Source organism: Nonlabens xiamenensis (genome assembly GCF_003865345.1).
Lineage (GTDB): Bacteria > Bacteroidota > Bacteroidia > Flavobacteriales > Flavobacteriaceae > Nonlabens > Nonlabens xiamenensis.
The window spans coordinates 346,030-461,372 of sequence record NZ_RMVE01000001.1; the positions used below are offsets into that span (position 1 = coordinate 346,030).

113 protein-coding genes and 1 tRNA gene (2 of these 114 only partly in view) are annotated in these 115,343 nt (G+C 41.4%); 46 read left to right on the forward strand and 68 right to left on the reverse strand.

Going from position 1 to position 115,343, the window contains the following annotated elements:
- Window positions 1–331: the final stretch of a 50S ribosomal protein L21 gene (rplU, locus tag EGM47_RS01605; protein WP_124979017.1), read on the forward strand. 350 nt of this gene lie to the left of the window's left edge; only the last 331 of its 681 coding nucleotides appear in the window; the start codon falls outside the window, past its left edge; its stop codon occupies window positions 329–331.
- 44 nt (window positions 332–375) lie between these two features.
- Window positions 376–639 (forward strand): 50S ribosomal protein L27, encoded by a 264-nt coding sequence (gene rpmA / locus EGM47_RS01610; protein ID WP_124979018.1) that lies wholly within the window; start codon window positions 376–378, stop codon window positions 637–639.
- Window positions 640–906: 267 nt separating this feature from the next.
- On the opposite strand, the gene EGM47_RS01615 is transcribed toward rpmA, so the two are convergent.
- The 3 genes from EGM47_RS01615 to ahcY all read right to left on the reverse strand — a co-directional run bounded on the left by EGM47_RS01615 (window position 907) and on the right by ahcY (window position 3,065).
- Window positions 907–1,263, reverse strand: a complete 357-nt coding sequence (locus EGM47_RS01615) for a hypothetical protein (protein ID WP_124979019.1) — start codon at window positions 1,261–1,263, stop codon at window positions 907–909.
- A gap of 124 nt (window positions 1,264–1,387) precedes the next feature.
- Entirely contained in the window at window positions 1,388–1,606 is a 219-nt protein-coding gene (locus tag EGM47_RS01620) for a hypothetical protein (protein ID WP_124979020.1), read from the reverse strand.
- A 142-nt stretch (window positions 1,607–1,748) separates the two neighbouring features.
- Window positions 1,749–3,065, reverse strand: coding sequence for an adenosylhomocysteinase (ahcY, locus tag EGM47_RS01625; protein WP_124979021.1), 1,317 nt, complete (start codon window positions 3,063–3,065; stop codon window positions 1,749–1,751).
- A gap of 116 nt (window positions 3,066–3,181) precedes the next feature.
- Here ahcY and EGM47_RS01630 point away from each other — a divergent pair, with 116 nt between their 5' ends.
- Genes EGM47_RS01630 through EGM47_RS01670 form a run of 9 tightly spaced genes read left to right on the forward strand, consistent with a single transcriptional unit; the run spans window position 3,182 to window position 9,883 of the window.
- Window positions 3,182–3,811 (forward strand): 4'-phosphopantetheinyl transferase family protein, encoded by a 630-nt coding sequence (locus tag EGM47_RS01630; protein ID WP_124979022.1) that lies wholly within the window; start codon window positions 3,182–3,184, stop codon window positions 3,809–3,811.
- Complete coding sequence (locus tag EGM47_RS01635) at window positions 3,804–4,535, forward strand: geranylgeranylglyceryl/heptaprenylglyceryl phosphate synthase (RefSeq protein ID WP_124979023.1); 732 nt, start codon at window positions 3,804–3,806, stop codon at window positions 4,533–4,535. The genes EGM47_RS01630 and EGM47_RS01635 overlap by 8 nt, the downstream gene beginning before the upstream one ends.
- 21 nt (window positions 4,536–4,556) lie before the next feature.
- Complete coding sequence (locus EGM47_RS01640) at window positions 4,557–4,817, forward strand: hypothetical protein (protein WP_124979024.1); 261 nt, start codon at window positions 4,557–4,559, stop codon at window positions 4,815–4,817.
- Complete coding sequence (pnuC, locus tag EGM47_RS01645) at window positions 4,818–5,447, forward strand: nicotinamide riboside transporter PnuC (protein WP_124979025.1); 630 nt, start codon at window positions 4,818–4,820, stop codon at window positions 5,445–5,447.
- Window positions 5,408–5,959 carry an AAA family ATPase gene (locus EGM47_RS01650; protein WP_124979026.1) on the forward strand — a complete coding sequence of 184 codons (552 nt, stop codon included), beginning with the start codon at window positions 5,408–5,410 and terminating at the stop codon, window positions 5,957–5,959. The genes pnuC and EGM47_RS01650 overlap by 40 nt, the downstream gene beginning before the upstream one ends.
- Window positions 5,960–5,964: 5 nt before the next feature.
- Window positions 5,965–7,521, forward strand: coding sequence for a DUF4301 family protein (locus EGM47_RS01655; RefSeq protein ID WP_124979027.1), 1,557 nt, complete (start codon window positions 5,965–5,967; stop codon window positions 7,519–7,521).
- On the forward strand, window positions 7,518–7,940 hold the full coding sequence (locus EGM47_RS01660; protein ID WP_124979028.1) for a peptide chain release factor-like protein: 423 nt from the start codon (window positions 7,518–7,520) through the stop codon (window positions 7,938–7,940). Before EGM47_RS01655 ends, EGM47_RS01660 begins: the two co-directional genes overlap by 4 nt.
- A 46-nt stretch (window positions 7,941–7,986) precedes the next feature.
- Window positions 7,987–9,078 carry an isoaspartyl peptidase/L-asparaginase family protein gene (locus tag EGM47_RS01665; protein WP_124979029.1) on the forward strand — a complete coding sequence of 364 codons (1,092 nt, stop codon included), beginning with the start codon at window positions 7,987–7,989 and terminating at the stop codon, window positions 9,076–9,078.
- Window positions 9,079–9,118: 40 nt separating this feature from the next.
- Window positions 9,119–9,883: an exodeoxyribonuclease III gene (locus tag EGM47_RS01670; protein ID WP_124979030.1), complete on the forward strand. Its 765-nt coding sequence runs from the start codon at window positions 9,119–9,121 to the stop codon at window positions 9,881–9,883.
- Between the two features lie 562 nt (window positions 9,884–10,445).
- Here the strand turns inward: EGM47_RS01670 and rsmI are convergent.
- The 4 genes from rsmI to EGM47_RS01690 form a co-directional block, all read right to left on the reverse strand.
- On the reverse strand, window positions 10,446–11,117 hold the full coding sequence (gene rsmI, locus EGM47_RS01675) for a 16S rRNA (cytidine(1402)-2'-O)-methyltransferase (RefSeq protein ID WP_124979031.1): 672 nt from the start codon (window positions 11,115–11,117) through the stop codon (window positions 10,446–10,448).
- Window positions 11,118–11,219: 102 nt separating this feature from the next.
- Window positions 11,220–11,630, reverse strand: a complete 411-nt coding sequence (mscL, locus tag EGM47_RS01680; protein WP_124979032.1) for a large conductance mechanosensitive channel protein MscL — start codon at window positions 11,628–11,630, stop codon at window positions 11,220–11,222.
- A gap of 134 nt (window positions 11,631–11,764) precedes the next feature.
- On the reverse strand, window positions 11,765–12,874 hold the full coding sequence (gene alr, locus EGM47_RS01685; protein WP_124979033.1) for an alanine racemase: 1,110 nt from the start codon (window positions 12,872–12,874) through the stop codon (window positions 11,765–11,767).
- A gap of 11 nt (window positions 12,875–12,885) precedes the next feature.
- Window positions 12,886–13,524, reverse strand: a complete 639-nt coding sequence (locus EGM47_RS01690; RefSeq protein WP_124979034.1) for a thymidine kinase — start codon at window positions 13,522–13,524, stop codon at window positions 12,886–12,888.
- A gap of 89 nt (window positions 13,525–13,613) precedes the next feature.
- Between EGM47_RS01690 and EGM47_RS01695 the strand changes: the two genes are divergently transcribed.
- From EGM47_RS01695 to EGM47_RS01705, 3 genes are all read left to right on the forward strand, one after another.
- Window positions 13,614–14,456, forward strand: coding sequence for a hypothetical protein (locus EGM47_RS01695; protein WP_124979035.1), 843 nt, complete (start codon window positions 13,614–13,616; stop codon window positions 14,454–14,456).
- A 296-nt stretch (window positions 14,457–14,752) separates the two neighbouring features.
- The gene (locus EGM47_RS01700; RefSeq protein WP_124979036.1) at window positions 14,753–15,907 is read left to right on the forward strand and encodes an ABC transporter ATP-binding protein; all 1,155 of its coding nucleotides are present in this window, start codon (window positions 14,753–14,755) and stop codon (window positions 15,905–15,907) included.
- Window positions 15,908–15,916: 9 nt separating this feature from the next.
- Entirely contained in the window at window positions 15,917–17,674 is a 1,758-nt protein-coding gene (locus EGM47_RS01705) for a hypothetical protein (RefSeq protein ID WP_124979037.1), read from the forward strand.
- Between the two features lie 70 nt (window positions 17,675–17,744).
- Here the strand turns inward: EGM47_RS01705 and EGM47_RS01710 are convergent, their stop codons facing one another.
- The 15 genes from EGM47_RS01710 to EGM47_RS01780 all read right to left on the reverse strand — a co-directional run bounded on the left by EGM47_RS01710 (window position 17,745) and on the right by EGM47_RS01780 (window position 31,535).
- Complete coding sequence (locus EGM47_RS01710) at window positions 17,745–18,326, reverse strand: hypothetical protein (protein WP_124979038.1); 582 nt, start codon at window positions 18,324–18,326, stop codon at window positions 17,745–17,747.
- The gene (locus EGM47_RS01715; RefSeq protein WP_124979039.1) at window positions 18,313–18,810 is read right to left on the reverse strand and encodes an RNA polymerase sigma factor; all 498 of its coding nucleotides are present in this window, start codon (window positions 18,808–18,810) and stop codon (window positions 18,313–18,315) included. The genes EGM47_RS01710 and EGM47_RS01715 overlap by 14 nt, the downstream gene beginning before the upstream one ends.
- A complete protein-coding gene (locus EGM47_RS01720) occupies window positions 18,807–19,643 on the reverse strand; it encodes an alpha/beta fold hydrolase (protein WP_124979040.1) in 837 nt (278 codons plus the stop codon). Before EGM47_RS01720 ends, EGM47_RS01715 begins: the two co-directional genes overlap by 4 nt.
- Before the next feature lie 206 nt (window positions 19,644–19,849).
- A complete protein-coding gene (gene atpG, locus EGM47_RS01725) occupies window positions 19,850–20,725 on the reverse strand; it encodes an ATP synthase F1 subunit gamma (protein WP_124979041.1) in 876 nt (291 codons plus the stop codon).
- Between the two features lie 184 nt (window positions 20,726–20,909).
- On the reverse strand, window positions 20,910–22,484 hold the full coding sequence (atpA, locus tag EGM47_RS01730; protein ID WP_124979042.1) for a F0F1 ATP synthase subunit alpha: 1,575 nt from the start codon (window positions 22,482–22,484) through the stop codon (window positions 20,910–20,912).
- A gap of 122 nt (window positions 22,485–22,606) precedes the next feature.
- On the reverse strand, window positions 22,607–23,140 hold the full coding sequence (gene atpH / locus EGM47_RS01735; protein ID WP_124979043.1) for an ATP synthase F1 subunit delta: 534 nt from the start codon (window positions 23,138–23,140) through the stop codon (window positions 22,607–22,609).
- A gap of 5 nt (window positions 23,141–23,145) precedes the next feature.
- A complete protein-coding gene (locus EGM47_RS01740) occupies window positions 23,146–23,640 on the reverse strand; it encodes a F0F1 ATP synthase subunit B (RefSeq protein WP_124979044.1) in 495 nt (164 codons plus the stop codon).
- Window positions 23,641–23,726: 86 nt separating this feature from the next.
- Window positions 23,727–23,924, reverse strand: coding sequence for an ATP synthase F0 subunit C (gene atpE / locus EGM47_RS01745; RefSeq protein ID WP_124979045.1), 198 nt, complete (start codon window positions 23,922–23,924; stop codon window positions 23,727–23,729).
- A 17-nt stretch (window positions 23,925–23,941) separates the two neighbouring features.
- Window positions 23,942–25,147 (reverse strand): F0F1 ATP synthase subunit A, encoded by a 1,206-nt coding sequence (atpB, locus tag EGM47_RS01750; RefSeq protein WP_124979046.1) that lies wholly within the window; start codon window positions 25,145–25,147, stop codon window positions 23,942–23,944.
- Between the two features lie 124 nt (window positions 25,148–25,271).
- Window positions 25,272–25,637 carry a hypothetical protein gene (locus EGM47_RS01755; protein ID WP_124979047.1) on the reverse strand — a complete coding sequence of 122 codons (366 nt, stop codon included), beginning with the start codon at window positions 25,635–25,637 and terminating at the stop codon, window positions 25,272–25,274.
- 29 nt (window positions 25,638–25,666) lie between these two features.
- Complete coding sequence (locus EGM47_RS01760) at window positions 25,667–26,071, reverse strand: bactofilin family protein (protein WP_124979048.1); 405 nt, start codon at window positions 26,069–26,071, stop codon at window positions 25,667–25,669.
- Window positions 26,072–26,085: 14 nt separating this feature from the next.
- On the reverse strand, window positions 26,086–28,728 hold the full coding sequence (gene porW / locus EGM47_RS01765; protein ID WP_124979049.1) for a type IX secretion system periplasmic lipoprotein PorW/SprE: 2,643 nt from the start codon (window positions 28,726–28,728) through the stop codon (window positions 26,086–26,088).
- 131 nt (window positions 28,729–28,859) lie between these two features.
- Window positions 28,860–29,093 (reverse strand): hypothetical protein, encoded by a 234-nt coding sequence (locus EGM47_RS01770; RefSeq protein WP_124979050.1) that lies wholly within the window; start codon window positions 29,091–29,093, stop codon window positions 28,860–28,862.
- 162 nt (window positions 29,094–29,255) lie between these two features.
- On the reverse strand, window positions 29,256–29,993 hold the full coding sequence (locus EGM47_RS01775) for an ABC transporter ATP-binding protein (RefSeq protein WP_124979051.1): 738 nt from the start codon (window positions 29,991–29,993) through the stop codon (window positions 29,256–29,258).
- Between the two features lie 57 nt (window positions 29,994–30,050).
- Window positions 30,051–31,535, reverse strand: a complete 1,485-nt coding sequence (locus EGM47_RS01780; RefSeq protein WP_124979052.1) for a DUF5687 family protein — start codon at window positions 31,533–31,535, stop codon at window positions 30,051–30,053.
- Window positions 31,536–31,565: 30 nt separating this feature from the next.
- On the opposite strand from EGM47_RS01780, the gene EGM47_RS01785 reads away from it, so the two are divergent.
- Window positions 31,566–32,669, forward strand: a complete 1,104-nt coding sequence (locus tag EGM47_RS01785) for a ferredoxin--NADP reductase (RefSeq protein ID WP_240642073.1) — start codon at window positions 31,566–31,568, stop codon at window positions 32,667–32,669.
- A 194-nt stretch (window positions 32,670–32,863) separates the two neighbouring features.
- On the opposite strand, the gene EGM47_RS01790 is transcribed toward EGM47_RS01785, so the two are convergent.
- Window positions 32,864–33,079, reverse strand: a complete 216-nt coding sequence (locus EGM47_RS01790; protein ID WP_124979053.1) for a hypothetical protein — start codon at window positions 33,077–33,079, stop codon at window positions 32,864–32,866.
- A 71-nt stretch (window positions 33,080–33,150) separates the two neighbouring features.
- Here EGM47_RS01790 and EGM47_RS01795 point away from each other — a divergent pair, with 71 nt between their 5' ends.
- The 6 genes from EGM47_RS01795 to EGM47_RS01820 are packed head-to-tail and all read left to right on the forward strand — an operon-like array spanning window position 33,151 to window position 38,328.
- Complete coding sequence (locus EGM47_RS01795; protein ID WP_124979054.1) at window positions 33,151–33,852, forward strand: CoA transferase subunit A; 702 nt, start codon at window positions 33,151–33,153, stop codon at window positions 33,850–33,852.
- Window positions 33,853–33,854: 2 nt separating this feature from the next.
- Window positions 33,855–34,508 carry a CoA transferase subunit B gene (locus tag EGM47_RS01800; RefSeq protein WP_124979055.1) on the forward strand — a complete coding sequence of 218 codons (654 nt, stop codon included), beginning with the start codon at window positions 33,855–33,857 and terminating at the stop codon, window positions 34,506–34,508.
- Window positions 34,509–34,511: 3 nt separating this feature from the next.
- Window positions 34,512–35,159, forward strand: a complete 648-nt coding sequence (locus EGM47_RS01805) for a peptidoglycan DD-metalloendopeptidase family protein (protein ID WP_124979056.1) — start codon at window positions 34,512–34,514, stop codon at window positions 35,157–35,159.
- 39 nt (window positions 35,160–35,198) lie between these two features.
- Complete coding sequence (locus EGM47_RS01810; RefSeq protein ID WP_124979057.1) at window positions 35,199–36,188, forward strand: UDP-glucuronic acid decarboxylase family protein; 990 nt, start codon at window positions 35,199–35,201, stop codon at window positions 36,186–36,188.
- Window positions 36,151–37,542, forward strand: a complete 1,392-nt coding sequence (locus EGM47_RS01815) for an undecaprenyl-phosphate glucose phosphotransferase (protein ID WP_240642081.1) — start codon at window positions 36,151–36,153, stop codon at window positions 37,540–37,542. Before EGM47_RS01810 ends, EGM47_RS01815 begins: the two co-directional genes overlap by 38 nt.
- Window positions 37,543–38,328, forward strand: coding sequence for a glycosyltransferase family 2 protein (locus EGM47_RS01820; protein ID WP_124979058.1), 786 nt, complete (start codon window positions 37,543–37,545; stop codon window positions 38,326–38,328).
- Here the strand turns inward: EGM47_RS01820 and EGM47_RS01825 are convergent.
- Window positions 38,325–39,626, reverse strand: coding sequence for a phenylacetate--CoA ligase family protein (locus EGM47_RS01825; protein ID WP_124979059.1), 1,302 nt, complete (start codon window positions 39,624–39,626; stop codon window positions 38,325–38,327). The genes EGM47_RS01820 and EGM47_RS01825 overlap by 4 nt on opposite strands.
- A gap of 61 nt (window positions 39,627–39,687) precedes the next feature.
- On the opposite strand from EGM47_RS01825, the gene purD reads away from it, so the two are divergent.
- Window positions 39,688–40,956: a phosphoribosylamine--glycine ligase gene (gene purD, locus EGM47_RS01830; protein WP_124979060.1), complete on the forward strand. Its 1,269-nt coding sequence runs from the start codon at window positions 39,688–39,690 to the stop codon at window positions 40,954–40,956.
- On the opposite strand, the gene EGM47_RS01835 is transcribed toward purD, so the two are convergent.
- Window positions 40,953–41,177, reverse strand: coding sequence for a DUF6341 family protein (locus EGM47_RS01835; protein WP_124979061.1), 225 nt, complete (start codon window positions 41,175–41,177; stop codon window positions 40,953–40,955). The genes purD and EGM47_RS01835 overlap by 4 nt on opposite strands.
- Before the next feature lie 45 nt (window positions 41,178–41,222).
- Between EGM47_RS01835 and EGM47_RS01840 the strand changes: the two genes are divergently transcribed.
- From EGM47_RS01840 to EGM47_RS01850, 3 genes are read left to right on the forward strand one after another with little or no spacing between them, the layout of a single operon-like run.
- Complete coding sequence (locus tag EGM47_RS01840; RefSeq protein WP_124979062.1) at window positions 41,223–42,119, forward strand: DUF6427 family protein; 897 nt, start codon at window positions 41,223–41,225, stop codon at window positions 42,117–42,119.
- 41 nt (window positions 42,120–42,160) lie between these two features.
- Complete coding sequence (locus EGM47_RS01845; RefSeq protein ID WP_124979063.1) at window positions 42,161–42,769, forward strand: DUF4254 domain-containing protein; 609 nt, start codon at window positions 42,161–42,163, stop codon at window positions 42,767–42,769.
- A 1-nt stretch (window position 42,770) separates the two neighbouring features.
- On the forward strand, window positions 42,771–43,799 hold the full coding sequence (locus EGM47_RS01850; protein ID WP_124979064.1) for a glycosyltransferase family 9 protein: 1,029 nt from the start codon (window positions 42,771–42,773) through the stop codon (window positions 43,797–43,799).
- Here EGM47_RS01850 and EGM47_RS01855 read toward each other — a convergent pair.
- Both EGM47_RS01855 and EGM47_RS01860 read right to left on the reverse strand, forming a co-directional pair.
- Window positions 43,785–44,315, reverse strand: coding sequence for a GRAM domain-containing protein (locus tag EGM47_RS01855; protein WP_124979065.1), 531 nt, complete (start codon window positions 44,313–44,315; stop codon window positions 43,785–43,787). The two genes, EGM47_RS01850 and EGM47_RS01855, sit on opposite strands and share 15 nt — an antisense overlap.
- Window positions 44,316–44,413: 98 nt before the next feature.
- The gene (locus tag EGM47_RS01860) at window positions 44,414–49,927 is read right to left on the reverse strand and encodes an alpha-2-macroglobulin family protein (RefSeq protein ID WP_164510802.1); all 5,514 of its coding nucleotides are present in this window, start codon (window positions 49,925–49,927) and stop codon (window positions 44,414–44,416) included.
- Window positions 49,928–50,189: 262 nt separating this feature from the next.
- Between EGM47_RS01860 and EGM47_RS01865 the strand changes: the two genes are divergently transcribed.
- Window positions 50,190–50,873: a hypothetical protein gene (locus tag EGM47_RS01865; protein ID WP_124979066.1), complete on the forward strand. Its 684-nt coding sequence runs from the start codon at window positions 50,190–50,192 to the stop codon at window positions 50,871–50,873.
- A 31-nt stretch (window positions 50,874–50,904) separates the two neighbouring features.
- Here the strand turns inward: EGM47_RS01865 and EGM47_RS01870 are convergent, their stop codons facing one another.
- The 3 genes from EGM47_RS01870 to EGM47_RS01880 all read right to left on the reverse strand — a co-directional run bounded on the left by EGM47_RS01870 (window position 50,905) and on the right by EGM47_RS01880 (window position 54,110).
- Window positions 50,905–51,531, reverse strand: a complete 627-nt coding sequence (locus tag EGM47_RS01870; RefSeq protein ID WP_124979067.1) for a tetratricopeptide repeat protein — start codon at window positions 51,529–51,531, stop codon at window positions 50,905–50,907.
- 316 nt (window positions 51,532–51,847) lie between these two features.
- Complete coding sequence (trpS, locus tag EGM47_RS01875) at window positions 51,848–52,816, reverse strand: tryptophan--tRNA ligase (RefSeq protein ID WP_124979068.1); 969 nt, start codon at window positions 52,814–52,816, stop codon at window positions 51,848–51,850.
- A gap of 70 nt (window positions 52,817–52,886) precedes the next feature.
- Window positions 52,887–54,110, reverse strand: coding sequence for a WcaI family glycosyltransferase (locus tag EGM47_RS01880; RefSeq protein ID WP_164510803.1), 1,224 nt, complete (start codon window positions 54,108–54,110; stop codon window positions 52,887–52,889).
- A gap of 120 nt (window positions 54,111–54,230) precedes the next feature.
- Between EGM47_RS01880 and EGM47_RS01885 the strand changes: the two genes are divergently transcribed.
- The gene (locus EGM47_RS01885; protein ID WP_164510804.1) at window positions 54,231–55,160 is read left to right on the forward strand and encodes an SGNH/GDSL hydrolase family protein; all 930 of its coding nucleotides are present in this window, start codon (window positions 54,231–54,233) and stop codon (window positions 55,158–55,160) included.
- A gap of 14 nt (window positions 55,161–55,174) precedes the next feature.
- Here the strand turns inward: EGM47_RS01885 and EGM47_RS01890 are convergent, their stop codons facing one another.
- The gene (locus EGM47_RS01890; protein ID WP_124979070.1) at window positions 55,175–55,717 is read right to left on the reverse strand and encodes a putative colanic acid biosynthesis acetyltransferase; all 543 of its coding nucleotides are present in this window, start codon (window positions 55,715–55,717) and stop codon (window positions 55,175–55,177) included.
- Between the two features lie 67 nt (window positions 55,718–55,784).
- Here EGM47_RS01890 and EGM47_RS01895 point away from each other — a divergent pair, with 67 nt between their 5' ends.
- From EGM47_RS01895 to EGM47_RS01905, 3 genes are read left to right on the forward strand one after another with little or no spacing between them, the layout of a single operon-like run.
- Window positions 55,785–56,507 carry a glycosyltransferase family 2 protein gene (locus tag EGM47_RS01895; protein ID WP_124979071.1) on the forward strand — a complete coding sequence of 241 codons (723 nt, stop codon included), beginning with the start codon at window positions 55,785–55,787 and terminating at the stop codon, window positions 56,505–56,507.
- Window positions 56,504–56,884, forward strand: a complete 381-nt coding sequence (locus EGM47_RS01900) for a hypothetical protein (protein WP_124979072.1) — start codon at window positions 56,504–56,506, stop codon at window positions 56,882–56,884. Before EGM47_RS01895 ends, EGM47_RS01900 begins: the two co-directional genes overlap by 4 nt.
- Window positions 56,881–58,173: a glycosyltransferase family 39 protein gene (locus tag EGM47_RS01905; protein ID WP_124979073.1), complete on the forward strand. Its 1,293-nt coding sequence runs from the start codon at window positions 56,881–56,883 to the stop codon at window positions 58,171–58,173. The genes EGM47_RS01900 and EGM47_RS01905 overlap by 4 nt, the downstream gene beginning before the upstream one ends.
- 18 nt (window positions 58,174–58,191) lie before the next feature.
- Here EGM47_RS01905 and EGM47_RS01910 read toward each other — a convergent pair whose 3' ends face one another.
- From EGM47_RS01910 to EGM47_RS01965, 12 genes are all read right to left on the reverse strand, one after another.
- Window positions 58,192–59,286: a glycosyltransferase family 4 protein gene (locus EGM47_RS01910; protein WP_124979074.1), complete on the reverse strand. Its 1,095-nt coding sequence runs from the start codon at window positions 59,284–59,286 to the stop codon at window positions 58,192–58,194.
- Window positions 59,287–59,296: 10 nt separating this feature from the next.
- Window positions 59,297–60,559, reverse strand: coding sequence for an O-antigen ligase family protein (locus EGM47_RS01915; protein ID WP_124979075.1), 1,263 nt, complete (start codon window positions 60,557–60,559; stop codon window positions 59,297–59,299).
- Entirely contained in the window at window positions 60,559–61,608 is a 1,050-nt protein-coding gene (locus tag EGM47_RS01920) for an O-antigen polysaccharide polymerase Wzy (RefSeq protein WP_240642089.1), read from the reverse strand. The genes EGM47_RS01915 and EGM47_RS01920 overlap by 1 nt, the downstream gene beginning before the upstream one ends.
- Window positions 61,609–62,039: 431 nt before the next feature.
- Complete coding sequence (locus EGM47_RS01925; RefSeq protein WP_124979077.1) at window positions 62,040–63,464, reverse strand: hypothetical protein; 1,425 nt, start codon at window positions 63,462–63,464, stop codon at window positions 62,040–62,042.
- A complete protein-coding gene (locus EGM47_RS01930; protein ID WP_262707045.1) occupies window positions 63,461–64,777 on the reverse strand; it encodes a flippase in 1,317 nt (438 codons plus the stop codon). Before EGM47_RS01930 ends, EGM47_RS01925 begins: the two co-directional genes overlap by 4 nt.
- Before the next feature lie 3 nt (window positions 64,778–64,780).
- Window positions 64,781–65,824 carry a GDP-L-fucose synthase family protein gene (locus EGM47_RS01935; protein WP_124979659.1) on the reverse strand — a complete coding sequence of 348 codons (1,044 nt, stop codon included), beginning with the start codon at window positions 65,822–65,824 and terminating at the stop codon, window positions 64,781–64,783.
- Complete coding sequence (gmd, locus tag EGM47_RS01940) at window positions 65,824–66,951, reverse strand: GDP-mannose 4,6-dehydratase (protein WP_124979079.1); 1,128 nt, start codon at window positions 66,949–66,951, stop codon at window positions 65,824–65,826. Before gmd ends, EGM47_RS01935 begins: the two co-directional genes overlap by 1 nt.
- A gap of 83 nt (window positions 66,952–67,034) precedes the next feature.
- A complete protein-coding gene (rfbD, locus tag EGM47_RS01945; RefSeq protein ID WP_124979080.1) occupies window positions 67,035–67,886 on the reverse strand; it encodes a dTDP-4-dehydrorhamnose reductase in 852 nt (283 codons plus the stop codon).
- Between the two features lie 50 nt (window positions 67,887–67,936).
- On the reverse strand, window positions 67,937–68,971 hold the full coding sequence (locus tag EGM47_RS01950; RefSeq protein ID WP_124979081.1) for a hypothetical protein: 1,035 nt from the start codon (window positions 68,969–68,971) through the stop codon (window positions 67,937–67,939).
- Window positions 68,972–69,044: 73 nt separating this feature from the next.
- A complete protein-coding gene (locus EGM47_RS01955; protein WP_124979082.1) occupies window positions 69,045–70,760 on the reverse strand; it encodes a DUF6909 family protein in 1,716 nt (571 codons plus the stop codon).
- A 45-nt stretch (window positions 70,761–70,805) separates the two neighbouring features.
- A complete protein-coding gene (locus EGM47_RS01960) occupies window positions 70,806–72,320 on the reverse strand; it encodes a GH3 auxin-responsive promoter family protein (RefSeq protein ID WP_124979083.1) in 1,515 nt (504 codons plus the stop codon).
- The gene (locus EGM47_RS01965; RefSeq protein WP_124979084.1) at window positions 72,317–73,183 is read right to left on the reverse strand and encodes a M23 family metallopeptidase; all 867 of its coding nucleotides are present in this window, start codon (window positions 73,181–73,183) and stop codon (window positions 72,317–72,319) included. Before EGM47_RS01965 ends, EGM47_RS01960 begins: the two co-directional genes overlap by 4 nt.
- Before the next feature lie 187 nt (window positions 73,184–73,370).
- Between EGM47_RS01965 and EGM47_RS01970 the strand changes: the two genes are divergently transcribed.
- Complete coding sequence (locus EGM47_RS01970) at window positions 73,371–73,577, forward strand: Sec-independent protein translocase subunit TatA/TatB (RefSeq protein ID WP_124979085.1); 207 nt, start codon at window positions 73,371–73,373, stop codon at window positions 73,575–73,577.
- Between the two features lie 111 nt (window positions 73,578–73,688).
- On the opposite strand, the gene EGM47_RS01975 is transcribed toward EGM47_RS01970, so the two are convergent.
- From EGM47_RS01975 to EGM47_RS01995, 5 genes are all read right to left on the reverse strand, one after another.
- Window positions 73,689–78,599: a DNA repair ATPase gene (locus EGM47_RS01975; RefSeq protein WP_124979086.1), complete on the reverse strand. Its 4,911-nt coding sequence runs from the start codon at window positions 78,597–78,599 to the stop codon at window positions 73,689–73,691.
- A gap of 205 nt (window positions 78,600–78,804) precedes the next feature.
- On the reverse strand, window positions 78,805–80,874 hold the full coding sequence (locus EGM47_RS01980) for a flotillin family protein (protein WP_124979087.1): 2,070 nt from the start codon (window positions 80,872–80,874) through the stop codon (window positions 78,805–78,807).
- A 72-nt stretch (window positions 80,875–80,946) separates the two neighbouring features.
- Window positions 80,947–81,657, reverse strand: coding sequence for a hypothetical protein (locus EGM47_RS01985; protein WP_124979088.1), 711 nt, complete (start codon window positions 81,655–81,657; stop codon window positions 80,947–80,949).
- 143 nt (window positions 81,658–81,800) lie between these two features.
- On the reverse strand, window positions 81,801–82,514 hold the full coding sequence (locus EGM47_RS01990; protein WP_124979089.1) for a PspA/IM30 family protein: 714 nt from the start codon (window positions 82,512–82,514) through the stop codon (window positions 81,801–81,803).
- 11 nt (window positions 82,515–82,525) lie between these two features.
- On the reverse strand, window positions 82,526–82,921 hold the full coding sequence (locus EGM47_RS01995) for a type III secretion system chaperone family protein (protein ID WP_124979090.1): 396 nt from the start codon (window positions 82,919–82,921) through the stop codon (window positions 82,526–82,528).
- 381 nt (window positions 82,922–83,302) lie between these two features.
- Between EGM47_RS01995 and EGM47_RS02000 the strand changes: the two genes are divergently transcribed.
- Window positions 83,303–84,058 carry a helix-turn-helix domain-containing protein gene (locus EGM47_RS02000; RefSeq protein WP_124979091.1) on the forward strand — a complete coding sequence of 252 codons (756 nt, stop codon included), beginning with the start codon at window positions 83,303–83,305 and terminating at the stop codon, window positions 84,056–84,058.
- A gap of 283 nt (window positions 84,059–84,341) precedes the next feature.
- On the opposite strand, the gene EGM47_RS02005 is transcribed toward EGM47_RS02000, so the two are convergent.
- The 3 genes from EGM47_RS02005 to EGM47_RS02015 are packed head-to-tail and all read right to left on the reverse strand — an operon-like array spanning window position 84,342 to window position 87,046.
- A complete protein-coding gene (locus EGM47_RS02005) occupies window positions 84,342–84,728 on the reverse strand; it encodes a DUF6527 family protein (RefSeq protein WP_124979092.1) in 387 nt (128 codons plus the stop codon).
- Window positions 84,721–86,073 (reverse strand): HesA/MoeB/ThiF family protein, encoded by a 1,353-nt coding sequence (locus EGM47_RS02010; RefSeq protein WP_124979093.1) that lies wholly within the window; start codon window positions 86,071–86,073, stop codon window positions 84,721–84,723. The genes EGM47_RS02005 and EGM47_RS02010 overlap by 8 nt, the downstream gene beginning before the upstream one ends.
- A gap of 7 nt (window positions 86,074–86,080) precedes the next feature.
- On the reverse strand, window positions 86,081–87,046 hold the full coding sequence (locus EGM47_RS02015; protein ID WP_124979094.1) for an E2/UBC family protein: 966 nt from the start codon (window positions 87,044–87,046) through the stop codon (window positions 86,081–86,083).
- Window positions 87,047–87,358: 312 nt separating this feature from the next.
- On the opposite strand from EGM47_RS02015, the gene EGM47_RS02020 reads away from it, so the two are divergent.
- The gene (locus tag EGM47_RS02020) at window positions 87,359–87,787 is read left to right on the forward strand and encodes a helix-turn-helix transcriptional regulator (protein ID WP_124979095.1); all 429 of its coding nucleotides are present in this window, start codon (window positions 87,359–87,361) and stop codon (window positions 87,785–87,787) included.
- 6 nt (window positions 87,788–87,793) lie between these two features.
- The gene (locus EGM47_RS02025; RefSeq protein WP_124979096.1) at window positions 87,794–88,327 is read left to right on the forward strand and encodes an ImmA/IrrE family metallo-endopeptidase; all 534 of its coding nucleotides are present in this window, start codon (window positions 87,794–87,796) and stop codon (window positions 88,325–88,327) included.
- Window positions 88,328–88,608: 281 nt separating this feature from the next.
- Here EGM47_RS02025 and dcd read toward each other — a convergent pair whose 3' ends face one another.
- From dcd to mce, 6 genes are all read right to left on the reverse strand, one after another.
- Entirely contained in the window at window positions 88,609–89,223 is a 615-nt protein-coding gene (gene dcd / locus EGM47_RS02030) for a dCTP deaminase (RefSeq protein ID WP_164510805.1), read from the reverse strand.
- Entirely contained in the window at window positions 89,216–90,289 is a 1,074-nt protein-coding gene (locus EGM47_RS02035) for a M48 family metalloprotease (protein ID WP_124979098.1), read from the reverse strand. The genes dcd and EGM47_RS02035 overlap by 8 nt, the downstream gene beginning before the upstream one ends.
- A gap of 4 nt (window positions 90,290–90,293) precedes the next feature.
- On the reverse strand, window positions 90,294–90,587 hold the full coding sequence (locus EGM47_RS02040) for a hypothetical protein (protein WP_124979099.1): 294 nt from the start codon (window positions 90,585–90,587) through the stop codon (window positions 90,294–90,296).
- 146 nt (window positions 90,588–90,733) lie between these two features.
- The gene (locus EGM47_RS02045; RefSeq protein WP_124979100.1) at window positions 90,734–90,949 is read right to left on the reverse strand and encodes a DUF3871 family protein; all 216 of its coding nucleotides are present in this window, start codon (window positions 90,947–90,949) and stop codon (window positions 90,734–90,736) included.
- Between the two features lie 101 nt (window positions 90,950–91,050).
- A tRNA-Ile gene (locus EGM47_RS02050) sits at window positions 91,051–91,124 on the reverse strand.
- A gap of 72 nt (window positions 91,125–91,196) precedes the next feature.
- The gene (mce, locus tag EGM47_RS02055) at window positions 91,197–91,604 is read right to left on the reverse strand and encodes a methylmalonyl-CoA epimerase (protein ID WP_124979101.1); all 408 of its coding nucleotides are present in this window, start codon (window positions 91,602–91,604) and stop codon (window positions 91,197–91,199) included.
- 113 nt (window positions 91,605–91,717) lie between these two features.
- On the opposite strand from mce, the gene rbfA reads away from it, so the two are divergent.
- Window positions 91,718–92,113: a 30S ribosome-binding factor RbfA gene (gene rbfA / locus EGM47_RS02060; RefSeq protein ID WP_124979102.1), complete on the forward strand. Its 396-nt coding sequence runs from the start codon at window positions 91,718–91,720 to the stop codon at window positions 92,111–92,113.
- Complete coding sequence (locus tag EGM47_RS02065) at window positions 92,113–93,330, forward strand: ABC transporter permease (RefSeq protein WP_124979103.1); 1,218 nt, start codon at window positions 92,113–92,115, stop codon at window positions 93,328–93,330. The genes rbfA and EGM47_RS02065 overlap by 1 nt, the downstream gene beginning before the upstream one ends.
- On the opposite strand, the gene dusB is transcribed toward EGM47_RS02065, so the two are convergent.
- Together dusB and trhO are read right to left on the reverse strand one after the other, a co-directional pair.
- A complete protein-coding gene (dusB, locus tag EGM47_RS02070) occupies window positions 93,315–94,307 on the reverse strand; it encodes a tRNA dihydrouridine synthase DusB (protein WP_124979104.1) in 993 nt (330 codons plus the stop codon). The two genes, EGM47_RS02065 and dusB, sit on opposite strands and share 16 nt — an antisense overlap.
- A gap of 98 nt (window positions 94,308–94,405) precedes the next feature.
- Complete coding sequence (gene trhO / locus EGM47_RS02075; protein WP_124979105.1) at window positions 94,406–95,443, reverse strand: oxygen-dependent tRNA uridine(34) hydroxylase TrhO; 1,038 nt, start codon at window positions 95,441–95,443, stop codon at window positions 94,406–94,408.
- Window positions 95,444–95,605: 162 nt separating this feature from the next.
- Between trhO and EGM47_RS02080 the strand changes: the two genes are divergently transcribed.
- The 5 genes from EGM47_RS02080 (at window position 95,606) to EGM47_RS02100 (ending at window position 99,748) form a co-directional block, all read left to right on the forward strand.
- Complete coding sequence (locus EGM47_RS02080; RefSeq protein ID WP_124979106.1) at window positions 95,606–95,989, forward strand: T9SS type A sorting domain-containing protein; 384 nt, start codon at window positions 95,606–95,608, stop codon at window positions 95,987–95,989.
- A gap of 95 nt (window positions 95,990–96,084) precedes the next feature.
- On the forward strand, window positions 96,085–97,098 hold the full coding sequence (recA, locus tag EGM47_RS02085; protein ID WP_124979107.1) for a recombinase RecA: 1,014 nt from the start codon (window positions 96,085–96,087) through the stop codon (window positions 97,096–97,098).
- Window positions 97,099–97,217: 119 nt separating this feature from the next.
- Window positions 97,218–97,628 (forward strand): hypothetical protein, encoded by a 411-nt coding sequence (locus EGM47_RS02090; RefSeq protein WP_124979108.1) that lies wholly within the window; start codon window positions 97,218–97,220, stop codon window positions 97,626–97,628.
- Window positions 97,629–97,640: 12 nt separating this feature from the next.
- Window positions 97,641–98,186, forward strand: a complete 546-nt coding sequence (locus EGM47_RS02095) for an RNA polymerase sigma factor (RefSeq protein ID WP_124979109.1) — start codon at window positions 97,641–97,643, stop codon at window positions 98,184–98,186.
- Between the two features lie 2 nt (window positions 98,187–98,188).
- Window positions 98,189–99,748 carry a porin family protein gene (locus EGM47_RS02100; protein WP_124979110.1) on the forward strand — a complete coding sequence of 520 codons (1,560 nt, stop codon included), beginning with the start codon at window positions 98,189–98,191 and terminating at the stop codon, window positions 99,746–99,748.
- A 123-nt stretch (window positions 99,749–99,871) separates the two neighbouring features.
- Here the strand turns inward: EGM47_RS02100 and EGM47_RS02105 are convergent, their stop codons facing one another.
- On the reverse strand, window positions 99,872–100,591 hold the full coding sequence (locus EGM47_RS02105) for a lysophospholipid acyltransferase family protein (RefSeq protein ID WP_240642098.1): 720 nt from the start codon (window positions 100,589–100,591) through the stop codon (window positions 99,872–99,874).
- Window positions 100,592–100,745: 154 nt separating this feature from the next.
- Between EGM47_RS02105 and dprA the strand changes: the two genes are divergently transcribed.
- Window positions 100,746–101,843, forward strand: coding sequence for a DNA-processing protein DprA (dprA, locus tag EGM47_RS02110; protein ID WP_124979111.1), 1,098 nt, complete (start codon window positions 100,746–100,748; stop codon window positions 101,841–101,843).
- 283 nt (window positions 101,844–102,126) lie between these two features.
- Here dprA and yiaA read toward each other — a convergent pair whose 3' ends face one another.
- A complete protein-coding gene (gene yiaA / locus EGM47_RS02115; RefSeq protein WP_124979112.1) occupies window positions 102,127–102,585 on the reverse strand; it encodes an inner membrane protein YiaA in 459 nt (152 codons plus the stop codon).
- Between the two features lie 132 nt (window positions 102,586–102,717).
- Here yiaA and EGM47_RS02120 point away from each other — a divergent pair, with 132 nt between their 5' ends.
- From EGM47_RS02120 to EGM47_RS02130, 3 genes are all read left to right on the forward strand, one after another.
- The gene (locus EGM47_RS02120) at window positions 102,718–104,175 is read left to right on the forward strand and encodes a hypothetical protein (RefSeq protein ID WP_124979113.1); all 1,458 of its coding nucleotides are present in this window, start codon (window positions 102,718–102,720) and stop codon (window positions 104,173–104,175) included.
- Between the two features lie 88 nt (window positions 104,176–104,263).
- Window positions 104,264–104,878 (forward strand): thioredoxin family protein, encoded by a 615-nt coding sequence (locus tag EGM47_RS02125; protein WP_124979114.1) that lies wholly within the window; start codon window positions 104,264–104,266, stop codon window positions 104,876–104,878.
- 250 nt (window positions 104,879–105,128) lie between these two features.
- Window positions 105,129–105,536: a hypothetical protein gene (locus tag EGM47_RS02130; RefSeq protein WP_124979115.1), complete on the forward strand. Its 408-nt coding sequence runs from the start codon at window positions 105,129–105,131 to the stop codon at window positions 105,534–105,536.
- 6 nt (window positions 105,537–105,542) lie between these two features.
- Here the strand turns inward: EGM47_RS02130 and EGM47_RS02135 are convergent, their stop codons facing one another.
- The 3 genes from EGM47_RS02135 to EGM47_RS02145 form a co-directional block, all read right to left on the reverse strand.
- Window positions 105,543–106,556 (reverse strand): DUF4837 family protein, encoded by a 1,014-nt coding sequence (locus EGM47_RS02135; RefSeq protein ID WP_124979116.1) that lies wholly within the window; start codon window positions 106,554–106,556, stop codon window positions 105,543–105,545.
- Between the two features lie 5 nt (window positions 106,557–106,561).
- Window positions 106,562–108,121 (reverse strand): LysM peptidoglycan-binding domain-containing protein, encoded by a 1,560-nt coding sequence (locus tag EGM47_RS02140; RefSeq protein ID WP_240642113.1) that lies wholly within the window; start codon window positions 108,119–108,121, stop codon window positions 106,562–106,564.
- 134 nt (window positions 108,122–108,255) lie between these two features.
- Window positions 108,256–109,437: a phosphoglycerate kinase gene (locus EGM47_RS02145; RefSeq protein ID WP_124979117.1), complete on the reverse strand. Its 1,182-nt coding sequence runs from the start codon at window positions 109,435–109,437 to the stop codon at window positions 108,256–108,258.
- A 207-nt stretch (window positions 109,438–109,644) separates the two neighbouring features.
- Between EGM47_RS02145 and EGM47_RS02150 the strand changes: the two genes are divergently transcribed.
- Window positions 109,645–110,772: a DNA polymerase III subunit gene (locus tag EGM47_RS02150; RefSeq protein ID WP_124979118.1), complete on the forward strand. Its 1,128-nt coding sequence runs from the start codon at window positions 109,645–109,647 to the stop codon at window positions 110,770–110,772.
- Between the two features lie 268 nt (window positions 110,773–111,040).
- Here the strand turns inward: EGM47_RS02150 and EGM47_RS02155 are convergent, their stop codons facing one another.
- The 4 genes in view from EGM47_RS02155 to EGM47_RS02170 are tightly spaced (at most 37 nt apart) and all read right to left on the reverse strand, a layout consistent with a single transcriptional unit that may run on beyond the window.
- Complete coding sequence (locus tag EGM47_RS02155) at window positions 111,041–111,886, reverse strand: class I SAM-dependent methyltransferase (RefSeq protein ID WP_124979119.1); 846 nt, start codon at window positions 111,884–111,886, stop codon at window positions 111,041–111,043.
- Between the two features lie 14 nt (window positions 111,887–111,900).
- Complete coding sequence (gene mnmG, locus EGM47_RS02160) at window positions 111,901–113,772, reverse strand: tRNA uridine-5-carboxymethylaminomethyl(34) synthesis enzyme MnmG (protein WP_124979120.1); 1,872 nt, start codon at window positions 113,770–113,772, stop codon at window positions 111,901–111,903.
- Window positions 113,773–113,775: 3 nt separating this feature from the next.
- Window positions 113,776–114,150 carry an rRNA maturation RNase YbeY gene (ybeY, locus tag EGM47_RS02165; RefSeq protein WP_317126851.1) on the reverse strand — a complete coding sequence of 125 codons (375 nt, stop codon included), beginning with the start codon at window positions 114,148–114,150 and terminating at the stop codon, window positions 113,776–113,778.
- 37 nt (window positions 114,151–114,187) lie between these two features.
- Window positions 114,188–115,343, reverse strand: the 3' end of a protein-coding gene (locus EGM47_RS02170) for a DUF4175 family protein (RefSeq protein ID WP_124979122.1). 2,357 nt of this gene lie beyond the right edge of the window; the window shows 1,156 of its 3,513 coding nt (coding positions 2,358–3,513); the start codon falls outside the window, past its right edge; the stop codon is at window positions 114,188–114,190.

Genomic DNA, 115,343 nt, shown 5'->3' on the forward strand with positions numbered 1-115,343 from the left:
TAAAAAGGAAGAGAAGGCTAAAAAAGAAACCAAACCCGCCAAATCTGAAGCAGCGCCGGCCAAGAAATCCAAATCTTCTGGAAAGGCAGATGACTTGAAAAAGATAGAGGGTGTCGGTCCAAAAATCGCTTCTACCTTAAATGAAGCAGGTATTGTGACTTTTGCTGATCTAGCTCAATCTGATCCAGCAAAAATCTCTGAAATCATTGCTGACGTAAGAGGTAATCATGTTCCAGATACCTGGCCAAAACAAGCTCAACTTGCTGCTGATGGTAAGTGGGATGAGTTAAAAGAACTTCAGGACCGTTTAGACGGCGGAGTAGAAAAATAAGTATAACCATTCCCAAGATAGCTTGGGACGCAAAATAAATTATCATGGCTCATAAAAAAGGAGTAGGTAGTTCTAAAAACGGAAGAGAATCAGAATCGAAACGCTTAGGTGTCAAGATCTTTGGTGGCCAGGCTGCGGTAGCTGGAAATATCATTATCCGCCAGCGTGGTATGGAGCATCACCCAGGTGAAAATGTGTATGCAGGTAAAGATTATACCCTGCACGCCAAGGTAGATGGAACCGTTCAATTTACTAAGAAAAGAAACAACAGATCATACGTGTCCATTATTCCCGCTGCTGAAGCATAGGAATTAGTTGTTTAATCAATTTAAAACCCAAATCTCTTAAGAGGTTTGGGTTTTTTTCTTTAGGAAAATACTGGTTTATAGGTCCTTCATCTACAATCCAAGCAACTGAATTGATCCGGCGATGATCATCAGGGAAATGGAAGTTCTTAAATAGGGTGCCTTAGGATGCCACCAAGCTTATACAAGACGTAGATTTGAAATCTGAGCGGATCAATACAATAATGCATGCTCATATATTCGGATAGCATTTGAATGCTATTAAATAACTTATTGCGCCAATCCTGCCCTACCTAATTCTACGATGAGGGAATCACAAAACGCTCCTTCTTCCAATTCGCCGATGTTAGCGATCTCTATATTATAGACCTCCATCATACCGGTTTGATCCACCAACGTGGTATCTCTTAACTTGTTTAGGCTATTCACCAAGCGAGAAATAGGCCAATCCGTCATTTGTATAGAATCTCCTGTGATTTTTAAACCTGCCTGCCCATAAACGCCAGTGGGATGTCCTCCCTCAATAAAGCCACTCAAATGAGCTGTTTGTACCTCTCGGCGGGAGTAATCAGTTCCACAAGAAACTAACAGAAAAAAAAGTATTAAAAACGGCCCGTAGTGCTTCATATCATGGATTATTTGATATAACGAAGATAAAACTTCTTTATTCTTTTTAATCACTACCCAAGAAGGCAAAAAAAAACTGGCTCCATTTGATGAGGCCAGTTTTAATATATGGGAGAAGAGTTAATTACACCCTAATTCCTTTTAATCGCTTTTCTACTTTTTGCTTCTTAGCTGTAAGCAATTTCATCAGATCCATTAATTCTTCATCCTTGGATTCTTTGTAGTGCTCATTAATACCGAGAATCAATTCTTTTGCCCTTCTGGACGCATGAACCCGATCACTGGTTGACATATTACTCATCGACTCATTGAGCCAATCGTTTGCATCTTTTACTATATCCATAAATTAAAAATTTCAAATCGCTTTTTTAGCATTCAAGATTTTAACTGAAAACCATGTCAAAGCGCAACATTCAATTAACAATTGAAAAGTTAGTCTATTTTTTGATATAACCTAACAATTCGGTATTTATTTTAATAAATCCTTAGTACCTGTAATATTCAGGTTTAAAAGGACCTTGTACCTCAACCCCAATATACTCGGCTTGATCTTGTTTTAACTCGGTCAATTCAGCGCCAATACGCTCCAAGTGCAACGCAGCAACCTTCTCGTCCAAATGCTTAGGAAGCATATATACCTCGTTTTTATAACGATCTGAATGATTCCACAATTCGATCTGTGCCAAAGTTTGGTTGGTAAAGGAATTACTCATCACAAAACTAGGGTGGCCAGTCGCACAACCTAAATTGACCAATCGCCCTTCAGCCAACAAAATGATGTCCTTTCCGTCGATGGTATACTTATCCACCTGTGGCTTGATTTCTACTTTGGTGTTGCCATAATTTTCATTCAAAAAGGCCACATCGATCTCATTATCAAAATGTCCGATATTACAAACAATTACTTTATCACGCATGGCCTTAAAGTGCTCTCCACGGATAATATCTTTGTTTCCTGTGGTGGTAATTACGACGTCAGCTTTTCCAACCACAGATTCTAATCGTTTTACTTCAAAACCGTCCATGGCTGCTTGTAGCGCACAGATAGGGTCTATCTCAGTCACAGTAACAATAGAGCCAGCACCTCTAAAAGAAGCTGCAGTACCTTTACCTACATCACCATATCCACAAACCACCACACGCTTTCCAGCTAGCATGGTATCGGTAGCACGACGTACGGCATCTACCGCGCTTTCTCTACAACCGTATTTATTGTCAAACTTTGATTTGGTTACTGAATCATTCACATTGATGGCTGGCATGACCAAAGTTCCGTTTTTCATTCGCTCATACAAACGGTGAACTCCGGTAGTCGTTTCTTCAGAAAGCCCTTTAATACCTTTGGCCAATTCTGGATATTGATCAAACACCATATTGGTTAAATCACCACCATCATCTAATATCATGTTCAAGGGTTGTCTGTCCTCACCAAAAAACAGAGTTTGCTCGATACACCAGTTAAACTCCTCTTCATTCATCCCCTTCCAGGCATATACAGGAATACCGGCAGCAGCGATGGCTGCAGCAGCGTGATCTTGGGTAGAAAAAATATTACAGGAGGACCAGGTTACATCAGCACCCAGTGCAACTAAAGTCTCGATTAAAACTGCCGTCTGGATGGTCATGTGCAAACAACCTGCGATACGCGCACCTTTTAAGGGCTGTTCATCTTTATATTCTTCCCTCAGCGCCATCAATCCTGGCATTTCTGCCTCGGCTAGTTCAATTTCCAATCGGCCATAATCGGCCAAAGAGATGTCTTTTACTTTGTATGGAACGTAGGGAATAGTTTCTGTACTCATATAGCTTGTGCATTGTAGGCAAATACTTTGTCAAGTGCGTTAACTTTCAACAATTTAAATGCCTTATTTATTTGTTAAATTGCGGGCGCAAACTTACGAAATTCTTATCGATTTATATGCCGCTTTACCAATCCATTAACAACAGGGAAAATACACAGGTGCTGGTCTGGAAAGTTACCGAGACAGAGGCGGCCCTGCGACATGGTATTGAGCTGTCCAACAATTCGCTAAATCGCCTGTCTATGATGAGTTCAGAGCTACATCGACGCGGATTTTTAAGCATCAGGCATTTATTGATTGCGGCAGGTTATACAGATTTGGACCTGCATTATACCGATGATGGTAAACCTCATCTGAACACTGATCGTTACATTTCCATCACCCATAGCTTCCATTTCACCGCTATCGCTATCAGCGATGCGCCCATCGGCATCGATATTGAAAAACAAAGGGAAAAAATAACGCGCATCGCACCAAAGTTTATCGGATATGAAACCGAATTTGTCGAAAGTCTGGAAAATCCAATTCCTGAATTGACGGTGGTTTGGGGCGCCAAGGAATCTATGTACAAACTATATGGCCAAAAAGGCCTGGGATTCAAAGACCATTGCCATGTAGAATCTTTTGACATGCGAGAAGAGACCACAATTTCCAGTATTCATTACCATCAACAACATTTCTCATATGAGGTTTTTTTTCAGGCAGTAGAAGATTTTGTTTTGGTCTATATATTACCTGATGTCTGAAATTCTTCAAAACATCAACGCGTCGCAGAGAAGCCTGGGTATTTTATTGGATCCAGAAAAGCTCGAGTTGAATGATTTGCCCGCTTTCGCGAAAGCGATATTACCGAATATCAAAAATATTCAGTCACAGCTTCAAATTGACCAACTCATCTTTTTGGTAGGCGGAAGCACTTTACCGGAAATGAACCTGGGAGCCTGGGTGAGCGAATTAAAAAATCAAGTTCACCTGCCTATCCTTTTGTTTCCAGGACACCACCATCAAATCACGGAAGCCGCTGATGGCTTGATGTTTTTACAACTGATCTCTGGGCGCAATCCAGAATACTTGATAGCCCAGCAAATTGAAGCCGCCAAAAAATTATACAATTCCAGTCTGGAAATTATTCCAACAGCCTATTTGTTGGTTGATGGCGGCAAGGAAACAGCCGTAGAAAGGGTTTCCAAAACTAAGCCTATGGCTCAGACCGCAATAGAAAGTATTTGCGACACGGCTTTTGCTGGCCAACTCATGGGCAATCGATTGGTCTATCTAGAAGCTGGGAGTGGGGCCATTCAAGCAGTGTCTACAGAGATTATCAGAAAGGTATCCGCATCATTGCGTGTCCCCTTAATTGTAGGCGGGGGATTAAGAAAGCTCGACCAGATGGAAAAAGCCTATCAAGCTGGTGCCAGTATGCTAGTTGTAGGGACAGCGATTGAGCAGAATGTGCATTGGAAAGGTTAAGTTTGCCTGTAAAATAAGATTATGGAAGTTTCTGTCGAGCTTACAATGTCACCTCTTGATGACAACTATGAATCTCATATCATAGACTTTATCAAAACCCTGCGTGCCTCAGGATTTACAGTGTTGGAAAATCCGCTGTCCACTCAGGTTTTCGGGCCCTATCAACCCCTCATGGCATTTCTCACTGAAGCGATCGGTGAAAGCATGAAAAAGCAAAATGCAGTTTTGATCTATATGAAAATGGTCAAAAGCAATCGAAGTGATTACGAGCCCTTTTTCTAGATGGAACTGTTAGAAGCCATTTTTGGTCAGTACCAGGAGTACAGTAACCTAGATATCGGCCTGGAGATCACAGCAATTATTGCCAGTTTAATCAGCGTGTATTTTTCTTTTCGCAATAGCGTAGTGGTATTTCCATTTGGCATCATCAGTACACTTATCTACGTATACCTGCTTTACCATTGGAATTTGTTAGGAGATATGAGCATCAATGGCTACTATTTTATCATGAGTGTGTACGGTTGGTATATTTGGCGTTTTGGCGGGAGAAATGATCAAGAGAAAAAGGTGACCCGCACTACCGCTGAAGAATGGTTCATCTCTACAGGTATTCTACTTGCCGGTGGTCTTGGTGTGTATGTACTATATACGCTTACTGATCGGCTGGAAAGTTGGATTTCTTTTGTAGATATGTTGACCACCGGAATATTTTTTGCCGGAATGTGGTTAATGGCCCGGAGGAAATGGGAACACTGGCTGGTATTGGCACTTGGAAATCTGATTTCGATTCCCTTATATTGGTACAAAGGTTACGGATTTAGCGCAATTCTTTATGTGGTTTTAGCAATTGTTGCGATATTCGGGTTCTTGGAATGGAAAAAATACCTCCACAAATCCCGTTTGACGGTTTAAGGATCGTTCTGTTTGGACCTGAGAGTACTGGTAAGAGTACGCTTTCGCGAAAGCTGGCCGATCACTATCAGTCCACCTGGGTACCAGAATTTGCTCGCTCTTATCTGCAGAAAAAGTTTGATCAGGATGGGCACATCTGCACGTATGAAGACTTGCTACCTATTGCTTACGGACAACGTATAGCCGAAAACCAAGCTGCCGCCCGAGCAGGACTTCATTTATTTTGTGACACGGACGCTTTGGAAACTTTTGTTTATGCCATGGCTTACTTTAATAAAGCTCCTAAAGAACTTAAAAAGGCTGTCCAAAACAGCAGCTATGACTTATATTTACTGATGGACATTGATATTCCATGGGTAAAAGATGACCTGAGAGACAAGCCTGGTGAACGCCAACAAATGCTCCAGGCTTTTGAGCAAGCGCTACAACAATTTGGAAAAAACTACTGTAAAATCAGCGGTAGTGGGGACCAGCGATTGGAACAGGCTGTGGAAGCGATCAACAAATTATAATCTTCATGACACTAACCGATATACAAGAAAAACAATTGCGCGAAAAGGGGATCTCCCAACAAACCTTGGAAAAGCAATTGTATAGATTCCAACATGGTTTTCCAGGGGTGACGCTGAATCGTGCGGCGGTACTTAATGATGGGATCGTACCCATTGAGCAGCTGAATGCTGACCAATTGATTTCAGATTACGATCAACAGCGGAAGGATCTGGACATCATCAAATTTGTGCCAGCAAGTGGTGCTGCGACAAGAATGTTTAAGTTTCTGCACCAATTTCTCAATAATTTTAATCCGCAGGAAGAAAGTATCAATAGCTATATCAACAACAATAAGGCAACTGATCTTTTTACTTTTTTGGTGGGCCGCAGGGACCTTCCGTTTTATCCAGAAGTCATTGCTTCAGTCAAGAAAAAACATCCGGATTGGTCGTCCAAAAGCAAGACTGAAAAGGAATCCATATTTGTGCGAGAGGTATTGATGCCCTCCGGCTTTAATTTTGCGGCGATGCCCAAAGGTCTTGTACCTTTCCATCGCTATAAAAATCAGAGTGCTACAGCTTTTGAAGAACATTTGTTTGAAGCCTCCATTTATGCCAGTAGTGATGGACTTGCGCGCTTACATTTTACCATTGCTCCTGCATTTAAAGATCATTTTACTACCGAATTTGAGCGCATCCAGCACATGGTAGAAAATAAGACCCATACACGTTTTGATATTGATTTTTCTTATCAATCGCCAGACACTGATACCGTCGCTGTGGATATGGAAGACCAGCCTGTAGTACTGGATGACGGTAAGTTATTTTTCAGGCCCGCAGGTCACGGTGCCTTATTGAACAACCTCAATGCGTTAGATGCGGACGTGATTTTTATCAAAAATATCGATAATGTGACCATCTCCAGTCTCAAAGAAGAAACCTCTTACTTCAAAAAGCTATTGGCAGGCTACCTGCTGCATTTGAGAAATCAGGTTTATAGGTATTTGAGAGCATTGGAAGAAGGCGCAATCACAGATGAAAAAAGAGAGGAAATAGAAACATTCCTAACCGATAAATTGGCCGCGGTTTTACCCAAGGACTATCATAAGTACAAAACCAAATATCAGGATGAACATCTCTTTGATCAGTTGGATCGTCCCTTGCGTGTATGTGGGATGGTAAAAAATGAAGGAGAGCCTGGCGGCGGACCATTTTGGGTGCGTAATCAGCGCGGTGATCTTTCTATTGAGATTGTGGAGAGCGCACAAATGGATAAGAACGATCCCAGGCAACGCAAAATCGCTTCTGAAGCCACCCATTTTAATCCAGTGGATTTGATTTGCAGTGTACGAGATCACAAAGGAAAAAAATATGATCTTGCCCAGTACTGTGATGAGGATACCGGTTTTATTACCTATAAATCTTTAAAGGGTAAGGAAATAAAGGCACAAGAACTACCTGGACTTTGGAACGGAGGTATGGCTTATTGGAACAGCGTTTTTGTAGAAGTACCTCTGATTACATTTAACCCTGTTAAAACAGTCAACGATTTACTGAAATCCGCACACCAGTTGGAAGAATGAATGTTGAGCAACTAGAACGCGAAGTAACTTATACGGCCACCACCAGCAGCGGTCCAGGGGGGCAGCATGTCAATAAAGTAGCCACCCGGGTGGTACTCGATTTTGATCTTATTTCTAGTCAGGCTTTTTCTAGCGAAGCGCCAAATGGGCAAACAATCTCTGAGCGAGAACGCATCATCCAGGCCTTAAAACACAAATTGACCAAAGACGGTTTTCTGCAATTGAGCAGTCAGCAAACCCGCAGTCAGGCCAAAAACAAAGAATTGGTTTTTAAAAAACTCCTGGAGGTATTATCCGATGCTGCCAAAATCAAAAAGAAACGAAAAAAGAGACATACTCCAGCTTGGGTCAAACGCAAACGCCTCAATGATAAGAAAAAGCACAGCCAGAAAAAACAGGACAGAAATTATCGTTATTGATTGGTACGCCTAATCCTTATTTTTAACGAGCCATAAGCATATTTCCATGAAAAAATATTTCACTCTCGCTTGTATAGGCGTTTTACTTGCCTGTAAATCCGACCCTTCTGCTGAAACAACGCATCAGCTGGAAGCATCAATAGCTGCTGAAGCTCCTCAACACACCAGTAGCTATGCCATCGTCATTCACGGTGGCGCGGGAACCATCAAAAAAGAAAATATGACCCCAGCGTTGGAGGCACAATACGAGCAAAAACTCACAGAATCCATTCAGGCAGGTCATAAGATATTGGCGCAGGGTGGCAGCGCAATGGACGCTGTCGAAGCCAGTATACGTATCATGGAAGATTCTCCCTTGTTCAATTCAGGAAAAGGAGCGGTCTTTACCCACGATGGGATCAATTCCCTTGATGCCAGCTTTATGGACGGTAAGAGTTTGAATGCAGGAGCCGTAGCAGGAGTGACCACCACCAAAAATCCAATATCTCTGGCGCGAAAGGTGATGACGGATTCAGAACATGTATTGTTGAGTGGCCCTGGAGCGGATGCCTTTGCGAGTTCGCTAAACGACCCACAAATCGAAATTGTAGACAACCAGTATTTCTATACGGAAAATCGTTTTCAATCTCTTCAGCGGGTGTTGAACCGGGAAAAAAACCAAGAAGAAAAAAACGACAAAAAAATGGCCCAACTCATTCTTGAAGATGCTTGGATCAAAGACACCAAATACGGAACAGTAGGTTGTGTAGCCTTGGATAAAAACGGGAATATTGCTGCTGGAACGAGCACTGGTGGTATGACCAATAAAAAATACGGTCGCATCGGTGATTCTCCTATTATCGGAAGCGGTACTTATGCCAACAATAAAACTTGTGGAGTTTCCAGCACTGGACATGGAGAATACTTCATACGCGGTCAGGTCGCTTATGACATCAGTGCGATGATGGAGTATAGCCATATGAGCCTCAAGGAAGCGACAGATGCCGTCATTCAACAAAAACTCACCCAATTGGGTGGTACTGGTGGTGTAGTCGCATTGGACCATTTAGGTAATATCAGCATGGAGTTCAATACGCCAGGTATGTATCGGGCCAGCATGAACGATCAAGGAGAGCTACAAGTCGCTATGTACAAATAAAAACAAGGTTGAAGATCAATAACTCTGGAAAATATTTAAAATGAAGATCATATCCTATAATGTCAATGGCATACGTGCTGCCATGAAAAAAGACCTCATCAGTTGGCTTAAAGCTGCCCGTCCAGATGTACTATGCCTTCAAGAAATTAAAGCTATGGAGGATCAGGTGGATACAGAAGCACTTACTGAGGCCGGTTACCCGTACCAATATTATTATCCTGCTCAGAAAAAGGGCTATTCTGGTACAGCAATACTATGTAAAACAGAGCCAGACCATGTAGAATATGGAACTGGCATTGAAATGATGGACCAAGAGGGACGTAATCTGCGTGTGGACTATGGTGATCTGTCCATTATGTCCATGTATCTACCCAGCGGTACTAACGACGCCAGATTAGGTTTTAAGTTTGAGTACATGGAATTGTTCCTCGAGTATACTATAGAATTGCGCAAGCAAAGACCAAATCTCCTAATTTGTGGTGATTATAACATCTGTCACAAGGCCATTGACATACATGATCCGGTGCGATTAAAAAATGTATCCGGATTTCTTCCCGAGGAACGTGAATGGTTGGACCGATTTGTCGACAGTGGTTTTGTGGATACATTTAGAATGTTCAATGATCAGCCAGAGCAGTACTCCTGGTGGAGTTATCGTGGTGGGTCCAGGGCCAGAAATAAGGGCTGGAGATTAGATTATCACATGGTGAACGATAGCTTGAAGGATCGGGTAAAGAGATCTGTAATTTTAAGCGAGGCCGTACACAGTGACCATTGTCCAGTGATGGTGGAAATTGATGAATGAGTTCGCTGAGCAACCTACATACCGGATCAAGAATAGTGGTTGCAGTGCTACTATTCCCGCTATTGTCTGCAGCTCAAGATATATCCAACCCAAATCAGAAGGGGTTTGTGTTTTCGCCAGGTATAACCTACCAGTCAAATTTTTACTTGGATGTCAATTTACTGTACGGGATAACATTCAACAACAGTCCCACTAAAATTCCAATTATTTATTATCAAGGATTTCGTCTGGGCGCCGAATCCTCTACAATCGGTGTTGATAATTATACCATAGCGCCAAAAATAGGTTATGAATATTGTCCGATGTTTTTTAGTTTACGATTATCAGGTGCAGTTTATTTCCAAAACGATAATATTCAGCCCAGGATAATTCCAGAACTGGGTTTAAGTTTATCGACCTTTATAAATATCACTTATGGGTATGGCTTCAATTTATCTCATTCAAATATCCAAGACCTGAGCCATCATCGACTGACAATATCTGTGAATTTTAATCGGCATCTACACCAGTGAGATCACATGCAACAATGTTACCTTGAATCAAGTCAGCAATCTGGCAGTTCTCAAGTGCTTTTCCCCTCCAGTACAATCACAAATTCGCCCTTGGGTTTTTTCTGCTCAAAATGCTGGATGGCTTCAGCCAGTTTTCCTCTAAAATGTTCTTCGTAAAGTTTGGTGATTTCCCGTGAAACCGAAATCTGCCGATCTCCCCCAAAATGGGCCATAAAATCAGCCAGGGTTTTGGGTAGTTTATGGGGTGACTCATAAAAAACCATGGTACGGGACTCCTCCTTTAAAAACTCCAATCGTTTTTGCCTTCCTTTTTTAACGGGTAGAAAGCCTTCAAACACGAACTTATCGCTGGGCAATCCAGAGACTGTCAGGGCAGGAACAAAGGCAGTAGCACCAGGCAAAGCTTCTACCTGAAGTCCTGCTTCGAGTAACTTTCGCGCAAGCAAAAAGCCTGGGTCGCTGATTCCTGGGGATCCTGCATCTGTGATCAAGGCCATGATCTCTCCTCCTGCAATGCGCTGTACTATGGAGTCCGAAATTTTATGCTCGTTGTGCATATGGTAGGACAACATAGGGCTTTTTATATCATAGTGCTGTAACAACTTACCGCTAGTACGTGTATCTTCTGCCAAAATCAGATCCACTTCCTTGAGGATTTGAACACCGCGATAGGTCATATCTGATAAATTACCGATAGGTGTAGGGACGAGGTAGAGTTTCATAGCGATCTGAATGAACTACAAAGATAAAGTCTTCCTAATTCCTAAAAACAAGAAACCGCCCCAGTTTGCAATGAGGCGGTTTTTATAACAAATGAATGGAATTTAGTTCTTGGCTTTGATTGCATCGCGTATTTCCATCAACAATTGCTCTTCCTTGGTAGGACCTGGAGGTGGAGCAGGTTCTTCTTTTTTTCTCACTTTATTATAAGCTTTGACAATCATAAAAAGCACAAAGCCTACAGTAATCAAGGAAATGATGGTGTTGACCCAAGCCCCATACATGATTGCGTTTTCTGGAGTCTCGATAGTGCCATCAGCAGCCACCACGGCTTCTGACAATACGATTTTCATGTCGGCAAAGTCTACTCCGCCCGCAAAATGACCCACGATCGGCATCATGATCATTTTGACAAAACCGTTGACCACTGCACCCACGGCTCCCGCCAAGATGACTGCAACAGCCAAATCAATGACGTTACCCGTCATGATAAAATCTCTAAATTCTTTAAGCATCTGATTTTGGTTTAAAAAGGTTAATAACATCCCAATTTAAAAAGACTTCTTGATTAAATGAATAAAAGTCATGTAGGTAATAGGTGACTTTAAGAAAAGAATCGACGAACAGCTATAAACACCTATGATCTACCCTATGGCAGATACACGCGAGGGACACGCTTTTGAATTCCAGTAAGTAATTCGTAGGAAATCGTCCCGGCATTCTCAGCCATTTGTCGCGCGGTATGCTGTTTCGTATCAAAAATAACCACTTCCTCCCCTACCTGTGCCTGGATCCCGGTAATGTCAATCATAAACATATCCATACAAATGATACCTAGTGTAGGTGCTGGTTTTCCCTGAACAAATACCTGGAGACGACCATGACCATAAATGCGATTGACGCCGTCTCCATGACCCAAAGCTACCACAGCATAGGTCATAGGACCTTCTGCTTTAAATTGTCGGTTATAACTCACAGTTGCTCCGGCTCCAATGGATCTGATTTGCGAAATATTGGACTTTAAGCTGGCCAAGGGCTTCAAATGCTGATCGTGGACAGGATCGTTGCCAAAACCATACAATCCAATACCTGACCGCACCATATTAAAATGCGCATTTTTATAATTGAGGATTCCGCTGGTATTGGACTCATGCTTAATGATGGGATACCCGAGCGCGTTTTCCAACGCCTTTGCAAGAGATTCGAAAAGGCTGATTTGGTTTTCTGTAAAGCTGCGTTCTTCAAGGTCTTCGCTGGCGGCCAGGTGCGATTGTACCCCTTTGACTTTGACTTCTGGATGGGACTTGAGAAATTTAAGGACTTGATCCAATTCTTCTGGGTCCATTCCGATCCGATTTAATCCTGTATTAAATTCTAGATGAATGGGATAGTTTTGTTGGTCTTCCGCTTTCGCGAAAGCGGAAAAAGCTTCCAACATCGGTACACTATAAATCACAGGTTCGATACAGCGCTTGATACACTCTTCCAATTCATGCTGCTGCGGATGAAGCACGAGTATGGGTTTAATGATCTCATGGTCTCGTAGTTCTACCGCCTCGTGCACATAAGCCGTAGCAAAATAATCTGTACCCAATTCTTGCAGCTTTTGGGCGATGCGAACACTTCCATGACCATAGGCATTGGCCTTGACCACAGACATGAACAAGCTATCTTTCGGAATCTTGCTCTTGAGATAGAAGTAATTATGTGCGAGCGCCGAAAGATCAACCTCCAGACGTGTTCCTTTAGTCATCGTCATGCATCATTTTTTTAGGAAGCATCCTGATCACGGATCTGCTCTGGATCCTTGACTTCCATTTCTCTGACCTTGTTAGACAACATGGCTTTGTAATAAGCTGCGCGGCTCAATGGCTCGTATTCTTCCTGCTCACCCAGCATCACAACTTTATCATCCTGTGTTTTTCTATAGGAATATTGGGCTAGATTACCAGTACGTGTGCAAACGGCGTGTACTTTGGTAACATACTCTGCCGTTGCCATCAAAGCAGGCATGGGACCAAAGGGGTTGCCCTTAAAATCCATATCTAATCCCGCAACAATCACCCTGATTCCACGATTGGCCAGAGCATTGCACACCGCAACAATCCCATCATCAAAAAACTGGGCTTCATCGATCCCCACCACGTCACAGTCGGTGGCCAGTAGCGGAATATTGGCTGCAGCAGGCACAGGGGTGCTTTGAATTTCGTTGGCATCATGTGAAACCACCATTTCTTCATCATAGCGCACGTCGATAGCCGGTTTAAAGATTTCTACTTTTTGCCGGGCAAACTGCGCGCGTTTGAGTCGTCTGATCAATTCCTCGGTCTTTCCAGAGAACATGGATCCACAAATCACCTCGATCCAGCCGAATTGCTCCTTGTGATTCACCGTATTTTCTAGAAACATTTTGTAATTTACAGGCGTTATTGTCCAGCGGTAGCCACCGCAGGTCCAAATCCAAAAATACAAATAAACGAGCGGCATATTATAGCATTATGAAAAAGAAAATAGCAGCAGACCTTACTAGCCTCGCCCATCGCATACTACAATTCAAAAAACAGGACGATGTCACTGAATTGCAAGCCATGGCTAAGGAACTGTACGAAAAGCTTACCGTGTTGGCCTTTGCCGAAAAACATTTTTCAGGTGTTCAACCCAATGCCGGTGATGTTGAAATCAAGCGACGATTAGAAGCGGTTTATGAAGACGCCCAAGAAGATGTAGAAAGCCTTTCGCAAGATGTGGAAGAAGTGATGGATACTGCCCAATCTGAAGTTGAACAGGCCTTTACCAGTAATAACCTGAGCGATTTATTCATGCCTGCCGCCGAAGAGGACACGCGAGAAGAAATGGAATTACCAGGTATATCTACCATTCAAAAGATGGTCAAGGAAATGCCAGACGAGGTTCCGGCTACCAGCGCCGATCTGGATATTCCAGAAGTTTCCACCTCAAGTGAATCTGCTAGTAAAGCCCAATCAACCCCAAACAAGCAAGATCGCGCTGACCTGGAACAGCTTACAGCCGATTACCAAACCATGCCCGTATTTGAGCGTAAAGTCAACGACGCTGGAAGCGACGATAAACCTCTCTCTCTAAACGACCGGCTGAACAAAGGACTGAAAATTGGTATGAATGATAGAATAGGATTTATCAAGCACCTTTTTAATGGAAGTGACCAGGATTATAATCGGGTGATCTCTCAGCTCAATACGATTGACAATTTTGACGCTGCCAAGCGCTTTATTGTCACCATGATCAAACCGGATTATAACGGCTGGGAAGGGAAAGAAGCCTTTGAAAGCCGTTTTATGGAATTGGTGGAGCGCAATTATTAATCCCGACCCATGAAATATGTATAGCTGGATCGCCACCGGAGTGCTGAGTGCCATGATGTTGGCCAATGCTGAATTGTTATTTCATTTCCTGTTGGCGCTTGGCGCACATTTGTCGCTAATGGACATTGATATTCCCGTTCCATTGTTCACCATTATTTTATTATTGTCATCTTGCATAAGATGGAAGAATCTCAAGCCAGAACCGCTTGCATCAACACAGAAAGTGTAGTTGCAAAGCAAATAATACTTAACGCGGAATAAACGTATAAGATTCCCAAATCACCAAAACCAACCCTATGTCTCTATACTTTCAACGACTTCATGAAGTCGGCTCTTTTTTTGACAATCGCGATACTGTTTTAGGCTATAGAAAGCTCATGGATTGCGTCATGGACACGCAGGATATGTCACTTTACAGGGAGATGATCTTTCTGACCGATTGGAAGGAACAGCATCCCAATGATGAGCAGGGATTGATTGATCGTTCCAAAGATATGCTGGCCAAACTCCAACAAGTAGAGGTTACAGAAGCAGAAGTGCATCAACCCGTAATCGCTGCCGAGGATATCATCAAAAACTACCGTTCCAGCGGCTTCCAACTAGGACCCATGAGCCTGGACATCAAAAAACGCAGTGTTTATGGATTGGTCGGAGAAAACGGTAATGGGAAAACCACTTTGTTGCGCATGCTGGCCAAGGAGTTGGAAATTTCTCAAGGAAACATCAATTTTCATTTTGATGCACAGGTCACCTCAGATTTTGACCTGAGATCCAAATTAGTTTACATCCCACAGCGCACCGCCACCTGGTACGGCAGTTTAAAGGACAACTTGAAATTTGTGCTGTCCAATTATAACCTGCCTCCAAAAGAAAACGAGACCAGGGTACTGATGATGATCGCGCGTCTGGGATTGTGGAATTACAAACACTTGAAATGGAGCGAACTCTCTTCTGGCTATAAAATGAGGTTTGAATTGGCCAGAACATTGTTGAGACGTCCAGAGGTCATGTTGCTTGATGAACCTTTAGCTAACCTTGATGTCTTGGCACAACAGGTTGTACTGGAAGACCTTACATCCATCTGCAACTCTGTTTCAAACCCCATCGCCTTGATCTTGAGCTCGCAACAACTCTATGAAGTGGAAAAAGTCTCTGATAAAGTAATTTACCTGAAAAATGGAAAATACACAGACAACAATGCCACCTTTGAAACCGTGGCCAAAGGTCAATTGATCGTAGAGATAGATAGCACAGCGTCCAGGGAAGCTTTACAAGAGGCTTTTAAAGCTCTTCCTGTTGAGAAGTTGGTTTTTAACGGTGGTGTGTTTCTTTGTTATTTCGCCCCAGGCACACCATTCCACGAGATCATGCAAGCCTTGGGATCCCACCAGATCGATGTGACCTACCTGCGCAATATTTCCAGTTCAACCAGAAGATTCTTTGTATCCTAAAACCAACCCATGAAAAATTCCATCACCAAATTCAACCAAAAATTGTTGGAAAAACATCCCACGATCTGGAACACAAAAATCGTATGGATGTTGCTGATCTCTTTGGGATTACATCTGTTATTTTACCTGATAGGACTGGTTTCGTTGATGAATCCCGCTTCCTTACACGGTTATAAAGCGATTGACATTTATTTTAAAAACGGGATGGTTTTTGTCGCCTCCATTCTCAGTGTATTACTGATCGTGATTTGGTTAATATCCATGTTCAGGAATAATGCATTTAAGAACTTTTATCCACTTACACAGGTACAATTATTTAAACAATTTACCTGTTATTTTGTGATTCTAATGGCAGCCACTAGCTTTTACTACAGCTATACCCTAGGGCTGCAAACCTATATCATATCGGCTTATGGTGATGAAAGTTTTGATGCAGATATCGCGCTGGCCAATGAAACAGCGCCGTTCTTTTCATTTGACCTTAGCAAATACGAATTGGATCAACTGGCTTACCCACCACCTTTTGACACTTTGTATTGTGAGACCAGAGAATCATCAATAGACTTTTCGCAATCCTACTTTGAATTCAAAGAACAGGAATATCAATACTATAGCATCAAACGCTTTACAGTGGAAGATGGTCGCAGCGTATCACAATATACAATTGCGCAATCTGTTTTTAATGAGCGTAAGGACGACCTGAGAATTTTTTACCTCAAAGACTCCGTGATTGATGTCTCAGATTTGATTAAAACTGCACACCCCAGCTATTTTAACTATCACGAGGAGTTTTTTGAAAAGGAGAAAGAAGATTACAGTTTTCTTGATTTTGACATGGACTTTGAATATGATCAAAACAACCCTTACCAAAAGGAATGGCTTACCCAGCAACGTGTCCAAAAAATACAAAAGCATCAGGCTTTTCTTCAACATGCAGATCAAGACGCTTATGAAAAACAATTCGCCAAGTTTCTGGACATGGCAGAACGTTTCCAAATCAAGACCAACCTGGATCCCACTAACTGGGCGATATTAATGCATGCTGGTAACGACACCGATGAGGTGAAACACCTGATCATCAATGATGATGAAATTGGAGATCAGGATGAAATCACCTATGAAGCTGAAACTGCATATTCAGCGTATGAAAAAACGCTGAACACCGACTTTTATCTGGATGCGAAGTCGCTCCGGAGTGCGTTTAAAAATATCGATGAAATAAAAACGACCAACATTTTTGAAGGCAGCATACATTTTTATTGCTGGATCATGTTCCTGATTTCTTGTGTGATTTTCATCTTTAGAACCACCAGTTTGAAATCGTTGTTGTTTAGCATTGTGAGTATAGGCCTACTGGCTATTTTTATTTCCTTGATCGCTGCTTTGTATGGACTCATGATCTCTTACCAATCAGGGATTGAATACTTTGTATCCTATTTTGTTTTGTTATTGGGTACAGGAATCCTTGCCATTGCCTTGCTGGCCACCCAGCGCGTCAAAAAGATTGTCGGCAGTATATTTCTAAACGTCTCGCTGGTCGGCTTTGTCCCCTATCTAGTATTGATTTTGGGAATTATTTCCATGCACCAAGACGATGCTTGCCGAGAACGAAACCGATTACAACCTTATGACGAGATCATTGATTGTCCAAACATCTTTGAATTTCTAGGCGTATATTGGAGTTATTTGCTACTTGCTCTGGGCTTCTTGTTTGTTTTTTATTATTGTCGGAAAATCATGCAATGGAGAGCCATGCCAGAGGGCTGACCCTTGCATTTCATTGATGCAGATGAGTATGAGGCTTCCCTTCGGTCGCGAAAGTATATCAACTACGTCATTATTGCTCTTGGATCACTTTTAATACATCCTGAGCTATGCTGTTAATCATTTGTAACTCACGGCGTATTTGATAGGCAATCCAACCCACCAAAAATACGGCGATAGGGATACTAGAAATCCAGGTGTACTGAAACCAAAAATCTGACAAATAACGATGCAGCGTGGGGATCAACATCACAAACCCCATCCAGTAGAGGCTGAGCAAAATAGGCGTATACCATTGATGGATACGCAACCGGTGTCGGTGATAACTTATCATTTGCTGATGGTGGGCCTCCAGGCTTAGTCCCCATTGGACCTGGGAAAATCTGCGGACTGATCGCCATTCCATTAAAATACGTATGGCCAGACATAAAATCATCAGCATCAATCCCAAAATAAAGCTTGGGTGATCTGCATTGAATGTCCACACCAAATAGGCAACCAAGACGGTCAACGCCACGGCCAATACGATCTGGGTGACACGTTTCTTTTGCATGATATATTGGACGCGGGTCTTCAAAGCACTGGTCGGATCCTGTTCTGGATGAGAAGCCTCTTGCTGCTGCCAGCTTTGAGATAATTGTTCAAATGTTTTCATGAGATACACATTTTGTGAGTTGATTTTTAATGCGGTTCAACCTGGTGCGCAAGGCACCGTGTTGGATACCGATAATTTGAGCAATCTCTGTTTGTGGAACCTGCTCAAGTTCAAGTAATATGATGGTTTTATTCACCGGATTCAATTGATCGATACAAGCATACAATTGCCGGAATTGTTCTTCTTTATTATCTGAATCGGCAGTTGATAGCTGATCCAATGCTGTGATCTTGGCTTTTTTAAACGCCTTGGCTTTTCTCAATTCCTGCAAACTAGTATTAACGGCAATACGGTAGAGCCAGGTACTGCGTTTTGCCTTGCCGTCAAAACTACCCCAATGCAACCAGACTTTGATAAAAACTTCCTGTTTCAGGTCATTAGCTAGCGCTGAATTTCCCTTGAGATATCCCAGGCACAATCGATATACCTTCGCCTCGTGCTGACGGTAAAGTTCTTCGAATTGGCCTTTTTTATGGCTTTTCATGGCTTTAAAATAGCAGCTAGTTGGTCATGAAACCAATCTGGAGCGTCAAACATGATAAAATGTTTGGAATCCTCCCTAATAATCAAGTCGTAATCCGCAAGACTGGCGTATTGGTTGGTATAGGTTTGCTGGACCAGAGACGTTCCATAGGGCTGCCCAGCGGCAAGAATGGTCACTGGTAAGTTGATGCGGTCGAGATGGCTGCGCAGGTCCAATTTAAGATAGTCGGTATATCCATGAACATAAGTTTTCCTATCTGATGCGAGAATAGACTTTTTGATCAACTCTTGATGTTGTGTATCTGTAGCCAAGCCTTGAGCCATTCCAGCGGCCATTTGGCCAAAAGCAGCCTCCTCCATATTCATCATTTGCGTGTTGTAGGGGCTATCATACTGTAGTTGCTCAGGGTCAAAATTAGGAAATATCAAGGCACCGGTAGCTGGAAGTCCATCTACAATGACGATTTCACGAATATTCAACTCTGGTTGGGCTGCTAACCAGGTAGCGATGGTTCCTCCCAGACTGTGGCCTATGATTATCCATTCCTTGCTACCCTGCTCATAGAGATAATCCTTCAGCGCTTCTAAGACCTGAGGCAGCCAATGACCTTTGAGCGGTGCCAACTCGCCAAAACCGGCATAGTTTACCGTATGCATTTCATGGCTATCGCCAAAGTTTTTTACAGTTTCCTCCCAGACCACGTGTGTACTGGCAAACCCAGGTAAAAGAAGTACGGGATCACCCTGGCCAGTAACTTGGGTAGCTATAGGCTTTTGAGCAGTAAGGGTTAGAACGATGCACAAGCAGGAAATAAGAGTCAATAAAGTTTTCATGATGTAATGATTTTTGAAAGTGTTGTACCCTTTTGATACAAAAACACCCAATTGTTACATCATTAGGATCAAAAAATTTAATCGATCATGAAAAAGGAAAACCTTATAAGAAATTCTCATATGTATGCTGCATGGATATCCTCTGTACACAAAAAGCCCCTTCCGATAACGAAAGGGGCTTTTAAATTTTATGAGAAACCTGAAACTTAATTATTCAATGCCTCGGCACCACCTACGATCTCCAGGATTTCATTGGTAATAGCTGCCTGACGGGCTTTGTTGTAGGTCAGTTTAAGCTGGTCCCTAAGTTCTGTAGCGTTATCAGTTGCCTTGTGCATTGCGGTCATACGCGCACCGTGCTCACTGGCCCATGAGTCACGTACACCTTTGTACAATTGCATTTTCAAGGATTTTGGGATCAATTCTTCAATGATCTCTTCCTTGGAGGGTTCAAAGATGTAATCCAGTTCACGCTGCTTCTCTATGGCGGCCTCATCCTTTTCTACAGGCTTCAACGGAAGAAAATCTTCAGTTCGCACGATTTGGGTTGCAGCGTTTTTAAAGCTGTTATAGACCAATATGATCTTGTCAAACTCACCGGTAGCAAAAAGCTCCATAAGTTCTTCTGCAATCACGGCTACATTATCATACGAAATGTCATCAAAAAGATCACTTTTGTTGGACTGTACGCTCCCATCCTTGCTGACAAAATCATTGGCTTTTTTACCAATGGTCATATAGGATACAGCCACACCTTTTAAGTCTTCCTGATTCAGTCGGATCAACTCCTTGATGATGTTTGAATTAAAGGCACCAGCCAGACCACGATTGGAAGTGATGGCCACAACAAGGGCACGTTCCACCTCACGTTGTTCTGCATACTGGCTTCCAGCATCACCTTCCATGGTGGCACTCAGATTTTGCAGGATCTCGGTAAGCTTGTCAGAATAAGGACGCATGGCTGTAATGGCATCTTGCGCCTTTTTAAGCTTTGCCGCACTAACCATCTTCATCGCAGAAGTAATCTGCATGGTAGAAGACACTGATGATATTCTGTTTCTTATTTCTTTTAAATTGGCCATAATTCAAGTTCAGAGTTATGAGTTTAGCTGATCAGAAAACTCAACAATCTCACACGCGAATTGAAAATTCTTGATGTGGATCGGACTATTGTGAACAGCCATAGTCAGCTATGTTTTAAAGTTATGACTATGGGTAGGGCTCTCACTCTGAACGCTGAACCCATAACTCATAACTCATTTTTAATTAATAGCGTGCAGCCAAATCTTTTGCTACCGCAGTCAGGGTATCAGTGACCTCATCGGTCAATTTTCCGGCCTTTAGGGTATCCAAAACTCCTCTGTGCTTAGCATTGAGCAATTCCAAATAGTCTTTTTCAAATTCTTTTACCTTTTCTACAGGAACATTTCTCAATAGGTTTTTGGATCCGGCATAAATAATAGCCACTTGATCTTCTACCGTATATGGATTGTTTTGTGCCTGCTTAAGGATTTCAACGTTACGCTTTCCTTTCTCGATGATGTTCAAGGTTGCAGCATCCAGGTCAGATCCAAACTTGGCAAAAGCTTCTAGCTCACGGTACTGCGCTTGATCCAGTTTCAAGGTTCCAGAGACTTTTTTCATGGACTTGATCTGTGCACTACCTCCTACACGGGAAACCGAGATACCTACGTTAATCGCCGGACGTACACCCGAGTTGAACAAGTCAGACTCCAGGAAAATTTGTCCGTCGGTGATCGAGATCACGTTGGTAGGAATATAGGCAGATACGTCACCCGCCTGGGTTTCAATTATTGGAAGGGCGGTAAGTGATCCACCTCCTTTTACCAAAGGCTTCAAGCTCTCTGGCAAGTCATTCATATTCTTAGCGATCTCATCATCGGCAATTACCTTGGCCGCACGCTCCAACAATCTGGAGTGAAGGAAGAAAACGTCTCCTGGATAAGCTTCACGCCCTGGTGGACGACGCAACAAAAGGGATACCTCACGGTAAGCTACTGCCTGTTTGGACAAGTCATCATAAACGATCAATGCGGGACGACCAGTATCACGGAAATACTCTCCGATTGCAGCACCAGCAAATGGAGCATAAACCTGCATTGGAGCAGGATCAGAAGCGTTTGCCGCTACAATAGTGGTATAATCTAGTGCACCAGCTTCTTCAAGAACTTTGGCAATATTAGCGACGGTAGAAGCTTTCTGACCAATCGCTACATAGATACAATATACTGGTTCACCAGCGTCATAAAACTCTTTCTGGTTGATGATGGTATCGATACATACAGTAGACTTACCTGTCTGACGGTCACCAATCACTAATTCACGCTGACCGCGACCTACTGGAATCATGGCATCGATAGATTTGATACCAGTTTGCATAGGTTCAGTAACCGGCTGACGGAAGATCACTCCAGGAGCTTTACGTTCTAATGGCATCTCATACAAATCACCCTCAATCGCACCTTTACCGTCGATAGGCTCTCCCAACGTGTTCACCACACGCCCTACAATTCCTTCACCTACTTTTAGGGAAGCAATGCGTTGGGTACGCTTTACCGTATCACCTTCCTTGATGTCTTTGGATGGACCTAAAAGTACCACACCTACGTTGTCTTCTTCAAGGTTCAATACGATACCTTCCAGACCACTGTCAAAGGAAACAAGTTCCCCATACTGTGCATTGGAAAGTCCGTAAACACGGGCGATACCGTCACCTACCGTTAGTACGGTTCCTACTTCGTCAAGCGATGCAGTAGCATCAAAACCTGATAGTTGTTGCTTAAGTATTGCAGATACTTCTGCTGGATTTACTTCTGCCATGTTCTTATGTTTATTCTTTGTTGTCTCAGGTTCTGAAACCTGCCGACTTGTCTTTTAATTATTGTTGTTTCGCTTTCGCGAAAGCGTTGACTTCCTACAGATTTTATTTCAATCTGTAAAGCTTAATTGGCAAACGTGCGTTTGAGTTCGCCGAATTTGTTTTGTACACTGGCGTTGATCTCACGATCTCCTACCCTCAAGACAAAACCACCGATGATGGAAGGGTCTATTATCTTTTCAAGGCTAACTTCCTTACCAGCCAACTCCTTGGCTTTGGCAAGCACCTTTTGCTCCAGTTCAGGGGAAATTTCCACTGCTGTTGTAACGGTGGCGATCTCGCGCTGGTTCATTTCCTCAAAAAGGATGATATAACTGGCTGCCACGTCAGAAAGGATATCGGTACGCTTGTTATCCACCAACAAATCATAAAGGCTCATGCTGATGCCATTGGTAGCTTTAAAGATCTGACGCAGACCGGCACGCTTATTTTCTGCATTCACCAGCGGACTGGTCAGAAAGTTGCGCAAGTCCTTATTATTTGAAATGGTAGCAAGAATGCTTTTCATATCCTCATTCACTGCGGCAGCTTCATTCTTATCCACAGCAAGGGAAAGAATGGCTTTGGCGTAACGGGATGCAGCTCTTGATAATCTCATAGTTTCTAGATATTGGCTTCCGTGAGCATTTTATCGATTAGTGCCAGTTGGGCATCTTTTTCAGAAAGCTCCTTCCGGGTCACCTTTTCGGCAATTTCAACAGAAAGTTCTGCCACCTGTGATTTAATATCGGCAAGTGCAGCTTTCTTTTCGGCTTCAATAGCTTCTTGGGCATTGGCGATGATCTTGTCTGCCTTTTCTTGTGCCTGCTCGGCTGCATCGCTGATCATTTTTTCCTTGATCTCGCGGGCTTCCTTCAACATCTCATCTCTTTGAGCACGGGCTTCTTGTGCAGCAGCCTCATTAGAGGCTTCCAGCTGGGCCATTTCAATTTTGGCATTTTCGGCAGCCTTGAGCGCATCGGCGATCCCTTCTTCACGCTCATTTAAGGCATTGAGAATAGGTTTCCAAGCAAATTTACCCAACAAAAAGATCAAAATGATCAAAATGACCGCTTGCATTACAAACAAGCCAGGTGAAAAATCTTCCAGTAAATTCATTTCTTTAGTTTAAAAGCTAATTTTTAATTGTTAAAAACACCTCCTGCAACCAACCGTTGCAGGATGGTGTCTTTGTTTGTTTAGGATTATTGACCTAGGATCAATGCACCAAAAGCAAGTCCTTCAAGAAGTGCACCGATGATGATCATCGCAGTTTGGATTTTTCCAGCTGCTTCTGGTTGACGAGCGATAGCTTCCATCGCTTTTCCACCAATTTGACCAAGACCGATACCACCTCCGATAACGATAAGACCAGCTCCAATTAAATTAAGAGTTCCCTCCATGATTATTAAATTAAAAATTAAACAAAACGTTCTCTTACCTCATCCACACCTTCTTCTTCAGTACCATGGTGTTCAGCATGGTCATGTTCTGCCACGGCCATTCCAATGAACAGGGCAGAAAGCATAGTGAAGATAAATGCCTGTAGAAAGGCAACCAATAATTCTATAACTGATATAAATAATGTCAAAAATACCGACAGTCCTGTAGAGCCTACCGCTCCAAACTGTGCTTTAAGGGTAATCATCAAAGCGATCAAACTCATTACCACAAAGTGACCTGCTGTGATATTAGCAAACAAACGGATCAGCAGAGAGAATGGCTTGGTAAACATACCCAACACCTCGATTGGAATCAGGGCGATTTTCATCAAAACGGGCACATCAGGCATCCAGAAGATATGCTTCCAGTAATCCTTGTTTCCACTGAATTGAACGATAAAAAAAGTAAACAAAGCCAAACATGTGGTAACAGCGATCTGACCGGTAATATTAAAACCTAGTGGGGTTAAGCCCAAAAGATTGGCAATCCAAATCAGAAAAAATACCGTTAACAGGTAGGGCATATATTTCTTGTGCTTCTCCTCACCGATATTGGGGCGGGCAATTTCATCCCTTACATAGATCACCAATGGCTCCAACACGCGTCCAAAACCAGTTGGGATTTGTTTCTTTTTGTACTGTTTTGCCAGACCAGCAAATAAGAATACCAATAGTAAACCAATCAACAACAAACCAAAAACAGATTTAGTAATTGAGAAGTCCAATACCTTATGCGCATTAATTGGATGATGCTCCTCATCAAAGTTGATGCTTTGGGCACCAGCCTCCATCTCATAAATCTTGCTGTGATATTTTACCAGGGTAGCCTCTCCTTTTTGCACTTGAACTTCGGCAGCATCATCGTGATGAAACTCAGATGACATAAATACCTTTAACCCATCAGTGGTCCATACAATGACCGGGAGTGGAAAACCAACATGTACTCGTTCGTTGGCATTGTTAGTATAAGAAAACAAGTGAAAATCGTGCACATCTTTTAAATGGTGCTCGATATAGGACTTTATCTCTGAAGGTGTATTCACTTTTTCCTCCTCTGCATCAGTCACGTGTACTTCATGGTCAGACAGGTGGTCTTCCAAATGGTCATCTTGTTGCGCTTGAAGTGTCGAAGAAACTAGTAGAATCAAGCCAAAAAAAGCCGTTGTCAAATACGCTTTAAACATGTAAATCACCTTAAAAAGTTAGGTCTTCTAATTCGGGTGCAAATGTATGACAAAAAAACGTGTAAAAAGCAGGCTTTTAAAAGTTAATTTTTTGGCTGTTTTCGAAACAAATTTATATACTCAATTAATTCTTATTGAGCCATTTAATTACGATGGCTGCCTCGGCAAACAAAAAGAGGAAATAAGGAACTAAAAAGCCCAGCAGTTCAGCTTTGCCGAGGCCAGGGTCTTTATCTATTAATTCAGGAAAAATCAGAACTACCGCCCCAAACTTGACCAATACCAAGGCAAGAAAGGCGTAGCCCAACTTAGATGGCACGTAGAAATGCACAAATTTAAGGGCTGCTACGGTCAAAAAAGCCGCCACCCCTAAAAAGGAATAGGTCTTTAAATGCGCAATGGCCGGAGTGGGATTGATCTGTCTATGGACAAAAAATGCCACCATAGCAATCACCGCTACAGTTATCAAAGTCTTTAGGTAGAATTTCACGAGTGGAGGTTGAAGTAGATAAAGAGTAATTAAGCTTTTGGCTCCTGTTCCTTTTTCTTTTCCGTTTTTGCAGGCTTGGAACCCATCACACAACTTGCGTTAAAGGCAGCGCCTGGCTCAACGGATAATTTTTGGGTGGTCACTTCCCCATCGATTACAGCAGTAGATTTGAGACTGAGAATACCACCTACCTCTAGGGTGCCAGAAAATGAGCCTTCGATATCAGCATTGGCACAAGTGAGTGTTCCATCTACTTTACCATCTTTACCAATCACCACTTTTCCTGGAGTAACCAAGTTGCCATGAATGGTTCCGTCAATCCTGAACCCTCCTTCGCTTTTAATGTCACCTTCAATAACGGTTCCTTGACCGATTCGATTTTGGGTATTACCAGCCTCCATGGTAGATTTATTATTTTTTTTGTCGTTAAACATGATTTATAGGGGAATTATAACATCTCTTGCTCATATTTATCCAGGTTTTTATGGACCTGAATAATTTTATAGTTTTCTGTCGCCATCGGAATAAATGGACGGGTCAAATTATACTCGTTTTCTGGTTTGGCCAACAGATCGCCCAATCCCTTGGCACCCATTTTAGAGCTCAATCTGTGTACCACAACCAAAGTTTCTGTCGTACTATAAACATCTTTGGACACCCTTAATCCAAGGTCTTCCGATTGAATGGCTTTTTCCAATAGGCTTACCGTATCATCCAGGGCGTCTTGTTCGGTATTTTGAAACCTGTACACCAGTTTAAAGTCGGTCAAACCGTTTTCTGGCACAAAAACCTCTGGTATCTTTAAGGCCTCAGCATCATTGACCAGCCCTTGTGCACTCTTTCCTACCTCAGTATTCGGGAAATTCAAGGCTACATAATCAATGCCTTTTTTGTATTCTGCAAAACCGTACAACCTTCCGGCCGCAAAAGCTTTGAGCAATTCGAGTTTGGGCACGATAGGATCGCCACTGAATACATTGGCATAATTCTCCACATTCTTGATCACATAGTCGTAATTCTCCTTTTCATATTCTTTATAGAGCATATTGTACACACCAATAGGGGTCTGGCTCACATCCAATTTACTGTCCGGACTGCGCAAGAGTTGGGCATATCGGGTATCCGGATATTCATTGATGATCTGGTTTTTAATCGCTTCAGCCTTACTGGTTGTCTCAGGACCTCCATCCCGATAGATCAGATACAGGTTATACAGGGCGGGTAATTTAAGTTTTTCCACCGGGTCATGGGTGAGCAACGTATCAAACCTTTGGATGGCCAGGTCATTACGTTTGAACTTCTCTTTATAAATGACCCCTAATTGATAATAGGCAAAATCCCTGGAATCGGCGATGCTATCCAGTACGATGCGTCCCTGGGGTAGATCTTTGATATAATACTCGGTAGTAAACTCTGGGCGAACTTCTTCAATCAGCTCCTCCGTATCCACCAGTTCATCTTCGGATTGTAGGTCTTCTTTTTTGTCTTTGCGCCTCCAGTTGTCCTTCAGCTCACGCTTTCCCCATTTGGCCCGAAAATCCAATTTTCCTCTTGCCACGGTTTGCTGATTATAAAAATAGAAGCTGCTGGTCGCACCCAGGTTAGATGATGCATTTCTGGGATTTGGTGGCATATTACCGCCACTGGGCGGCCCAAAACCTGGGCCTGCAGATCCTCTTCTGGTCGTACTGTTGTTCTGGATTTTAGAAAAAGCGGTTTGAGCTTGAGCGTCTTTCGCTGCCTGTATTTCAGCTTCACGGGCAATTCGTTCTTCTTCTGCTTTTAACGCATCAATATGCGCCTGATAATAAGTCTGTTGCTGCTCAGGTGTCATTGCCAGCACACGGAAGATGCTATCTGCACCGCGCCTCCAGCCCTCATAAAGAATCACATCATCTAGATTTCTCCGTTTTTTACTGACCAAACGGTATTCATCCGTACGCTCCTGATATTTAGTGATTGCACTGTCATAATATTTTCCAGCATCCACAAACCTGGATTGATCAAACGAAATTTTCCCCAAGGCTGAATAATTGTTGCCCTTCAAATACTCATCGGCTGCTTGTTTTGCCCTTAACGATTTATTGTAATACTGCTTGGCGAGCTCTATGCTATCTTCCCTTTCAAAGTAAATGGCCTTACGGGAGTAAATGGCATCCAGCCACGGTCTGTTTTCTCTATTTTCCTCTAGGTCATTGAGCAGGGCCAATAGCTCGGTCTTGCTATCCGTGGATTCATCAAAGAGTTTTATTTTTTCAATAAAGGCATTGAGATAATACCGTCTGGGAATCTTGCGGTGCATCTCAATGATCTGGTCGTAATGGGCAAAAGCACTGTCCCGTTGACCAGCCTTGGCAAAAAGCTGGGCCGTGATAAATTTATATCTGGCTTGGGTTTCTCTGTTTTTGGTTTGGTTTTCGGCCCGATTCATATAGACAATCGCGCTATCTACTTGTTCTAGGTTAAGGAATGCTTGTGCCAAAGTTGCGTTGGCTATGGCCAAATCTTCTTTATCAAATTCTTCTTTGGGCGTTTCCTTAAAGAGTTTACGCAGATTCTTGATGGCGGTCTCGTTGTTGTCCAGACGCATATTGGTCTTTTCCCTCCATACTTTGGCCTGATTGATCTGATCACTTTCTGGCATAAATCGAAGCACGTAATTAAATGCTTCGAGTGCAGGTACAAAGCGCTGGTCATAATATCTTGCCTTACCCAATAGCATATAAGCCTCATCGATCTGCGGATTATACTCCGTTTCATTGATAAGCATGGAGTGTTTTTGTACAGCTTTGACTGCTTTTTCTTCGGCACGCTCAAAATTGGGATCGGCTGCTTTTTCAGTACCTAACTTAATAGTTTCCTCTACTGTCATGCGCTCTACTGGCAGTACATCCCAGTAATTGTCGCGGTAGGATTGCTCGAGCCCGTCCAGCCCAGCCTGGAGTGCCAAGTTGCCGTTATATAGAATATTATACTCTGTTCCCACGGCATGTAGATTCCTGCTTAAAAAAGAATTTTTCTTTCGGCTACAGCCAGCGAGCATAGCCATCAGAAGAAGTAAAATTCCTGTATAGTGGAAAAATTGTTTCAAATACAATGCTTTAGACTAGAGTACATAACTTCACATACCCCATAGATATTGTGAAAGTTGGTAAAAATAAGGATTTTTTACAGGAGCGCTTTCGCCTTGAGCAAAACAAATCTGCATCCCGCTCTACCACTTTATTCAAACATATACGGTTTCTTCAGAAAGATGGACCTGAGCCCATATTTTCTTCCATCGGGTGATTCCTCGGCATAAGGTTTTGGGGCGAGGATCATCGCTGAAGCAATAGGTATAATGGTAGTCCATAATGTAGGATCGACTACCCATGAAACAGCAATGAACCTCACGATCAAAAAAATAGCAGTGAAACACAAACCGTAGATCAAAAAAGCCTTGATTTTAGGACTCATAATTGGATTTTGGCCCAAAGGTAATCAGAACCAACACAGCGTTCGTGGAAAAGCCATAGATTTTTGACCTTTATGTTAGAATCCATTGATACAATTGATCATTGCCTGGTTTACTTTCAACAACTCTAAACCATAACCTCTTCTAAGACAATGACGGTCTAATTACTCTTCTTCTGCAGCGGCTACTTGGGCATAATTTTCAGATATGCCTTTAAAATAGGTTTCCAACTCGTTAAAAGTACCAGCTGTTTTTTCCTTGTCCAGTACTACTTTGCCCTTTTCCAACAGTACAACCCGCTGGGTGACCTCGGTTACATGCTGCAGGTCGTGACTAGAGACCAGAACGGTAGTATTGGCATCCTCGGCCAATTTTTTAATGATGGTCTTTAACCTGATTTGGGTGGATGGATCCAGGTTGGCAAATGGCTCGTCCAATATGATCACCTCAGGATTACCGATTAGCGCGGCTACGATACCTACTTTCTTTTGGTTACCCTTGGAGAGGTCACGCAGGTATTTTTTTTGTCCTATCGCCTCACCGTTAAAAAAGTTGGCATATTCATCCATCATGGCATCGATATCGGCCTTGTTTTGTCCACGCAACTCACCGATAAAATAGAAATATTCCTCTGGTGTTAAATACCCGATCAGGAAGCTCTCATCCACAAAAGCACTGGTAAATGGTTTCCATTCTTCACTTTTATTCACCTGTATCTCATTATTTAAAATGTGGCCGGATGAAGGTTGGATCAGGTCCAATAACAAAGAAAACAAGGTAGTTTTACCAGCACCGTTGTTTCCTACCAGTCCGACAGCCTGTCCTTTAGGAATTTCGAGGTGCTCGATATCAAGCACTGGAACTCCATTATATTTTTTTGAGAGTTGGTTAATAGTGATCATAATTGAATGTTTTTGAAATATGGAATGGTTTGAAAACCTGAATAATGCGTGTTGAAATCAGTCCTTTTGTGCATAAGCGGCGATAGTGTCGTATTTCTCGTTTTTATAAATGGACTCAATCAAAGTAAATATCCGATTCCTAAACAACAAGCCCAAAAGCCCAGTAACGGCAATAGCAATAAAGCCAGCTGCGCTATTGATGGTTAAAGCAAAGGCATAGTAAATCAATACGGGCAGTATCATCTTGGGGATGATTAACAGCAAGGTTTTGGCATTGAAGGCTTTACTATCGCCAAACGCCTTCTTATTACTGGTCAGGTCGATGGGTGTTTTGACATAAGCACCTCCCAACAACACTACCGAAGAATTAAAGCCAATGTTGTAGACTGCACCGGCCAAAACGGCATACAGCCAATCCCATCCAAAATACACGTACCAAAGACTCAATACCGTACTGATAGCAGTCACGATCACCATCAGCCACCATTTGCTCAGTAAGAAATCGCGATAGGGAATATTCTGGCTCATCATCAATTTGTAATAACTGCTATCCCATGATGGTACTAGACCACCAAAACTGAACAGAAACCCACCCGTACAAAATAAGGCGGCAAATATTTTCCCGAAATTGCTGTCTCCGTAAACTCCAGCAACAAAAAACAGACCATAGAAAATGAAGAGGAATCCCATGATAAAGGTTGTTCGTGCACGTTTATTTCTCTTGATAAGTTTGATATCGTTTTTGAGATAGGTAGATATATTACCGAAACGATTTAGAAAATCCAGATTTTCTGTTTTGGCTTCCTCGGCTTTGGTGCTCAGTCCAGCGTCTAGGTACAATTGGCTGAGGAAGTATCTGTAGGCGATCACTCCCAATACCACTGCCGTGATTACTGGAATCACAAAGCTCCAGGCCTGCTCATAAAAGAAGTCAAAGATGGGTTGGGTATAAATCGTGATATCAAATAAACCGTAATATTGAGCTACCGCCGCCATCACCACCAAAGCCGCCACAGGATAAAACACCTTATTCAGGTTATTTAAAAAGATATTGAGGAAATTGAGAGAGAGTGTGATCCCTAACATGGCCATATGCCAACTGATCACCCCCATGGGATCATAACCTTGAAATAGCAATACTACACTAAAGGGAATAAAGAAAAATCCAGGTAAGAGGTTAAAGAAAGAAATTACGGTCTTTAACAGGGCATATTGCACGATTTTACCTTTGGTAAAGGGAAGATATAGCAGTGGTTTGATATTGGCCACTGGCATTTTTTGGATCATGAATCTAAAAAACAAGTCCATGAAAAACCAGTAGATCATGAATCGATTCACGATGTCCAGCGGATTTGCCGCCTGGATTTTTCCGTCTTCGATTAAATTTTCCAGGAGAAAAAAACTACCTGCCCCTAACCCAGCTGCTTCTACGAGCAAAAGAAAGGCAAAAAAACCAATAAATATTTTGAAGGCGATGTTTTGTTTAAAGGCCGCAGCCCTAAAAAAACTCTTCCATTCCAGATTGAAAAAATGTTTGATCATGTTGGGTAGTTTGTCCTATGAGTAATATGTATGGAGAAAATGTTACAAGAATATTTCCTTTCTTATTTTTACCGCCCTAAAAATAGTGCAATGATCTTTCATCACCTGAGCATCAAACAAGTCACAAAAGTCACTTCCCTGGCCGTAGAAATCGTCTTCGATATCCCCAATGATTTGACCGCAGATTTTTCTTATAAGGCAGGTCAATATCTGACGCTTAAAGCTACAGTAAATGGACAAGAAGTGCGCAGGGCCTATTCTATTTCCAGCGCACCCCATGAAGCAGAGCTAAAAGTTGTAGTTAAGGCAGTGGAACACGGTCTTTTTTCCAATCACGCCATGACACTCAGAGCTGGTGATCAGATAGAGGTGGCTACACCAGACGGGCTTTTTATACACGAAAACAGCTCCAGCCCAGCCAATTATTTGATGGTGGCTGCCGGTAGTGGAATTACTCCTATTACTTCGATGGTCAAGCATATTTTGTACACCGAGCCTGAAAGCAATGTGGCATTGATATATGGGAACCAATCAGTAGCACAGACCATATATTATGAACAATTTAATGATCTAAAAGACCAATACAATGAGCGTTTCCACCTGCAATACTGTTTTTCCAGGGAAGATCGAGATGAGGCTCTTTTTGGAAGGGTTAGTAAAGGCAACCTTAATTATTTTCTAAAGCAAAAACTGGAGGGTATCGCTTTCGCGAAAGCGTACCTATGTGGCCCTGAGGAAATGATCACAATGACGACTAACAACCTGACCGAAAAGGAAGTGCTGGCCAAAGAGGACATCAAATTTGAACTCTTTACCACTACAGACAACAAATTGGAAATCAAAGAAGATGGACATTTGAGTGAGCTGACCGTGATTTTGGATGATGAAACGCATTCTCTGACCCTCAAAAGGGATGAAAACCTACTGGATGTGATGCTTAAAAATGACATTGATGCACCATACAGTTGTCAGGGCGGAATTTGTAGTTCCTGTATTTGTCAAATTGAGGAAGGAAGTGCAGATATGGCCAAAAACTCAATTTTGACCGATAGCGAAATTGAAGAAGGACTCACCTTGGCTTGCCAGGCCTATCCGACCAGTGCCAAAATCAAAATCAATTTTGACGAGGTTTAATCGGCACGACATTTAGATTCAAGCATTATTTTTCAAGAGTATCGCCATGGTGTTGCTCTTCTGGGCGATAATTGTCAATTTGTTTTGAATTTGATGGATGCTTTGTCCCTTTTGACGTACGCGTTTAATAATCAAATACACCATATTTCTTCCCAGTAACAAGTCTAACCAACTCCTGTCTTGGTTGCGATACGTTATATAACTCTTACCTCAACTAACGAGATTGTTGGCACGGCTTCTAAGACTTCTTTCAGTAACAAATCTTGATGGTTCTCAGCCTGTAAGGTAAGTTGCTCCATTTTTGCTTGGTGCAGTTCGATATAATCTTCTGGTCGACCAAAAACCTGGTGATGTTCTGGAAAGGAGGCGATCATTTCCAGTGAGCGTATCAATTGTTGGTTGGTTTTCATACGGCAAAATTATGGTGCTCGCACGATCTAGCTCTATTATTTGCCGTATTTTTAAGGCAAACAAGTTTTATATGATCAATAGAACCGTGAAAGACGTAGCCCAAGCTACAGAAGGAGTTCAGGATGGCATGACCTTGATGGTTGGTGGATTCGGGCTTTCGGGAATACCTGAAAATAGCATTGCCCAATTGGTGAAGTTGGGGGTGACCGATCTCACCTGCATTTCCAACAATGCTGGGGTCGATGATTTTGGATTGGGATTGTTATTGCAGAAGAAACAAATCAAGAAAATGATTTCGTCCTATGTGGGAGAAAACGATGAATTTGAAAGACAGATGCTCAGTGGCGAGCTGGAGGTAGAACTGATTCCTCAAGGGACACTTGCCGAGCGCTGCAGGGCCGCGCAAGCCGGAATTCCTGCCTTTTATACTCCAGCAGGATACGGTACCGAGGTTGCCGAGGGAAAGGAAGAAAGAAGCTTTGACGGGAAACCACATATTTTAGAAAAAGCCTTTAAAGCAGACTTTGCTTTTGTCAAGGCCTGGAAAGGTGACGAAGCGGGCAACCTGATTTTCAAAGGGACCGCTCGTAATTTTAATCCAGTAATGTGCGGTGCAGCCACCATTACTGTTGCCGAAGTAGAAGAACTGGTTCCCGCTGGAGAGCTTGATCCCAATCAAATCCACATTCCTGGAATTTTTGTAAAACGTATCTTCCAGGGGGAACGCTATGAAAAACGAATAGAACAACGAACCACCAGAAAACGCGCCTAGACATGTTGACTAAAGAACAAATCGCACAAAGAATATCAAAAGAAGTCAAAGATGGTTACTATGTCAATTTGGGTATTGGTATCCCGACACTGGTAGCCAATTATGTACCGGAAGGTATAGACGTGGAATTCCAATCAGAAAATGGCGTTCTGGGCATGGGGCCTTTTCCTTTTGAAGGAGAAGAGGATCCAGATATTATCAATGCCGGAAAGCAGACCATTACTACCTTACCTGGTGCCAGTTTTTTTGACAGCGCTACCAGTTTCGGTATGATCAGGGGGCAACATGTAGATCTCACCATTTTGGGCGCCATGGAAGTTGCTGAAAATGGAGATATCGCCAATTGGAAAATACCTGGAAAAATGGTCAAAGGGATGGGTGGCGCAATGGACCTGGTAGCCAGTGCAGAAAACATCATCGTTGCCATGATGCATACCAATCGCGCCGGAGCCTCCAAGCTACTCAAACAATGCACCCTACCTCTGACTGGTGTGAACTGTATTACCAAAGTTGTAACCAATATGGCGGTTCTAGAGATTACTGACCGCGGATTCAAATTATTAGAGCGCGCACCTGGTGTGAGCGTAGAAGATATCAAAGCTGCTACAGAAGGCACCTTGATCGTGGAAGGGGAAATCCCTGAAATGAATTTTTAGTAGATGGCGATTACACCATTAATTGATCCCCAATACCAGAGCGAAGATTATTTCCCCATTGACCTTTCTGTAAACAATCCGTATTGGGATGAATGTGATGTAGGCAATATTGATGTTTTTGATGCTTATCTTCAACGTAAACGACAGGAAACCGGAAGTTTTGTAGCCTATGGTGGCTATCTGGAGCAACGAGCCCTCTACCGCCAGTCAGCTAGATTCCAAGAGGGTTTGGTGAGAGATACACATCTGGGACTTGACCTGTGGGCACCGGCGGGAACAACAGTACATGCTTTAATGGATGGTGAAATTCACAGCTTTGCGGACAATAATGACCCAGGCAATTACGGTCCTACCTTGATCCTGAAACACAATTGGCGAGGCCAACCTCTTTATAGTTTGTATGGTCATTTAAGCAAAAAAGACCTTTCAAGCTGGGAAGTAGGTGCTAGCTTTCGCGAAAGCGATATTATCGCACATCTGGGAACAGCGGAAGAAAATGGTGGTTATTCTCCTCACCTTCATTTTCAGGTAATGACAGATATGCTGGAATATCATGGTGATTTTCCTGGTGTAGCGGCTGCTTCCGAATTAAGATTCTACAAAGGTCTGGTCCTGGATCCCCTCCACTTTTTGTTTCCAGATCATGGCTAGTGGTCATTTTGGTTATCTTTGGCCACAGATCATTTCCTGATGAAAAAACGTGTGTTAATTACCGGAGCAGCCGGTTTTCTGGGATCACATCTATGTGACCGATTTATCAACGAAGGCTACCGCGTGGTCGCCATGGACAACTTAATTACTGGTGACCTCAAAAACATCGAGCACTTGTTCCAGTTGGAGGATTTTGAATTCTATCACCATGATGTTTCCAATTATGTGCATGTAGCCGGAGATCTCGATTACATCTTGCATTTTGCCAGTCCAGCCAGCCCAATTGATTATCTCAAGATTCCGATCCAAACGCTGAAAGTAGGTTCCCTGGGAACCCACAACCTGCTAGGACTTGCAATGAATAAAAAAGCCAGACTCCTCATCGCCTCTACCAGTGAGGTTTACGGTGATCCACAGGTGCACCCTCAAAGCGAGGATTATTACGGCAATGTGAATACGATCGGCCCACGCGGTGTATATGACGAGGCCAAACGATTTCAGGAATCCATGACCATGGCCTACCATAGATTTCACGGCTTGGAAACACGTATCGTCAGGATATTCAATACTTATGGACCTCGTATGAGACTGAATGACGGTAGGGTGATTCCAGCATTTATGGGCCAGGCCCTGAGAGGAGAAGACATCACCATATTTGGGGACGGTTCCCAAACCAGGTCCTTTTGTTATGTTGACGACCAGGTCGAAGGGATTTACAGATTGCTGCTCAGCGACTATCCAGAGCCAGTGAATATCGGAAACCCCAATGAAATATCGATTGCCGACTTTGCTCAGGAAATTATCTCACTTACCGGAACAGACCAAAAGCTTATCTTTAAAGATCTGCCGCAAGATGATCCTATGAAGCGAAAACCGGACATCAGCCTCGCCAAAAAGCTGTTGGACTGGGAACCCAAGGTAAGCCGTGAAGAAGGTATGCGACGTACCTTTGAATACTTTAAATCCCTTTCAAAAGAAGAGCTGAACAAACGTGACCACAAGGACTTTACCAAACATATCAGAAGATAGTATTGCCTATCGCAACGGGAGGTATTCTGGATTTATCAGACCTATTTCCTATGTGGTGGATCTGTTGTTGATCCTACTGGCCGCTTCCTATTTTTTTGATGGCAATTTTGATCTCCTCACCTACGGGATTTTCATAGGGATCTGTTGGGTGATCGTGTCCATGCAGCTAGAATTTTACCGGGTTGGACGCACGACAAAATTGACCAGTTTGCTGGGGAAATTATTAAAGCAAGGTGTGTTTTTTGCTTTTGTGGTGTTTGCCTTTTTTGGATATTATTATGAAATTAATGCAGAATCTAGTTTTATCCTGCATTACCTGGGAGCTACCATACTCTCTATATCTACCTTCAAAATAGCCTTGTTTTTTATCATGAAAAACTACCGAAGTGTGTTTGGTGGGAATTTCAGAAATGTGGCGATCCTGGGTAAAAACGCAGAGACCCAAAGGCTATTTTCTTTTTTTGAAAAACATCCAGACTACGGTTACCGACCCCGATTGCTGGCTGATATAGCGGCCGGCAACCACAATATTAAATCCTTCCAGGAATATGTATTAGACAATAAAATTGATGAAATCTATTGTTCCATTCAAGAACTGACCAATGAACAATTACTTGAGCTAACCGATTTTGCCGACAACAACCTGCGCACCCTAAAATTTATTCCTGACACCGAAGACGTTCTTTCCAAACAGTTACATTACGACTTTTACGGACTCACTCCTGTTATTTCCCTTAGGGAAATTCCACTGGACGATATGGTGAACAAATTTGCCAAGCGCAGTTTTGATATCGTATTCTCGTTGCTGGTGATCATTGGCGTACTTTCTTGGCTTACCCCCATTATTGCACTGATTATTAAAATGGAGTCCAAAGGACCCGTATTTTTTAAACAATCACGAAATGGTCTTGATTATCAAGAGTTTACTTGCTATAAGTTTCGCTCGATGGTCCCCAATAAAAATGCCCACCTCCATCAAGTCACTCGAGGTGATTTGCGCATTACGAAAATCGGCAAGTTCCTGCGCAAGACCAGTATCGACGAGTTACCGCAGTTTTTTAATGTTCTGAAGGGAGAAATGAGTGTTGTAGGTCCCAGACCGCATATGGTTAGCCATACACATATGTATGCAGAGCGTATCGATAAGTTTATGGTGCGACACTTTGTTAAACCAGGCATCACTGGGTTAGCGCAGGTAAGCGGCTACCGCGGTGAGGTAGAAACTGAAGAAGATATTAAAGGAAGAGTGCGCAACGACATTTATTATATCGAGAATTGGAGTATTGCCATGGATCTGGGTATTATTTTTAAAACAGTAGCTAATGTATTCCTGGGAGAAGACAAAGCCTATTAAATGAATCTGGTATCGGTCATCCTACCCAGCTATAACAGCAGGGGCACCATTCAGGCAGCTCTGGACAGCATCGTGGCCCAGACCCATCGGCCCATTCAAGTCATTACAATAGATGATTGCAGTCAGGATGACAGCTACGCTTTCGCGAAAGCGTACTCCAACAAATTTCAGGAAAAAGAACTGGAATTCATCCCATTGAAAAATGATACTAACATGGGTGCGGGATCGACGCGCAACAAAGGTATCGAAAGGGCAACAGGTAAGTACATTGCCTTTTTGGATGCAGACGATCTCTGGAAACCCCATAAACTGACTCTTCAACTCAAAGCCATGGAAAAACATCAAGCAGACTTCTGTTATGGTGCCTACGAAATTTTTAGTCAGGATCCAGACCGGCCCAAAGAAGTACATCTGGTCAGAGAGAAATTGACTTTCCCTCAGTTGTTAAGAGCCAATTATATTGGTCACCTGACAGGTATCTATAAAGCGTCCAGTATCGGCAAAGTAGAAATGCCATTGTTGAGAAAAAGGCAGGACTGGGCCATGTGGCTGGATGTGATGAAAAAGGCTGGTTTTGCGATCGGAGTCCAAGAGCCAATTGCTTCCTATCGTCAGGGAAATGGCTTATCGTCCAATAAGTGGGCTTTGATCCCATATAATTATGCCGTGTATCGACATCACCTGGGATACCACTGGTTCAAAAGTACGTTGTTTATGCTGGTGTTTTTTTACGAGCAATTTTTTGTCAAAGGAAGATTCAAACAAAAGATTGACGACCAAAATTAGGACGGCCCAACCTCTGAGGTGAATTGTTTAAGCTTGCCTCTGGTACTGCGATCCATGGAGGACAGACGTCGAAAACTCGCTTTAAGACCAGGTTCTAGATATTGATCCATCGCAGTTTTGATTTTGGATTTCATGGCGCTGGGCAATTCGCTGGTTCCCACATAACTAAACTCAAAATGGTCATGCTGCTTTTGCACCACCACAAACTCCAGGATATCTGCGGCGTCATTGATGATGGTTTTGGTCACATAGTAAAAAGTAAGACCTGGCACCACTTTCCCGCTGGGAAGCCTAGCAATATCACTGGTACGACCCTGCAAATCCTTGAGTACAGACTGATCTTCTTGGGTGGTGATAGCCGCCATATCTCCAATTTCGTATCTGATAATAGGGTGGGCTTTATTAAACAAGTCGGTAACCAATACTCGTCCTGTACTACCTTCTTCCACCGGATTCCCCAGGTTGTCCACTATCTCCAGAAAAAGTTGGCTTTCATTAATGCACATGTTCCCTCGTGGGTCTTCCATAGCGATCAAACCCACTTCACTGGCACCGTATTCGTTGATCACCGGCACACCCAGATGTTCTTGCATTAATTGGCGATCCTCGGCAAATAGCATTTCACTGGTGACAATACATAAATTCAGGCTGGGACAGATGTCTTTGAGCACCAGATTTCGGCTCCGACAGTGTTTAGCCAATAATAATATACTGCTGGTGTATCCATTGATGTAGTCAAAGCTATCTTTCCGGAAACGATCTAAAAAGCCATCCAACACCTCTTCGTTGAGATTAAAAATGGGAAATCTTTTTCTATAGCTGACAAAATCTTTAAAAAGCTCTAAATACCGTCCTTTACCACTCAGGGGAATCCCATAAAATCTGGCTTGTAATGAGCTGTTCAGATCAATACCATGTTGGGAATAAGCGTGATGAAACGCGGCCCAGGTCAGTGCATGTGCATGCTTATCCTTACCAAAAATGAAAGGGTGCCCGCTTGAACCACTGGTTTTTCCTTTAAATATATTCCTAACCGTGTATCCGTCGCTCAATCGCTGGTGAAGTGGTTGTTGCAAGTCGCGCTTGGTCAAAATGGGCAATTCATGCCAGTCGACTTTTTTATCTTTTACCAAGCCATTGTAAAACCGATTATAGGTGAGATGGTGCTGCAGGATATCCCAGCGCAACTCTTGTTGATCAGCTGACGAGGATTGCAGCAACTGATCATATTGCTCTTTGGCGCTTTGAATGGGAAAACCCTTTAGTTTTAATATGTTGTCAAAAAGTTTTAGCGGCATATGACATTTGGGGTCTGGTTCCAGCAAGGTAAAACTTATTTTTGCAATTCAAACACCACTTATGAATGTCCTTATCTTGGGAAGTGGCGGCCGTGAGCACGCTTTTGCCCTATCCATTTCAAAAAGCCCATTGTTAAAAAAATTGTTTGTGGCTCCTGGCAATGCCGGGACCTCAAGCGTAGCAACAAATGTGGATTTGTCCATCACTGACTTTGAGGCGCTGGCTGCCTGGGTATTGGAGCATGAGATCAATATGGTAGTAGTAGGTCCTGAGGCCCCACTGGTTCTGGGCATTTACGACTTTTTCCAGCGAGAAGAATTGCAACACATCAACCTGATAGGCCCTTCGCAGCAAGGCGCAGTGTTAGAAGGCTCCAAAGAATTTGCCAAAGAGTTTATGAACCGCCACGGAATTCCTACCGCGGCTTATAAGAGTTTTACCAAAGACGAACTCAAAGAAGGTATGGCCTTTATAGAAGAGCTCAACCCCCCTTATGTACTCAAAGCAGACGGTCTTGCTGGAGGAAAAGGGGTATTAATCATTAATGAAACCGAAGAAGCCAAGGAATCTTTGGAAGAAATGCTGGTTGGAGGAAAATTTGGCGCGGCTTCCAACAAAGTTGTGATTGAAGAATTTCTGGATGGTATTGAAATGAGTGTATTTGTGATGACCGATGGAAGGTCTTACAAGGTTTTACCTACTGCCAAGGATTACAAACGTATTGGTGAAGGAGACACTGGTTTGAATACAGGAGGTATGGGAGCTATTTCCCCTGTTCCTTTTGCAGACGAGGTTTTGATGCAAAAAGTCGAGCAACGCATCATCCAGCCCACCATTGCTGGTCTTGAATCTGAGGATATCGTGTATCGCGGTTTTGTGTTTATCGGACTCATGATCGTGGACAAAGAACCGTATGTGATCGAGTACAACGTACGCATGGGAGATCCAGAAACTGAGGTGGTGCTTCCACGTATTTCCAGCGACTTATTGTCCCATCTCAATGCTTTCGCGAAAGCGGAATTAGACAAAGAAGAAGTGAAAATTGATCCGAGAAGTGCAACGACAGTCATGTGTGTCGCCGGCGGCTATCCAGAAGCTTATGATAAAGGCATGGAAATAACTGATCTTGACAAGGTGGAAGATAGTATCGTGTTCCACGCAGGCACTACTTTAAACGGAGGAAAGGTAGTGACCAACGGAGGACGGGTAATCGCTGTTACCAGTTTTGGAAAAGATTTCAAGGAAGCACTAAAAAAATCCTACCAAAATATCGATCAAATCGATTTTGATAGGATGTATTATCGCAGGGATATAGGCTTTGATCTTTAGCCTAGGAAAGAATGCCCAGTTTGGGTTTTGTCCTCCTCGGCATCATACGCCTTTAACTGTTTCATCCAATATAGAACGGCGATACACAATACGAGAATGGCGATCCAGGTAACTGTATTGGCCAGCCACCAGCTTTCCAGCTCAAGCTCGCGCAACCATTCAAATGGTACCATGAGTATTTCCTCAAATAAATATGCGATTCCTTCTATAAGACTCTCCATCGTTGTAAATTGCTAGTTAAAGCTGCAAAATTAGTAAATTTCTTTATGCTATCCCGCTTTTTTAAGACCAGAAAACCTGTCCATTATTTAATCTGCTTTATTCTTGCAGGGTTATTGGGGTTTTGGGTCACGCTTCAATCTGTGCCATTGGATGGAGAAACCGTAGCATGTTTATTTGCAGTACTATTGGGTGTAGCTTTGGTACAATATATCGCCTTAAAAAACAATCTTACTGGGAATCATTCCTATGTCCTTTGGTTGTACGCACTACTTAGTGTACTGGGTTTACTGATGATGGAACATTCCAAACACTTGTTGGCCTTTATCTTTTTCTTATTGGCTTTACGGCGAACTTTGAGTTTGAGAAGTGGCCGGCAACCACTGAGAAAGATCTTTGACAGCTCGCTATGGATAACATTGGCTGGTTTACTTTTTCCTTGGTCGAGTTTATTTTTTGTGGTTATTTATATCGCCATTATGATGTATGCCTCCAATAATTATCGTTACTGGATAGCCCCACTTCTGGCCATCGCTTGTGTGTTGTGCTTGTCTTTTTCACTGGACTACCTCATCGATACAGGATTCACTATAGCTGCCATCAATGGGTTTCAACCGGATTACTTTTTCAGCGATTGGGAGAATGGCCAACAGCAGCTGATTCAATTGAGCTTAATCGTTCTGGGGTGTATGAGTGCCTTGGGACTCTTCTTCCAAGTCACCAAAACCTCTCTAGACAACAGGTCTAAATTTTCATTGTTGGGAATTATCGCGCTCACAGCCGTCGTGATTGCTGTTCTCACAGGCGTGTATTGGTTCTTACTTCCTACGGCCAGTATATTTTTGGGAAGAGTAATACGAAAATCCGAATTTAAGCTGATCAAGGAAGGATTGCTTGTGTTGCCTCTAATTGTGCTACTGCTACTCCTCTTGCCTTGGTCATAGACCGTGGCGAAATGGCTATATTTGCATTTTAAAAGCACGTTATGTTTTCAGAAAAGGCCAATGCCATTTTTCAATCCGTTATCGACAAATACCACGTGGTTAATACTGTGGACCAGAATTTTGAAAATCCGTATGACCGTAATGCACAACTGATCGAACACTTACTGTACCGCAAATGCTGGATCGATACTGTACAATGGCACTATGAAGACATTATTCGTGACCCCAATATAGATCCGGTGGCTGCTTTAAAACTGAAACGCCAGATAGATGCCAGTAATCAAGACCGCACCGACATGGTTGAATATATTGACAGCTATTTCCTTGAAAAATACAAGGAGGTAAATGTTAAGAATGATGCAACCATCAACACAGAAAGTCCTGCCTGGGCCGTGGACAGACTTTCCATCCTGGCCCTTAAAATATACCACATGAATGAAGAGGCTACGCGTACTGATGCCTCGCAAGAGCATATCAACGCTTGCCAGAAAAAGCTAGATGTCTTGCTCGAGCAACGTATTGACCTATCGACGGCTTTGGACCAGCTATTAGCTGATATCGCACAGGGACGCAAGTACATGAAAGTGTACAAACAAATGAAAATGTATAACGACGACGAGCTCAACCCAGTGCTCAGGGCACGCAAATAAAATGGCAATTCCAAAACGGCTGCTGGTGATGAGACTCAGTGCCATGGGAGATGTAGCACTTTGTGTTCCCGTGCTGCTCGCGCTGCAACGCAAGTATCCAGAGACGGAATTAATAGCGCTTTCGCGAAAGCGATTTCAACCTATATTATCACAGGTACCTGGACTGACTTTCCTTACCGCTGAAGTAGAAGGGCAACATAAAGGAATTCTTGGACTCTATAAGCTGGCCAAAAAAATTAATTTACTCGAACCCGATGCGGCAGTCGATCTACACAATGTGTTGCGTACTAAATTACTGCGTAATCTGATCAAAGCTCCCGTCAGTATCATTGACAAGGGAAGATCAGAAAAACGTCGTCTGGTCAATGATCCTAATTTTTTTCAGGCACTGCCACACACCAGTGAGCGTTACCTAGACGCCATCAACCAAATGGGTTATCATGTTCAATTAGAAGGCAACGAATTTCTACCTAAGCCTAGGATGACAGATTCATTAAAAATCCTCTCCACAGGTGATGGCAGAAGATGGGTAGGATTGGCGCCGTTTGCCGCGCATGAGACCAAAGCATTGACCCAAACTCGTATACGCGAGCTATTGACAGCCCTGGTTGAGCTTGAGAATGTTTGCTTATTGCTTTTTGGCGGTGGGAAAAAAGAAACAGCTCAACTAAAAGAGCTGGCCAAAGGCCTGGATAATGTGGTGAATATTGCAGGCACTACCAGTTTTGAAAACGAATTGGCCTTGTTGTCCAGACTGGATGTAATGATAGCCATGGACAGCGGTAATGGGCACCTGGCAGCACTTTATGGTGTCCCAGTATTGACGATTTGGGGAAATACCCATCCGTATGCAGGGTTTGCTCCATATGCCCAACCTGCAACCCATCAATTGATTCCAAACCTTGATAATTATCCATTGGTTCCTACCTCAATTTTTGGCAACAAGGTGATAGCAGGTTATGAAAATGCAGCCGACAGTATTTCCAATGACAGCATCATCAGCAAAGTTAAAGAACTACTCCAGGGTTGATTGCTGTTGTTGAGCGTCTAATTGGGTTAAAAAATCTGACCTATTCTGGATGTTAAAGGTGAAAACGGCCTCCTTAGTATGCACTTCCACTATATTCTGCACCCATCCAAAAAAACTGTTCTTGGTTGTAGTATGAGTGATATCAGCCAGAGCAATAATTTGCGGTCCAGACTGAATATTGAGTTGGTGAGATTGGAAGATGAGATGCTTGTCTGTCAATGCAACTTTACCACCCACAGCTTCGGCGCTTCTTTTTAAATTGGCACCGTATTCTCCCAATACCTCTTCTCCTGGCGGAATCTCAATACTGATCTTTTTAAAGCTGTATCTGGCAAAAATTACCATCATAGCAGCAAACAAAGGGCCGGCAATACCGATATGGGCGATCGCCATGATGATTATCATGGACCAAGAGAATCCATCGCTCAGTGTAACAAAAACACACATGATGATAAACATCGAAATGCCAAATATTCCTGCTGTCAACCAAAATTCCCTCGTAAAAAACTTTTGCATGTTTTACTAATTATATCAGCTAAATTAGCAGATATACAACCAAAGGCAAAAGTTCAAAACCAATAATCATAGTATAAAATAATTCTACTTCCAGCTTCCTAGCGCACTACTTCAACCCATTGCCCTTCTTTTCTTACGAGATAATCATTATCATACATAGCTTCACACTGGATTCCTGGCAGGTAATAGCTTCCTTGATAGCTGGCATTCATAACCGTTTTGAATGTTTTGCTTTCTAAAGCTTCAATATCAAAATAATAATCCACCCTATCATCTCTGATATCGGTATAATTTACATGAGCGGGCTCCTCCTGTTCCCCGTATTCCGTAAATCTAGTATTCACAATTTCCCAGCCTGATGGTAAGATTTGTGTAAGGGCCATGTGCTCAACGTTTGCTCCGGATTCGTTGGTAACTGTAGTTGTTACGATAACTTCAGTGCCTTGAGAGAGTTTAGTGACGTCAATCTCGTTGCCATCTCGATCTGTATAAGACACTATGGCCTTCAACTTGCTCGAGGTCGCTTTTTCCTTGCCCACAGGCAGTTTACCTGTTACTGAATTGGTGATAAATAGCATGTTTTTTCCTGTATTTTCAACTGTTACAGAATTGGGTTCATGGTTGATGTCCAGATCCCTGTTTGCCAAGCTCTTTATAGTATTTATTGTTTGAGTCTTACCATTGAAAGTATAGTGAGCATCAACACCTTCACCTCCTACAAAATCAGCATATTTACCGATCGCAACTAAGCTATAGGCCAAAGCTTGGGTATTGTAATAGCGGTCTGATTCTAGGTTCTTGGCTAAATCTTCCATTAACTCACGTGCTTTAACTGACTGCTCCATGATCGTATAAGTCTCTAGAGCCATTGCTCTATTGCGCTGTGGCGAACCATAGGTACGATAGTCGTTGCTTTGTGGCGCAAAATTGATATTGCTCTTGGAAAGAAGCTCTTGCGCTGCTTTTTTCTGACCTACCAACGCATATGCAGCGGCAAGTCTCATCTTACTATCATTGGAAAGTTCTTTATTCTCACGCAATCGGTTCATTGAAGAAAGGTCTGGAGACCCGGCAACTGCCAGCGTGTACAAACGGTAGGCTTGATATAAATCATTGCGGTCATTGTATCTCCATTCCTTGGCAGCACGCTTTTGATAAAGGATCCAATTGGATTTAAAGGCTATAGGTACCACGTATCCGGCTTGCTCTGCCTCGATCAAGAAATGTCCTGCATAGCTAGTACCCCAATCATTGACACTACCGCCACTGGGCCAGTAGGAAAATCCGCCATTCGGCTTTTGATAATGACCTAATTTTTTAATGGCAGCTTTGACGTTACGACTTACATCCTTTTCCTGTTTAGTGGTGAGATCCACCACCTTAGTTAAATGTAATTGAGGGAAGGCAGCACTGGTAGTCTGTTCCACACAGCCATGCGGATAGCGTACCAGATAATTCAAGCGCTTGCCTAGGTTCATTGGAGGTAAGCTAGACAATGTAATGGTTGATGCATTACTTCCTCGAGTGCCAAAAGGCTGAATAGGAATCGTAGCAGTCTGCCCAGGTTTTATGACAGCTTTTTCTGATATGGTGGTAAATGGATTCGGATTAACCACATCGATTTCAGTTTGAAAGCTGGCTTGCTCACCGTTTCCTCTCGCGTTCAGTTTCAATATAGCTACCCCAGTAGCATTCTTTACTTTTAGGTCAAAGTAAGCGATCTGGTCTCCGGTTTCAGTAAAACTGAGTTGTTGTTTGTTCCCATTTTGGAATTCAAAATAGGGGGAATTGGCCAGCTCTACGCTTACGTTTCTTACCTTTTTATCCATGGCAAATACGGTTACTGGAAGTTTCACGGTTTCGCCCGGAGAAAGCTTTCGCGGAAGCGAGGCTAGCATCATCAATGGTTTTCTAACTGGTGTCGTTTCCTCTGCATTTCCATAGGCTTCCTTGTTGTTATTTCCTGCCACAACCATGGTACGCACTGACCCTACATACTGAGGAATTGAAATCTGATGTGTTTTATTTTCACCAGCAGCTAGTTCAAATGGACCGATGTGTACGACCATTGGTTCAAATCTGTTGGCTTTCTTGGCTTTAGAAGCTGCCGCGCTGCCATCACCACCAATGGCAAAAGCCGCATCAATACGGCCTCCATAAGCACCAATCACATCATCATACATATCCCAGGTTTTAACGCCCAATGCTTCTCTAGCAAAAAAGTCGTCCCATGCGTTAGGCGTCTTAAAATTGGTGAGATCCAATAAGCCTTCATCTACCACTGCGAGGGTATAGGTCATGGGCCTATCGTTTTTCTCGCTGACAGTTATTTTTACAGTACTGTTAGGAGCCAATTCATCGGGCATCTTGATTTGAGGCTCTAGGTGTGTAGATTTATTTTCTACCAACAATGGAATAACACCGTACATGCGCAAAGGCAAGTCATTAGCTGTTTGTGCATGTGGTTGTAGGTAGGTGATATGTATAAATACATTAGGAACGTAAGTATTGTCCAACGGGATGCTTACCGTAGTTTTCTCCTTAGAAGTTTCAGCCCACTGGGCAGCTAAGATCTCAGATCCATTTTCTACGGTAATTAATGCGCGTCCTCCAGCACTGGAGGGGAATGTTACCTTGGCCTGCTCACCTACTTTATACTTCTCTTTGTCGGCCGTAAAAACTAACATAGAAGCCATTTCTGGATCAACTTTTCGGCTTTTTCCAGCCCATCCAGGCCAGTCTATGAATACAATTTTTCCTGTAGCATGACCGGATTCGGGGTCGTACACCCGCACAAGGTATCTCCCCCATTCTGGGTATTTGATATTGAATTTAAATTGCGCTTTACCATTGGACCCGGTATCCAATGTTGTATTGTAAACCTCTTCTCTGTACTCACTGGCCTCATACCTGGATAGACTTTGCGCCTGGCTTTGCCACCACCACCTCCAATTGACCTTATATACGCTCACTTCAAGATTATCCACAGACTTGGCCTTTCCTTCTTGATCCAAGGTCACCACATCAAAGGTATGATCGGTATCGGTCAGCAACATTCCCCTCTGCTTGTCTCCTGGTGGGGCATCGATACCCACGTATGTATTATAGGGAGAATAGTTTTTTGTAGTAACATTAGTACTAAAATCTCCACCATTCTCGTATACCTTGGTCAGAAAGCTCGCTTTGAGCATTCCGGGGGACTCACTATCCATATCAGCATAAAATTCGACAAGTGCCTCACCCACATCGTCAAGTTTACCCTCAAAGATTTCTTCCTCTTGCAGATCAAAATGTCTGGAAGGATCATCAAATACATAACTATCGTATTTGGCAAATTTGGTAGTGGTTGGATAGAGCTTGACCGAGGTAGTCGCTCTTAGGTTTTTGGCCGTAGCGCCATGCAACCACTTGGATTTAATCTCGGCATACCAGTCCTCTCCTGATTTGATCAAATCATTCTTAACCTCTAAATTGATCTTGAGTCGATTCGGTTTGATGGTTTCAATTTTTAAGGTCTTATTAAAGACTGCACCGCCTACTTCCACTCGAGCGTTCCAGTTGCCAGTAGGGGATGTATCGTCTGTTTTGAGATCAAACTGGTAAAAGTTATTTAATCCCGCTTTTTGAACTTCAGAAACTACCAGCTTACCATTGGGATTAAATAGTTCAAGTTTGACCGGGTGCTTAGCGGGTAAATTATTGTCGGCATTATTGAGAACAAAGGTGAGATAAATATGATCTCCGGGACGCCAGACGCCACGCTCGCCATAGATGTACCCCTTGATTCCCTTTTGCAATGTTCTCCCTGAGGTGTGAAATTTGCTGGTGGATAAGGTATTCCCATCATCCATTCTCATATAGGAAACCTGATTTTTGTAGATAACCTTTACAAAAAAAGCAGGGCTCTCCAGTTGAATAGTCAACAGTCCCTGAGTGTCTGTGCGAGAAGAGGCTATCTCCTGTTGTTGAAAGTTATAAAAAAGCACTTGAGCGCCGCCCAACGGCTTTGCAGTGATCAAATTGCTTACGGCAACAAGATATTCGCTCCCACTTCCTTTTTTAACTGTAACTCCTAAATCACTGGCCAAGATATTGAAGCTCATTGATTTGTTGCGATAAAAGGAGTGAGAGCAAGGATCGTCACTATCTCTCCAGTCATAATCATAATAGTCATCTTGATAGTAATCCTGCACATTGTCCCAACTACTGGACTCCACAGATTGGTCAAAATTGACTTCCTCAATTATGGGCTGGTTTTCAGCGGTATATTCACATTTATAGGCGCTGTAAGCCAATTGATATTTCAGTTCTACACGATAAATGGCACCTGGGTCGGCCGCGATAACTTCGGCCAAGTCGACAGAATAGGTATTCCAGCGGCTGATGTCAGTTCCAAGTCCTTTCAGGTCGACCACCTTCCGGCCAACTGGTCGTGCAACATTACGCAAGTTTCCAGTGGCGTCGAGATTATTGTTCTGTAGAAACTGCAATACATTGTTCTCATAAATTTTATAGACCCAAACATCTACCGCATTGAGATTTACCGCCATAAAATTGATCTTAGAGTTCTGGGAAGAAGGAAGTATTGTTCCAGACCGAATCAACAGAACTGATGGAGCGATTTGTTCGAAGGCGATGGATTTGCTATAAGCATTTTTAAGTTTGTAGCCATCTATGTTCTGAATTCCCTCAAAGATTTCAACTTTTTTAGACCCGTTAACCTTGATGGATGGATAAACACGTAACTCTGTCCCGGAGCGTTCGAATCTTAGTTGGTCAACACCTTGAATTTGAACAAGACCATCCAGGTTCTGATTCTTTTTTAAAGGATCTGAGAAGTTGACCAGAATATATTGACTTTCTCCATTGACCAATTCGACATCGGTTACAGAAAAGCTGTTCTTACCTGGAATCATGATGTTGTTCGCCCCTTTCTCTTCAACACCTATGATATCGCCGTCCCAGGCCAACTCGATCTGAGCGTCGTCCGTAGGTCTTTTGATACTATCAATCCTAAAGGAAAAGTACTTTCCGAGCGGTGTGCTGTCATCAAATTTGATATTTAATGGCTTCCCCTCCATATTGGCGCTCAGGATCTTTTGGGCATTTTCAGTTTCTAGTATGTCGCTGGTTCGTATGGACCCCTCGACATACTGATAATCCCTACTGTAAGCCCCCACAGGTTCCGTACTAACGATGAAATCCTGCGCCAAGGTTTTAAAATAAAATGAGAATTCTTCCAGATCGTCGCTGACTTCCTTGATCTTTCCCAGTTCAAAGGTTACCTCGTATTCTGTATCCTGTTGGAGAGGTTTTTCTGGCTGAAAGCTTACCGATTGAGGTCCTGTAGCCACTAATGTACCCTTAACTCCAGGGTCAAATGAAATAAGTGAAGCATCAAGTTCCTTGCCGTCTGTCCATCCCTGTACTGGCTCAGTAAAACTTATTACAATCGGCTCCCTAGTCGATAAAATATCATCAGAAACCTGATTGACATGGGCCCTAAACTTGAACATTTCGTTCTGTTGGTCCTGTCTCTTCTCGGCATCTGTGGCATCGTTACAAGAAATGAAAAGTAAGGTCGATAACAGAAATAAAAAAAATCTTTTCATGATTGGTTCTGGTTGGAAAAGGTTGATAAGGTATTGAAGGATAAATGTATAGAATCTAAAGAGCCTCTAGTAAAAAAAACCGATTATTTATTAAAAAATATGTGAAAATGATGATTTAAGTTGTTATTGATCGGATTTAACAGCAGTCATTCTGTCGGTGATGCTACCTTAACGCTTAACAAGTTCTTGTTGAGATTTTTGATCAGTAACTTATTTCTGCTTTGCTTAATTCAGTAACTTCACCGCTATAAATCTCTTGTCAATGTATCAAAATACATCGGATAAAGCTTTGCTTGATCTACTGGAAAAACATCAAAGGCTCACTTTTGAATCACAGTTGAGCTTACTGAATTCGTTGAAGAATAGATCCATTTCATGTGACACCTCAGCACTTAAAGAAAGTATTTCAAATAAAAAGGATAAAATCAAGGAGTTATTTTATCTGAAGAATTTAGGTTTTCAGTACGAGTATTTAACAGATGATGCGGTAAAGGTATCTCGGACGGGATGGTCAATATTTACAGATGCTTGTGCCATTTTCTTTGGTCTGGTGCTTTGTTTTATCTCTATATATGGCATTTTCGCCTTGATCAATACCTTTCAAGCTGATGCAGATATCAGTGTTTTCCAGATTTTGGTTAATGGAGGTTTGATCGCACTAGGTGTATTGGGAATACAGTTCTTGAGTGGAGCCAATCGTTTAATCGACTATATCGGTTTTGAAATCCTAAGCATCAATAACGAAGTCACGCTTAGAAAACGTTTGGACTTAAAGCGCATCGAAAAACAAGCGGATGTGAGTGACATACAGTTCGATAATGATGGCTCGGTAATGGGAATCAGTATAGGCGGGACTGAGGTGATAACAGTTCCCAGTGGGACACTGATTCATGAATTGACACTACGAGAATTGGTAAAAAAACTGCAGCACCCTAGTGGTAATTGATGCTGCAGTGGAATCCTATACTTAGGATCGTTTATTTTTTGTATTGCTCACATTCCTTTTGTACTTCCTGGGCAGATTCCAGTCCCCAACTGGGATCAAATCCACTAGACTCTTCTTTTTGCAACAAGGTGATGGCCCTTTCTACCTCACCGCAGTAGGGTGTAAAATCTTTCCCGAAAAAACGCGCGCTTCCCATTAACCATCTGGCCCGATTCAGTACAACTCTTGGATTTTCTGGATCTATAGCCAAGGCCTTTTCATAGATGGCTGTTGTGGCAGCCGAAAGTTTCATTCCGTAAGTTTTGCTGTCGTAAGTAATCCAACAAGTATTGAGCATTCCTTGTAATACCATGATTTCTGGGTTGTCAGGAGATATGACGCTGGCTTCATCAATAAATTGCTGAGCTTTTTCCATGGATTGCAGGGTTTGTTCTTTAGAAAATTGTCCCCAAGAGCTTTCAACCTGACAAAATGCAGCATAGTAAGGGGGCAACCAATTGTCTTTTTCCACGCGGCATATACGCTCAAATTGTTGTGATGCCGCGAGTTTATCGGTAGCGATGAGCTCGAGACCTTTTTGCATAGCCTTTTCATAGGCAGATTGTCCCGAAAGACTCAAGGTTAAAAGAAGTAAGATGATGGTAGTGAAGGTTTTCATGGTAATAGGCTTATTGATTTGTGATACAATAATACTGGCGGTATCGCTTTCGCGAAAGCAGTAATTCCTCAACTGTCAAAACCGGTTACTGAATTGTCTTTCCAACCCATCATTGAGTCAAATAGGAAGAATTTTTATACGGATTAACTCTATATTCACCTTCAATTATCCATTGCTTGTTTTCTGCAATAGGGATAGCAACGGCATCCTGCTTGAGGGGCGAGAGCAGATATAGTGGATAGCCCGGTCGCTGGCAAGCGCCAGGGAATTGCCCAGAACAAACGAGGTCTTAGCTATTGAAATGCTAGTAAGTGTATTAATACCCCACTTTGGACCTGACGCGTTTTAGAACATCATTGGCAATATGGCGGGCCTTGAAAGCTCCTTCCTCCAGCGCCATGTCGAGCTCGTGACGATTGTCCATCAAATGATTGTAACGCTCCCTGGCCGATTTAAACCTGGTGGTCAGCGCTTCAAACAAAGCTTGTTTAGCATGGCCATACCCATAATTTCCAGCCGCATAGTTATTGCGCATTTCCTGCACCTTATTTTCTGGAGCTACCAGTCGGTATAAGGCAAATACGTTACAGGTATCTGGATCTTTGGGATCTTCCATGGGTGTGCTGTCTGTCGCAATAGACATGCATTGTTTTCTCAATTTTTTATCGCTCAGGAATATATCGATAATATTACCTCGGGACTTGCTCATCTTTTCACCGTCTGTTCCTGGGATCAACATGGAGTCTTCTTGTAATTTGGCTTGAGGCTCAATAAAGGTGGCTCCCATCTGATGGTTAAATCTACCGGCCACATCTCTGGTGATCTCCAGGTGTTGTTCCTGATCCTTTCCAACAGGAACTACCTCGGCGTCATAGAGCAGGATATCGGCAGCCATGAGCATGGGGTAAGTAAAAAGTCCGGCGTTGACATCTCCTAAACGGTCTGATTTGTCCTTAAAACTATGTGCCAGTGTAAGGCGCTGGTAGGGATAAAAACAATTCAGGTACCAATTCAATTCGGTTACTTGTGGGATATCGCTTTGACGGTAAAAAACAGTTTTTGAGATATCCAGACCACAAGCCAACCAGGCCGCTGCGGTAGAATATGTGTTTTCGCGCAATTGCTGACCATCCTTGATCTGGGTCAGGGAATGTAGGTCTGCGATAAAAAGAAAGGAATCATTTTTATCATCTGAAGACATTTCAATTGCCGGAAGAATGGCCCCCAGTAGATTTCCTAAATGAGGAGTTCCGGTGGATTGCACGCCTGTAAGTATTCTAGCCATGGCTTAAAGAGTTTTGAGAAACAAAAATAGTGTTTATTGAATGATCATCTCCTATGCAGAGGGAGTATCATTAAGAGGATAGGAGTTGATGCAATTGGTTGATCCAACGATCCAGGATTTCCTTTCTGGAGTAATGATGGAGAACGTATTCACGTGCCTTGCTTCCAATTTCTTCCCTGAGTTTGGGCTGCAAGCGCCATTGCTCAAGTTGGCGGACTGCCAAATCTAGATCAGGGGAAGCCATATACATTCCTGCTTGTGCCTTTTCTACTACAGTTTTGACCTCACTGCTACTATTGCCCATGATGAGGGACGGCTTTGCACTGGCCATCATACCCAGTAATTTTGACGGCATAACGGTGTCCAATACATTCGTTTTTTGGAATAGAAAGTGAGCATCTGCGCTGCATAACAAATCCGACAACTCTTCCAACGGGACAGGTTCATAAAAATGGATGTTAGATTGATTTAATCCAGATTTTAAAGCTTGGTATTTGGAACCAGCTCCAACTATGATTATATCGTAATGTTGAATGGGTAGGGCTTTCGCGAAAGCGATAAAAAACTCCCAATCCTGCTTGTCACCAATATTTCCGCTGTAGAGCAACTTAAATTTTTCACCGCCAAGGTAGGGATGAACATTGGCGGTTTGAGGATTGATCTGGTAGGCATCAATCCAGTTGGGGAGGTAGATCCTCTGACTGTTTGTTTTAGTGTTTAATTTGGCCAGCATATGATGACTGATGGTGCTGCAAATATTTGCCCTATTTAAAATCCTGGTTTCTAAACTATATAAGAATTTGAATATCAAATTACTAGCGCCGTTTGAAACACCGGATTGCAGGGCCGCATCAAACTCAAAGTCCTGGATATGAATCCAACTTTTGGCTTTGTGTTTTCTTGCATGGTAACCCGCCAACCAAGCACTTGTAGTAAACGGAATGATGGATATCACCAGATCGGCATCCTTGATTTTGCGCAGGTTAAAAAAACTGCCTTTGGTAAAGCTGAGTATGTGCAGCACACGTTTTAAAAAGGTAGGCTTTTTAGGCACATAAAGTTTGTAGCGATAAACAGAAGCGTTGTTGTACTCGTCCTGGACGTAATTGGGATGGTTTTGGTAGGTCTGTGCAATTTTCCATTGCGGATAATAGGGGAATGCGGTAACCACGTTGACACTAGCCCCAGCATCAAGGAGTTGATCTACCATTTGCGTAGAATATAATCCAATGGCCGTATCCTCTGGATAGAAATTCAAACTGATAAAGGTGATTTTTTTATTAACCAATGTCATTGTTGGCCGGTGTTTTCTTTGTGCAAAAGTAATTCATTAGGATCTGGCTCTACAATGACAAGTCTTGCTAACCAAATATATTTAAATCTTATATTTCGTTTAAATTTAAAATTTCAGTGATTGCAAACAGGTTTGAAATTTCTTTACTTTCTTATTATCGTCTTTGCGGTTTGTGATGGCTCAAGGGCCCAACAATATTCCGATGCAAATAAAGTGTTGATTGACATTGGAGACTCCCTGACGTATGGCGCAGGTGGTAATGGTGTGTCCATGTCCACCGTGACACAGGATTTGTTGGGAAATCAGTGGACAGTTATCAATATGGGAGTGGGCGGTGAAAACACATTGACGATAGCTGCACGATCTGGCGCCATACCCATGTACGTCAAGGAATCTCTTACAATTCCCGCTGACGGTTCACAAGTTGAGATACCTTCAGGGCTATATAGTCGTTTCAATGGTGAAGAAGTATTCCCTTTAAAACAAGGGTCAGCAGGAATCAACCCTTGTTATATAGATCAAGTCAAATGTAAATTATCAAGAATAGAAGACAAGTATTTTTTGCAAAGGATGGATACCGTTGCTACAAATTTTACTACACAGCCTAATTCTGACATCATTACCTCTCTGACCCAACAAACCTGCGATGTTGCCACTATTTTTATCGGTCAAAATGGAGGTTACGACTCCCCAGAAGAATTTCTAGAGCAGATTAATTTGTTTGTAGAACACAAAGACGATCAAAATATCATCATTATTACCTCGCATGGTAGTAGCACCGCCTCCATGATACAACCTATAAAGGATAGATACGGCAGAAAACTAATTGACCTTAAGACATATATGTCGTCCCAAGCCATTTATGACGCTATAGAATTAGGCTTATTGCCAGATGACGGAAGTTATCCAACCAGCGAGGATCTTGAAATGATGAATAACAACCTGGCGCCTGCTTCACTTCTTATAGATCACATTCATTTCAACCAGATCGGTTATGAACTGTTGGGCAGAATAAGATATGAAAGAGGGGTTGAACTGGGATACTGGTAGTTCCAATCGGTTTTTTATCGATCCTTTACGACTCGTGCCGGACTGCCTAAACATATTTTGCCTGCCGGAAGCGACTTGAAAACACTACTACGCGCACCGACAAGTGTTCCCTTGCCTATAGTTACACCTGGCGCCACATAGACATCCGTTGCGATCCAACATTCATCTTCCAACGTGATTTTTTGTGCGTAAATATCAAATGTTGAGGATTGGGGATCATGTGTTCCTGTGCATAGATAAGATTTTTGGGATACTACCACATGGGCACCTATTTCAATTTCTCCTAAACTATATAAAACCACATCATCTCCAATCCAGCTATGATCCCCTATAGACACTTTCCAGGGAAATTGAGTACGCACAGAAGGACGCAATAGGACCTTTTTACCAATACTAGCGCCAAAAGACCTTAACAAAAATCTGCGCCAACCGTACATAAATTGAGGAGACCAGGCAAATAGCGTGCTTTGAACCAACCACCACAATTGCACTGTAATGGCGCCGCGACCACGAAAATTGGGTGGTAACTCAAATTGATTCAGTTGCTGATACGGCATTAGCAATAAATTAAAAATTACTTTTATTTGTACAGGAAAGCCTTATTTTCACCATTTTTCAGACTTCATGGAGCTTAACAAACTGTCTATTATCATTCCAGCATATAATGAAGCTGCGACAATTCATCTTATTCTCGACAAGGTCAAGGAGGTAAAAATAATTAATGAAATTGAAAAGGAAGTGATTATTGTCAATGATTACTCAACCGATTCGACCAAAGAGGCAGTTCAAGAATACATCAATAAAAACCCTGAACTTCCTATTGCCTATTTTGAGCACGAGGTAAATAAAGGAAAAGGTGCTGCACTTCATACGGGTATATCAAAAGCTACGGGTGAATATTTAATTATTCAGGATGCAGATTTGGAATACGATCCTAATGAATACAATCAACTTTTAAAACCCGTGGTCAATGGATTTGCAGATGTGGTTTATGGATCTAGATTTATGGGAAGTAACCCACATAGAATTCTCTTTTTTTGGCATACTATAGGAAACAAATTCCTGACGACACTTTCTAACATGTCTACAAATCTCAATCTTACGGATATGGAAACATGCTATAAATTGTTCAAAACCTCTATGATCCAAGGGTTGACCTTAAAAGAAAACAGATTTGGCTTTGAACCTGAAGTCACCGCTAAAATTTCTAGAATTCCAAAAATCCGAATCTATGAGGTAGGGATCTCTTATTATGGAAGAACTTACGAAGAAGGGAAAAAGATCAATTGGAAGGATGGATTTAGAGCCATCTATTGCATATTGAAATACGGTATTTTTAAACTATGATTGCCAAGCGTTTAATTTTCATCATCATATTACTTCTTTGTTTCTACTCTATATACGATCATATTGAGGAAGAAACAGAAAAAACGGTCCAAATAGACGAAATCGAAAAAGGGGTAAAAGACTTAAGACCGCTTTTAAAGGGTGAAGACAAAATCTCATTCCTGGCTAATTCTCCAGAAGAAAGGAAAATTCATTTTGAAGCCCAATATATTTTGGCACCACTCATCGTCCATAGAGGAAATCAAGGGGATAAATATGCCTTGATTATAGAAAACTTCAATTATCCGTTGGATTCTACTTTCCGAATGGAAGAATTTAAGGAAGTCAAACGTGTAGAAGAAAAGAGGTTCAATTTTATACTTATGGAAAGAAAATGATAGGAACAATTTTATTAGTTGTATCGATCACTTTGTATGCTGTTATTTTCAACAATGTACTTGGTGCTAGATATTCGACGGCACTAAACACCATTCTATTCAGTATTTTAAGTGTGGTCTTACACGGCTTCTTGTTTATCCTATCAACTTATTTGGGGATTGGCTGGCTAACAGTTATTTCGGCCTTATTGATCATGGCAATTGTGTTTTTTATAATAAACAGACATACCATCAAAGATTTCTTCAGGTTTGACTACAAAGTATCCTATGCACAAATAGTATTTGCGTTTATGTCGTTTTGCGGGCTGCATATTTTTGAAACCAATTCTATAAAATACGGCCGTTGGGATGCTTATGCCATTTGGAATGTGCATGCCAAATTTTTGTACGAGCCGGTACTTTGGGAGCGATTACTCGATGAACGTATGACATGGGGCCATAGTGATTATCCTTTATTGTTCCCTTCTGTATCTGCTATGTTTTGGCGTATCATGGAGAGCACAAGTCCTGTTATTCCACTTATAGTTTCGTTTTTGATTTATCTCTCGATTCTTTTTGTGATGTACAGTTCCTTTAGTACTCAAAAGGGAAAAATACTAGCCTTGGTAGGGGTTGGATGTCTATCGGTGAATGCAGATTTTATAACTAAAACGGCTACCCAATATGCAGATAGCGCGGTAGCCTTATTTTATCTTATTACCATACTCTTACTGTATAAAGTGAAGGATGGTGGTAAAAAAAGTTATGTGTTGTTAGGGATTTTTGCCTCAATCAATTGTTGGATCAAAAATGAAGGATTCGTGTTTTTTCTAATCGTTTCGGCAGTAGTATTTTTGTACAATCTGAAAAACATCAAGAATTTGTTGTTTTACTTATACGGACTCGCTATACTATTCCTGACACATATTTCTTATCGAGTATTCCTCTCTCCTAAGAATGACCTGACGTCCCACTCCTATGATAAGATATTAGAGGATATCCTGAACATTACCCGATATGAAATGGTTTACGACAAACTTATTTCGCTTTTGTATTTTGAATTTCCGCTGATACTGATTGGATTCTTCATTTCTATTTTACTTTTGGGAAAAAGGTTTTTTAAAGAGTTGCCACTGGTCGTTTTACTCATCACTTTTGTTGCCTACTGTGCGTTTTTTATCATCACACCTTTAAATCTGCAATGGCATTTAGATACAGCTCTGGATCGACTCTTACTGCAGCTTTATCCCAGTATCATACTCGTCACCTTGACTGTTGTTTATCATCAATTTCAACACAAACTCGCCTGATTGCACTATTCTCAGTTGCTATGAGTGAGCAGCATTAAAGATGGCCTCTAGGTTATCAGCAAATTGCGGAATTCTGTATTTTTCTCTGGCCTCTTTAACATTGTGCAGGCCGTAATTCCTGATCATAGACGGTTGAGCAGCGACTTTTTTCAGTTGTGAGGTAATACTGTCAGCGTTTTGTTTTTCGACATATACACCGTTGATTTGATCTCTAAATATATCAGGTATACCTGCATGTGGAGTGGTAATAATCATATTTCCTGTGGCCATAGCTTCCAAAATAGCAAAAGGTTGTGCCTCCATCGTATAAAAAGTGGGCAGAATAAAAATGTTGGACCAAGTCAGCAGGTCCGTCTTTTCTTTGACGTCTACCGTGCCCAGGTATTCTGTATGTTCTAGTCTCTCCAGTAATTGCATCACACGGTCGCTATTTTCTGGGGCAATATTACCAGCGATACGCGCTTGATAAGGAACATTTTCCTCCTCTAAACTCAGTAAAGCCTCGAGCAATTCAAAAATTCCTTTTTCTAACATTAGATTGCTGAGGTAAGTAATATGAAGTCGGTCATATTTTTTGGCGTGAACTACCTCGTCAGAGACAAACAATTCGTCTAGCGTAAAATTCTTGAGGCTGAAAATTTGATCTTCAGGTATAAATGGACGAAAATTATCTTTAAGTGAATCTGAAGAAACAATTCCTTGATTTGTTCTAGACATGATGAAATGAAACAATCTTTTTTTAATCCCGGTCAACTCACTGTACTGCTTACCTAAATAATTTCCATGAATATGAATAACTATTTGCTTGTTTGCCACGCTCGCTGATAATATATATAATGCATATTTGAGGACACCGTAGAAAGTCTGACCGATGGTTATATATATAATATCGTTCCTAAAAACCTTATAGAAAAAGATCTGCAACTTCAGATAAAACCAGGCCTTGTGCAGACTTAATTTGCCGATTTTTTCATCAAATCTAGAGTAACTGGTATTGACCATTTGGACTTGATAATTGTCTTTCTTTTTAAACTCATCATAAACAATTTGGGTTCCTAGGCTTACTCCTGTTATAGGTAAAGGAAATGGACCAGTGATCAATAGCTTTTTCAAATGGTATAGATTAAGATTGTGATTCTAGGTATTGGATCTCAGATATAGATGTGTCAACTTGTATTTCCTTATCCTTTGTAGACTTAAACGAGTAGGTGAAGATGAATAGATTGACAAAAAATGAGAAAAACAATACACCGTTTTCTCTTTCCAGAATGTTTTCGGCCAACATGACCAAAGCATAAAATAATATGAGCGCTACCAATATATAGTTCTTTTTTCTAAAGGCATCCACCAAATAATAAATCAGAAAAAGCGCAAAGAAAAATAATCCTAGGTATCCGACCTTCAGCAACAAACCTAGATATTGATTATGCGAATTATACTTGTTTTCGGCCAGAAATTCCATCTCTTCCTCAAAACAGTTGATCAATTCAGATTTACCATCACCAATGCCAAAACCAAAAAATCCAGCTTCTGGGATGATCTCTTCGGCGCATTGGAAAATTGAATATCTGATCGACGTCGAAGTCAAATTTTTGGACTGCGCATCTTGTACCTGCAGTAACTCAGTAAATCTTTTATTTACTTTTGGGTTAAGGGTTATCGTCCCAATGACTATGGCCGAAAACAAACCAAAAACTATATACAGTTTGTTGTTGTTGAATAAGAAAACAAGTAAAAAGCCAACCAAGATCAAGGCAATGATAGGACCCTTTTTGATCATAATCATCAGGAAAAACAACAATATCAAGCTGATGAGTATAAGGGCGAACCATCGCAGTATGCCCAACCCTTTACGTACAATAAACAACGCCATAATCAAGGATACAGCGATATGCATGCTCAAGTAGATGGGATGAATTTTCCATCCGTAAATCCTGCTTCTGATGATGTTTACATAATGCAGAATGCTATCGCTAAAACTGTAGTCAAAATTGAACGTGATGAAGGCCCCTACACAGAGCACAGTGGTGGCAATAATATAGCACCACATCAGTCTGTATTTACGATCTAGAATGTACCTGATACTTGCTTTACTCATAAAAGCAAACGCCAAGGGAAATAGCAGCAGAGGTATAGCCGTGCCTATTTTTTTAAGTCCATATTCTAGGTCTGAGGTATAGGTCAGGCTAAGTAAATAGAAAACGTAAAGCGATGAAGCCATGAGGAAATAACTCCATTTAAATTTATCATTACTCTTTAGGCCATCAATGATAGACAGCAACAGAAAAACACCTAAGAATATTGGTCTTACCCCTCTAGGAATGGCGGGCATGAAAGCAATAATCATAGATACCAGCCCGAGCGCTTTTCTCAGTTTTGTTTGCATCAGTTTGTATTTACCCACACCTTTTTATCTAAAATAGTCCCTGTCATTTTGATAATTAGCTTTGGTATCACATAGATACCAATAAACACGCCCACAAAGTAACTATAACCATTTGTAAAATCTCCCCTCAAGAGGAAGAGAAGGTGAATCGCAAAGTAAAATGCTGTTGCTTTTTTCAAATAATCATTACTGTTAAGCCAGGTGAGAAAAAACAAACAAGTTAAGGCAAGTGCAAAAGCCATAATGGCCACTCCAGGAATACCAAAATTCATGTAACCTTCAGAAACCAATGGATTTGAAAGGTTGGCAAAATTGAATCCGTATTCCTCAATTACGTGATTTCCCAGTACCAATCCAGAGGCGTCAGGTTTAGCAGCCCAAATGCTTCTGGGCACAAAAAATAAAAAGGCACTCAATAATTGAAATCCATAAGAAAACCCGTTTAGTTCTGTGGCTTCTATTGCAATACCAATGTTGACAAAAGCATCGTAATTTAACGACATAAAACCTTTACTTAGATCACCCCGATCAATTACTGCAGATAATAAAGAAGGATTTTCGATTAATTCTGTGATTCCATATTGCAAGTGTGTCAGTGCCTGAGTAAGCGGAAACACGATAATCATGGCTACAAATAATAATAAACAAGTCTTTAAGTTACTATTGACAAGCTTGGGATAGAATAAAAATATAAGTAGCAAGTAAACTGGACCCAAGGCGTTTCTCTTTTCGACCAATGGATTTTTAAGAATAAAAAGAAAAAATATGATTGCTCCGCATACCAAACAATTGATTATCCAAGTCTGGGTGGAAATAGATTTTTTATCAAAAATCAATTTACAAAGTACTATCGCTGCAATGGGAATTGAAAAAACAATTTTTTTAAAAACCAATTGGTAGCCCGGGCTGAAAGATGAAGGTGTCCAGTTATGTCTAACGTATTCATCGATAAGAAACGGCAAACCAATGCCGACTAGAATTAGGCTTATCACAGTGATGTAAAAAACGTCACGGAAAACAACTTGGGTAGACCTACTTTTTGTAAGCAAGACGGGCTTCTTAATGGTCTTAATATATCCCTTTACGCCGATGTACGTCAGGAAAAAAATGATGTGAAAGAGAGAGATAAGTAGATTGGTTTTGATAAAAAGGTCCTCCTTATAAGGGAACTTATGGTCAAAAACAGGAGAGTCTAAAGGCATGAAGTTTTTAGACTGTATTATGGGCGCAACGATAAAAAACAAATAATTGAAAACAATATAAGTACTCAGAAAAGGACTGTACTTTTTTTCAATAAAAATGTGGTAGTAGGTGATAAAAGTGAGGAGCAAGGCACTCAAGAAAAAGGAAGACCATAATTGCCAGGGTGCCTCATATGAACCAAAAAGAACTACCAGAATGATTAGATAGATAAAAATGAAGAGGTTTCTTAAAAACATAGATGATGAGAACTCATTTTTATATAATCTGATTTCAATATCTATTCTACTCGATTTGATGTCCTGACTTGACCTACAAAAACATGCCTATTCACTTCCAACTGCTCGTCTAGAATAAGATCAAAATTGTTTTTAAAATTCTTTGTAAACCACTCTAAATTATAAAAATCAGGGATTTCTGGAATCGTGTTTAGATCCCCTGAATACAAGCCTAAAGGCATAAATTCTACCACCACATATTTTTTAGTCAGAGAGGAAAGCACATTAAAAATATGTTGCAAACCTACATCTTGCGTCAAAATCAAATGATGTGTAACAGCCAATGCCATGACTACATCAGCATTCAGTCGATCGAGAACGTTTGTAGTATTACTTCTATTGTTAGGACGTACAAAATCAAAAACCAAAGGTAAAATATCAGATCGCCCTTGATTTCTTAGATATATGTGATCTAGGGCATTTCTATCATAATCTGTGGCTATGATCTCATCGATTTGTGAGTTTTCAAGAATAAAATTGGCAAACTTACCCTGATTACTGGCCAGTTCGATCAATGATGAGGCGTCTTTGAGCTCAGTATTGATAATCTCATTGATCCTGATAAATCGAGGGTCCTGACCAGGGTTTTTATCATTGTGATAGTCTTTCCAGTATGAATCTGCTTTACTCTTAGAGACACTACCTATTAATTTTCTCGCCTTGCTGGCCGAGTAAAATCCTTGCAGGTTTTTTTTCAGTTGGAGGACTTGATTAATCCTTTGATGTTTACCATATTTCTCTATAACCCGCGTGTATCTAGCAGCAGATAAGCGTCGCATGGCGGTATGCGCTTTGAAGAGCTGGTTGCTGAGATAAGAACCAAGAATTGTCGAATATTTATGACGCAGTAAAAAAAGGTCCTTATCACTAAAGAGTCCATTGTATAAATGTATACTATTCGGCAAATCCGAATAGCCTCTGTTGTACAAATACAGCGGCATATAAAAGGAGTTATAGAAATTGTTATAACCCGACCAGGAACTACCGTCCCGTTCGTCCGTTTTAATAAAGCTACCAAAATCCACATATACTGGCTTTGACATATCAAACACCACATTAAAAGCGTGCACATCAAATAATTCAAAGCCATACTTATTAGCTACCTCATTACAATCCAACACTATGTTGGCGGCGGCATGCAACATAGAAAATGACCATTCATATGGATAATTCCAATAAGGAATCTTTTTATGTTCTATCACTAAATCATGCCCTTCAATTTCCAGTTCACTGATCCAGGTTTGAACAAAGAGACCTTTCTCCACCAGCTCATCGATCATTCCATTGCTCATCATTTCTTTGACCTGTTCTACATATTGATCATGAACACCCCTGATCACACGGTCACCATAGAAATATAGGGTACATACCTGGTCGATTGAAAATTCAACCGTTTGTAAATCCTCTTTGTTTATTTTATTACTCATAATGGTTTGATCCAGGTTTTGGGGCTCAAGATATTAATAATGGATTTAGTCTGTAGATAAAAATTTTCTCTCGTGTCCTTAAAACAGCCGTTGATGAGATATCCAGATAAAGCATAAGAAATTAAAGTAGCGTAAGCAGCGCCTTCCAGTCCGTACAGTCGAATCAAAATAATATTTAATGAGATATTGACCACAGCTCCAACCACCAGCCTGATACTCGCCAATTTCTCTAAACCTTCATTCAGATAAAATCCCCAAGAAGCATTGCTTAGAAACAAGAATACGATGGACCAAATGTAAATGACGACCAGCTGACTGCTTTCTGCATATGCCAAACCAAAAAAAGTATCCACCATCCAAGGGCCTAAAAAAGTATATGAAATACAGGCAAAAACAGCTACTTTCATTAAAATGTCATAGAGTTTTTGCAAGCGCTCTATGAATTTGGCTCGACTTTCCTTCCGAGTGGCCACAAGCGAGGGAAATATGGATTGGTTGATAGCGACCGTCACAAATATCCAAACACTGGTAAGCTTGACTGCCACACTGTATATACCAACCTCATATTCTCCCAAAAAGTCCCGAATCATCACCTGATCAATTTTCATATACAAAGCGGCCGCTACTGAACCCAGCACCAAAAGCCTGCCCTTTTTAATAAATTTCTTGGCTAAGGCCTTGTCAAATCGCCATGCAAACAGATTCAATCGCTGCCTTCTATAAACTAGCAGATAAGTCAGCGATAGTAGCAACCATTCCAGGAAAATTGCAAATCCAAACCACAATAGGGAATACTCAAAACTAATCAGATATACCTTGAACACAGCAAGCGAACCAACGACTAAAATATTACAAATGGCAGTGTGCCTGCTCTGAACCTGACTCTGAAAGTAAAAATCAATAATTTTAAATCCCTGCAAAGCAACAGCCATGGATAAAAAGAAAATTAGATAAATGGTAACACGATCTAGTCCCTGCAGCCAGATGATAGGAATCATAACCAAAATCATTAATCCAAAACCTAAAAACCGAAGAGATAATGCAGTACCCATTATGGAATCCCTTTTTTCGGGATGAGCCACGAGTTCCTTAACGATAATCTGATCTAAGCCTAAGGCCGCGATAGCTGTAAATAAATAAACAAAAGACTCAGAATAACTCAGTACTCCATATTCAGTCGGCCCCAGATAATTGGCAATCCATATACCTATAAAAAAGGCATCGATCAGCCTCACGCCCTTCTCCATTAGAAGCCATAGGGTGTTATTGAAATATCTTGATATTCCTACTGAATTAAAGAGTTTAGGTAACAAGTTTTAATTTTCAGTGTAATGGTGATACATCATCTCAAGGCCTACTTCAAGTTGGATTTTATGTTTCCAGCCCAATTGGTGAAGCTTGGTTACATCGGTGAGCTTGCGAGGTGTACCATCGGGCTTACTTTCATCCCAGCATAATTGCCCCTGATATCCGACAACCGTTTTGATCATTTCAGCCAGCTGGTTGATCGCTACATCTTCTCCCGTGCCAATATTGATGTGGGTGTTACGTACCTCATCCATCTCCTGGCTTAAGTCCTTAAAACCTACCTTATTCATCAAAAAAACACAGGCACTGGCCATGTCCTCAGACCACAAGAACTCTCGTTTTGGATTCCCTGTTCCCCACAGGTGTATGCGGTCTTCAAAGATGCCGTGTTGGTGTAATTCCGCTTTCGCGAAAGCGTAATCCTCTACACCTAAATCTTCTAAAATCGCCTTTTTATCGCCCTTCATCAACAATTTCCCCAGGTGCATCTTCCTGATTAAAGCAGGTAAAACATGGGATTTTTCCAAATCAAAATTATCATTAGGCCCGTATAGATTGGTGGGCATGACCGATATAAAGTTCGTCCCGTATTGGAGATTATAACTCTCACACATTTTAATACCAGCTATCTTAGCGATGGCATATGGCTCATTGGTATATTCCAGCGGACCAGTGAGTAAACTGTCCTCAGGCATGGGCTGGGGAGCCATTTTTGGATAAATACACGTACTGCCCAAAAATAGAAGCTTCTTAACACCAGCAACATAACTCTGATGGATCACATTATTTTGTATCATCAGGTTCTGATAGATAAAATCTGCCCGATAAGTGTTATTGGCTACAATACCACCCACGGAAGCCGCAGCCAAAAAAACGTAATCCGGTTTTTCCTGTTCAAAAAATCTGGCGGTGGCCATTTGGTCAGTGAGATCCAACTGAGCTCGGGTACGCATAATGATATGCTTAAAACCTTGTTTTTTCAGTTGATTTACAATCGCACTGCCTACTAGTCCGCGATGTCCAGCAACGAATATTCTTGCGTTGAGATCCATCATTCAAAATAATTGTTGATGCGATATCCACCAGATTTGAGGTATTCTTCTCTGGACATCAAATGTAGATCGCTCTGCATCATATCATTGATCAATTCCTGGAGATTGATTTCAGGTACCCAGCCTAATTTTTCCTTGGCTTTGGTGGGGTCGCCGATCAGCAAGTCCACCTCGGTAGGTCTGAAATATCTCGGGTCGACAGCGACTACTTCTTTGCCTAAATCTAGTTGGTATTCTGGATGGGAACAAGACTTCACCAGACCCTTCTCCTCAACTCCTTCTCCTTTGAATTCTAATTCAATTCCTACATACTGAAATGCCATGCGTACGAAATCCCGAACACTAGTGGTAGTCCCAGTAGCAATTACCCAATCCTCAGGTTCATCGTGTTGTAGAATCATCCACATCATACGCACGTAGTCCTTGGCGTGCCCCCAATCTCTTTTGGCATCCAGATTACCTAAATAAACTTTCTCTTGAAGTCGCTTTACGATTTTGGCAGTTGCCCTGGTGATCTTTCTGGTAACAAAAGTCTCCCCACGTACTGGAGACTCATGGTTAAAAAGAATTCCATTACACGCAAACATACCGTAAGCTTCTCTATAATTTACAGTGGCCCAGTAAGCATACATTTTGGCTACTGCATAAGGACTACGAGGGTAAAAAGGAGTTGTTTCTGATTGTGGTACTTCCTGAACCTTACCGTACAACTCTGAGGTTGAAGCCTGATAAACCTTTGTTTTCTTTTCCATCCCCAGCAAACGTACCGACTCTAGAATACGCAGTGCTCCGATACCGTCGGCATTCGCAGTATATTCGGGCATTTCAAATGAAACCTGAACATGAGACATAGCGGCCAGGTTATAAATTTCATCTGGCTGGGTTTCCTTGATAATTCGAGTCAGATTAGTGGTGTCAGTCAAATCTCCATAATGCAGTTTAAATCTGACATTTTTTTCATGTGGATCTTGGTAAAGATGGTCTATTCGATCTGTATTAAACAATGAGGCCCGGCGTTTGATACCGTGAACCTCATATCCTTTTTTCAATAGAAATTCGCTTAAATAAGCTCCGTCTTGACCGGTGACTCCTGTAATCAGGGCTACTTTGTTAAGTTGTTGGGACATATCCTTGAATGTAAAGACAAAAATAGGCTTTTGGAATTAGAATCGGCTCTCTGCTCCTGGTTGTTGTTCAGACTAAAAGATGGCTATAATTGACCCCCATCACTAATTTTATCGGCCACCGTTTTCAAACTAACTGTAACCTCAGGAATCGTATAACCAAATGTTTTTTCTGTTGCTTTGGTGTCCATTACACTATACTTTGGTCGCTTTGCAGCGGTCTTAAATTCTGCAACAGGACTAATGTTTCTTTTAAGTTGAAGTTCTTTATTGATAGCTACGGCAAAATCATACCAAGTCATCACTCCTTTGTTAGCAAAGTGATATGTACCATAAGCTTCTGGATCCTGATTGATCACATGACCGATAAAATCAGCCACATCCAATGCACTGGTAGGGCAACCAGTTTGGGTATTAACCACCTTGAGGTCAGTCTGATCCGTGGTGGCCACCCATTTAAAGAAATTCTTGCCATGCGGCGCATATAACCACGATATCCTAAAGATATAGTATTTCCCATTGGTCTTTCTCATGGATTGCTCACCCCTTAACTTGCTGGCTCCATACACATTTATAGGAGCGGTTTCATCATCCGGTCGATATGGATTAGACGCTTTCCCATCGAATACATAATCCGTGGAAAAATGAATCAATGTAGCACTCAATTGCTGGCTGATCTGGGCCAATTTTTCTACAGCGAGACCATTGAGCATAAATGCTTTCTCAATTTCCTCCTCTGCGAGATCTACTGCGGTGTAGGCAGCACAGTTTATAATGTAATCAGGTTGTAACTGGAACAGCTTTGTGTGCAATTGATCAGCACAAGAGATATCCAAGTCTGATCTTGAAAAAACCGACAAGTCAAATGCATTCAACCTTTCAGCAATAGCCTGACCCAACATACCCTGGCCACCTAGAACAACTACTTTTTTTGTCATGGTATTATTTTGATACCTATATACCTGTTATCCTATAGCAAAAACGCTTATTATACCTTTTTTTCGTAATCGTTTAAGAACCTCCAGAGCAATGGAATCAGGGCAACCAATAACCCAAGACCTAAGAATGCAAATGCAAATTTAACCGTGAGGTGTTGTTTTTCTAAAGTTCCTTTGGTGACCAAAAAGGAGACCATATTCACTGTTTTATCATAAGAATATTTTTCTAACCTTTCTTCCTTAAGCATCTTCAGTAAGTTGGCTTTTTGGTAAAAAACATCTCTGAAAACCGAATTCTGATCCTTATTATTCAAGTAAATGTTATTGCCTCCATCGTCCTTATTGTCAGATTTTCTAATCGCTTCCTGATAGGAACTGATCAAAGAATCCAATTCTTGTAATTGGTATTCCAATTTCTCAATATTGAATTGAGACGATTCTCTGGCCGCCAGTCGTTCAGCCATGATTTTTGAATTCTCCTCGATCTCAACTAATTTAGGTGCATACTCCTGTAATACCTGGCGATCTGTAGCACTGACAATTACGTGATAATATTGATAGTCAATATTTCTTTTGGCTGCTTTAAACCCTTCAAAAGTAAAGTTCTCTAAGGCCATCGTATCTGACTTTCTAGCCAGTTCATCGTATTCCTCCAGCAGTTCGGTGTCGTTAAAATCTGCCTCTATTTCAACACTTTTCAACTGACTGACTACTTGTTCAGGTATCTCTAATTGATTACTCAACCTTTCATAATCCCCCTGATCCAGCAGCGAGTTGTAATAGTTAATGTTGCTGATCAATTGACCTGCACTTTCAAAATTGGGTTGCACCCTCATTTTGGCTGTAAATATCTTTTTGGATTCCTGCCTCAAATAAAAGCCCAATGCCGCACCTACAATAAAAAACAGGCTTAAAAGCATGAGGTTTTTTTTGATAAAAATCAGGAATAGAATAAGAAAATGTCCGATACCCTTCAAGGCATTTCCAATAGCATTGAATAGATTTTTAAATCCGTTGCCTATCCATACAAATACAGGTACCAGGTCTACTTCCTGTTCCTGCTGCTTCTCTGGTTGATGATCCATAATTAGGTGGTATTGTGCGGTTCAAATATAAACCAACTCTTGTAAAGCCTAAACGCCGTATATGGGGACTTAATTATTCTTGCTGCTTTAAAAATCGATCGACAATTTGCTCCAGGATCTTTTCGGTAATCACGTATACTGGTTTTACACCAATCAGACCTAAACCTCCACTGGCCAAAGTGTGTCCGGTTTTCAAAGGATTATCACTGGCATAATAAGCATACCTAAGCTTTACTTTTTTATGGATACTACGACGCACACGGGAGGCTGCTTGAATGGCTTTCTGGTAGTGTGCTCCTTCCATCTCAAGACCGATGACATTCCAACTCGAGTGATAGAAAAACTCCAGCAGGTCTTTGTTTTGTAGTGATGTGCCTAACACAGTAACCATAGACCCAGAAACCACATTGATATCTTCACAAGCCAAGTCCTTTTTGGTAAGTTGGTTTTTAAACGGATAATTATCTGCTGTTCCTTCAAATACGTGGGCATCAGGTATCATAATGTCCCCTTTGTCACCTTCCAATATTCCGGCTTTACCCATGATATTGATAGACTTAACATTCATGGAGATATTGAAGTGTTCCTCGTCTGTAAAAGGTTTCAGCAACTCATCCATAGTTTCATAGGCTTGTTCACCAAAAGCATAATCCATCACGATCAGTACGGGTTTTTTACTGTTCTCGCTTTCGCGAAAGCGGTCATCCACAAAGTCCACTTGTTGAAAGTCACTGGCACCCGTATCAAAAATCTGTACATCAATGTTTGTCCCGCTTTGATCCGGCAACTCGTACATGCCATGAGATAACGCATACTTTTTAATCAGGTCCCGGTTCCTTTTACCACTGTCATTACTCAACTCGGCAAAAACCTCCATCCTGCTTTTTTTGGCCATTTGAGATGCCAAGGCTTTGGGACCGTATAGCGAATTCATCACACTGTGTAGGTTGGCACTGATGATATGTAGTGGACGATCCAGCAAATCTTTTTCACTCAGGAATTTTTTGATGCGTAGAGCCCAACGGTCACCGTGGATGTGATGCCCCAGACGCTCCCTTAAAACCGGTGAAAAAGTGACCAATCGTTTTTGTTCGTCCATGATTTCCCGACGTGCCAATCTTCCCAAGTGGTAAATGATACTGAGAAACCTGTTGGGATTGGCTGATGTGGCAAATTTTGGATACACCGACTTGACTTCATCAAAGGTTCTTCCCAAGATATTGGCCACATGGGTAATGGCTACTTCTTTTTCTTCCTGGCTTAATTTCTTTTTGGAAACAGCATCTTCCAGACATTTCCAATCTCTGGTGGTATTGCCATTGTCTCCCACAATCACATTTTTCATGATTTTATGGGACTCGATCATCAGGAAGGTCAGATGGGTGAGAATGTCGTAAATTTCTGAACGACCTCTGGTAACCTCAATATTCATTTGCTCTTCGTCAATACGATAGCAGTTGCGGCGGCGCTTGGATGGTATAATAGGTTTAAAATGGGATCCTTCATAGCCCTCATCACTGGTCAGATTGATATAGGTACATTCTTCAATTCCCACCGGCAGACGATCCATGATATAAAGCAACCCGTTTAATTCGGTTTTATTCTCCCCAATACTTCCATAAATTTCAGGTCGCAAGGTCAACAGGGATTCCCTCAATGACTCACCGCTTACTCCCATAGGTTTATAAAAACCACGGTTAAATAAGTGTCGCATGGTAATATACATGCGCTCAATGGCATTGGTACTTTCCTGGGCTCTTGTGCGAGGCGCTACGTTGATAATGGGCATAGGCAATTTTTCCCCACAAAGATAGCAATTATGCAGGCTGGAATACTAGAAGTTACTCTGTTGGGTCAATTGTTCCAATACCTCAGCAATCTTACGGTCATTGGAAAGTCTGGGCAACTTATTTTGGCCACCCAGTTTGCCGATGGTCTTCATATATTTTTGGAAACTCCCAGCTGGTAACACCCGCAATTTTAAAGGTTGGAGCACTTTACCGGTGATCAGGTCGTCGTAATACGCATTTTGCTGTCGCATTTCTAGATCAAGGCTGGAACTGAATTGGGCCAATTTATCCTGAGCAACTTCTTCCATTTCCACAAACCATTCATGGAAAGGGAGTTCGCCAACTGCTGGCTCTAGTTGTGGCGCCACAGTGAATTCATTAATCACTAACCCATGGGCAGAAGCGGCGGCTTTCATGGCTTCTTCTACCTCCTTACCGATCACGTGTTCGCCACTGGCACTGATATAGTGTTTGATCCTACCAGTAACTACAACCCGATAGGGCTCAAGACTTGTAAAAGCAATAGTATCGCCGATATTATAAGCCCAAAGTCCGGCATTGGTGGAGATAATCATGACATAATTCTTCCCCAACTCTACCTCTCCGATACTCAATCTGGGCGGGTCTTCCTCATAAAACCGATCAGCCGGAATAAACTCATAAAAGATGCCCGCATCTAATAAAAGCAACATGCCTTTTTCATCCTGACGATCCTGATAGGCAAAAAAGCCTTCACTGGCAGGGAACAATTCTATACTGTCCACTTCCCGACCAATCAATTGCCGAAATTTGGAACGATAAGGCTCAAAATTTACGCCGCCATAAATGAACAATTCAAAATCTGGAAAAACCTCACCCACCTTTTTTCCTGTGCGCTGAACAATACGTTCAAAGTACATCTGGACCCAACTCGGAATTCCAGAGATCACCGTCATGCGCTCTGGTAGTGTCTCATCAATCACCGCCTCTACTTTTGTTTCCCAGTCCTCAATACAATTGGTTTGCCAAGAGGGCATTCTGTTTTTCTGCAGATAGTTAGGTACGTAATGCGCTACTATTCCACTGAGTCTACCCAATTTGATTCCGTTCTTTTCAGACATTTCGGGACTTCCCTGGAGAAATATCATCTTTCCATCTACAAAAGCACTATTCCCAGTCTCGTGAATATAGCTTAAGATCGCATTGCGAGCTGCTTTAACATGCTCTGGCATGGATGCCTTGGTGATAGGAATATATTTTGCACCACTTGTCGTCCCAGATGTTTTGGCAAAGTAGAGCGGTTGTCCTGGCCATAAGATATCAGACTCCCCAGCCACTACCCGATCCACATAGGGCCGCAGCTCTTCATAGTCGCGGATGGGCACTCTTTGCACAAAATCTTGGTGGCTTTTAATGTTGGCAAAATCATGCGCTTTCGCGAAAGCGGTATTACCTGCCGTTTGCACCAGTTCCCGAAATACCTTTTGTTGGGTCTGAACAGGTCGATTCGCCCATTTGGCCGTCTTTTTGGCGACTATGGCTGCAAATATTTTGGCACCAATGGATTTTAGAGAAGTCATTGGAACTGGATAAAATTCGTAGGATCCAAGGGGTAACCATCACTCCACAATTCAAAGTGTAAATGTGGACCTGTAGTCAGCTCTCCTGTATTGCCTACACTGGCGATTACCTCACCTGCCAAGACCTGGTCATTCTGCTCCTTTAACAGTGATCCACAATGTTTGTACACAGTAATTAGACCATAAGCATGCTCGATCAACATGGTATAACCAGTTTCCGCACTCCAACTGGCAAAAACCACGGTTCCGTCGGCAGCTGCCTTGATTGGAGTACCAGTTTTTGCCACTACATCGACGGCAAAATGCTTGTCTTCGGCATTATAGTTTTCTGAAATATCCCCTTGAAGAGGTGGGAAGAATACAAAATTCGTTCGTGCCTTTGCTCCTGCAATCAAGCTATAGCGATCTTCTCTGGATACCTCTTTACGCAGGAGACTGTCCTCTGGAATGGGCGTTAAATCTGGGGTAGCCTCACTTGTTTCAATTTTGGCCACGCTGTCGATACGGGCATATTCCTCTGGAGTAATATCTCCACTTAAAACCATTTTTATACGTTGGTAATGAGTTTCATTGGCTGCCAGTTGCTGTTTTAGGGAATCTGTTTCCTGCTCGAGTTGTATGGTTTGCTTTCTCAAGCCTACGTCAGAATAACCTGGGATATATTCTCTGATCGGAGTAAAGGCGATAAGGATGGTTGTGGCTGCAATTAATAAAATTGCGCTTACAAATGTGACAATAAATACGTTCAGGCGGGTCAATTTGAGGCTAAACCGCTCTTCAAAGGTATCGTCATTTAATACCACCATGCGATAATGGTGGGTCCATTTACTGGGTTGTTTACGCTGCTTTTTCTTCTTGGCCATATACAATTAGAAGGTTCACAAATATAAATAGTTTGTGACGTTACACATAGTAAGTGAGCATTCAGGTGTTTACTGGTTCTAGGTTTAACCAGTATACTGCTGATTTTCAAAGTGATGAAAGATTAACACCTATTGATCGCCTGGTTGAAAGGCAAATCGTATCTTTGTATCCTCTTAAAATAAGTAAATGATGTTTGCAAATATTGGTTTGGCCATGCCTGGCGCTTTGAGCATTACGTTGATCGTAGTGGTGGTATTGCTGCTTTTTGGAGGAAAAAAGATTCCAGAATTGATGCGCGGCCTGGGTGGTGGTATCAAAGAATTCAAGGATGCTTCTAAAGACGATGATAATTCATCCAAAAATTCAGAAGATAAAAAAGGCTTGGATTCTTAGCGCTTTAATTGACAAGACTACAAAACCCGATTCTAATAGAATCGGGTTTTTTTGTTTCTTAAAGAAAGTTCCATCGTAAATTATGGTTCTCCAATGACGATAAATACCCGTCTATTCCTTTGAAAGCCCTTTCTGTAAGACCTGCTTAATGCCTTCCAGATGATCGGTAAATTCCATTATTTGCCCTAGCATTTGTGCCATTTGATTTTGGCCACCCATACTGTTCAACTTGTTATTTTTAGCAAAAATCTCTTTCATTTCTGTCCATCGCTTTTGTTCTGACGGACTGATCACCCCCAATATCTCCTTGAACTTTAATAAATTGGCCTCAGCAGCACTGGTCAAGGTTTGGGATTCGCTTTCATAATGTGCCAACAGCAAAATTTGCAATTCAGCATCATCCATGATAGGTACAACCTTGGCCACCAGCTTGTTCATATCTCGATAAGAACCTTGTAGTTTAAAGCTGGGCTCGGTTCGATAGGCATCCTCCATACCTGCACTTTGAATATAGGCCTGATTCACTTTCAACACCGTATCTCTCACCTTAATGACTTTTTGTAATACAGCCATATAGTCTGCTATCTCTTGTGTGCTGTGATTCCCTTTCAATTGAGTGTCCTCCAACGGAACAGCTTTTTGGTCTACTCCGGATCGCTGTACCCGATCAATCAAGGTATAAACATCATCAAAATGTTTATTGGACAGCTCCTGCAATACAGGATTGCTGGTCAATGCGTTCTCGATTAAGCTAAGTTCAAACAAATGTGACGTATCGCCAATGATGTCCCCCAGGTTATAAATATCGGCACGGTTGGCCAACATGTCCGGAATCTGGAATTTCTCTCCGCTTTCCGTGTAGGGGTTTCCAGCCATAATAACGCAAAATTTCTTACTGCGCAGGTCATAAGTTTTTGGCTTACCGTTGAACACACCTTCAATTTTTCTGGTTCCATCAGACAGGCTGATAAATTTTTGTAGGAACTCTGGATGGCAATGCTGTATATCATCCAGGTACAACATCACATTGTCTCCCATCTCAAAGGCCAAGTTCAATTTTTTAAGCTCTTCACGGGTGGCTGCATTTCCCGCTGCTTCGGGATCTACCGAAGTGATATCATGCCCAATGGCCGGACCATTAATCTTCATAAATATAAGACCCAAACGGTTGGCCACATACTCCATCAAAGTCGTTTTACCGTATCCTGGCGGAGAAATCAGCAAGAGCAATCCCATGCGGTCGGTGCGTTTGTTATCTCCCACAGTACCTAATTGCTTGGCCAGGTTATCTCCAATCAAAGGGAAGTACACTTGATCAATCAATTTATTGCGAACGAATGAGCTGAGCACTCTCGGCTTGAACTCTTCCAGTCGCAATTGTTCCTTCAAATCTTCCGTGACTTGGTGCTTGGCTTTCCTGAAGCTTTCATACGCAGGAACCTGCACGCGAGCAAAATCACCCAATCGATTCATAAATTCATGGTAATCAAAATGATATACACCATCTTCGATCAAGGCGTGGGATCCTTTACAGCCATCTATCTTTTCATACGGTTGGATAGCAAGGACATCGGTGGCAATAAGTTCAGCGTAAAGGATAATGGCAACGGCCTCATCAATGTACTCTTGTGTGATGCCAGTAGCATTGGCTTTCGCGAAAGCGGCCACCCATTGACGAGCCAGTTCTACCTTTCCAGCTTCTGTATCACAGGCTTCCAGGCCATGTTTGAATTTAAGATCAGCGTTTTGTTCCTTCATCTTTCTCTCAAAGGCATCTTTGAGTTCAAGGGCAGGTCCGCTGACAGTAAAATGGTTATTGTCCTTCAGTTCTTCCAGCAAATAGGTCGCCATATTCCGAGCCGCTTCTTCTCTCATTTGTGGCTTCCAATCCAACATTTCCTGCTGCAATTCATCAATGATCACATGGTACTCGCTACTGTTGGGAAAAACTTCCAACACCTCTCCAGCATTTTTTATCAAACGGTCCAAGGACTTTTGCTGATTGGCATTGATGGCGTTCCAGAAAAATTGCGCCTGGGCCCGTATGGTGGCAGTATACACCAATAATCCCAGATCCTGGTGCTTATGCAACAACGCAGATAGTATCAAGGCCGCATCGTGGTCATGAACACCTTTGACATAACCACCAGAATAATTTCCGCTGGCAACCTCCCGTACTTTTTCCAGCAAGGACTCCTGACTTAATTTGATCAGGTCTTCCCGTCCAGTCGATTCAAACAGGGAATAGGCCAAATATTCAGCGCGATAAACCTGAGCATTTTCTGATACCAATTCCTGGTCCCAAAGCGGTTTTGACTGCAACAGCAATTCGTGTTGTAGCTCTTGGTAGAAATCAGTTCCGGTCAAATGGTAAAAAAGTTGGTCGCTCTTATTGACGATGGTCAAGTCCAGTTGTTGTTTGTTGACTCCAAACCTGTGTTTTCCTAGTTTGATGACGCTGTCGCCGTCTTCGTAGAGTTCGTTTTTATCTTTGAGTTTGCGCAAAGCATCCTCACGAGCCACCTTCATGGCCGTTTCAATGGATTCTGCCTTACCTCCATCACCTAGTTCCTTGAGAGATTTGATGATATCACGTACCTTATTGATCATCAAATCACTGGCAAAATAGGCGTTGATCTCGGTGATACTGCCCAATGATTGCGAGCGTTTTTGCGCACCTTTCAGAATACGTTGGGCGGCATTCTGCAAGGCAATAGCCTTTTTGTTGCGCGCCTCTACCAGGTTGTTTTTCCTGTTGTCAAATGCGGCGTAAACCTCCTCCCGTTTTTCAATAATTTCGGTGATATAGGTTTCATAATCAGCAAATTTCCCCTCCAGTTCTTCCAGTTGGATAGAGATCTTGGTCAGGTATTCATCGCATTTTTCTGGTGTATCCGCAATATCCAGATAGTTGATGATACTTTGGTCGATCAGTTTGAGCTGTGCGGCAAAATCAGCTTGTGCCTCCTTCTTTCCAACGCTCTTGATCTTGTTTTTGATGGCGGCTTTGACCTGATTAATCGTAGCAAAGATCAAAGAAATGCTTTCTATGATTTTGGTAGAATGTGAGGTGTCTTCAATGTCCAGATTGGAAACAATTTCAATCAGCAATTCAAGATCTTCGGCGATCTGGTTGACCTCTTTTTCCAATGCCTTAATCTCGATGACTTTACCCGTGTTTTCTAAGGCCGCTTTCTTTTCTTCAACTAAGTCTTGATAGGGCGCCAAGGCCTTATCATCCAGTAAAAAAGTAACCGCACGCCGAGAAATAGTTTCATTTTGGGTGACGATTTGCTCCTCCAGGTCTTTGATGAAATCATCGTTGACATAACGGATCTCATAAAGACCTATGACTTCCCCACGTAGACTGCGCAACTGGGTCAATAACTGTACAAAATCGTTGATGCTTTTAAAAGAAGTACTCTTGACCTTATCAAAAAGTGCTTTGGCTTTCGCAGCAATGTCTTTGGTTTGCTTTTCTGCCTGGCGGCGCAATTGTTTTACCTTTTCAAACTCGTCAATAGCAGCATTGGCGGCTTTATTGATTTCTTTTAAAGGTAAATTGAGTTCTTGCGCCTCTTTTTCTGGTATCCAGTAATAGGCGTCTAGGATGTCTTTGGAAGATTTAGCGATATCATCGTACAAACCTTCATAACTATCTTCTTTATTGAGCAGGGTAATTAACTCGTTGGCCTCTGCCATGGCTTTGACGATATCCTTGTTCCCAATCTTATAGAGCAAGGTATCCTGATGTTCAGAAGGCATGATGTCTCCCTTTAAATAGGGGGTCTGCCAGATCTGAATCATATGGTGTTTGGTTTGCTCATCCTCTGTTCTGAAATAGCAGAGTTCGCCCTTGTCCAAAATGGTAAAACCATTACATACAATCGGGGTCTTGACCTCTTGGTCAATCACATTGTAGGACATCAACACGTATAAACCTTCTTCAGGGTTATAAAATATATACATGTGGTCTTCACCATTGGGCGAAGCAATCTTTTGCTGGTATTTCAACGTACCTACATCCGTAGGAAATACATTGTAAGCGCCGGTTTGCAGGTAATACCCACTGGGAAAGATAATTCCCTGGTCGTCAGGTAACAGGACTGCTGCTTGAGACAGGCTATCGATTTTTTCTACTTGCTTGATCTTGTGGTTATAAACAAAATACCTGGTATTTTCCTGAAAAGGTTTGATCTCCATGATCACCAAGTTCCCTAGATCGGCATAGCGGTATTGCCCATCGTCAAGTGTTTGGTCCCGGTGCTCCACATCTTCCCGGTAGATCCCTTGTCCGTCTTCCGTATTGTCTTCTACCTTGATGGTCAGATCACCGCCGATGGTTTCAACAAAAACTTTGTCCAAAATTGACACATGGGCATGCGTCCCGTAGCGCTGATTATCGCGGCCTGCTTCCTTCCACTCAAACCCGTATTGCGATGGAAACCTAAATTCGTGCTCGCTTCTATTGTCCACATAATTGAGCTTGCCATCGTTGATCAGCCATTTAAAAGTCTTGATATCGGTTACCGAATCGCTGAGCTGAAACACCATGTGCAAATAATTGCCCATAACCGCAAATTTTGAAAAAATGGTGTTGCGGTAATATTTGTAAAGGTTCTGGAAATCCGTCAAAAAGAGGGGATCCTGAATCAAGTCAAGGCCACTCTCGCTTTCGCGAAAGCGCAATTCACCAGCTTCACCTTCTGATCGATCAAATTCATACACACTAAACACATCGCTGAGTTGGATCTCTGTGCGCAAACCAAAATGCACGTTATAACCAAATAAGCTCGTCTTTCCAAAGGATACGATATCTCTGGCAATGCAATTGTTCTCTGTATTGACACGATCATTGGCAATCAAGCGTGTTTCCAGCGAACCAAATACCTTTGTACGCTCCGCATTGAGCACTGACAAACGTTGCTGTAGATCATTTTTCTGCTTGAGCAAACGGCTCTGGATGATCTCGTAAGTTCCTGAGTCTAGTTGAGTAGTGTCTTTATGTTGGTTTTCTGCCATTGAAAGTAGAATCGTAGTTGATGGTATGTAGTTTATAAAGTTCGCGCGCTCTAGGGATAACAGCGGCATCCTTTTGAGACCTCACAGGTGGTTGAAACCTGTGAGGTATTCAAAAGATATAGTACGTCGTCTATGCTCAGCATAAACTCCTAGCCCGACACTTTTCTTTCCTGGGAAAGAAGAGTGGAGCGCCCCAGAAATGGTGCTATATATTCCCCAACTTCTTATTACTCAATCCCATTCCCTTGGCCAAGTTCATCAAGTTGCTCAGCATATTTTGCTCATCGCCGTCATTAGACTTATTCTGTAGATTGCTCAACAGATTGGCGATGGTGAGGTTCTTAATATCCTCAGAGCTGATGTTATACTTGTCTGTAAACTCCTTTACTTTGTCCAGTAAATTACCCTTGACATCTTCGCTGCCTAAAATGGCATCCTTTACTTCAGTCACTGTTTCAGAATGGCTTACAAGTCTATCATAGCCTTTGGCTTTAGTGATTTGACCGATTATTTGTTCAAAGAACATGGTCTCACCACCCACGATATCAATCTTGGCAGCTTTCAAAGCATCACCTATCACCTGTGCTTGTGCATCGGCAATATCTTTTTGGATGTTGATTTGAGCCAAATCTACTTGAAGTTCTTTGTCCAGACGTAGCTTGAACTCTTCGTGGTCTTTACCAACTCCGTCAAGTTTCTTCATCGCTTCAGCCTTCTCTTCAATTCCTGCAGCATCTGCAAGGGCTTTTTCTTTGATTACTTCAGCTTCAGCCAATCCGTCTTTGCGTTTGGCTTCTGCTTTGGCACTAATACCACTGGCCTCAGCCTCGGCCTTTTTCTGGATAATTAAGGCATCTACTATTCCCTGACGCTCGCTGGCCTCAGCTTTGGCATGCATTACTTGTGCTTCAGAAAGTCCTACGGTAGCTTCTTCCTTGGCTTGTGCCTCGGCCAGGATTTTACGTGCTTCTGCCTCTTTTTCACTGGCTTCTTTATGCGCCAATGCTTCTATATTGATCTCTTCTGCTTTTTGAATGGCAGCTTGTTTGGAGGCCTCGGCAGCTTTGGTAACCTTGATCAAGTCGTCCTGTGCTTTTGCTTCTGCATTGGTAATCGCTACCTGCTTGGCACGATCTGCAGTTTTGAAAGCCTCAATATCCTTCATGTTTTCCTGCTCCTCAACCACTCCTTTTTCAAGCACTACTCGATCTCTGATGACGTCCTGAATATTCTTTTTCTCGACTTCAACTACCTTTTCCTTCTCGATCTGAGCTAGGGTTACTACTCTTTCACGTTCGGTCATTTCGAGCAATCGATCCTTTTCTACCCTTTCGGTCTCAACGGCATCGGTACGTTGCTTGTTCTTTTCGGCCACGATGATTTGGCGTTGCATATTTTCTTCAGCTACCTTCACTTTTTCTTCGGTAGCAATACGGGCCGTTTCTGATTTAAGGCGCTCTTCTTCGGCTACCTTCAGTGTTTCTGCCTCTTCACGGGATTTAATGTTAGAGATCTCGCGTTTTTGCTGTTCTTCTTTTTCGGCCAGTTGCTTGTCCAGTTCCAAAATAGCTTCACGGGCCTCAACATCCTGTTTGCGGATGGTCTTTTCTTCATCGCGCTTGATCAGATTGGCTTTGATATTTTGTGCTGCAGTGAGGTCGGTGATTTTCTTGATACCCTCTGCATCCAAAATATTATCTGGCTTAAGGTGCTCCACGCTGGTTTGCTCCAAAAAGTCAATTGCACAATCCTCCAGGGTATAACCGTTCAGATCGGTTCCGATGATGTCTACAATCTCATCGCGGAATTCTCGACGGGCTTCATAAAGATCAATGAATTGAAACTTTTTCCCCACGGTCTTGAGTGCTTCAGAAAACTTGGCTTCAAACAGGTCTTCCAGGGTCTCAATGCGCGAAGCTCTCTGTACGCCAATGGTCTGGGCAACTTTTTTAATGAATTCGACCTCATTATTGACGCGCACAAAGAAGGCTACCTTGATATCAGCCCGCATATTGTCCTTACAGATCAGTCCTTCCACACCCATACGCTCGATCTGAATCTTTTTGACTGATATGTCCATGGTTTCTACCCGATGGAAGACAGGAACTACATAAAGTCCTTTGTCGGTGGCGACTTTGGTCCCGCCAAAACCAGTACGCACCAGTGCTTGTCCCTGGTGGACTTTTTTGTAGAACATTGCGATAATCGCAAAGTAAACGATGATAAGGAACAGAAGTATGCCGACTCCTGTAACGATAATTGATAAAATATCCATGCTTGTTGTTTATTTGTTTTAAGGTTGATTTATTTAATTGATAAGTGCGTCCCAAAATTGGGAACCACAATTTTAGATCTTACTGACATAATAATAGCTCTTGTCATCTGCGGCCTTGATGATAAGTACGCTTTCGCGAAAGCGCAATTCTGATCCGTCCAAAGATTTGACATAAATGCTCATACTATTCCCATCAGCCATCACTTCGGCATTGCCCAATTTCGTTCCTGAAATAGTGGACAAGAGTAAGGCTTCCCTACCGATAAAATCTACAGCACGATCGCCGTCCTTATTCAAGTGTTTAAAAAAGGATTTGAAGGGCGTTGTACAGATCTTGGTTAAAATCAGGGAGGGGATCAAACTGATCAGCACTATGGCATAACCGATGCTCAGGTCATAAGTACCTGTAACAGTAGTGGTAATGACACTGATGAACCACCATAGGAATATCCAAAAGGTAAAGGTGAACATAAATGGCAGCCCTACAAAGTTGAAGTAGATCAATACGATCTGCCACCATTTGAGTTTTCTGGTGCCTTTATTGACTACGTGTTCCCGGTCTACTTCAGCATTGGCCACATCCTGAAAGTCAAGATTACCCCCTTCTATACCTGAATCCAGATCAACATCTGCATCCACATCCACATCGATATCTACATCTACATCCAGATCAAAATCAATCCCACTGATCATGGTAAATATCCAGTACAGGATAAGAATGATCAACAAGACCGTTAGGGTCAGGTTGACTTCAGAAAATAATATGTTGAGGTAGTTGTCCAATGGAGGTTGGTGTTATAGGTTATAGTTTGTGGGCAATATACATCCCGCTGGAAATACTGTTCCCATCGGGATGCTTTTTTTTGATTGAATAGGAGAAGCAAGCTTTACACAAACATGAAAAGGCTGCTGAAACCTACAGATTTTTAGGCGTCGTTTTTATCAATGCCTAGTTTTTCTTTGAGTGCAGCAAGATCGTCCTCGACTTTGGCTTCTTGGGTATCTGCTGCTGCATCAATTTCTTCGTCAATACTGGTCTTGTTTTTGGCAAGATCACCATAAGCTTCGGCCAGGGCTTCATCCTGGGCGACTTTTTCCTTCATACGCTCCAGCATACTCACAGTACCGGCACTGTCCAATTCTGCCATTTGTTTGTTGACGTTTTTAGTAGCGTCACTTACTTTAACCCTGGCTTTGAGTGTTTTCAACTCATTTTCCCAATTGGATATATTGGCTTTGATACGTTCGATGGTGGATTTGAGTTGTTCCACATTGGCTTCAAACTTTTGGGTTTCATCCTGAGCGCGTTGCCTATTCTTTTCGGCCGTCTCTTTCTTGGCCAAAGCTTCCTTGGCCAAACGATCAGCTTCGGCAGATTCCATATCACCAGAATGCGCCTTTTTCAGGATCAAAATGGCTTTGCTTTCATAGTCTTTGGCTTTAGCCTCAAACTCATCTCGATCATTTTTTGATCGGATGGCCAATGCTTTGACCTGGGCCATGGCCTCGACACTTTTATTAAGGTCTTCTTTCATGTCACGGATGCCCTGTTCAGTCATTTTGATGGGGTCTTCCATATTATCTACAGCGGCATTGGCCTCAGCCTGTCCGATTTTAAAAAGTCGTTTAAATATATTCATGGTGTTGGTATTTAATATTTTGAAAATTTGATGATTTGATCTGAATACTCACTGAGCAGCAAGCTCAGGCTATTCAATGTGCCTTCCAATTCGTTGAGGTCGATATTCTCAATTTGCAAAGTATCCCTAAAGATCACTTTGGAACCACTTTCATCCAGCACAAATGCACCGTGGATGATGTCTCGGTTCTTTTGGAGTAAGCTTTTGAAAACCTCCTCGTTCTTATTGTTGATCTTAAAGATATACTGCTCCATAATCAATATGGGCGGTGCAATTCCTAAGATGAGGTTTTTGACTCCGGCCGACTCTTTTTCTATCACGAGAATCCCGTTGGTTGGGTTTTCACGGGTGATGTCATAGTTGAGTTCCTGAAGAAAATCCTTGATCGTATTAAAGTAGTTATTCATAGGCAGTTTTTGATCGGTTTAATATTACGAAAAAATGAAGGCTATCCCACCATGATATGGATCATGGTTTCTACGATATAAATAATTGCTGGTGTCATAGTTTTTTGGTTTAGGTTCAACATAAGATGGGAGGTCAACCCATACATTAAGTAATTATGTCAATGGCCCTTTGACGTAATTTAAAAAGCGATGAAAATCAGAAGTCTGTCATAGGCTGCTGATATCATTTCTTCCAAGCTTTGAGACAAAACTTTCCCGAATGGTTGGTTGGCTAATCGGGAAAGATTGCTCAACAAATTAGTCTAATCCAATTGAATTAGCTAATATTGTTAGTGTAAAGATACACATATTTTTTAATTCTGCAAATTTTATTAGCAATTTATGTCGTTTTTTGGAAAAAATATCAAAAAGATAAGGGGTGTAAAGAACCTCAGCCAACAAGCATTTGCCGACCTATTTGACTTAAAACGAGGGACTTTGGGCGCTTATGAAGAAGGTCGTAGCGAACCTAAAATTGATACGATAATCAAGATTGCTAATTATTTTAGCATTGCGATCGATGACATCCTCACCGCCGAACTGACCGTGAACCAACTCCTCAGATTCAATGATCGGCTCACCTTGACCCCAGAAGATCTGGAACGCGAGGAATTTGCTGAAATTCCTTGTATTACAGAAAAGACAAGCGCAGATTACCTGGAGTATTTTAATAATCCAGCCTTTTTGGAGGACCTCCCTAAACTACAGCTCCCTTTAAATACGGAGAAAAAATTCATGGGATATACGGTGACCAATTTAGAAATGACCTCTCATGACAAAGGCTTGTACCCCAAAGATGTGGTCGTGGGCGAGTGGGTACCTTCCCCAGTGATCAAAAAACTAAACAATGGGACCATCGTATTGGTGTTAACTGGAGATGCCTTGATTCTCAGACGACTCTATGTGACCGACAAGGGATTGATCCTGCGTGCAGATCACAAAAACATCGAAGACATTTGCGTTCAAAAAAAGGAAGTTAGGGAAATGTGGCGTATACGTTATGTATTCTTTAGACGTATTCCTGAGTATACTGATCAATTTGAAGATAAATTGGCTATCCTAGAACGACAGATGCGCGAACTGAGGGAGCAGATGTGAGTAGGTCTTAGGCATTGACTCCTATAATTAGCATTCCTCAATAAATTCTAAAATTAAGAACCTTGGCATCCACATAATTCTTGTTGCAAGCCCACATCAATATAAATCATGCGATGCCTTGATTTACCTCAACAGCTGAAAAAAAGGTAATTTCTGTCCCGATAGCTATCGGGAGAGTCAGATAGAATTGGTTCGTGGTATTTCTAACCAAAGAGGTATAGGATTGTTACACGGCTAAGAATATAATAGAGGTGGTTAAGATTTTGTAGCCACCTCAATTAAACTAAACCCATAAAACCTTACCATCCTTAATCCAAAAATGACTTTTACAATTATTAGTTCTCCAAATAGAAGGATATATAGAGAAGCTAGTTTTATCCTTATTAATCGTTAAGCTCCATGAAGGACTTACATCCTCCAATAAATTGAGCATAATTCTTTCCTCACACCCGCAAGGGCAAATAAAATGAGCATACCAATTGTTCCCAAGTATTTTAGAGTTGCCTTCCACATATATAATTTTAGGGTCGATATCTAGAGGGATTTCATTAGAGCTTAATAGCTGATAACCATTATCAACTATTTCTTTCGTATCTGGTTTGCCCTTATAACCAAATGAACTAATCCATGAAAAAAACAGACCTATGAGAGTCTTGAGCAATCTAAACATTACCTACGTGAATTTTAGCCAAATCCCCTAAACCTATCAATTTTAACAAATGATTTAAGTTGGAGTTACCAACTTTGGTTGATGAAATATTAAATTCAGACAGATTAATTACTGTTGCATCAAAATGTTTATTATTGCGATTTCTATAAGGATGTAGACGAGACAAAAACTCATTGACCCCATAAGAGGAACACAAAGTATTTACACTTATTACAGCTGGACTAGGCTCATCAGCATTTTTAAAATAACGTTGACGTTCTTTATATTCTTCGGGAGATTGTTTTTCAATAGATTCTGACTCTAAAAGTTCACTAGTGTAGACCCCTCTTTCTAATAAAGAGAAAGAGCCTGGATATAAATAATGAATGTTTCCAGTTATAGAATCAATTTCACCTTTGCCATCTGAAATTAAACTTACCCCAATGTCTATAAAAGGTATTAGATATGCATTGCAAAATAAATTAAGAGAATGCCTACCTAAAACAGAATCCATGCATCCAAATATGAAATCACAGGATTTTAATTCTGTCCAAGCGTTTTTATCATTTTGAAACTCTGATTTGAAGACCGAAATTTTGGTATTTAAACCTATCGCAGCTATATGCTTTTTTAGGACTTCAACTTTAGGTTTTCCAGAAACGGCATCATCCAACTTTGAACCATAGATTCTATTCATATTTTCAACACCTAAATCATCTGGATCAACCAGTATTAACTCTTCTACTCCTAATCTAACTAGTTGTTCTATCGTAGGACTTCCTGTCCCTGAGCATCCTATCACACCAATCTTCAAATTATTGAGTAGACTTGTTGTCTTTTTACCAAAAGCTTTGACATTTCTGTCAAAAGCTAAAGTTTTGTTAATAAACAATTCAGGATCTTGTATAACCACATCAGAACCTATAATTGAGAATTTCTTTACACTCTTAAACTCAAGGTCTGGAGAAATAACTCTTCCTTTCATTTTACCTGAAGGATACATAATCACACTAGCGTGTTTATCTAACTTTAAATTCCATCCAAAAGCTGATTCACAAAAGTTTTTATCTGAAATATCATCGTATTCTGAAAACTTTGAGTCCTCAATAAAATGAGAATGAAATTTGATAATGCTAAAGTCTTCTTCTTTACACTTTACTAATATCTCTTCTATATCTGATGTTTTCCAGTGAACCCTATCCTCTGTGCGCTTACATTTTTCATAATCAATATTATAGATTTGATGAACTAAAAAAACGTCATCTGCTCTTCCGCATAATGCAAATGAAATAGCTTCCAAACCATCTCCACCATGGAGATGGTTCCAAAGCTCTTCATGCATATTTTCTGTAATTTTAATATGCATAACCTTACTACCTTTTTTTAAATTCTAATTCAAGATTAGCCATCATTAAGTCTAAGTGAGACTCAACATTATCAACGTTAGGATCCCACTTATTTGCAGCGTTACGATGCCTTGACCATTGTTGATAAGTCTTACCTTCCAAAGAGCGATTAGTCAAAGCTCCGATGTGTTTACCATCGGCTCTTTGCAAGCAAGGAGAAAAGTAAATCATGTCTAATTGACTTACGGGATATTGCGGGTGAATCATTATTGCTACGTCTGCAACTTTATGATTATACCCATCGGGTAACTCAAAATTGCGTAAAATAACCCAGTCCAGATTACGCTCACTGATAAAATCTACCTTATTAGGCAGATGGTTCAGGAAGAGTTCATCTTCATGAGTTAATCGATGCAGACAATCCTTCGCGACAAATCCCTCAGTACAGTCTAGTGGTTCAAGAATAAATCTCTCAACACCTTTTTCTGTTAGGTCAATGATTTCACCTTTCTCTACAATAGTAGGTTTACCATTTTTAACAATTCTCAACCTGCTTTTGGCAGGGTCCTTACCTGTGAACTCAATAATCTGCTCTCTGGTTAATTTTTCCAGAAGTGTTTCATACTTAATTCTGTTAACCTTGAATCGATACTTGAATGTAATATAAGGCTGTGAACCTTCGCAATAGCAATCTTCAATATCTAAAACCTCTTGTTCAAAGGGAAGAATTATAAACCTTTCTATACCACATTCGGTAAGATTGATTTTGGTCTTTGGTCCGACTTGGACTTTCCCTATTTCGATAACCTTATAAATAAAGTGAGTATCTGAACTACTTCCATTCATAGAATGTAAAGTTTCACCCAATATAACTTGGTCTCTAGTTTTGAACTCTTTGTCATTGATATTAAAGGTATACTCAAAAGCAATTATAGGCTTCTCTCCTTTATAGTAGCAATCTTTTAAATTGCAATTGTTATTTAGCTTTGTCATAATATTATTTTTTTGACGTTAATAGCTTATGCTTCAAAAAGAAGCATTTTGTTAATGTGCTCTGTTCACGACCCTTAACCGTGGATTGTAAGGAGAAAAAGCTAAAAATTAAAGCAGTTTGGTTCCGTTTTTGACCATTAGAGCAACGCTTGCATGATTTACAGGAGAGTAGTATCTTTGCAGAGACTAAAAAGCAGTAATAATACTGTCCTACAAATAAATGCTCGACCCAGGTCGGGCTTTTTCTTTTATATACCTATTACATATTTTCATTTTTAATTATCGGTGTAAAGATAGGTAAAAATACAATAGTTGAAAAATTTTATATCAACATGTAAAATAAATGAAAATTATTATCGTTATAACAAAAAAAATCGTATTTTTATACATATGAATGAGTTAAGCCACATTGATAAAGATCAGTTTTTCAGCATATTATCAGAAAAACTATACGAAAGCAGATTGAAGTCTGGATTAAGTCAAGAAGAGGTAGCAAACAAAATAGGTCTTACAAGAGCTTCAGTTATTAACATCGAAAAAGGTAGACAAAAAGTAAATATTTATCTTCTATGGAAATTTGCCGAACTTTACTCAAAGGGAATACAGGAATTACTACCTCCAACAAATGAACCTAAAAAAATGAGTTCAAAATTTGAGAGGACAGTTCAATTCAATGCTTCGAGACATAATTTAAGTTCTGAATCAGTTGAGCGTTTGAGATTATTTACAACCTTAAAATAAGAAATCATGCGTAGAGTTTACAATGCAGCATATGCTCTGCTTGAGGAGCAGGGTATTAATTCTATACCTATAAAAGTTAGAGAAATCGCGGAAAAACTAGGTATTAAGGTCAAGGTGACTGATTTAGGTAGTGAAGTTTCTGGCGTTCTATTGTTAGATGATAATGACCCAATTATTGGGGTAAGTAATCTAGAAGGTCCTGAAAGACAACGCTTTAGTATAGCTCATGAAATAGCTCATTATCGCCTTCATTCTAAAGATGTAGATGTTGACCAAAAAATGTTCGTGGACAAAAAAAATATGAAAGTAATGTTCAGAAAGCAAGATTTCTCTCAAAGAGAATTTAGAAGAGAACGTGAAGCAAATGCATTTGCGGCTGCTTTGTTAATGCCAGAACAAAATCTATTTGAAGACGTGAAAGCCGTTTACAATGATAACCCTAATTTAACTGACGAAAAATTAATTTATGAACTTGCATCGCTTTATGAAGTTAGTGGTTTAGCAATGAGTTATCGTTTAAGTAATCTTGGATTTGTTTAAAATCCACTCCTTTCGAGGTGGGCATCATCTATCTTAAAAACCAATGTTAATCTAAGTCAAAATGAATGGCTTTATAGATAATATCTAGAAAAGCGGAGGCACTCAATTCCTGTATTAGGGATAATCGATGTAAGATGAATTATTGGCTTAAGTAGATAGATTAAACAAGATACTTGAAATACAAAAATATTTCCAGAATCATAATTACGAAATCTCTCATACTATGATTGACTTTTAATTTGATTAAAGAGAAGATATATAAGGAGCCATTTTAGTATGTACTACTTGGACTTCATACTTTTTAGCTTTACCAATTCACTATCTTCATTAGCTTTTGATGGTACAGGTCTTACTTGGCAAGTATATTTTCTTACTTTATTAAAATACTCTGAATTTGAATCCAATTTATAAAACCTTATTTGTACCATTCTGGTTCCTGACAAAACTCTAATTGGTGTATTACCTCTGTTTGTTATTTCTACTGAAGCACAACCACAATAACCCGGTTGGATAATAGTGCTTAAACCTAAACCTAATCTTCCAAAGGAACTTCTTAGATTCAAATCCGCGTAAATATTAGGAGGTAGCTTTAAATATTCCAAAGTGGAAAATAACACAGGTTGATTAGGGTGAAACAAAAAATACTCTCCTATTTTTCTTCTAGTTTGGGTATAATGACTCTTTATTGGCCTTGATTTAATATTATTTGTAGTTGTGTCTATAAATGCATTTCTACCTTGTTGTAAAGACAAAAAATCTGTACCTATTCTTAAATCTACCGTTATTTCTCCTACTTGGTCTATTTCAAGTAGGGGCTCAATGATGAGTTCTTTTTTTTCAAGTAAATCTAAAATTTCATCTTTAATTAGTAACCCTGTTTTTGAATTACTATTCATTTGCGTCTTCCCAGTTTTTCTGAACCACATAATTTGAAATAGATTTTTCAATGAGATTATTTACTATGTTATATCGTTGTCGTGAAGAAAACTCTTTAAGAAAATTATTTTCTGCATCTTCCCAAATATCCCACCCCAATTGAAATATGTAGTGCAGTTCTGAAACATCTTCGAAATTTTGGGGATATAGTTTTGTTAAATTACAATAACTGATATCGATTTTTGAATGCCTTATTTCCAATAGAGGTAAAGAGGATAAATGTAAAAGCTTGTTAAATTCGTCTACAATCTCTATGCTTTTTGAATTTAAAAAATCTAATGACACATTAATACGACTTCTGGTCGCTGGATGTGTTTGCGAATCAGGATGTTCAGGAGCTATATAACCCAAATAAGTGTTAGATGAATTATTAACATATTGAGCAGCAAATAAATCTGCAAAATATTCCATTGTATGATTCAAGTATCTACTTGTTTCATCATCATTAGGTTGATTGATAGAGTATTTTTTAAGGAGCATTTTTTTGCTAATATTAAGTTGATTATCAACAAAATGTCCAAGCTCATGATATAAGACAACACTAGATAAATAATCTCGAGACAAGATTTTTGGGAGAGATATTTGAATGAGTTTCTTTGAAATTTTTAATCCATACTTATTGTTGATGAATTGGTTTAATAATTCAAAAGACTCTTCACTCAAAGTAGTCTCAAGATAAAAATCAGTTTTTTTATTTGATAGCGAGGTAACAATTATAAAATCATCATCTTTAATCCAATCATTCAATGCAAATTCTAAACAACTTATTATTTCATAAGGCGTAACATTTAAAGTGCTGTTATCAAGATATTCTAAACTTTTAAAAATAACATTTAATAAGTAATTATGGTTAAGAATTTCTTGTTCATCAAATTTCTGATAATCATTTTCTTTGATTTTTTGAAAAAGAGCATACAGTTCCTGGAAGTGTTCTTCTTTCCTAAAATCACTATAAATATTACTTCTACTTTTAGCGAAAGACTCCTCTAATTGACATAAATTTAGTTCAATAGTTTTGTAATCCATTGAACTATTTCAATAGATTTAAAATCTCAGGATAAACTTCATCAGGTATGTTTTGACTACTATTAAGCTCCGTCAATCTAAATTTAAATCTTTCCAAAAGAGTTGTTACTAAAAAATAACGATTGTTGTTAATTGAATAAATGTCCGCAGTCCCTTTAGCTACATTAATAGCCTCCAAAATAGCATCATCAACTAATACTTTAAAAGAAGAGTCATGATTTTTGACTATATCTTCAAAAATGTTGATATAAAAATCAGATTTAACATCGTCATTTTTAATTACTTGTGCCAGATACATAAATTCAGAATTAATTAAGTTTAGCCTAACTTGCTTACAGCAAAATATTTTGCTGTAAGCAAGTTAGGTAAAAACAAAATATTTTTTGCAAAAATAGACTAAAAAGTCTTTATACAAGTTAATGGGGAGACCATGCTCCCCATCATCTAACTTAAAAACCAACGATAATCTGAATCACCATTGATGGCTTTTGAGACACCTTCAGCAAAAGTGAAGGCATTCTCATTCCTGTCTAGGAAAGAATCGATGTAAGATGATTTATTGGCTCCTGTGAATAGTTTATAGACCTTCGAGATAGAGATATCACCAGACTCATTGGGACAAAAAATATCATCTTCAAAAGGTCTTTCGAAATTGCTCATTGAAAATGCCGTTGTTGAAAAGATATAGATTGACGCAATGTTGACGCAGCCCTAAAACAAGAAAGCCACTCAGTTTCCTGAATGGCTTGCTCTCACTATCGTGGGCCCACCTGGGCTCGAACCAGGGACTTTCTGATTATGAGTCAGATACTCTAACCAGCTGAGTTATAGGCCCCATAAGATTTGTCGGCGACAAGATCTTATCTAAAAAGTCTGCAAATTTACATTTTTAAAGTGTTCTCGCAAACTATTCCTCTATTTCTTGGCACAATTCTACCAGCACACCATGACTATCCCTGGGATGTACAAACGCCACCCATTTGTTGTCGGCTCCACGTTTGGGCTCTTTGTTTAAAATTTGAAAACCTTCCTCCTCCAATCGCTTCAGCTCTGCATGGATATCATTCACGGCAAAAGCTATATGGTGAATACCTTCTCCCTTTTTATCGATAAATTTGGCAATGGCACTATCCTCACCAGAGGCCGCCAAAAGTTCGATCTTGTTTTCTCCCGTTTTAAAGAAACTGGTGTCGACCGCCTCACTTTCCACAGATTCAGTTTTGTAGGGTGCACAGCCCAATAATTGGGTGTAGGTTTTATTGGCCTCTTCCAAACTTCTTACGGCGATTCCCAAATGCTCGATTTTTCCAAACATGATTTTTTCTTTAGACACAAAAATAAGGGGCTACTACCAAAAAATAAGTTTATCGCCAGAGATATGGAGGGAGATGCACAACAATTTCAGGGAGAACCTATTACCTTTGTACTATGGAAGAAAGCAACAGACAGAAAAAAATCGCTGGTATCCTTCAGGAAGACCTGTCAACCGTTATTCAGGAAGTACTGCGCAAGAATGCAGTTAAAAACCTGATCGTCTCGGTGACCAAGGTCAGCGTAACACCAGACCTGGGTTATGCCAAGGTGTTTTTGTCAGTTTTTCCAGCCGACAAGGCCAAGGTTGTGGTTCAGGAAATTGTCGACATGGGAGATGAAATAAGATATGAAGTCGCCAGTAAGGTACGCCACCAGTTCCGTAGGATGCCTGAATTACAGTTTTTTAATGACGACTCTCTGGAGTATATGGACCAGATAGATCGCGAACTCAAAGGTGAGAATAACCCTATCGAGAATCCAGATATATTGCCCAGACGCAAAAAATCTTAGTGAATTTTTCCTTTTACATAGCCCGCAGATATCTGGTGTCCAAAAATGGCAAAAACGCCATCAACATTATCAATATTCTGAGTTTTATCATCACCGTGGTAGGCACAGCAGCACTTTTTATCGTCCTTTCAGGATTTTCGGGCCTTAAGGACTTTAGCACCCAATTCTCTGGTTATTTTGATCCGGATTTCAAAATTACCCCAGCGGCAGGAAAAACCTTGGAAATTCCGCTTTCGCGAAAGCAACAACTAGAATCTATTCCAGGCGTACAAGTCGTTTGTGCTGTAATTGAAGAAAAAGCATTTCTTAACTACAACCAAAAAAACGACATCGCCTATATCAAAGGTGTACCCGATAACTATGATCAAATCATCGCTGTAGATTCCATTATTGATTACGGTAGCTGGTTGTCCAAAAGCAATGCCCAGGTTGTGGTGGGTGGTTTACTAGCCTCTAGGCTCTCTGTGGTAGTCAGCGATTACGGTAGCTATATGCAGATCATGGTTCCCAAACCAGGTAAAGGAGCGATCACCGCACTGAACTTGTCGAGTTCGTTCTCTACCCTGGAAGCCATTCCAACAGGTACGTTTAGGGTCAATGAAAACCTGGATGGGAAATACATTTTTACCCGCCTGGAGGCGGCCAGGGAACTGCTCAACATGGAACCGGATCAAGCCAGTGCCATTGAAATCAAGACAGCGCCTGGGACAAACCCTGAAAAGTTGCGTCGTTTGATAGCTGATACCTTTGACGAACCCGTAGTTATCAAGGACAAATTCCAGATGAACGATGCGCTTTATAAAATGCTCAATTCTGAAAATCTAGTGGTTTACCTGATTTTTACCTTGGTATTGGTCATTGCTTTGTTCAATGTGGTAGGCTCCATCATCATGATGATTTTGGACAAGAAGAAAAACTTAAAAACACTGTTGGATCTGGGCGCCACTGTGAGTTCGCTAAGAGGCATCTTTTTTATTCAAGGCAGTCTGATGACCCTGGCCGGCGGATTTATAGGATTGATGTTGGGCGTAATATTTGTATGGCTTCAACTCGCTTATGATTTGATCTATATAGCTCCTGGACTACCTTACCCTTTTGCCATGCGCTTTTGGAACATCGTGATTTCACTGGCTACCATTGCCATTTTGGGCATCATTGCCAGCTATATTGGTTCGCGCAGGATCAACGATAGACTGTTGGCTCAGGCAAAGCTGTAATCGCCAAACTTTTCCAGTACCTCATCAAACGCTTCAAAAACGCCTTGGGCATCGTCGCTGGTCACCATTTTCATGCGGTATTCCTTAAAATTAGGTATGCCTTTAAAATAATTGGTGTAATGTCTTCTGGTTTCAAAAACACCCAGTTTCTCCCCCTTCCAGTCTATAGACATTTGTAAATGACGTCTGGCTACTTCTACACGCTCTGCCATGGTTGGCGGTGCCAGGTGAGTACAAGTTTCAAAAAAATGCTTTACCTCTCTAAAAAACCATGGATAACCTATACTAGCGCGACCAATCATCGCTCCATCCAGACCATACTCATCACGCATTTTCATGGCTAGTTCTGGTGTGCTTACGTCTCCATTTCCGAAAACTGGAATATGCATACGCGGATTGTTCTTCACCTCGGCGATGGGTCCCCACTTGGCATTTCCCTTATACATTTGTGCGCGGGTACGGCCATGAATAGAAATGGCTTTGATACCCACGTCTTGCAGCCGTTCTGCCACCTCAACGATTTTAATGGAATCATCATCCCAGCCTAATCTCGTTTTTACTGTAATGGGTAAGGAAGTGTGTTTCACCATGGCCTCGGTCAAGGATACCATCAGATCAATATCCTTCAGGATACCAGCGCCGGCACCTTTAGACACTACCTTTTTTACTGGACAACCAAAATTGATATCAATTATATCTGGGCGGGTACGCTCTACGATTTCCACAGATTGTAACATGGAATCCAGGTTGGCACCAAATATCTGAATCCCCACTGGACGCTCGGTCTCATAAATGTCAAGTTTCATGGTACTTTTGGCAGCGTCACGGATCAATCCTTCACTGGAGATAAACTCCGTATATACCACATCAGCTCCGTTTTCCTTGCAAAGCGTTCTAAATGGTGGGTCACTTACATCCTCCATAGGAGCCAGTAAGAGGGGGAAGTCAGGTAATTCTATATCTCCTATCTTAACCATAAGTCAATTTTTTAAGAGCTGGTTGTTATCGCTTTCGCGAAAGCGGTATTAACTAGCGTCTTATCTGCATTAATTATCGGGGTCTTTTCCCACTGATATTACTCGTGTTTCTTGAAGACTAATTTTTCTGATCTTCCCTTTTTAAAAATATTATTGCTGTTGTAATGCCCAGCTCTGAGGGCTTTTTGTTCTTCCAACGGCAGTTGAATGATATCAGTACATTCCTGGCTACAACAATTTTCAAAATGAGCCTTGCACTCCTCGCATTGGATAAACAGGAGGTGGCAGGCGTCGTTGGCACAATTGGTATGCGTGTCGCAGGGCTTACCACATTGGTGGCAATTGGAAATGACCTCATCACCTATTTTCTCGGCCAGACGCTGGTCAAAAACAAAATTCTTACCGCGGAATTTGTTTTCCAGTCCTTGTTCGGTGACTTGTCTATGGTATTCGATAATACCGCCTTCCAGCTGATAAACGTCCTCAAAACCTTTATGCTTATAATAAGCACTGGCCTTTTCACAACGAATGCCGCCGGTACAGTACATTACTAGCTTTTTATCTTTCTTATGTTCGGCGATCTCCTTTTCGATGATGGGGAGACTTTCTCTAAAGGTATCCACATCAGGCGTCCAGGCATTTTTAAAATGGCCGATTTCGGTTTCATAGTGGTTGCGCATATCCACCAGAACGGTGTTGGGGTCTTCAATCAAGTCGTTGAATTCCCGAGCGGTAACATGCTTGCCTTTATTGGTCACATCAAAGGTTTGATCATCCAGACCATCAGCCACGATTTTGGGACGAACTTTTACCTTGAGTTTAAGGAAACTCTCATTGTCTTGTTCGCGAGCGATATTAAGTCGTACCCCTTCAAGAAAAACAATACTGTCGAGAAATTCTTTGAATTCATCAAAGCGATCACCTGGAACGGAGAGTTGGGCGTTGATCCCTTCATGGGCGACATAAATACGTCCCAAAACCTCCATGGGATCCCAATGTATAAATAAGTAATCCCTGAATAACTGTGGATTACCGATCTGATGATACTGATAGAAAGAAATGGTCAACCGATGTTTTCCGGCGTCCCTGATCAATTGTCGTCTCTCTTCAGCACTTAGTTTGTTATACAGTTGCATGCTATAAACAATTTGGTGTTGAAAATCGATGCAAAGGTACAGAGAATTATCGTTTTGGATCTTTTTGTAAGTTAAAACGACAAATGATCGGTGATATGATGATTTTGATCAATAATTACAAAAAATGAAAACCTTCTAGGGAACGATTTCAAATGAAGCCGCATGTGTAAGGCGCAGCTATTGACGATTCTACACCTGACTCCCAGACTGTTTTTTGGTAGCAATAAAACCGTAAATGAGGACTTCCAAGTGGGGCTAATAGACATCGGTAGTACGGCAGGAGTATCTGATGAATTCACCTCTACGATTGGAGTCTACCCGAACCCAGTGGATGCTGATCTATTGTATTGTAATTTTAGGGAACAACCCGTTTCTGAAATACAATTTGGAATTGATAACACTTTAGGACAGATCGTACAATGTGATGTGCGTCAGGCGATCGACGGACAAATATTTCAAAAAATGACAGACTTATCCTCAGGACTATTCTTTATAAAAGTCAAACAGGAGTATCGTCAGACAACTATGAAATTTATGGTAGAATAAACCTATATCCGTAAATTCATGAATCGTTGATAACCTGCACTGTTTGATGTTGTGAAAGGAGCAGCCAGGATGTATTTTTACCTAAAATTTTTACAATGGCAGACGATAAAGAAAAGGAAGCAAAATTAAAAGCACTGAAACTTACCCTGGATAAGCTGGATAAGGCTTACGGCAAAGGAACAGTGATGAAGATGGGGGACCAACAAGTAGTGGATGTAGAGGCTATTTCAACTGGTTCCTTGGCGCTGAACAGCGCGTTAGGCGTAGGTGGTTACCCACGTGGACGGGTCATCGAAATCTACGGGCCAGAATCTTCAGGTAAAACGACCTTGACCCTTCATGCCATTGCCGAATGTCAAAAAGCAGGCGGTATTGCCGCATTTATTGATGCCGAACATGCTTTTGATAGATTTTATGCTGAAAAACTGGGGATTGACCTGGATAACCTCATCATTTCTCAACCAGATCATGGCGAACAGGCCCTCGAAATTGCCGATAATCTAATTCGTTCAGGAGCCATTGATATCATTGTTGTGGATTCTGTTGCTGCACTGACGCCAAAAAGTGAGATCGAAGGAGAAATGGGTGATAGTAAAATGGGATTACACGCCCGTTTGATGTCTCAGGCGCTAAGGAAATTGACCGGAACAATCTCTAAAACTAACTGTACCGTGATATTCATTAACCAATTACGAGAAAAAATTGGTGTAATGTTCGGAAACCCAGAAACAACTACTGGTGGAAACGCATTGAAATTTTACGCTTCCGTACGTTTGGATATCAGAAGATCCACGCAAATCAAAGACAGCAGTGGCGGAGTTCTAGGTAACAAAACCAGAGTAAAAGTGGTTAAGAATAAAGTGGCTCCACCTTTTAGAACCGCCGAATTTGACATTATGTATGGTGAAGGGGTCTCTAAATTAGGAGAAATTATCGACCTGGGAGTCAACTACGAAATCATTAAGAAAGCAGGTTCCTGGTTCTCTTATGAGGACACTAAACTCGGACAAGGCCGTGATGCCGTGAAGACAATTTTGGCAGATAATCCGGAGCTGGTCGAGGAACTGGAAACTAAAATTATGGAGGCCATCAAAACAGCCCAAGACTGAATTATAACAGAGGTCTCACCATACTAACCGCTTCTCAATGGAGCGGTTTTTTAATATCTACGTATTTTAACGCAACCATTTTGAAATTAATGCATCTATGGTTAAAATGGGTAATTTAAATGAAGGTTAAATTTATATGGATCGGCCTTATTTGTGGCTTGTTTCTGGCATCCTGCTCACTAGATAATGGAGATACCGTTAATATTAATTTTGAAGTAGTACCAGTGGAGAGCGTGGAAATGCCCGCGACTTTCACTTTTGGACAGACTTATGATATTCCGGTGACTTTTAATAGGAATGAATGTCAGGCTTTTGAAGGTTTTACTGTGGAATCAGAGTTAAATCAACGTTCCATAGGCGTTGTGGTAGCCACTCCGGAAGCGGATTGTGGACCCACTGACATCAATGAAACTCGCGACTTGAGGTTTTTGGTAGCCAGTAATGGTTCTTATGTATTTAGGTTTTTTAGTGGGTTTAATCAGGATCAGGAGCCTGAATATCTGGAGTACACGGTAATAGTAGAAGAATGATAGAAAATTAATGTGGGCCAAAAAGAGCTTGTTTATTCTTGTCAGCAGGGCCATCGCAAGGCACAACAAGAGCTGTACAATCTATACGCCTCCAAGTTGTTTGCGAGTTGTGTAAAGTATGCCCCCAATTACCAAGAAGCGCAGGACATCCTACAAGATTCATTCATCACCATCTTTAAAAAGATTCATCAATTTGAAAACAAAGGCTCTTTTGAGGGATGGATGAAAAGAATTACTATCAATACTGCCCTACAGCGGTATCGTGGAGCTAAAGTTTATCAATTGGATCCAGAAGAGCAATTGGAAGATGAAGCAGTTGAAGTAGATGATACTACTGATATCAGTTTGGATAGATTACTGGAGATGATCCAAGACTTACCAGATCGATATAGATTGGTTTTTAGCTTGTATGAGCTTGATGGGTATAGTCATCAAGACATTGCAGAAATGTTAGAAATCAGTACAGGTACCTCTAAATCAAATCTGGCAAGGGCCAGGCAAAGTTTACAGAAAATGATCAGGCAATGGCGGATTTCAGATCAGTCCGATGCCATCTAATTATGAGTGATAAAAAGCACATAGACCGTTTATTTCAAGAGCGTTTCAAGGATTTTGAAATGTCTCCTCCCCCTGGTACATGGGAGGGAATAGAGAAAGCCTTGAATGATGAGAAAAAGAGAGACCTGATTCCCTTTTGGTGGAAATGGGGTGGGATTGCAGCGGCTATAGCTGTACTCGTTACCGCCATATTCATGGGCTTACCTGCTTTGAAAAACCTGAACGAGTCCAGTGCCATAGTGAACGAGGAAGTTCAAGAGACTGATTCTCCTCAGACTGCGACAGAGATTGATCATGATTCCTCTTCTACCAATCGCATAGTTGATCATACTAAAGACAGTCAAAATGTCCAACAAGTAGGACAAACATCTGGCCTAGACGATAATTATACTGGCGTGCAGAACGAGGCTACGCTTAACCAAGCTGTACCAAGCAGCCTTGAACCAGCTCTCCAAAAAAGAACGGCACAACCCTCCAAGGATCATCAATCATTACGACCTGTAGAGGCCCTCGTACAAAACTCCTCTACCAAAAAGAAATCTGTTGAGGATTTAACAATCGTTGGCGCAGAAAAGCAAGACCCAGCAATAAATTCTCTGAATGGCATTGCTCAGGGAAATAACGGTGAGAAAAATAGAGCACATTCTAAGATTTTAACTCAGGGTCTTCACTCCAAAGTCCCTGCCGTCGATAATCCAGCTTCTATAGACACCCTATCTTCCATGGCTGAATCCGATCTGTCTAAAAAAATGCCCTCCAGTTTAGAAGATATCGCCAAAAAGGAGGCGTCAACGGATAGTCTAGAAACCAACGCCTTCAAATCTGGCTGGGCGGTTTCTACTCAGATGGCACCTGTTTTTTCCAATAGCTTGAGCGGTAGCGGTGTCAATACCCAGGTCAGGGATAATCAAACCACTACCGGCGTTAGTATCAGTTACGGTCTTGGTCTGGCCTATCATTTGAGTACTAGATTAACTGTGCGCACAGGGGTGAATAAGATCAACATGAGTTATACTACGCAAGGCATAAAGTACTCGCCCAATAACTTGGCAGCAAGAGGCGTTTCACCAGATATCTCATCTAGTTTTACGCCAAGCAGCATCACTAATGCAGGTGCTGATATTACTAGTGCCGAATCGTTTGCAACTGGATTTGCGGCTACTGAGATATTAAGTCCAACCGATTTTTCAGGATTTGAAGGTGAGCTGTCCCAACAATTAGGCTATATAGAAGTGCCCCTGGAAATTAGTTACAATTTACTTGATGGAGCAAAGCCTTTGCAATTAAACCTATTAGGAGGCTTCAGTGCTCTTTTCTTGACCGATAATAATGTGTTAGTTCAGAATGCAGACCGACAATTGGAACTAGGTCCAGATGCTAATTTCAATGATTTCAACCAAAGTGCCAATATCGGATTGGGATTGGGATATAGATTTAGTAAAAAATTAGGCGCCTTTTTGGAGCCTACCTTCAAATACCAATTGAACACCTTAAAAAATAATTCCGCTGAGTTTAGGCCTTACAGTGTAGGAGTCCAGAGCGGTGTGATTTTTAACTTTTAGTTTGCTGGCTATCATTGTACGCCTGCAGATTGTATTGAAAAAGAAGAATATTGAGGTTGGTTAAATAACTCAATTATTTGCAATGATGACGAGAAGCCGTTCCTGTGCCATGGAGCGGCTTTTCTATTGTTGGTCTGCTTGAAGTTCCTTGAGAATAATGTCCCTTACGCTTTCGCGAAAGCGCACCTTGTCATTGGCCAAATCCATATCCTCCGTGGGTATAATGGCGTGTGTCTTAGCGCGCATCAAGCCAGGACTCCCTTTATAGAAAGCAAATGGAAAACGCTTTTTATTGTCATATAAGGTCACCGGTAGCAATGGTAAACCATGTTCAATAGCCAGGCGAAAAGCACCGTCCTTAAATCCATCTAATGTTAGTGACGGGTCTTCAGGAACACCTCCTTCCGGAAAGATGCAAATCCCGACGCCATCCTTAAGACGTTGTCTAGCACGATCAAAAACTTCTTTACGACTTCTGGGATTGCCACGGTCCACTAGAATACAGGTACGCTTGTAGAAAAACCCAAATATTGGAATCTTTGCCAGTTCTTTTTTTCCAACAAATACAAATGGATTCTTGGAGATCAATAGCATCATCATGATGTCAGTCATACTCGTATGATTAGCCACAAGCATATAACTTTGGATCTTTTGCATCTTTTCTTCCCTGACGATGCGCGGCCAGAATCCCATACCATAAATGATGATGGCCGCCCAGATTCTCGCCACCTTAAAAAATAAGTGGTAAGTAGATTCGGATATGGTCAGGATCAATAAAATTGGGAACATGATCAATATGGGAATTCCCATCAATAGATAGAACCAAATCCGATATAACGGCATTAATATGTATCGCAAAAACTTCAAGACGGGCAAAAATAATCGTTTTTCATTCACTATATACATGTTGTTTTTTGTTGACTATTGGTCTGGATTCTTAAATCCGGGCAAATAGCAAGCTTTATGAGTAGCTGATATGATTAATTTGGTGGCCAAGATGGATAAATCAACGCTCGCCTACTTGCTTGCCCTTAAAAAGGCCCCTTTGATTGGTGATATCATGGCCAAAAAGCTGATTCGGCATTTTGGTAGTGCAAAGGAGGTGTTCAGTCAACCGATGAGACATATATCGGCTGTTGAAGGAATGGGCGATAAAAAAGCTGAATTTGTCAGATATAAAAATGATTTGTTACGGCATGCGGAACGAGAAATTGCCTTTATAGAGCAACATCAAATACATTATCGAATCTATGACCAGGAGAATTATCCACCACGCCTGCAACACTGTATCGATGGCCCAATCGTTTATTTCGAAAAAGGCAATTTTAATCATTCTAATCCCTATGTTTTAAGTATTGTTGGTACCAGGCAAATTACCAGTCATGGCAGTGCCTTTCTCGAGCATCTCATTCAGGAAATTGCGCCACTCAACCCTATTATTGTAAGCGGTTATGCCTATGGTACGGATATACTGGCACACCGACTTGCCATTGAACACGGTTTACAAACGATTGCCGTTATGGCTCACGGACTCAACCAGACCTATCCACGCAACCATGCCAAGTATAACAATGAAATAATGGCAAATGGAGGTTTTGTAACAGATTACTGGCACACCGATAGCTTTGACCGAAAAAATTTTCTGGGCAGAAATCGAATTATTGCTGGATTAAGCGAAGCCACCATCGTGATTGAAAGCGATTCAAAAGGCGGCTCGCTGGTTACCGCAGATTTGGCCTCAGATTATCACAGGGAGGTATTTGCTGTGCCTGGCCGAGTATCTGATAAATATGCCACCGGTTGTAACAACCTGATCAAGCAAGCCAAGGCCCATTTGTTATCCAAGGCCGCAGATATTCCCTACATCCTGGGCTGGGAGAAACCACATACAGTCGTCCAAAAACAATTGTTTGTCAATTTAGAAAAAGACGAACAACGCATCTATGATTATTTACTGGAACGGGATCGCGAATTATTAGACCTAATAGCTCTACATATCAAAATTCCTGTTCACAAAACTGCCTCACTGTTGATGTCTATGGAACTCAAAGGAGTGGTGCGCCCCCTGCCCGGTAAGATGTTCAGTCTTGCTTGACACAGCATTAATAAAATAGAATCAAAGAGATAACTATCAATGTGGTCAAACCAGAGAGGAAGACGCCACCTAAGCTCCATCGATCAAGACCATTCTTTTTATATCTGAATAAACCAATACCAAATAATAACGGTGCTGCGATCATCATGGGTATGATCAATAATTCGTGAATAACACCACCGATGATCCGTGGCCATGAGATGAAAGACTGGCTCCAAACCCAGATGAAAAATAAGCTTGGAATTAGGCAAAGCGTAAAAAATCGACGGCTAGATTTCATAAATTACTCTTCCTTGTCAAAGAATTTGAGATCCCTTGTATTTTTCTGGACAGCAATCGCTGAAAACAGACACAAAAGAAATGACATGGCATAAAAACCTTTTTCACTCAGCTCTAGAGCAGCATTCCACAGCCCGACCACCAGCAACACGATCGCTGCGATGGTAACAAACCAGCTGATACCGTAATAGATTTCTGTGACCGCCACACCTTCTTGTCGGTCCCGAACAGCTTTTTGTAGAGATATAACCGCAAAAAGCCCAAGGAGTAGGATAGCAAAGTAATAGCCTTTTTCATTGAGTTCCATGGCTGCATTCCAAAGTCCGATGCAATAGGCCACCATACCCGTTAATAAAGCGACCCAAGAAGCCCCAATAAAAGCTGAAGTAGGTCTACCATCAAACACTTTTGATGGTTTAGTTGGTTGAATTTCCTTCTCAAATTGAATTTGTTTTGATTCCATGATCATTGATTTAGGATACAAACATCGGTTAGCCTGACCAGTTCAATTCACCAATTTTATTCAATATTACACGATATATTTTATTGAAATAAAATGTAAATCTCTATATTTCAGCGTTTAAATACAGGTAAATTGAACGAATTAAAACAACTCATTGAGGTACTAACGGATGAAGAAGCTGATGCGTTTATAGCTTTCGCGAAAGCGAAAAATAAAAGAAATGATGTTAAGAACATCCTGTTATTCCAATGGTTACGTGCAGGTAAAACAAAAGATTTATCCAAGGAGTTGTATGGGGTCAATAAGTCAGGCGCTTTGTATGCCCTTCAATCTCGGTTAAAGGAGAATTTGATGGAATTTATGGAATCCAAAATCTATGAAAAACAACCCGACCAGAGATTGACCAGGGAATTGGCAGTGGCCCAGCGCCTGCTGCAACGCGGTAAGTATAAATTGGGCCATAAAATTTTACAAAAGACGATTGATAGTGCTACAGGCACAGAATCTCATGCCTCGATCCTACAGCTATTTCAGACCAAGATCAACTACATCGACCAGGGTGCCCAACAAGATTTAGATCAGCTGCTTTGGCAAATGGAGCAAGCACAAAAAAATTATCAGTTGGAAATTGACTTGGTAAAGGTTTGTGCTTTGATCAATCGCGAACTCACCGCAAGTCCTAAACAAGCCCCTCAAATTATCGAGAAATATTTAGAACGCAGCCACCTCCTACCCAACCCCAACTGGTCTTTTACCGCCATGCACCGATTACTGGAAACTATTACTGAGGCTGCTGTAATCAGTTCGAATTTTAGCTTTATAGCAAAATGGTTAGAGGAATTGAATCAATTGCTCGCGATGAAGAAAACTGTAGCGGACCAGCACCCTGTACCCTATCTAGAAATTCTATATCTGCTCGCTGGTTCTTTCATGCGTGTGAGAGATTTCAACGCCTGTGGGAATCTGCTAGAAGAAATGGAACTCGCTATGGAAAGTTTTGGAAAAAGTTTTGTCAAACAGTATAGGGAACCTTGGATGGTGTTGAAGGCGTTACATCTTAATTATACGGGAAATGCGCTCCAGGCCATCGCTTTGATAGACCAAGAACACCATAGCAATCGAAGACTTCACTTGTTACTGGTAACCTTCCATTTCCAGCAAGAAAATTTTCAGCTGTCGAGGAGGTTACTGCGTGATTTTAATCACTCAGATCAATTTTACGTCCATCGCGAAGGGGTGGTCTGGATGATCAAAAAATACTTGTTGGAAATTATGGTTTTCATGGAACTGGGATTACCGGATTTGACCGATTCACGTTTGAGGAGCTTTAAAGGCTTTTTAAAAAAACATGAACATGCGATTGCTGAAGATCGTATTCCGGATTTTGTCAAAGTATTGGTAACTTATAACCAGCAACCAGATCAATTAAGAGAAGCAGCATATCAACAAAAAATACAGCAGTTAATGATGAAACAAGATCTCTGGCGAGAAGATCTTTTCAGTATCAGTTTTTACGCCTTTTTAAAAGCCCGAATGGAAAAAAAGAGTATTTATCAAGCTACACTGGAACTGATTGATCCTGATGTGTGATCCTTTTTAATTTGATACGGGAAGAATTCACCATAATTCATTCTATATACTCTATTTCTTACGCCAATACCTCACCTACATTTGTACCATGAACACTGAGCAAATCATTCAAAATTCCCTGGTAAAAGCCATGACATACCAAGATTACAGATCATTGGTAGAGCATCATGTAAAGGCAGGAACCCATACTGGAGCAGAAATCTCAGAAGCTCTTTCTCAATATACACAACTCAATCACCAGCGCATGAAACGCTTGGACAAAACCATGCGACTCAAGCCTGAGCACCTCAGTTTGCTTGAAGACTTAGATCTAGAAGCATATTTTCTGGTCATTACCGAAAGTTGGTGTGGAGATGCTGCTCAAACTATCCCAATGATCAACAAGGTAGCTACCGCCGCAGGAATCGATTTAAAAATCGTTTTAAGAGATCAAAATCTAGAATTAATGGATGAATTCCTCACAGAAGGAAATCGGGCGATAGCCAAGCTTATTTTAGTTTCTCGTATAGATCATCAAGTATTAGGAACCTGGGGACCACGACCAACTCCAGCAGCATCGATGGTGCAAACAGAGAAAAAGCTGAAGGGAAGGCTATCACCAGCCTTTAAAGAGCGGCTACAGCTCTGGTACAATAAAGACAAGGGCAAAAGCACTGAACGTGATCTGGTCTCCTTGCTACAATCAGCACTGGATAAAATGTAAATAAATTCGTTGAACAACACAGGTTGGTGTCAAAATATTCTTATCGTAGTAATTATTCTCCTACAAATCTTTGACAGGGTCTAGTCAATTGGGCGTGAAAGTCTTAAAATTTATTGAGTTCGTTCTCTGCTAAATTTGATAGCTGGTTGTGCATTAAAAGTCGAGGTAAGTTTACAGGTCTTAACAGTTTCCATCAGGCTTCCCAGCTTATTCTGACTATATTGACCACCAAGTATATTTCCTTGTACCTATGAATACCTTCCATCATTTTGATTTGGGCTATTGCGAACTGTTTATCATGGAAAATTATGTGATCAAACAAGTACGTGAGGGTCAGGTAGTAAAACCAGAAGAAACCAATTTATTTTTGGATGTAGTCCAACAATATTTTAAGGATCGCCCCTTTGTTTACCTGTCTAACCGAGCCTTCAGCTACTCAGTTAATCCAGTAGTTTACTTAAAAGCCGAAAATTTAAATCAGCTGATCGGTATCGGTATCATCGCCCGTGGTAAAGGAGGTGCCGTCAATGCCCAGTTTGAACGTCATTTTTATAACAAGCCTTTTGAAGTATTTGAAGGTTTGAGAGAAGCCATCGATTGGGCGGATGACCTGATCAAAAACCATTCAAGCTCTGCTGGAAGAATGACCAATCTTTGAGGCAGCCTAGTCTTTATCTGCCTTGTCTTCAGTGTCATTAGATTCGATAAAATCTACACTCTTTAGGATAGATTCTATCTCAAATAAATAATCTCGCTGAACAGAATTGGGGGCGCTGACATAACCTTCAATCATCAACCAAGTATTCCTGTCCTTGTTATAGATCGCATAATTGACAAAGGGTCCAGCCATAAATTTATTTTTCACCTCCCAGGTTCCTTTGGTTTCAAAGGCAAATCGGCCATCGATCTGGCTTTCGTTAAGATAAGGTGTAAATATAGGTTCGGTCTGAAAAACGCCTGGTTCATCTACCAGTATTTTTTCGGCGCTGATGGAGTCCCTGACCTTAATAATATCCTTTACCGTATTGGAATCTCTTTTGATGCGTTCAAAAGGAACCTCATAAATCATAAAGTCCATGGTACCTTCCTTAATCCTTCGGCGCAACCAATAAAAATCAGGTTTGATCTCTCCTTTATAGATACCATAGTGATAAGCTCTTGGGAATGTAATGTCTATCCCAAAACTTTTCTGAATCCGATCGGTATTGAGCGCCACCCTTTCCATAAGCTTTTGCTTGCGTTTAACCTCTCCTTTATTAAACACCTGAATAATGTCATCTGCATTTGAAGTGATCAAATCTGCTATATCCTGGGCATCAGTGCCCCTAACTACTACGCCTATCTGCGGATTGGCATAAGCGTTTTTCTTGACGTTGACCATACTGGTATCCTGATCCTTTTTAACCCATAGATAATTCCGGGATTTGGTCAAAATACCTTTAAAGGCGCTGGGTTTTACATGATTGAGGGTGAACAGTGGTTCTTCTCTAACGATACCTAAAATAGGTCGTGCAAATTCCTTTCTTATACTGTCGCCCAACGCTCCTTCCCAATCCTCATTTTCTATCACCACCATGATATCATTGAGACGGCCTATACTATCCTGTACGGTGACGCCGCTATCATCACAACTTACCAAACTAATGGCTAGTAAAAGGAGTAAACAATATTTTCTCATAAGCTTTATTTCAATTTTAAAACCGTTCCCGCTTGAAGGGCTTCAGATTTCTTTGGATTCAACGCTCTGATGGTTGCAATAGTCACGCCATATTTCTGAGAGATCTTCCATAAACTATCTCCACTGCGTACCGTATAGGTGGTAGGTGTTCCAGATGACTTTGAACTTCTTGTAGTTACTGGATTTCTGGGGTGGATGTACAAACGCTGTCCAATACGCAAGTTTGTACTGCGCAATCCGTTCCATCGTTTAATCTGGGACACGCTTACGCCATATTTATTGGCAATTTTGCCGAGATAATCACCACTTTTGACCCGATAAACCACCCGGCTTTCTGCTTTGACGAGTTCTGGTAATGGCTGCTCTCTTTTGTCAAATTCCGCTTTCGCGAAAGCGTAAACCGCCCCCTCATTGCTAACAAACTTTGCTGCATCTCTTAAAGGTAGCCTGAGGTAATAATCTTTGCCAGAGACCACAGGAATAATATCTAGTTTATAGGAAGGATTATGGAATTGAATTACCTCGATATCTTGATCAATAAACTGTGCTACATGTTCCAGAGCAATAGTATGCTTGACCCTGATGGTATCCGTAGCAATGCTTTTATATTCCGTTTGACGCGGTTGGAAACCATGCTCACTGGCATATTTGAACAAATACATCATGGATTGAAATGCCGGAACATATCCTGCAGTTTCTCTAGGCAGGTAATTACGTATATTCCAATAATTCTTGTAACCACCACTGCGCCTGATGGCTTTGTTAACATTACCAGGGCCAGAATTATAGGCGGCCAACACCAGATCCCAATCCCCATACACATTATACAAGCTGCGCATAAATCGACAAGCTGCCTGGGTAGATTTAATTGGATCCATGCGTTCATCTACATATGAATTGACCTCCAGACCATAATTGCGTCCTGTACTGAACATAAACTGCCAAAGCCCGGTAGCTCCTACCCTACTTTTTATTCTAGGGTCCAATGCACTTTCCACAATGGCCAGGTATTTCATCTCCAACGGAATATCATATTGGTCCAAAAAAGGCTCGAAAATGGGAAAATAATAGTCAGACAGCGTCATCAGACGTTCTAGATATACCCGCTGGTATCCCAATTTTTTATTGATTAATTTTTCCAGAATTGGGTTGTAGTCAATTTGAAAAGGAGTGGTCTCATTGATGGCTGCCAAACGAGCCTTCAGCGTATCTGTGGGAAGGCTTTTTTGCACGGTCTCACTATAGTCCATTTGTACAATCTCGTCATACATATAATCGTACATATCATTATTGTACAATTCCTGTAACAACTTGTCGTCAAAAGCATCCACCTCGGGATGCTTATTTAAGGACAATTGAAGCGAATCAACTCCCGGAATTTCTTGAACTGGAATCTCCCTTACGGGCAGCTGACTGAGACTGTCCTCTATCGCCTCTCTTTTCTTATACTCTTCGTAGGTAAGTATTTTGGAATTACTTTGGGTAGAATCTACAGGCGTCTGGGCAACACAAACCACCGTTCCCATTATCATCAATCCAACATTCGCCAAAAGCTTATACCTCATATTACGCTATTATTAATGATTGCACCTAAATCCCAAGAATTAACAAGACTATTTGATTCCTATCAATCTTTAAAATGATGGAACAATAAGCAGACCAAAAATCAATACAGGTGATAGTGGTCCTAAACACTCATTTATTCTTGAATAGCTGCGATCCCGGGTAAGGTTTTACCCTCCAGCATTTCAAGCATGGCACCACCGCCAGTTGAAACATAGCTTACACGATCCTCAAATCCAAATTGTTTTACTGCAGCCACAGAATCTCCCCCTCCCACTAACGAGAAGGCACCATTCTTTGTTGCTTCGGCCACAGAGTTTCCTAAGGCAATAGTTCCTTGGGCAAAGGCTTCCATTTCAAAGACACCGGCCGGACCGTTCCATAAAATCGTCTTGGCATTTTGCAGTACTTCGTGAAACTTCTGTCTGGAAGACTCACCTATGTCCAGACCCATCCATCCGCTGGGAATTTGATCAATAGAGGCCTTATCTTTGGTAGCCATTTCAGAAAATGCGTCAGCAATAACCACATCGACCGGCAAATGTATGTTGGTATTGGTCTCTTTGGCTTTTTCAAGAATATCCAGGGCCAATTCCAGTTTGTCTTCTTCTACAAGAGAGTCGCCAATCTCTCCTCCTTGTGCCATGATAAAGGTATAAGCCATACCACCTGCGATAATCAGGTCATCCACTTTGGAGAGAATATTTTCAATCACGGTTATTTTAGAGGATACCTTGGCTCCTCCCAAAATGGCTACCAACGGGCGATCTGGGGTCTCAAGCACCTTATTCAGGTTTTCGATCTCTCTATTCATTAATTTACCAAAACATTTTTCTTCGAAAAATTGCGCGATCACAGCCGTACTGGCGTGGGCACGGTGGGCTGTCCCAAATGCATCATTCACATAGACATCTCCCAGGGCGGATAGCGCTTTCGCGAAAGCTTCATCACCAGCCTGCTCTTCATCGTGGTACCTGAGATTTTCCAGTAAAAGAACTTCACCGGGTTCCAGCGCAGCAGCAGCTTGTTCTGCAGGTTCTCCAATGCAGTGCTCCACAAACTTAACTTGCACACCTAAGATATCACTCGCCTTATCCACCACGTGCCTCAATGAAAATCCTGGTTCGTTGTTTTTGGGTCGTCCTAAATGAGACATCAAAACTACCGCACCACCCTGTTCCAGAATATGGATAATAGTGTCTTTGGCCGCATGAATACGAGTGGCATCGGTTACTTGATGCTGCTCGTTAAGTGGTACGTTAAAGTCTACCCGGATCAAGGCCTTTTTATTTTCAAAATTGATTTGGTCTATGGTCATCTAATTTGTTTCTAAGTGTAAGTAACAAATATAAAACTTATGCCTGAAGAAATGCGGTTGTAGTCTTGAAGAAGCGCAATTAAACAACCACAACAAATTATTCAAGCGATCTCAGTCAAGCCATATGCAGTCACGGTTCTCGCGCAGTTAGGCTTAGATCGGGAAAGGTATTCGTTGGTCTGGCACAAGTGGAGTTATATTTGCATCATGCAATATCAGGATGTCCTGGGACTGGAACATATAAAAAAGCACTTACAATCTACGGTAGCAAATAGTAGAATTGCACACGCACAATTATTTGTTGGGCCGACAGGAAGCGGAGTTTTACCACTTGCGATTGCATATGCTCGTGACATCATTTGCAGATCTGGTCAGGATGCTTGTCACGCTCAGCTGGATAAACTAGCCCATCCAGATTTACATTTTTCGTTTCCCATGCCAGCCTCTGTTGGCTCATCAAATAGCAAAGCAAATTCAGACCTTTTTATTTCAGAATTTAGAGAGTTTGTGCTGAACCAAGCGTACGGGAGTCTTCCAGATTGGTATAAGGCTATTGATATAGAAAAAAAGAATGCAGAGATACGAGTAGCCGAAGCCCAGCTGATCATGAAAAAACTGAGCCTCAAGTCCTATGAAGGCGGCTATAAAGTACTGATCATGTGGGCTGCCGACAAGATGAACGCCGAAGCGTCCAATAAACTGCTCAAGCTCATTGAAGAGCCGCCCCCACAAACCATTATCATTTTAATAGCCGAGTCCACGGACAGGATCATCAATACGATTACCTCCAGGTGTCAGATCATACAAGTACCCAAGCTATATACCTCTGATATCGCAGAGGCTTTACAGGAAAGGCACCAGATTTCTAAAAGTCAAGCAGTTATGACTGCCAGACAAGCGGATGGAGATTTTAGAAAGGCGGTTCAATTTGCTCATAACGATACGGAGGAATTGCAATTTGAGCAGTGGTTTGTGCAATGGGTCCGTACTGCCTTTGTCGCAAAATCTAACCCTACAGCCATCAATGACTTACTGGATTGGGCGACCACAATCGCAGCGGTGAATCGAGAAACTCAATTGAGATTTCTTAATTTTTGTATAGAATTTTTCAGGCAGGCGATGCTATTGAATTATAAGGCGACACCCGCCGTCTATCTCTCGCCTAAAAGTTCGTTTGACCTGTCTAAATTTGCCCCTTTTGTGGATGGGGAACGTATGTTAGCCGTTCAAAAGGAATTACAGGATGCGATGTATCACGTCGAAAGAAATGCCAATGGAAAAATCGTATTTACTGATTTGAGCATTGGAATGACCCGTATTCTGCATTCAAAATAACCTATGCTTATTGGTCGCAACAAGATTAACAATTGTGCATTTCAATTGTTCGTTTCATCAACCATCGATTTCTGATCTATTTTTTCCGCTTTCCACCTTATATCTTACTTTATCGATCTATTCCACCTATATAGATAGATCTTATCATATGCATGGGTAATATAGGTTTTAGTTATTAAAAACAAGTTTAAATAAAGCGGTCTAACGCATGTTTTTAAATACGTATAGGAATCAACCTTTTTCATGGCTGAAATCCGCTTTAAATAGCTTAAAATCGTTTTTTTAGCACGTAGGTGATTGAACTGGCTTCTTTAGTGCCGATGGCTTTTAGATTTGACCATAATCCTAACAACATACCTTGAACAAATGGAATTTTCCGTTTTTGGTATCGTGCTGAAAGAATAGAAACATAAAGGCTATCAAACCACATAGGTTTCATTTTTATGATTTGATATTGGTCTTGGAAAAGATGGTGGACTGCCTTTTTATTAAAATGGTAAATATGCCTGGGCACATCGTAAGCTGCCCAAAACTTTCCAAAGAATTGAGCATCGTAGGAATTATAATTGGGTAGAGCTAAAATTAAAATTCCACCCGGTTTCAGCAAACGGCTGAGCAAATCTAATTGATCTTGTAGATCAGGAACATGCTCCAGCACGTGATACATAGTTATAACATCGAAAGAATGATCCTCGCAGGAGTCCAAGCTATGTTTTAAAATAATTTTTTTTGTGGCGGCAAATTGACGCGCTTTGGAATTTGGCTCAAATCCTATGGCATTGACATTGTGTTTTTGGAGATAGTTGACTAAATCTCCTATTCCAGCTCCGATATCCAAAACGCAGCCCTCGCCAGCATACTTTTTGACTAATTTGGTTTTGGATTTTAGATTGAAGGATTTTGCCCAATTATAGCAATACGCAAAAAAAGATTTTTCGCTATCGTTATGTGAAAGATATTCTTCACTTTCATAATAAGGATCTAAATTTTCTGGAACGGGAAAAGTTTTGAGCAATCCAGTACCCTTATCTTGACGAAGTTCAAAGGTCTCTTGAGTCAGAAAATAATCCTGTAACTTTAAATAAGTCGAGGAAAAATGTAGTTGATTCTTCATTGTTTCACGTGAAACTATCTGCCCATATGTACCAGAAGCACAGAAATATCACTTGGTGAAACTCCAGAAATTCGACTGGCTTGAGAAACGGTAACTGGTTGTACCGCGGTCAATTTCTCTCTGGCCTCGTAGGACAGTGATTTGATACTTTTATAATCATAATTGGGCGGTATCTTAACATTTTCAAGTCTGTGTAGCTTATCAGCATTCTCCTTTTCCTTGGCAATATATCCAGCGTATTTCACATGCACTTCCACTTGTTCGAGTACTTCCTTACCAACACCATGCTCGGATATGTAATCTTCTACTTGTTGGATGCGTCGCATATCCTCTAAATCAATTTGTGGCCTGGAAAAAATCTTGAACAGCTTATCATTTTGAGTAACCTTTTTGGTTCCCTTTGACTCCAAGATTGGATTGATCTCTTTGTAATCAAAACTGGTATCGCGTAAAAATTGAACCATTTTTTCAGACTCTTTAGCTTTCCGTTCCACCCTTCTAAGAGAATCTTCAGAAACAATTCCCATCTCATAAGCACGTGGCGTCAATCTCAAGTCGGCATTATCCTGACGTAGCAAAGTTCGATATTCAGCCCTAGAGGTGAACATACGATAAGGCTCTTCTGTACCTTTAGTGATTAAATCATCAACTAACACACCTATATACGCTTCATCTCTACTCAGAATAAAGGCCTCTTCTTCACGTATTTTTCTGACGGCGTTAATACCCGCCATCAGTCCTTGTGATGCCGCCTCTTCATATCCAGTTGTCCCATTAATCTGTCCAGCAAAATATAAATTGTTGACCAACTTTGTTTCTAGCGTATGTTTCAACTGGGTAGGTGGGAAATAATCGTATTCAATGGCATAACCTGGCCTGAAGAATTTGACGTTTTCGAAACCTACTACCGATCTTAAAGCTTTGAATTGAACATCTTCTGGAAGGGAGGTACTAAAACCATTAACGTATACTTCGCAAGTATCCCAACCCTCAGGCTCGACAAATAATTGATGACGATCTTTATCAGCAAACCTATGGATCTTATCTTCTATACTCGGACAATATCTGGGTCCGATGGATTGAATGCGACCATTGAACATTGGAGACCGATCAAAACCTTCTTGTAGCAATTCATGCACCAGCGGACTGGTATAAGTCATGTGACAATCCCGTTGAGAAGTGAGCGCTGTAGTTTGATTGGAATAGCTGAACTTGGAAGTGTTTGTATCCCCGGGTTGAGGTTCCATTTTAGAATAATCCAATGATCGTCCATCCACCCTGGGTGGTGTTCCCGTCTTCATACGACCAGCATCAAAACCAAGATCGACTAATTGCTCGGTGATGCCTTCAGCGGCACGTTCTCCTGCCCTACCACCTCCGAATTGTTTTTCACCGATATGAATTAAACCATTTAGAAAAGTACCATTGGTAAGTACAACAGCCTTACAGCGAACTTCTATACCCAATGAAGATTTCACCCCTACAACTCGATCTCCCTCAATCAATAATCCAGAAACCATTTCTTGATAAAAATCGAGATTGGGAATCGCCTCCAATTGCATACGCCACTCCTCAGCAAATCTCATACGGTCATTTTGAGTACGTGGGGACCACATGGCAGGACCTTTGGACTGATTGAGCATCTTGAATTGAATGGCACTTTTATCAGAAACAATTCCACTCAAACCTCCTAAAGCATCGATTTCCCTGACTATTTGACCCTTTGCAATACCTCCCATAGCAGGATTACAAGACATCTGACCAATGGTTTGCAGATTCATGGTTACAAGAAGTGTATGTGCACCCATATTGGCAGCAACGGCCGCTGCCTCACTTCCGGCATGACCAGCACCTACAACAATAACATCATATTCTTTATCGAACATAGCTTAATGTTTCACGTGAAACAATTTCATTTTTTCGTCTTCCTTCATTCGCATTAACTGCTTCTCTTGTGGAGAGGCATCGGTGTATCCACATAAATGTAATAGTCCATGCACTATAACCCGATGTAGCTCAGCTAAGGTATCCACCGAAAAAAGTACTGCATTCTCCGCCACTCGGTCTGTACTGATATAAACCTCGCCTTTGATCAAAGCGTCGTCCGTATAATCAAAAGTGATGATGTCCGTGTAAGTGTCATGTTCTAAGTGGTCCTGATTGATTCTAAGCAAATACTCATCGTCACAAAATACATAAGACAATTCGCCGATAGTTTTAGCTTCACTACTGGCCACTACATTGAGCCATCTTGCATACGTCACTTCATCTAATGGTGGGTAATCATTTTGATAATGAAATTCAATCATCCTTCTTGAAATACTCCTTTACTCGGTTACGAAATTCGGGCTGCAAAGGTAACACTTGTCGATTTAAAATCTCCTTGTTGTTAAAGTACTTAGCAGCGTCGGGAATATCTGCATTAGTATTGTTTTCAAATTCCCTTTGATTGGATTCCGCTTCTCTTTTATTCTCCTCTCCTTGCTCTAATCCAGCATCCTGAAGTTTGAGTAAATCATGTTGAATTTCCATCATTTGTTCTTGCACCTGGCGATTAAAACCCTGATCTAATAATTTACGCTCTACCGCTTTCATCTTATCGGTAATGTCACCTACTTTTCCCTCCAGGCCTTCCCGACGAATCATATCCTCAAGCTGATTTCGCAAGTCTTGCTGTTGCTTGTAAATTTCATAAATGCGCTGACTTTCTGCTTCACTTTCTCGATATCCAGACTCACCACCATCATCATTACCACTACCATTTCCGTTACCACCCTGACCATTATCGCCAGAACCATTATCTCCTTGAGTACCCTCCTGACCTTGGCCTTCTCCTTGACCCTGACCCGATTGTCCAGATTGTCCGCTTTGTCCAGATTGTCCTGATTGACCAGACCGGCCACTTTGCCCAGCTTGTCCATCTTGCCCTTGTTGGCCTTGCTCACCAGCTGAACCTGGGCTACCTTCTGATCCTGGTTGCTCTCCCTCTCCAGGTGAAGACTGTTGACCACTCTCCCCCTTTTTACCATCCTGACCTTGTTTAGATAGACTTTCCTGTTGTTTGATGATCGTAGGAAGTTGGAAACCACCACCCTCACCTGGCTGAGGTGGCCCAATACCAGGCATGGCCATGGCATTATTCATAGCGTCCAAGGTTTGGCTGAGTTTATCCGCCAGCGTATTCGCACCCTTTAGAGCAAATTGTTGCGCAACCTGACCTTGGGCCATTTGGAAATCAGCCAACTCTTTCAGTGCCTTGTCCAAATTATAATAGATGTCGGTTACCTCCTTGTTAATATCATCGCCAATTTTTGGATTGCGGGTAGCCAGTGCAAATAGACTATCATCCACATGCTCGAAGGCTCGTTCCAGGTCTTTTTGAACGCGCAATTTTTTTCCCAAATTCGGGCTAAGTCTATTCATCTGAGACATCTCATTCATGATATCTTCTTCCCCT

Excerpts from the sequence above, each read along its gene's own strand:
- rpmA (WP_124979018.1), top strand. The coding sequence starts at position 376 with ATGGCTCATAAAAAAGGAGTAGGTAGTTCTAAAAACGGAAGAGAATCA.
- EGM47_RS01615 (WP_124979019.1), bottom strand. The coding sequence starts at position 1,263 with ATGAAGCACTACGGGCCGTTTTTAATACTTTTTTTTCTGTTAGTTTCT.
- EGM47_RS01620 (WP_124979020.1), bottom strand. The coding sequence starts at position 1,606 with ATGGATATAGTAAAAGATGCAAACGATTGGCTCAATGAGTCGATGAGT.
- ahcY (WP_124979021.1), bottom strand. The coding sequence starts at position 3,065 with ATGAGTACAGAAACTATTCCCTACGTTCCATACAAAGTAAAAGACATC.
- EGM47_RS01630 (WP_124979022.1), top strand. The coding sequence starts at position 3,182 with ATGCCGCTTTACCAATCCATTAACAACAGGGAAAATACACAGGTGCTG.
- EGM47_RS01635 (WP_124979023.1), top strand. The coding sequence starts at position 3,804 with ATGTCTGAAATTCTTCAAAACATCAACGCGTCGCAGAGAAGCCTGGGT.
- EGM47_RS01640 (WP_124979024.1), top strand. The coding sequence starts at position 4,557 with ATGGAAGTTTCTGTCGAGCTTACAATGTCACCTCTTGATGACAACTAT.
- pnuC (WP_124979025.1), top strand. The coding sequence starts at position 4,818 with ATGGAACTGTTAGAAGCCATTTTTGGTCAGTACCAGGAGTACAGTAAC.
- EGM47_RS01650 (WP_124979026.1), top strand. The coding sequence starts at position 5,408 with ATGGAAAAAATACCTCCACAAATCCCGTTTGACGGTTTAAGGATCGTT.
- EGM47_RS01655 (WP_124979027.1), top strand. The coding sequence starts at position 5,965 with ATGACACTAACCGATATACAAGAAAAACAATTGCGCGAAAAGGGGATC.
- EGM47_RS01660 (WP_124979028.1), top strand. The coding sequence starts at position 7,518 with ATGAATGTTGAGCAACTAGAACGCGAAGTAACTTATACGGCCACCACC.
- EGM47_RS01665 (WP_124979029.1), top strand. The coding sequence starts at position 7,987 with ATGAAAAAATATTTCACTCTCGCTTGTATAGGCGTTTTACTTGCCTGT.
- EGM47_RS01670 (WP_124979030.1), top strand. The coding sequence starts at position 9,119 with ATGAAGATCATATCCTATAATGTCAATGGCATACGTGCTGCCATGAAA.
- rsmI (WP_124979031.1), bottom strand. The coding sequence starts at position 11,117 with ATGAAACTCTACCTCGTCCCTACACCTATCGGTAATTTATCAGATATG.
- mscL (WP_124979032.1), bottom strand. The coding sequence starts at position 11,630 with ATGCTTAAAGAATTTAGAGATTTTATCATGACGGGTAACGTCATTGAT.
- alr (WP_124979033.1), bottom strand. The coding sequence starts at position 12,874 with ATGACGATGACTAAAGGAACACGTCTGGAGGTTGATCTTTCGGCGCTC.
- EGM47_RS01690 (WP_124979034.1), bottom strand. The coding sequence starts at position 13,524 with ATGTTTCTAGAAAATACGGTGAATCACAAGGAGCAATTCGGCTGGATC.
- EGM47_RS01695 (WP_124979035.1), top strand. The coding sequence starts at position 13,614 with ATGAAAAAGAAAATAGCAGCAGACCTTACTAGCCTCGCCCATCGCATA.
- EGM47_RS01700 (WP_124979036.1), top strand. The coding sequence starts at position 14,753 with ATGTCTCTATACTTTCAACGACTTCATGAAGTCGGCTCTTTTTTTGAC.
- EGM47_RS01705 (WP_124979037.1), top strand. The coding sequence starts at position 15,917 with ATGAAAAATTCCATCACCAAATTCAACCAAAAATTGTTGGAAAAACAT.
- EGM47_RS01710 (WP_124979038.1), bottom strand. The coding sequence starts at position 18,326 with ATGAAAACATTTGAACAATTATCTCAAAGCTGGCAGCAGCAAGAGGCT.
- EGM47_RS01715 (WP_124979039.1), bottom strand. The coding sequence starts at position 18,810 with ATGAAAAGCCATAAAAAAGGCCAATTCGAAGAACTTTACCGTCAGCAC.
- EGM47_RS01720 (WP_124979040.1), bottom strand. The coding sequence starts at position 19,643 with ATGAAAACTTTATTGACTCTTATTTCCTGCTTGTGCATCGTTCTAACC.
- atpG (WP_124979041.1), bottom strand. The coding sequence starts at position 20,725 with ATGGCCAATTTAAAAGAAATAAGAAACAGAATATCATCAGTGTCTTCT.
- atpA (WP_124979042.1), bottom strand. The coding sequence starts at position 22,484 with ATGGCAGAAGTAAATCCAGCAGAAGTATCTGCAATACTTAAGCAACAA.
- atpH (WP_124979043.1), bottom strand. The coding sequence starts at position 23,140 with ATGAGATTATCAAGAGCTGCATCCCGTTACGCCAAAGCCATTCTTTCC.
- EGM47_RS01740 (WP_124979044.1), bottom strand. The coding sequence starts at position 23,640 with ATGAATTTACTGGAAGATTTTTCACCTGGCTTGTTTGTAATGCAAGCG.
- atpE (WP_124979045.1), bottom strand. The coding sequence starts at position 23,924 with ATGGAGGGAACTCTTAATTTAATTGGAGCTGGTCTTATCGTTATCGGA.
- atpB (WP_124979046.1), bottom strand. The coding sequence starts at position 25,147 with ATGTTTAAAGCGTATTTGACAACGGCTTTTTTTGGCTTGATTCTACTA.
- EGM47_RS01760 (WP_124979048.1), bottom strand. The coding sequence starts at position 26,071 with ATGTTTAACGACAAAAAAAATAATAAATCTACCATGGAGGCTGGTAAT.
- EGM47_RS01770 (WP_124979050.1), bottom strand. The coding sequence starts at position 29,093 with ATGAGTCCTAAAATCAAGGCTTTTTTGATCTACGGTTTGTGTTTCACT.
- EGM47_RS01775 (WP_124979051.1), bottom strand. The coding sequence starts at position 29,993 with ATGATCACTATTAACCAACTCTCAAAAAAATATAATGGAGTTCCAGTG.
- EGM47_RS01780 (WP_124979052.1), bottom strand. The coding sequence starts at position 31,535 with ATGATCAAACATTTTTTCAATCTGGAATGGAAGAGTTTTTTTAGGGCT.
- EGM47_RS01785 (WP_240642073.1), top strand. The coding sequence starts at position 31,566 with ATGGAGAAAATGTTACAAGAATATTTCCTTTCTTATTTTTACCGCCCT.
- EGM47_RS01790 (WP_124979053.1), bottom strand. The coding sequence starts at position 33,079 with ATGAAAACCAACCAACAATTGATACGCTCACTGGAAATGATCGCCTCC.
- EGM47_RS01795 (WP_124979054.1), top strand. The coding sequence starts at position 33,151 with ATGATCAATAGAACCGTGAAAGACGTAGCCCAAGCTACAGAAGGAGTT.
- EGM47_RS01800 (WP_124979055.1), top strand. The coding sequence starts at position 33,855 with ATGTTGACTAAAGAACAAATCGCACAAAGAATATCAAAAGAAGTCAAA.
- EGM47_RS01805 (WP_124979056.1), top strand. The coding sequence starts at position 34,512 with ATGGCGATTACACCATTAATTGATCCCCAATACCAGAGCGAAGATTAT.
- EGM47_RS01810 (WP_124979057.1), top strand. The coding sequence starts at position 35,199 with ATGAAAAAACGTGTGTTAATTACCGGAGCAGCCGGTTTTCTGGGATCA.
- EGM47_RS01820 (WP_124979058.1), top strand. The coding sequence starts at position 37,543 with ATGAATCTGGTATCGGTCATCCTACCCAGCTATAACAGCAGGGGCACC.
- EGM47_RS01825 (WP_124979059.1), bottom strand. The coding sequence starts at position 39,626 with ATGCCGCTAAAACTTTTTGACAACATATTAAAACTAAAGGGTTTTCCC.
- purD (WP_124979060.1), top strand. The coding sequence starts at position 39,688 with ATGAATGTCCTTATCTTGGGAAGTGGCGGCCGTGAGCACGCTTTTGCC.
- EGM47_RS01835 (WP_124979061.1), bottom strand. The coding sequence starts at position 41,177 with ATGGAGAGTCTTATAGAAGGAATCGCATATTTATTTGAGGAAATACTC.
- EGM47_RS01840 (WP_124979062.1), top strand. The coding sequence starts at position 41,223 with ATGCTATCCCGCTTTTTTAAGACCAGAAAACCTGTCCATTATTTAATC.
- EGM47_RS01845 (WP_124979063.1), top strand. The coding sequence starts at position 42,161 with ATGTTTTCAGAAAAGGCCAATGCCATTTTTCAATCCGTTATCGACAAA.
- EGM47_RS01850 (WP_124979064.1), top strand. The coding sequence starts at position 42,771 with ATGGCAATTCCAAAACGGCTGCTGGTGATGAGACTCAGTGCCATGGGA.
- EGM47_RS01855 (WP_124979065.1), bottom strand. The coding sequence starts at position 44,315 with ATGCAAAAGTTTTTTACGAGGGAATTTTGGTTGACAGCAGGAATATTT.
- EGM47_RS01860 (WP_164510802.1), bottom strand. The coding sequence starts at position 49,927 with ATGAAAAGATTTTTTTTATTTCTGTTATCGACCTTACTTTTCATTTCT.
- EGM47_RS01865 (WP_124979066.1), top strand. The coding sequence starts at position 50,190 with ATGTATCAAAATACATCGGATAAAGCTTTGCTTGATCTACTGGAAAAA.
- EGM47_RS01870 (WP_124979067.1), bottom strand. The coding sequence starts at position 51,531 with ATGAAAACCTTCACTACCATCATCTTACTTCTTTTAACCTTGAGTCTT.
- trpS (WP_124979068.1), bottom strand. The coding sequence starts at position 52,816 with ATGGCTAGAATACTTACAGGCGTGCAATCCACCGGAACTCCTCATTTA.
- EGM47_RS01880 (WP_164510803.1), bottom strand. The coding sequence starts at position 54,110 with ATGACATTGGTTAATAAAAAAATCACCTTTATCAGTTTGAATTTCTAT.
- EGM47_RS01890 (WP_124979070.1), bottom strand. The coding sequence starts at position 55,717 with ATGCCGTATCAGCAACTGAATCAATTTGAGTTACCACCCAATTTTCGT.
- EGM47_RS01895 (WP_124979071.1), top strand. The coding sequence starts at position 55,785 with ATGGAGCTTAACAAACTGTCTATTATCATTCCAGCATATAATGAAGCT.
- EGM47_RS01900 (WP_124979072.1), top strand. The coding sequence starts at position 56,504 with ATGATTGCCAAGCGTTTAATTTTCATCATCATATTACTTCTTTGTTTC.
- EGM47_RS01905 (WP_124979073.1), top strand. The coding sequence starts at position 56,881 with ATGATAGGAACAATTTTATTAGTTGTATCGATCACTTTGTATGCTGTT.
- EGM47_RS01915 (WP_124979075.1), bottom strand. The coding sequence starts at position 60,559 with ATGCAAACAAAACTGAGAAAAGCGCTCGGGCTGGTATCTATGATTATT.
- EGM47_RS01925 (WP_124979077.1), bottom strand. The coding sequence starts at position 63,464 with ATGAGTAATAAAATAAACAAAGAGGATTTACAAACGGTTGAATTTTCA.
- EGM47_RS01935 (WP_124979659.1), bottom strand. The coding sequence starts at position 65,824 with ATGGATCTCAACGCAAGAATATTCGTTGCTGGACATCGCGGACTAGTA.
- gmd (WP_124979079.1), bottom strand. The coding sequence starts at position 66,951 with ATGTCCCAACAACTTAACAAAGTAGCCCTGATTACAGGAGTCACCGGT.
- rfbD (WP_124979080.1), bottom strand. The coding sequence starts at position 67,886 with ATGACAAAAAAAGTAGTTGTTCTAGGTGGCCAGGGTATGTTGGGTCAG.
- EGM47_RS01950 (WP_124979081.1), bottom strand. The coding sequence starts at position 68,971 with ATGGATCATCAACCAGAGAAGCAGCAGGAACAGGAAGTAGACCTGGTA.
- EGM47_RS01955 (WP_124979082.1), bottom strand. The coding sequence starts at position 70,760 with ATGCCCATTATCAACGTAGCGCCTCGCACAAGAGCCCAGGAAAGTACC.
- EGM47_RS01960 (WP_124979083.1), bottom strand. The coding sequence starts at position 72,320 with ATGACTTCTCTAAAATCCATTGGTGCCAAAATATTTGCAGCCATAGTC.
- EGM47_RS01965 (WP_124979084.1), bottom strand. The coding sequence starts at position 73,183 with ATGGCCAAGAAGAAAAAGCAGCGTAAACAACCCAGTAAATGGACCCAC.
- EGM47_RS01970 (WP_124979085.1), top strand. The coding sequence starts at position 73,371 with ATGATGTTTGCAAATATTGGTTTGGCCATGCCTGGCGCTTTGAGCATT.
- EGM47_RS01975 (WP_124979086.1), bottom strand. The coding sequence starts at position 78,599 with ATGGCAGAAAACCAACATAAAGACACTACTCAACTAGACTCAGGAACT.
- EGM47_RS01980 (WP_124979087.1), bottom strand. The coding sequence starts at position 80,874 with ATGGATATTTTATCAATTATCGTTACAGGAGTCGGCATACTTCTGTTC.
- EGM47_RS01990 (WP_124979089.1), bottom strand. The coding sequence starts at position 82,514 with ATGAATATATTTAAACGACTTTTTAAAATCGGACAGGCTGAGGCCAAT.
- EGM47_RS01995 (WP_124979090.1), bottom strand. The coding sequence starts at position 82,921 with ATGAATAACTACTTTAATACGATCAAGGATTTTCTTCAGGAACTCAAC.
- EGM47_RS02000 (WP_124979091.1), top strand. The coding sequence starts at position 83,303 with ATGTCGTTTTTTGGAAAAAATATCAAAAAGATAAGGGGTGTAAAGAAC.
- EGM47_RS02005 (WP_124979092.1), bottom strand. The coding sequence starts at position 84,728 with ATGTTTAGATTGCTCAAGACTCTCATAGGTCTGTTTTTTTCATGGATT.
- EGM47_RS02010 (WP_124979093.1), bottom strand. The coding sequence starts at position 86,073 with ATGCATATTAAAATTACAGAAAATATGCATGAAGAGCTTTGGAACCAT.
- EGM47_RS02015 (WP_124979094.1), bottom strand. The coding sequence starts at position 87,046 with ATGACAAAGCTAAATAACAATTGCAATTTAAAAGATTGCTACTATAAA.
- EGM47_RS02025 (WP_124979096.1), top strand. The coding sequence starts at position 87,794 with ATGCGTAGAGTTTACAATGCAGCATATGCTCTGCTTGAGGAGCAGGGT.
- dcd (WP_164510805.1), bottom strand. The coding sequence starts at position 89,223 with ATGAATAGTAATTCAAAAACAGGGTTACTAATTAAAGATGAAATTTTA.
- EGM47_RS02035 (WP_124979098.1), bottom strand. The coding sequence starts at position 90,289 with ATGGATTACAAAACTATTGAACTAAATTTATGTCAATTAGAGGAGTCT.
- EGM47_RS02040 (WP_124979099.1), bottom strand. The coding sequence starts at position 90,587 with ATGTATCTGGCACAAGTAATTAAAAATGACGATGTTAAATCTGATTTT.
- EGM47_RS02045 (WP_124979100.1), bottom strand. The coding sequence starts at position 90,949 with ATGAGCAATTTCGAAAGACCTTTTGAAGATGATATTTTTTGTCCCAAT.
- mce (WP_124979101.1), bottom strand. The coding sequence starts at position 91,604 with ATGTTTGGAAAAATCGAGCATTTGGGAATCGCCGTAAGAAGTTTGGAA.
- rbfA (WP_124979102.1), top strand. The coding sequence starts at position 91,718 with ATGGAAGAAAGCAACAGACAGAAAAAAATCGCTGGTATCCTTCAGGAA.
- dusB (WP_124979104.1), bottom strand. The coding sequence starts at position 94,307 with ATGGTTAAGATAGGAGATATAGAATTACCTGACTTCCCCCTCTTACTG.
- trhO (WP_124979105.1), bottom strand. The coding sequence starts at position 95,443 with ATGCAACTGTATAACAAACTAAGTGCTGAAGAGAGACGACAATTGATC.
- EGM47_RS02080 (WP_124979106.1), top strand. The coding sequence starts at position 95,606 with ATGTGTAAGGCGCAGCTATTGACGATTCTACACCTGACTCCCAGACTG.
- recA (WP_124979107.1), top strand. The coding sequence starts at position 96,085 with ATGGCAGACGATAAAGAAAAGGAAGCAAAATTAAAAGCACTGAAACTT.
- EGM47_RS02090 (WP_124979108.1), top strand. The coding sequence starts at position 97,218 with ATGAAGGTTAAATTTATATGGATCGGCCTTATTTGTGGCTTGTTTCTG.
- EGM47_RS02100 (WP_124979110.1), top strand. The coding sequence starts at position 98,189 with ATGAGTGATAAAAAGCACATAGACCGTTTATTTCAAGAGCGTTTCAAG.
- EGM47_RS02105 (WP_240642098.1), bottom strand. The coding sequence starts at position 100,591 with ATGCCGTTATATCGGATTTGGTTCTATCTATTGATGGGAATTCCCATA.
- dprA (WP_124979111.1), top strand. The coding sequence starts at position 100,746 with ATGGATAAATCAACGCTCGCCTACTTGCTTGCCCTTAAAAAGGCCCCT.
- yiaA (WP_124979112.1), bottom strand. The coding sequence starts at position 102,585 with ATGGAATCAAAACAAATTCAATTTGAGAAGGAAATTCAACCAACTAAA.
- EGM47_RS02125 (WP_124979114.1), top strand. The coding sequence starts at position 104,264 with ATGAACACTGAGCAAATCATTCAAAATTCCCTGGTAAAAGCCATGACA.
- EGM47_RS02130 (WP_124979115.1), top strand. The coding sequence starts at position 105,129 with ATGAATACCTTCCATCATTTTGATTTGGGCTATTGCGAACTGTTTATC.
- EGM47_RS02135 (WP_124979116.1), bottom strand. The coding sequence starts at position 106,556 with ATGAGAAAATATTGTTTACTCCTTTTACTAGCCATTAGTTTGGTAAGT.
- EGM47_RS02140 (WP_240642113.1), bottom strand. The coding sequence starts at position 108,121 with ATGAGGTATAAGCTTTTGGCGAATGTTGGATTGATGATAATGGGAACG.
- EGM47_RS02145 (WP_124979117.1), bottom strand. The coding sequence starts at position 109,437 with ATGACCATAGACCAAATCAATTTTGAAAATAAAAAGGCCTTGATCCGG.
- EGM47_RS02150 (WP_124979118.1), top strand. The coding sequence starts at position 109,645 with ATGCAATATCAGGATGTCCTGGGACTGGAACATATAAAAAAGCACTTA.
- EGM47_RS02155 (WP_124979119.1), bottom strand. The coding sequence starts at position 111,886 with ATGAAGAATCAACTACATTTTTCCTCGACTTATTTAAAGTTACAGGAT.
- mnmG (WP_124979120.1), bottom strand. The coding sequence starts at position 113,772 with ATGTTCGATAAAGAATATGATGTTATTGTTGTAGGTGCTGGTCATGCC.